This window comes from Haloarcula sp. K1 (assembly GCF_001647155.1).
Taxonomy (GTDB): Archaea; Halobacteriota; Halobacteria; order Halobacteriales; family Haloarculaceae; genus Haloarcula; species Haloarcula hispanica.
The window spans coordinates 1-106,397 of record NZ_LRHL01000010.1 but is presented as its reverse complement, the minus strand read 5'-3'; the positions used below and the strand labels follow the sequence as shown (position 1 = coordinate 106,397).

The window sequence follows — 106,397 nt, the reverse complement described above, 5'->3', positions numbered from 1 at the left end:
CTCGGGAACCTCATGGAGGTCGGGCCGACGGAACAGCTGTTCCAGAACCCGGAAAACCCCTACACGCGCGCACTGCTGTCCGCGATTCCGGAACCGGATCCGACGGCCCAGGCGGACCGGATTACCCTGCCTGGCTCACCGCCGAGTCCACGGGACCCGCCGGAGGGGTGCCCCTTCGCAACGCGGTGTCCCGTCCGGATTCGGCCCGAAGACATAGACGCTAGCGACGAAGTGTGGGACCGTATCCGGGAGTTCCGTGACGTCATTCGTGAGCGGTCCCGCGCGGAACAGTCGATCGGTGAGCGGCTCAAGGAACGGCTCGGGTTCGAGACTGCGTTGGCCGACGGCGATGAGATCGTCGACGAGGAGTTCAGCGACGTGGACCTCCCGCCGGACGTGCGAGAGCACGTCGAACAGGCTGTGACGTATCTCAGTGATGGAGACCCCGACGCTGCACGGGCCTACCTCAAGGAAGCGTTCGGCAGTCGGTGTGACACCGAAACGCCGCAGTACTACGATGTCGACGACAGACGGACGAGTTTCTGTCACCGGCACGCGACGGACCACGACGCTCCCGGCGAAGAACTGCGTCGCCGTGGCTACGACACGCACGATGGATAACCTGGCGGGGAAGGTACTCGATCTGCTGTGGTACGCCCTCGGCGTCACACTCACAGCAACGCTTATCGGTGGCGTGCTCTCGCCGCTCCGTGGCGGTGGCTGGGTGACGGTGAAGTTCGTGCTGTTTTTTATCGGCTTCGCGCTGTTCGGCTACGCATCGATCACCCTGTGGCGCGCGCCGTCCCTCGATTCCGACGAGTCTGATGAGTCCGGCGTGTCGTTCGGCGTGTCAGCGCGGGAGCGGACGCCGTTCGAGTCGGTGTTGGCCCGCGTCGTGCCGCCACTCGACATGCTCGCCCCGCCCGAAGACCGGCTCTCACCGCCGGTGAAGCTCTTCGTCGCGAGTCTGTTCGTCCTCGGGCTTTCACTGAGCATGGAGGTCGTCTTCGGCGTCCAGTGACACCACCATTTACCTCCCGCGGGCGTAACGACAGGATATGGTTAAGACAGGTGGCGAGGGGACAGACGACCTCGAACGGCTTGCCGCCGGTTCGGACGACCGCAAAGCATCGTGGAAACAGACGCTGGAAGAGACACAGGCGCTGGCTGACCAGCGGCGCGCTAACGGCCGCGAGGCCGTCGTCGTCCCGGCCGGGGACGCGGGCCTGCAGACAGTCGACGACGGTGACGGACTCGAACTCGTGTTCGTCATTCCGGGTAACAAGGCCGAGGAAGTGACGCGGCTGGTCGAATCGAACCCCCTCGAAGCGTACGACGTGTACCGGCGGACGGTCGGGGAGCAGGTGTTTCTGGCCGTCGAGTACTTCGATCCGGACGCCGCCTCGCTGTTCATCGCTGGCGCGTACAAACTCCAGGATGCCGGGAACGCGGTTACCGCCGCGAACGACGGTGCGACGTTCCAGACGTTGCTCAGGAAACTGGACGGGACGCCGGTCGCAACGTTCGACCACGCCGACCGGACGAAGTTCCTCCCGACCGACAGGCTCCCAGTCGAGGAGTAGGGCGGGTGTCTGAGGGGAAGTGACAGCTGAATCAGTGTGTCACGGTCGCTATCGAGTTCCGCCGACCTGACTGTGGTGGGACGCGATAGGACACCTCGCAGTCCGAGACCGAAAGGACCATTCACTAGCCCCCGCAGAGTTCAATCTGCGCGAGGGTAGCCGAGCTTGGCCAAAGGCGGTGGGCTTAAGACCCGCTCCCGTAGGGGTCCGTGGGTTCGAATCCCATCCCTCGCATTCTGTTGCGAACAATCCGTGAGCAACGAATGTCATCGTGGGATTCGAATCACGGAAATCCGAACGGGGTGAGGATTTGCATCGGGTTCGAATCCCATCCCTCGCATTCTGCGACGAGTGGACACGAGGAGCGATGCGAGTGGGGTGCAGATTGCCACCGGACGCTGTGCGCCTGCGATAGTCGCTACAGTAGTCCACAAGAGACAACTTTGGCCGCTGATCTGTGACACACTTGACAGCCTGACTTGGCACAGATGTGGCACAGCTGCGTCGGTCACAGGTTCGGGTGTGGCGCTCAGACGGTAGCGTCGAGTGGCTAGCAATTCGAACGGAGACGAACCGGACACGACGCGTTTTTGCACGTCTGTGGCCTATACCGGCGTAATGACTGATGTGCCAGATGACGTTGCCGAAGCGTTCGACCGACACGATGCGCTCGTCTCGGCTGGGGATAGCTACGCTGTCGAGACGACGAACTTCGACGGCCGCGTGACTGCAACTGAGGGCGAAAAGTGGCGGACGACCTACGAGGTGACGGTCAGAGCGCCGACACTACAGGCCGCGACAAGCGACGAGGTCGGTGACGCCGTCATCGACGGCTGGTTCGAGACGCTGGAGCGGCGGCTCGAGGACGCGCCGAAAGCGACCCGGACATCTGTCGAACTGGACGATTACAGCGTCGTCGAGGACGGCGAACAGGTCGTCGTCACGTTCGAGTACACGATGGGCGGCGAACGGCAAGCCGCAGACGTTGCCAAGACCTTCGTCGAGTACGTCGAAGGGACGTACGTCGAGGGCGTCATTCCCGGCTACGACTACGTTGGCGTCGTGGCTGACCTGCTCGATTCGGCGAGTACCGGCGGGAGCGAGGGGTCTCGCGGCGGGACACCGCTGTAGCTGTACGTGTCGAGCATGGAAACAGGGTAACAGCCAGCCTCAGTCCATCGCGATATAGGTCTGTGTCGTTTCGACACCCTGGATTTCCTGGATGTGTGTCGCTGCGACATCCTTGACTTCGGCGGGCGTCTCCACGTTCACTTTTGCGATAAAGTCGACGTCACCAGCGACGATGTGGGCCTCGACAACGCCGTCGACGGCTTCGATGTCATCCTTCAGACGGTCCGCGTCACCAGTGTGGGCTTTGACCATCACGTAGGCAATGACCATGTTCAGGCACCTCCAAGCGCAGTCGCGCGTTCTGATTCACCGACAACGATACTACGAACGTCAGAGAGCGTCCCGAAGTCGGCCAGTATCACGACCCGGTCACCGGCCTCCAGTGTTTCGTCCGGGCCGGGAATGGCGAGCGGGGCTTCGCCTTTCCCGTGCGCCATCAGTCGGGAATTCGACGGAAGCTCCAACTCCGACAGTGAGTACCCCTCCATCGGCGATTGCTTCTGGATGGTGAACTCCACGAGCTGGAGGTTCTGTGCGATGTCGGCGACTGCGCGGATGTTCCCGCCCAGCAGCGCGTTCTTCGCGGCGATAGCGCCCAGCCGTTCGGGGTAGATGACCTCGTCGACGTCGGAGGCGTAGCGTCGGTAGATCTCCTCGCGGTAGTCCTCGTCGATGCGCATAACGGTTCGACAGCCGTGTTCCTTGGCGATCATACAGGCGACGAAGTTGTCGTTCAAGTCGCCGGTGAGCGCGCCGAGCGCGTCGGCGGCTTCGAGGTCGGCGCCACCGAGTGTCTCCTCGATAGCGCCGTCACCCGCGATCACCTCGAAGCCAGCCGTCCGCGCGCGCTCGACCGCGTTCTCATCGCGCTCGATGAGGACAACTTCGTGGCCACTCTCTTGCAGGACGCGAGCCGTCCGCAGTCCGACACGACCTGCACCCACGATAACGAATCGCATACACGCTCCTATGGGACGGGGGTGAATAAAAGTACCCACCCGGTGGAACCACCGGACGCCTTGACCACGCTATCAAACAACAAAGCCGTTGTTGTCCCCTGACGGAAGCTTTTTCGTGCTATGACACGACACACCACAATATGGTTAGCGCGTTCATTATGATCAAGACCGCTGCCGGGAAATCCGAAGAACTCCTTGCGGCAGTTCGCGACGCCGAGGGCATCACCGAAGCACACATCGTCGCCGGGCAGTACGATATCATCGCCGAAGCGACCGGGACGGAGGTGTACGATATCATGCAGTCGGTCGCAGGTCACGTCCGTGATCTCAACGGCGTCGCTGACACGCGCACGTACATCTGCTTAGAGTGAGCGAGTCACGTTGTTCCGACACGGCAAAGGGACTTGCCGCCCTACGTCGAACATGGTCAGTGTCGCCGGTATTATCGGCCTGCTCGTCATCGTGCTGGTCAACAGTGCTGTGACGGCGCTCATGACGCGCTTTTTCCGCGTCCGTTTGCACACGCGGTGGGGAAGTATCGTCTACTCGCTGCTCCTCTGTCCGGTAGTCATGGTCGTCATCCTCATCGTATTGAGCGGTGTATTCAAACTCGGTGCGGATCTCGGGAGTCAGACGGCTGTCATCCTCATGACGGTCGTTATTCCGCTCGCTATCGGGATCACGTTCGATTACTTTTGGATGCCTGCCCCCGACGAGGTCGAACTGCCGGCGTCGATGGACTAATCGAGAACCGCCGCTCGGACGCGTTCGTACACGGTGTCCGGGTCAGCGGTCGCGTCGACGCGTACGAACCGCTCCGGGTCGGCGTCGATGAGTCGCTCGTAGTTGTCACGAACCGTCGAAAGATAGTCAGCAGTTTCGAACTTGTTCGTCGCGCCGCTGCGCTGTGCGGCGGTTTCGGGATCGAGGTCGAGATACACGGTCCGGTCCGGCGGACGGGTCCAGGGGGCGTGGACCTCCTGGACGTACGACAGCGGGTCGTCGAACGTCTCACTAGCTTCGAGTGTCGCACCCTGATACGCGTACCGCGAGTCGCTGTAGCGGTCGGAGACGACAAGTCGGTCCTCGTTGAGCGCCGGTCGGACCGTGTTCGAGAGATGTGCGGCGTGGTCGGCCGTGTAGAGGAACAGTTCGGCCAGCGAGTCCGCGTCGTCGTCGTCGATAGAGCGCTGGACGGCGTCCCCGTACCAGGTGTCGGTCGGTTCGCGCGTGAACACAGCCTCGCTGGGGACAGTGTCGTCGCTCTGGAGCCGTTCCCACACAGTCGTCTTGCCGCTCCCGTCCAATCCTTCGAGCGTGACGAGCATACCTCACAATCCGTGTGGGGGGACGTAAGCGCCCCGACCGGACAGTGCATCCGTAGGCTGACACAAGTGGCCGGACTGCGGACCGGTCAGCCGAACAAACACGCCCACCTTTACGGTTCTACCGACCGTACTGGAGTCTATGAATGTACTTGTCGTCGGCGGGACTGGATTCATCGGGCAACACCTGTGCCGCGAACTCGACGACCAGGGACACACCGTCACTGCGTTGTCCCGGTCACCGGAAGATGCGACGCTTCCCAGCGGTGTCGAAACTGTTGCCGGGGATGTCACGGAGTACGACAGCATCGAGAGCGCGTTCGAGGGCCAGGACGCGGTGTATTTCCTGGTCGCACTGTCGCCCCTGTTCAAGCCGGACGGCGGCGACGAGATGCACGAACGCATCCACCTCGGCGGGACCGAAAACAGCGTGCAAGCCGCCGAAGAACACGACGTCGACCGGTTCGTCCAGTTGAGTGCGCTGGGTGCGGACCCCAATGGCGATACGCATTACATCCGGTCGAAGGGTCGGGCCGAGCAGGTCGTTACGGAGTCTTCGCTGGACTGGACCATCTTCCGGCCGTCGGTCGTCTTCGGCGAGGGCGGAGAGTTCGTCTCCTTCACGAAGCGCCTCAAGGGGATGTTCGCGCCGGGCGTCCCGCTGTACCCGCTCCCCGGCGGCGGAAAGCAAACCAAGTTCCAGCCCATCTGGGTTGGTGACCTCGTGCCGATGCTCGTCAACAGTATCGAATCCGAAGAACACGTCGGCGAGACCTACGAAATCGGTGGGCCGGAAGTGCTGACGCTCAGAGACGTGACCAATCAGGTGTATGATGCCGACGGGTCGTCGGTAAGCATCGTCCCGCTCCCGATGCCGCTGGCGAAGGTCGGTCTCTCTGTGCTGGGGAGCGTCGGGTTCCCGATGGGTGCCGACCAGTACCGCTCACTCAAATTCGATAACACTCCGACAACGAACGAAATCGACGCGTTCGGAGTCAGTAGTGACTCTCTAACGACACTCAGCGGATACCTCAGCGGATAAGCGCCGGCAGTAGCCATCCCCTAAAGAGTGTTGTGTTGGATAGTATTGATTTTCAATCCTGGCTTTCAGGGCTGAGATCCGGGCAAAACACTTATACTCGCTATCGCTCTTTGACCCTTTAAGCGGAGAACTATATAATGAAACTGGCGATGATCGGCTTCGGGCAGGCCGGGGGCAAAATTGTGGACAAATTCCTCGAGTACGACAAGGAGACCGGCTCGGGAATCGTCCGCTCGGCTGTTGCGGTCAATACAGCGAAAGCAGACCTGCTTGGGCTAGAACACATTCCGGAAGAGAATCGAGTGCTCATCGGCCAGGCCCGCGTTAAGGGCCACGGCGTGGGCGCAGACAACGAACTCGGCGCGGAAATCGCCGAAGAGGATATCGACGAGGTACAGGGCGCTATCGACAACATCCCTGTTCACGAAGTCGACGCCTTCCTCATCGTCGCCGGTCTCGGCGGCGGGACGGGGTCGGGCGGGTCGCCGGTCGTCGCGAAACACCTCAAGCGCATCTACACCGAACCGGTGTACGGCCTGGGCGTCCTGCCGGGCAGCGACGAGGGTGGCATCTACACCCTCAACGCCGCTCGGTCGTTCCAGACGTTCGTGCGCGAGGTGGACAATCTGATGGTGTTCGACAACGACGCCTGGCGACAGACCGGCGAGTCCGTCGAGGGCGGCTACGACCACATCAACGAGGAGATCGTCCGGCGCTTCGGCGTGCTGTTCGGTGCCGGCGAGATCGAGGCCGGCGACAACGTCGCCGAGAGCGTCGTCGACTCCTCCGAGATCATCAACACGCTCGACGGCGGCGGCGTGTCCACCGTCGGCTACGCCTCCGAAGACGTCGAGGTATCCTCCGGCGGCGGCGGCCTGCTCTCGCGGTTCAAGGGCGACGACTCGTCTGACGACGGGATGGACACGGCGAACACGACGAACCGTATCACGTCGCTCGTCCGGAAAGCCGCGCTCGGCAGGCTGACGCTCCCCTGCGAGATCGAAGGTGCGGAGCGTGCTCTGCTCGTGATGGCAGGGCCGCCAGAGCACCTGAATCGAAAGGGAATAGAGCGCGGCCGGAAGTGGCTCGAGGAGCAGACCGGTTCGATGGAGGTCCGCGGTGGCGACTATCCGACCAACGCCCCGAAAGTGGCCGCGTCCATCCTGCTGGCCGGCGTCCACAACGTTCCCCGCATCAAGGAACTCCAGCAGGTCGCCATCGAGGCCCAAGACAATATCGACGATATCCGTAACCAAAGCGAAGATAACTTAGAGGACTTAGTCGAAGACGACGAAGATGAACTTGATCCGCTGTTCTAACAAGACCGCCGCACTCCTCTGTGTTGTCGCGCTGCTCGCGACCGCCGGCACAGCGAGTGCGTTCTCTGTCTCTGCCGAGGGAGTCCCGAGCGAGACAGCCGTCGAGGAAGAGGTGTCGGTGACGTACACGATTGACGACCCGTTCACCGACGCACCGAACGAGTGGACGCTCGCCGGCTCGACCGAACTCCAGGACGTTAGCTGGACGGTCACTGTGTTGCGTGCGGGTAGCCAGGTGAGCCAGGAAACCTACGGCGACCAGTCCTTCGAGCAGGACCTGGAGATCGACAATAACGGGGACCAGGTTCGCGTCGAGCTCGTCGGCACGACGCCGGCCATCTCGAACTACACGTACGACCCGGCACAGAACTATCAGGTCGCCTCTCTCAGTCGTATCAGCGGGAGCAACGAGGACGAGTTCCGCAACGACACCGCCCGCCACTACACTGAAGAGAGCCAGTCAGCGAGACAGGCAATCGACGACGCGCAGGCCGCAATCGACGAAGCCGGTGGGAACGAAGACGCCGAGGATCTAGTCAGTAGCGCTATCTCCTCCTACGAGAACGGGAACTTCCAGAACGCCCAGGACCTCGCCGAGGAGGCCGAAAGTCAGGCACAGCAGGCCCAGCAGAGCGCTCAGACCCAGCGAACGCTCCTGCTGGTCGGCGGCGGACTCATCGTCCTCCTGTTGCTGGTCGGTGGCGGCTACTACGCGTACACCCAGATGAGTGAGGACGAGTACTCCAAGCTGTAATGCGTCTCGTCGTCCCCGTCTCGGGGTCTGACCCCAAAACGCGACTTGCGTCCGTTCTTTCTCCCGACGAGCGCCGTGATTTTACCGAAGCGATGCTTGCAGACGTCGTCGACGCAGTGACAGCGGCGGGCCACGAACCCGACGTTATCTCGACGGCACCGCTCGACTGTGCCGCACCGCTCACTGTCGACGACCGCGGGCTCGACCCGCTCGTCAACGACCTGCTCGCGTCGATAGTGACTGACGGCGATGGCGCACTTGCCGTCGTGATGGCGGATTTGCCGCTCGTAACGCCGAAAAGTATCGAGCGACTGCTCGCCCCCGACGCCGACGTCGTGCTGGCCCCGGGTCTGGGCGGCGGGACGAACGCCTTCGTCTGTCGCCACCCCGAGTTCAGGGTCGACTACCACGGCGCGTCGATACGTGACCACCGGCAGATTGCCCGGGACGTGGGAGCCAGCGTTACCGAAGTTGACTCTCGGCGGCTCGCGACCGACATCGACGAACCGGGCGACCTCGCTGAAGTGCTGCTACACAGCGACGGCGCGGCCGCGGACTGGCTCATTGACGCCGGTTTCAGTCTGTCGCTCACAGACGGCCGTGTCACCGTGAGCCGCGAGTGAAGGTTTTTGTTCGTGGGGTGCACACCCCGGGACGTGATACCCGGCACGGACGCGCACGATATCGACATCGAGATCCCGGACGCCGACATCGAGCGACTGCTGTCGGTGATGCCCGGGGACGTCGAGGCCGCGTCGGCGCTGTCCTACTGCCGGAACGTGTTCCTGCCGCTGACGACCGCCTGCCGATACACCTGCACCTACTGCACGTACTACGACCCGCCGGGGCAGGCGGAGCTGATGGACCGCGAGGAGATCCGCGAGACCTGTCGCCGCGGGGCCGACGCCGGCTGTACCGAGGCCCTGTTCACCTTCGGCGACGACCCGGACGACCGCTACACCGCCGTCCACGACCAGCTCGCCGAGTGGGGCCACGGCTCCATCCACGAGTACCTCCGGGAGGCCTGCGAAATCGCCCTGGAAGAGGGGTTGCTCCCGCACGCGAATCCGGGCGACCAGACGCGCGAACAGATGGCCCACGTCGCCGACCTGAACGCCTCGATGGGCGTCATGCTGGAGACGACCACTGAGGTGCAGGCTCACGGCGGTCCGCGGGCGAAAAACCCCGGCCAGCGGCTGAACACCCTCCGCGTGGCCGGCGAACTCGGTGTGCCGTTCACGACGGGCATCCTCGTCGGCATCGGCGAGGACTGGCACCACCGCGCCGAGAGCCTGCTCGCCATCCGTGAACTGCACGAGCGCTACGACCACATCCAGGAGGTCATCGTCCAGCCCGTCGTCGAGAACGAGCGCTGGCAGGGCGGCTCTCCCGACCTGGCGACGATGCGCCGGGTAACGGCGATGGCTCGCGCAGCGCTTCCCGAGGAGGTGTCGGTACAGGTTCCGCCGAACCTCGCGCCCGCCCGGGACCTGACCGACTGCGGTATCGACGACCTGGGCGGCGTCTCCCCAGTGACTGTGGACCACATCAACCCCGAGTACGAGTGGCCCGCGCTGCAGGAACTGACGGCCGTCGCCGACGCCGCCGAGGTGCCCCTGACAGAGCGGCTGCCCGTCTACGACCGGTTCGTCGATGACGGCTGGCTCTCGGAGCCCATCGAGGCGGCTATCGAGGCTGAGGACGACGACGGCGAACGGTTCCGGTCGATACTGGACCGTGGCGTGAATCCGGCGAGCGTGTGATCCCGTGGCCTCTGCGCATGAACAGCCGTCACGGTCAGAACGGATCCTGGACACTACTCACCTAGTCGACTAGGCCGTAGCTACACATGTACTGGCACACCAATACATATCATGCCTGGACGTGCCTCTGACAGCAGTGCCAGGCAGAATACTCTACCACGTCGACCACGGCCAGTGCCCAGCCGTGGTCCACTACTTCAGTCGAGCAACGGCGTTCCGTCAGCCTGTGGCCCGAGTTGCGGGCCGAGCACGTCGGCGTCGGGGTCGATGACGCGGCGCTGTTCGTAGTCCGTCGACCGCTCGACCGGTGTCCGGCCGATGGCGGTGATCATGTCGGCGTACTCCTGGAACGACCGGAACTCGCCGTAGTCGCCGCCGGCGCGCTTGGTGATCTCCTCGGAGAGGATGGTTCCCATGAAATCGTCCGCGCCGCAGGTGAGCATCTTCAGCCCTTGCGTGTCGCCGTATTTGACCCACGAGGACTGGATGTGGTCGACGTTGTCGAGGAAGAGCCGTGAGACGGCGATCAGCAGTTCGTCCTCGTCGATGGACGCGCCGCCGTCGACCATCCCGCGCTCGTACAGCGGCGTCTCCTCGTGGACAAAGGACAGCGGGACGAACTCCGTGATCGCGCCGGTCCGGTCCTGCAGGTCGCGGATGCGCTGCAGGTGCAGCGCGCGGTGGCGCTCGTTCTCGACGTGGCCGTACATCATCGTCGAGGTCATGTCGAGGCCGACCGACGCGGCCGCCTCCATCGCTTCGAGCCACTCGTCGGTCCCGATCTTGCCCGGACAGATGACGTCCCGGACCTCGTCAACGAGAATCTCGGCGGCGGTACCGGGCACGCTGTCGAGGCCAGCGTCTTGGAGGCGACCGTACACCTCCTCGTAGGACCAGTCGGTGCCGCGGCGGGCGTGATAGGCTTCCTCCGGCGTCATCGAGTGGAGGTGGACGTCGCCGACGTTCATCGCCCGAATCTGTTCACAGTAGGTGGCCGGGTCTTTCTCGTACTCGTCGGGCGATCGGTAGTTCAGGTCGCCGCGGTCGCTCGTCTCCAGTATCTCCCGGTGCTCGTCGTCCAGCGCGAGCGCGGGATGGAGCCCCGATACCGAACAGACCTCGTAGATGCCGCGGTCGAGGGCGTCCCGTACGATTTCGCGGGATTCACTCGGCGTCTTCGTGAAGCCGCCGTGGTCCTCCTGGTAGTCGCTGCGGAACTGCTCGGAGCGGTCCTTGAAGTTACAGAACAGACAGCCGGTGTTACAGGCCGTCGTGACGTTGTTGTTGAGGTTCGCGACGAAGGTGACCTCGTCGCCGACGACCTCCGCCCGGCGTCGGTCAGCCGCTTCGAGTACCTGCTCTTTCCGGTAGTGGTCGATGCCGTCCCGGTCGGTGCCCGTCGTGAGGAGTTCGACTGCGTCGTCGACTGTCAGTCGCGTCCCGTTTCTCGCCTTGGCGAGCGCGTTCTCGAACGACTGGGCAGTCGTCGGACGGTGCTCGAACTCGACGGAGCCGTCCGGCGTACCGACGGTCTCTGGGACGTCCGGCATTGCTGGACAGGAGGGAAAGAACGGTCAAAAACGTATGGGTACGCACATGGTCCACAAGGTCGACAGGTCCCCGTGTTTCGGGACGCAAGCGGCTGCAGTTCCGGAAGAGAGATCAGGTCGGCAATACGCCGCCGACCCAGCCCGCAGTCTCGATGACGATCCAGGCGACGAATACCGCGTAGGCGCCGAGCAGCGCATAGGATTCGAGTTCGCTCAACACGAGGTCGGTCCGGAGGGCGGTGAACAGGAGAATCGTCGCCCCGGTCAGGACACCGAACATCGGCACGGCCATCGCGAAATCGACGGTCCACGCGCCGGCGATGAAGACGCCGAGCGGGATGGCGACGAGCAGGTCGAACGTGTTCGAGCCGAGGACGTTCGCGAGCGACGTGACTCCGCGGTCGTCGCGGGCCGCTCTGACACTGACGAGCGTGTCGGGGAGACTCGTCGCCGCCGCCAGAATCGTCACGCCGAGCAGAAACTCCTGCACGCCGGCGGCCCGGCCGATGACTTTGACGGAGTGGACCAAGCTCTCCACCGCCACGAGAATAACCGCGAGGCCGAGCAAGAGAAAGAGCCACTGCCGCCCGACAGAGATACCGGCGGTCCAGTCTTCCCCCGGGTCGTGGTCGGCCGTGTCCTGGTACTGGATGAAGACGTACAGTCCGTAGAGCGCGAGCGGAATCGCTGCCAGCGGCCGCGTGATGACGCCCGTGAGCGTCGCCTCGCCGGGATAGTAGATGACCGCGAGCGCCATCGTGATGAGCAGGACTGAGACGGCGAGCATGTAGAACTGCGCCTCCTTGTAGACGAGCGTCCGACTCGATTCGAGTTCGTCGTCCGTGGCGATGCCCGCGACTGCGGGGATGATGAGAATATTGAAAATCGCCGAGCCGACGATTGCGCCCACACCGAGAGACATCGACCCGTCCAGCGCCGAGAGCACGACCGCCGCGACCTCCGGGAAGCTCGATCCGACGGCGACGATGATTGCGCCCTGAACGACTTCCGGGAGGCCGTAGTACGTCGCGAGCCGTTCGCTCGCGGATTCGAGCCAGTCGCTCCCTTTCCAGATCGCTGCCGTCGCGGCGACGATGATCGCAGCCTCGACCAACAGACTGGTAGCCATCAGGAGGTCAGTCGACAGCCCGACGGAAAACGTTGCCTTCCGAGCGCGAGTGATACTGTCTGTGACGAATTTCGCCACCGCGAACATCTCACAATAGTTACAGCCGACAGTATGAGAAACGTCTTTGTCCCCGGCCCGAAAGGCGGGCACAATGACGAGCGTCAAGGAATTCCGCGTGGACGAACCGGCGACGGCCGAAGACCTCGGCCGCGGCGCGTTCGTGTTCACGGACGACTACTCCGTGTTCGACTGGGGCAAGATGCCGGACCGGATCCCCGACAAGGGCGCGTCGCTGTGTACGATGGGCGCGTACAACTTCCAACTGCTGGAGGAGAACCACGTCCCGACACACTACGAGGGCGTCAGGCTCCCCGACAGCGACGAGGTGCTGGACCTCGGCGAGGCGCTGTCGGCCGACGCCGCCCCCGAGGAGATGGTCATCGAACTCACGCAGGTCCCGGACCTCCCCTTCGAGGACGGGCGCTACGACTACGACGCATACCACGGGGCTGCCGACGAGAACTACCTCATTCCCCTGGAGATCGTCTTCCGGAACCGCGTCGGCGTCGGGTCGTCGCTACGGTCCCGGACCGAGCCCGCCGACCACGGGCTCGACTACGACACCTGGCCCGAAGAGGTCGTCGACCTCGACGAGCCCATCGTGGAGTTCTCGACGAAATACGAAGAGCAGGACCGGTATCTCGACCGGGAGGCAGCCGACCGGATCGCCGGCACGGCCAGCATCGACCGCCTCGAAGAACTGGCTCGGGCGGTCAACCACATCGTCACCCAGCAGGCCGCCGAGGCCGATCTGGTCCACGAGGACGGGAAAATCGAGTGCCTGTACTACGACGGGGAGATACGCGTGGCCGACGTGGTCGGCACGTTCGACGAGAACCGCTTCTCCTACGGGGGCCAGCAGGTCTCGAAGGAGGTCATCCGACAGTACCACAAGCGCACCCAGCCCGAGTGGGTCGAAGCCGTGAGCGAGGCCAAAGAGCAGGCCGACGCGGAGAGCGTCGCCGACTGGAAATCGCTCTGTGCGGAGTCGCCAGAACCGCTCGATGAGGACGTAATCCAGGTCGCTCGCGACCTCTACTGTGCCGGCACGAACGCCTACATTGGTGGCGACGTGTTCGACGCGCCGTCGCTCGACGAAGCCGTTAGCGCCGCTGGCGAACTCTGAGCTGTTTGAAAGTACAGCGCGTTTTCAGTCGTCAGCCTCGATCTCACCGTCGTCCTCGGCGACGAACTCGCCGAGGCCGTCGATGGGACGGTCGGGGTTCAGCTGGTCGAGTTTCTCCGGTGCGCCGAGTTGGGCCGAGGTCTCCTCGGGGTCCCGAAGCTTCGTCCGGCCACGGTGGACGTTCACCTCGTCGTTGAGGTGGAGTTTGATGGCCTCGATGAGCGCTTCGGCTTCCAGCGGCTGGCCGATCTGCTGGAGTTCCTCTTCGGTGGCGTCGTCGGGGACGTTGAACGCGCGCTGGGTGATGATCGGCCCTTGGTCCAGGTCCGTCGTCACGTAATGGGCGGTGACGCCGGCGATGCGGACGCCCTCCTCGATGGCCTGCATGTACGCCGACGCGCCGGGGAAGGCGGGCAGCAGGCTCGGGTGGACGTTGATGATGCGGCTCTCGTAGCGGAAGACGACGTCCGGCGAGAGGATGCGCATATACCGGGCCAGCGCGATGAGGTCGGCGTCGTACTGCGCGAGCAGGTCGAGCAGTTGGTCCTCGTCCGGCGTCCCCTTCTCGTCGCCGATGTCGTGGAACGGGACGTCGTACTTGGCCGCCAGCGGTTCGAGGTCGTCGTGGTTCCCGATGACCACCTCGATGTCGGCCCCGAGGTCGCCGTTGGCCCAGGCCTCGAATAGCGCCTCTAGACAGTGGGACTCCTTCGTCACGAGGACGGCGATGGTCTGGGTCTCGCGGTCGGACGGGAACCGGACCTGCACGTCGACGCCGAGTTCGTCGCCGAGTTCGGTGAGGTCCTCGCGGAGCTTCTCCTCCGTCGTCACCATCTCGGACGTGTCGACGCGCATGGTCATCCGGAAGACGCCCTCCCGAACGGCCTGGTCGAGGTCCTCGATGTTGATGCTGCGCTCGAACAGGAGCGAGGTCACTTCGGCGATGAGGCCCGTATCGTCCTCGCCGACGACCGTAATCTCGGTCAGACCGCGCGTCACGATTCCCACCTCCGGACAGCGTCGTGATTCATTTGACCCAGAGTCGGCAGTCCCTCGGCAAAAGCCTTCGTTTTCCACCTAGCGTGGACACCAACGCTTTGTGTGTCGCTCCGTGTATATATGGCCGTGATGAGTGATTCGCCGACCGTACTCTGTGCCCAGCCGGATTCTGACGAGCGTGTGGAGACGGTCGACGCGCTCCCGCGAGGACTCCATCTGCACCCACACGATTCTCTCGGGCGAGGCGATGGTCGCCGAGGCCACCCACGAGGACCCTCGCTTCGCCGAAGTTGACGCACTGAAACGGCTCGACAGCAGGTCTTACGCCGGCGTGCGAATCACGGACAAGGAGGGGCGGGCTATCGGCGCAGTGTACTGTACCGACGGCGAGCCGCGGCGCTACACTCGGACCGATCTCGACGTACGCCAGCGGCTACACGCGAGTCCCCACCGGTATCTGCACGCTGACGCGGGCGACCTCGACATCCGGGTCAAAGGGCTGACCGACCAGCCGTCCGACTGGACGCCGGTCAGCGCCGGGACGTGACCTGCCGGGAGAACACAAGCGTTTTCTCCGCTGCCCGCTCGCTTGCCAGTAATGACTGCCTTTACCGCGACCGTCACCGTCCGGCTCAAGCGGGGCGTCCTCGACCCCGAAGCCGAGACGACACAGCGCTCCCTAGAACGCCTCGGTTTCGACCTGAACGACCTCCGCTCGGCGGACGTGTTCGAGCTGGACCTCGACGCCGACAGCGCCGAGGACGCGGCCGAGCGCGCCGAGGAGATGGCCGAGCGGCTCCTGGCGAACCCCACCATCCACGACTACGACATCGAGGTGGCACAGGCAGAATGACCATCGCCTCGAAACTGACGGCAATGGTCAGTACTGTCTCACGGAGGGGGCCCGCGTGACCATCGCCGTCATCCAGTTCGGCGGCTCGAACTGCGACCGCGACTCCGTGCAGGCTCTGGAGTCGCTCGGCTTCGACGCTGAACTCGTCTGGCACGAGGACGGCCTCCCCGAGGATGTCGACGGCGTCGTCCTCCCCGGCGGTTTCTCCTACGGCGATTACCTCCGTGCCGGTGCGATGGCCGCCCGCTCGCCCATCATGGCCGAAGTTCGTGAGGCAGCGAGCGAAGGCACGCCAGTGCTTGGCATCTGTAACGGCGCACAGATCGGCTGTGAGTCGTCGCTGACCCCCGGCGCGTTCACGACCAACGAGAGCGCCCGGTTCCAGTGTGAACACGTCCACCTGCGCGTCGAGAACGCCGACACGCCCTGGACCAGCCAGTACGAGGACGGCGAGGTCGTCGAACTCCCCATCGCCCACGGCGAGGGTCGCTATGAAATCTCCGACGACCGCTTGGACGAACTCGAAGCCGAAGACCGTATCCTGTTCAAGTACTGCGACGAGGACGGCAATGTGTCCCCCGAGGCGAACCCGAACGGCTCGAAACACAGTGTGGCCGGCGTCACCGGTGAGGACGACCACGTCGCCGTCATGATGCCCCATCCCGAGCGGGCGACGCTTTCGGACCTGGGCCGGACCGATGGCCAGGGCGTGCTCACGGGCTTCGCCGAGTAACACCGGCAGCTTCGGCTTTCATTGCGGTGGTTTCACAGAAGATCTGAACCGGACGCGTAGTCGCACCGCTACGGAGATCGTTTCAAAGGGGAAGGGACCAGCGGAGCGTGTGACATAGTCCGGCGGTCCCTAGTCCAGCTTTGTGGGTCAAGCCGTATAAGCGCACGCTTACCGGAGTGTAAGTGAAATCGCCAGTTATGGGTCCGCTGTCGGCGGCTGCGGTACACGCGACCCTTCCCGGTCACCGACGAGCAGTTCGCCGTCGAGGAACCGTGCCGTCCGGGCGTCGGTGGGGTCCTCGAACAACTGCTCGGGCGGGCCGGTCTCGACCAGTTCGCCGTCGTGAAGGAAGGCCATGTGGTCCGAGATGCGTTTCGCCTGGTGCATGTCGTGGGTGGCGACGACGACGCCGACGCCGCGGTCCCGCGCCCGCTCGATGGCGTTTTCCAGCAGCGCCGTGTTGTACGGGTCAAGGTTCGATGTGGGTTCGTCCAGCAGCATGGCCGCCGGGTCAACGGCGAGTGCCCGCGCGAACGCGACACGCTGGGCCTCGCCGCCGGACAGCGAGAGCGCGTTCTGGTCGACCGATTCCGCAAGTCCGACCGTTTCGAGCGCGGCCATAACGGTATCGGCGGGCCGTGACGAGCCGACGAGTTCGCCGAGACTCCGGCGAACTCGGGCTCGCCAGGGTTCTCTGACGCGCAGGCCGTAGGAGACGTTCCGATGGACGGGCGCGTTGAAGAGGCTCGGCTCCTGAAACACCATACTCACCTGCCGGCGGATACTCAATCGTTCGTCGTCAGCCATCGCCCAGATATCGTCGCCGTCCCATGCGACCGTTCCATCGTCGGGTCGGCGAAAGGTCGCAAGCAGGCGCAGCAGCGTCGTCTTGCCGGTGCCAGAGGGACCGACGACGGTGACGACTTCCCCCGGTTCGACCGCCAGCGAGACGTTCTGGAAGACGGTCGAGCCGCCGAACCCAGCATTTACCTCGGTCACGGAGAGCGTCATACCGAGCGCTCACCCCGGCCCTGATTCCTGAGCCACGATCCCAGTCCGTTGACGGCCAGCACGAGCGCGAGGAGTATTACGCCGAGAACCAGACCGACCTCGTAGCGCCCCTGCCGTGCCTCGACTGTTATCGCCGTCGTCAGTGTCCGAGTGTAGGACTGTCCGTCGCTGTAGACGATGTTGCCGCCGACGATGAGTATCGATCCGACCTCGCTGATGGCCCGGCCGAACCCGGCAAGAATGGCGGTAACGATGCCGAAACGGGCCTCCTTGATGACCGCCAGCCCAACGTCGACTCTGGTTCCGCCCATCGCGTAGGCCGCGTCGCGGACCGACTGGTCGACGCCCTCGACCGCCGAGAGGCTGACGCTCAGCAGGACCGGCGTCGCGAGGATGAACTGGGAGAGTATCATCGCCCGCGGGGTGAACGCGAGGTCGAGGCTCCCCAGCGGGCCGCTGTTTGACAGAAGAATGAGGACGACTAGCCCGACGACGACGCTCGGGAACCCCATGCCGGTGTTGACGACGGCTGTGACCAACCGCTTCCCGCGGAAATCGGTGAAGCCGATACCCAGCGCGACGGGCAGGCTGAACAGCGTACTAAGACCGACGGCGGTGAGGCTGACGTACAGCGAGACGGTGACGATGCTCACGACGTACGTCCAGCCGCCGTCCGGGAGCTGTGCTTGCAGTGGAATCATCGGGGTCAGTAGTCCGCCGGCACCTGCTCGTCGACCCAGTAGAGATACTCCTTGTCGCGCGGTGAGAGGCTGCTGGCCTGCTGTGCCGTGTACCCCTGCGGGACGTACTGGCCGAAGTTCGGCTCCTCGGCGATGGCGTTGGGGAAGAACAACTGCGAGCCGTTGGCGGTGTAGTCGGCGATCATCGACTGGCCGGTCGGGCTCGTCAGGAAGCCGATGTAGGCCATCGCCGCCTCGTAGTTCACGTCGTCGTATTTCGCGGGATTGACCGCCATCACGCCGTAGGGGTTCTTGAGGATGACCGGGCCGTCGTTCAATGGTCCCTGAACGTGAATCACGAGGTCGATTTCTGTTTGCATCGAGAGGTAGGTCCCGCGGTCGGCGAGCGTGTACGCACCGGTCTGGCTCGCCTGCACAAGCGTATCGCCCATCCCCTTGCCGACAGCGCGATACCACTCGCCGCTTGGGTCCGTGCCGGCCTCATCCCAGATGATGAGTTCCTTCTTGTTCGTCCCGGAATCGTCGCCCCGCGAGACGAACGTCGACTCGCTCTCGGCGATGGTGGTGAACGCCTCGGTGGCGCTACCCATCCCGTTGATGCCCGCCGGATCGTCCTCCGGGCCGACGATGACGAAGTCGTTGAACATCACGTCCCGGCGGTTGACGCCGAAGCCGTCCTGCATGAACTTGTCCTCGGCGTTGCGGGCGTGGACGAGGATCACGTCGGCGTCGCCATCCCGTGCCGTCCGGAGACTCGCGCCGGTCCCCTTCGGGATGGTCTTCATCGTCACGCCGTAGTTCTCCTCAAACACGGGATGGAGTGCGTCGAGAAGCCCCGTGTCGTAGGTACTCGTCGTTGTGGCAAGGACCAGTTCGCCGTCACCGATCTGGCCCGAGCCAGTCTGCGACCCACCGGACTGTCCGTTCCCTCCACCGTCTGTCTGTGCCGCCGTTGATTCGCTGGTGTTGCTCTCGCCGGCGCAACCAGCGAGTCCGACGACGGAGGCGGCACCAAGTGATGCGAGGAAGCGTCGGCGTTGCATCGACATGGACACAACGACGGCGGCAGGGTTCTTAATTGTTGATGGTGATGTCTGTCACACTGGCCTCAGCGGGCTCATAGGTTCCGCGCGGCAACGCCTTTGTGACGGCACGGTCATGTGGCGGTATGGACGCGACCGCGGACGTCGAAGTGCAACTGGGGCAGGGCGACGTGGCGCTGACTGCCCGCGACCGGACGCTCTTGCAGGCGGTCGCCGCCCACGGGTCGCTGAACGCCGCTGCTGACGCGCTCGGCCGGTCCTACGCCCACGCCCAGCGCCGAATCGTCGAACTGGAGGACGCCTTCGGCCCGCTAGTCGACCGCAGTCGCGGCGGCAGCGGTGGCGGCGGCAGCGAGCTCACGGACACCGCCGAGCAACTGCTGGCCCGCTTTCAGCGCCTGCAAGCCGAGTTCGACGGCGTGGCGACGACAGCGGAGACGGTCCTCCGAGGGACCGTCGTGGACCGCGACGGCGAACTGGCGACCGTCGAGACGCCGCCGGGAACGGTCCGGGCCATCGTCGACACCGACGCCGAAGCCGGCGACACCGTAGAAGTCGGCATCCGCGCCGACACGGTGACGCTGAACGCACCGCCCGCTGCGCCCGAACCGGCGGGAACGAGCGCGCGGAACCAGTTTGCGGGCACCGTCGAGCGTATCGACGAAGGTGCCTCTATCGCGCTGGTCGCATTGGCAGTCGACCCGGACACGACGCTGTCGGCGGTGGTGACCGATACGAGCCTCGACAAACTCGACATCACCACGGGCGCGGAACTCGTCGCCTCGTTCAAGGCAACCGCGACCGTCGGCGTCATTCCCGCTATCGAACAGTCGGGGCCAGATGAGTCGTCGTAAGCGAGTGAAACACGGTGACTTCGAAGGGGCGCCTCAGAGACCCCAGTTAGACGGCAGCAGCTCGGACTGGCAGGCACTACAGGCAACCATCCCATCGTCGATACACTGTCGCCGTTCGCCACACAGGTCACATTCCGCGACCGTCCCGCGTGTATTGAAACTGCGCCTGTCCTGGTCACCGTTCGGGGTCATATCGAACAGTCTTAGGCGCGAAAGACGGATAAACGTTGGTCGGCAGGCCGTCACACGGGTTCTCCGGGTCGAAGGGCCTATCGAGCGAGCGGAAGCGAGTAACTCTTCTCACGTTCGATGACGGCGTCCCACGTCGCCTCGCACTCGCAACTCACCTGCTCGAACACCGACGGGTCCTGTCGGAGGTCGAAGTCCTTGATAGCGCGCTGGACCTTGTCGTCACACTCGCCGCAGTTGTGCGGGCCGCGGTCGCTGCCGTGGCCGACCGGGTCGGAGACGACGATGACATCCTCGTCTGCGGTCGACTCCAGCACGTCGGCGACCGACCAGAGCCACGGCGGTCGGTAGCCGCCGTCGTGGTACAGTTCCTCGACCATCGTGTAGCGCTGGACGTTACAGGGGTTCATCGACACAGTGTGACAGCCCTCGACGGCCGCACAGCGCCGTACGGACCGCTTCATGTCCTCGACGGCCTCGGCTTCCGAGAGGAACGGCGGTTTCATCAGCAGATACGCCTTGACGCCAGCGCCGGCCGCCTGCGCCGCCTCGGAGGCTTCCTCGAAGTCGGCGAAGTCGAAGTACTTGTTGACGCAGTCGTGGCGCACGCGGTCGGTTGCGGTCTCGAGGCCGACGGCTACGTCCGTCTCCAGGCCCACATCGACGAAGTCGCCGACTGTCTCCTCGTCGACGAAGTCCGGCAGCGACTCGACGACGATACGCTCGCGGTCCGCGAAGGTTTCGGCGATGGCCCGGCGCGTCTCCGCCGGCACCTCGCGCTCGTCGAGGAAGCTCCCGGAGGTGTAGATCTTGATGAGGCCGCTTTTGTCGTCGCTGTTCTCGCTCTCGTGGTCCAGACAGTGCTGGATCTGGGCCATGAGGTCCTCGTGGGCGACGCTGCCGCCCTCGACGCTTTCGGCGACGTAGCCACACATCGTACAGCCGCCGGCACGCGCCCACCGGCAGCCGCCGGTGTTCAGGATGATGGTCAGGCTCTGGTAGACGCCGTCCGGCGTGTTGTCCTCGTCGAGCCACACGCGGGTCGGCTCACGAGGGTCGTAGGTCGAGTCGTTGCGCGACCTGATGTCACGCATCACGGAGTTGTGGGCGTCCATGCCCTTGCCCTCCTCGTAGACTTCGGGACTGGGCTTGCTCATTGCGGCGAGGTAGCCGATGAGCGCGTAAAGCCGCTTCGTTACTGCCGGGATCGTGGGTCGGTTCGGTCCGAAAGTGCGCCGGAGCGGTGGGCCACGAGCCACGCCAGTCCGGCCAAAACGGCCCCGACAGCGTTGGCCACGAAGTCAGTACCGCTCACACCGCGTGACGGGACGAGCCCCTGTAGCAGTTCGACTCCCGCCCCGTAGCAGACGGAGACGGTCACGAGTGCCACAACTGTGGTCACATCGCGGGCCTGTCGACCCCACGCGAGCAGTGCCGCCAGTAGCCCGTAACTCGCCGCGTGAACCCACTTGTCCAGCCTAAAACCGAGGAGTGCTGGGACCTGCTCGCCCGCCCCTTCAGGAACCGGGAGAAGCGAGGTGACGAGTAATAACAGCGAAAACCCGACAGCGGGCAGGTAGCGGCGGGATCCCGACCAGTCCATACTGGCGGTTCTCCCGTTCGGCAGATAAGTCGGACGGTCAGATGCAGCGTCGGTCAGTGGTGCTACTGCTCTTCGGTATGGCGCATCTGGACGGCGATGCCCCGCGTCGAGGACTGCATTTCCGGGCCGCTCATCTGGGCGCGGCCAACACCGAAGGCCGCGTCGCCCTGAATCACCACGTCGTCACCGACGCGGATATCGTCGCTTGCGTCCGTGATTCCCGGTGCAAGCACCGAGCCGTGGGGGACGAACGGCTCGATTTCGACCGTTTTGGTGTGAACGTCACTCTCGACCCAGCGGCGCGCCCCGGCGGTGGTCAGCGAGAGGACCCCGTACTGCTGGGCCAGCGCCGCCAGCTGCTCGCCGTCGGCGTCGTCGGCGCGCAGTTGCGGATACCGGCCCTGCGTCGACAGATCGTCGAACAGTTCGTCGCCCGCGCCCTCGCCGAACTGGTAGTCCGCGACGGCGCGGATGGTGTTGTGTTCGCGCTCCCGCTTCGGATAGCGGTCCCAGCCTTCCAGTTCGGCAGCGAGGTTCCCCAGCGAATCCGCCGTGGTCGGGTGGTCGGTGACTGTGTAGGTGAACTCCCGGCCCAGCGAGTCGGCCACGCGCTCGCAGATGTCGCGGTAGCCTTCGCCGGGTACGTGGGCAATAATTTTCGGGTAGTCGGTGCCTTCTAAATACCGTTCAAGCACGCGGCTGACGAACTCGATTTCGGTGGCGGTCCAGTTGCCCGTCACCACGGAGTCGTAGTGTTGGGCGGGGTAGGTGAGTTCGAGTTCCTGGGGCACGACGCCGATGGGCGAGGTCATCGAGACGACGTGGGCGCGCCACTTGATCGCGTCGTGGTACTGCTTGTGGCTCTGGGAGTCGCTGTAGGGTTTGCGCGCGGAGCAGGGGACCAGCACAAGCGGGCGGTCGTCGAAGCGCGGCACGTAGCGGTCGGTGACGCGCTCGGCGAAGCGCTGGATCTCGACGCGACGCAACGAGTCGTCGCTGGCCGCCGAGAGGTCGGCCCGCCGGATGAGCGGCGTGCGCTCCTCCAGGTAGCTGTACTGCTGGTCCAGTCGCCGGAACGTCGCAGTGAGCCAGTTGTCCTGTCTGGCCTGTCCCTCGACGTAGTCCCGAAGCCTACCGTCACGGATGCGGCGGCGGACGCGGCGGAGTTCCGCAGCGAGGGCGTTGACGTTGTGTTCGACGCAGTCCTCGCGGTCGAACTGCTCACGCGGTTTCTGGCAGGCTGGACAGGCACACGGGAGTTCGTCGAGGTCTTCGAGGAAATACGCCTCGTCGGTCGTGAGATACCGACCCTCAGTCCCGCGGACGACGGCGCGGTCGGGGTCCACGAGGTCCACGCCGGCGTAGACGAGCGTCGCGACGTTTCGCGGCGTGGCGACGCCAGGCAGGTAGAGCGCGGTGTCGGCGGGGATAGCCTCCCGGACGGTCGTGACGGCGTCGACGAACGCCGACGCGTGCCCGACGTAGCCGGGCGCGCCGGCGAGTACGTAGGCGTCACTGCCGTGGTCGGTCGCGGTATCGGGCGAGACGACGGCCGCGCTCGGGAACGACACGTCGGGATAGTCGACGGCGAAGGCCTCGGCGACTTCGTCCGGCGTGCCAGCGGGGAGTCCGCGGTGGGGCAGGACAGTGAGCAGCGAGTCGTCGCCATCGGGGGCGTCTTGCTCGGTGGGCCAGCGGCTTCCGGCGTCGTCGAGGACGTGCCGGCAGTCGCCCGGCGTTTCTGTGTCCACGTCGTCGACCAGCGCCGGCGTCGTCACGGAGTCGGCGAGGCGTAACTCACCCACTCGCGCGGCGCTGTCGCGCTCGTGGATCTCGAAGTAGTCGGTCATGCAATGGCGTCAGCCACGCGCGACCAACTATCTTGCCTTTGTACCAGCACCGGCCTCGGTGGCGACCGAAGGTACGTTCAAACGCTCCATACTTCGTCCCAGTCGACAGTTATGTAGCCATGATTATCGCGGACAGGTCGCTATCCGCTGATTAGCTGGGCCCTAACTAAATCTATAGGGGACGACTGACCGTTCGTGCAGCGACAGACACGACGAGACGTGTTGCTCGCCCTCTCGGGGACAGCCGTAGCGCTGGCGGGCTGTTCGACCGGCCTCTCCTCAGGGGACTCGGACGCGAGGGCCGCGTCACACGAGACGGAGCCGACACCGACGGAACAGGTCGCCGAGTCAACAGTGGAAAGCGGGCCCGCAATGTTCGTCCATCTCGATACACTGGATGCGATACAGTCCCGTGTCGAGAACGGAGACAGCCCGTGGACAGGGGCCCACGAAGCCTTCATGGACGATGTCCGCGACGCGATGGCAGCGGATCCCGAGAGCGTCACGGACAACGGCGACGGCCACGAGTTCAAAACGAAAGGCCCCGAGGACCCCGGAGCGCGCAAGGACTACGTTGCCGCCATCAGGACAGGGGACAGAATACGGGACCTGGGCCTCGCCTACCAGTACACCGGTGCGGATCAATACGCCGAGAAAGCCGTCGAACTGCTGGACCACTGGTTCCTGAGCTCGGAGACCTATATGGCCCCTGTGAAAACGAACAGCATCGAGCAGTTCATTACGCTCCCGAAAATGTGGTGGGGCGCGGAACTCGTTCGCGGCCACGAGGCGTGGACCGACGACGGCGTCGGCACGGAGGCCGACCTGCAGGAGTGGGTCCGAACGTTCCTAGACGATGTCGGTCATAACATTCCGACCGAGATGGGGCAACAGAACATCTTCAACTGGCAGGAGATGACCCACGCCGCCGGGTCAGTGTATCTCCGGGATTGGGATCGCTTCCGTGATGCCATCCAACGGAACCGCGAGACCGGCTTCAACCAACTCCGCGAGGACGGCCTGCTGGAAAACGAGATTATTCGTGCGTCGAGTCTGGCGTACTCGCTGTACGCGGCGAAGGCACTGGTCACCGCCGCGGAACTCAGCCGACTCTACGCCGACAAACTCAGCGGCCCCACACTGTACGAGTACCAGAAGTTCGACGGTGACAGGGGTGCCATCGAACGTATTCTTGACGCCCACGCACCGTACGTGGCTGACCCGGAGGCCTGGGAAGCGATGGGCGAGGGAGCCCCTGATCGGTTCGTCAACAACGACGGCTTCCCCGCCAGAAAGCAGGAGGCTGCGTCCTCGCTGTACGAGGTGGCCTACTCGTACTACGAGAAAGACACCTATCTGGAAACGCTCAAACAGAGCGGCCAGCCGGTGAAGAACGTCCCGACGTACGTCTCGGCCCAGCAGGCGGCAATCGATAACCCCGACCGACCGCATCGCGACGAGCGCATCCTCGGCTGGACGACGTTCACGCACGGTGAGCGGTTCCGGCTTGACCTGTAGCGAGTCAATCGGACACCAGTCCCGGAAACGCAACCACACCACCACGCTTTGGATGCCAGCAGCCACAGTGCAGGTATGGATGTTGTCGTAACCGGCGGCCGTGGGAGTTCCGGGCGCTGGATCGTCGACCGCCTCGCCGGACCGCATGACGTGACAGTGCTCGACCGCCGCCTCCCCGACGATGGGGGGCATCCGGCCGTCGGGTACCGAGCGGTCGACCTGACGGACGCCGGGGGCGTGTTCGACACGCTCACCGCCATCGACCCGGATACAGTGGTCCACTGGGCGGCGATTCCGGTCGCCGGGAACCACCCGGGGGTAGACCTGTTCCGGAACAACACGCTGGCGGCACACAACGTGCTCTCGGCGGCCGGCCGCGTCGGCGCTGACGTGGTGCAGGGCTCCTCGGATGGCGCGTACGGCTTCTTTTTCGCCGAAGAGACACCGGTTCCTGACGAACTCCCGATTACGGAACAGCACGCGCTTAGGCCGGAGGACGACTACGGGCTCTCGAAGGTCGTCACCGAGGAAATCGGGAAGACAATCGCCCGCCGGGACGGCATCGCTGTGGCGTCGATTCGCCCCTCCTGGATACAGATTCCCGGAGAGTACCCCTGTCGGGACGAGGGGTACGTCAACGACCTCGCGGCCGGCGCAGGCAACTACTGGTCCTACGTGGACGTGCGAGACGTGGTCGACCTCGTTGAGGCCGCGCTCGCGGGCGAGGTTTCGGGCCACGAGGCGTTCAACTGCGTCGGCCCCGACAACGCGCTGGGCCGGCCGCTGGTCGAACTCATGCGCGAGCAGTACGGTACTGTCCCGGACGATTGCACGGTCGAAGGAGACGCTGCGGCGTATTCGACGGCCAAGGCCACGGAACTGCTGGGCTGGGAGCCGACCCGTTCCTGGCGCGAGGCGGCCGACGAGAACGTGGCCGTGCCGACAGTCTGACCGGCAGCGGCCGAGACAACTGCGCCGTCAGTCGCGGGCGTGCAAGTCGCGCAGGCGGACGCCGTCGGGAACACGGTCGAGCGCCGTCGCCGGCCAGTCGTCGTGGACCAGCGTGAAGGACACGTCGGGATGGAGTTCGACCAGCCGCCGAACACCGTCTGCTGCGGCCTCGTAGGCCGCCCGGTCGGTCCGGTCAGGGACCTCCGCGGTCAGGGGGTATGTGTCGGCGAGTTCGCGCGGATACGGGCCAAACGGGGGACGGACGCCCCAGGTCTCGTCGTACTGTGCGCTGGAACTGCCTTCGGTCAGCAGCACCTCGTCGCCCTCGACTGGGAGGCGCTCCAGTCGGTTCTGATGGCGGCGGACCTCGGGCCGGCGAGCGCTTTCGTTCGAGGTGTAGAAGAAAGCGTCCTTCGAAACGGGGTCAGTCCGTTCGAGTTGCTCAGCGTGGTCCAGCAGCGCGCGGTAGCCGTCGAGCATGGCCGGGTGGCCGCGGGCGCGACTGTCGACCAGTTCCATGAGATTGCCCGAGCGGATCGCCTGCTTGACCGTCCGGATTTCGCCGTAGGTGACATGCAGGTTGTGTCTGGCGAGCAGTTCCTCGCGCTGGTCGGCGTCCATCGCGTCAAGTTCTGCCGGCGTGTGGTCGGTACAGACTGGGCAGTGACACGGGAAGTATGTCAGTTCGGACAGCAGTTCTGTCCCCTGAACCGTGAGATAGCGGTCGTCGCGAGCGTACAGCGCATACGCCGCCGAGTCGAACAGGTCACAGCCCAGCGCCGCTGCCATCGCAAACATCATCGGGTGGCCCGCACCGAACAGGTGGACCGGGCCGACCTCCCCCAGCCCGCGCTTGCAGGCCGCGACGACGTCGGCGAGATCGGCATAGCGGTATTCGTTCATCAACGGGACGACGGCCCCCAGCGGAAACACGTCCAGTCCGGTAGAGACGGCGTCTGCGGCGGCCCGCTCTCGTAGGTCCGGGTACGTCGCACCCTGAACCGGTGCGCTGACGAGCATCTCGCCGGTGTCGACGGTGGCAGCGTGTTCGAGCCGCTTCTGGGTCGTGTTGAGTTCCTCGGTCGCCCGCTCGCGGTCCACGTCCGGCGGCGTCGGGATGTCCACCGGCGTCCCGATGTCAGAGCCAATTTCGTGCTGGAACTCCAGAATCTCCTCGGTAGTCACGTCGATGTCGCCGTATTCGGCGAGCTGGAAGGACCCCGAGTCGGTCATGATAGCTCCGTCGAACCCGAGCAGGTCGTGGAGGCCCTGCTCCAGCACCGGCTCACGGAGATCGTCAGAGCCATGCAGGATGTAGCTGTTCGTGATGAGTATCTCCGCGCCGAACTCCGACGCCAGCGTCGCCGGCGCGACCGTCTGGACGTGCGGATTGACCACCGGCAGGATGGTCGGTGTCTCGACGGTGACGCCGGCCCGTGGCACCGTTAGCTCGCCCAGCCGGCCCGCGGCGTCGTACTGGCGGACCTCGAAATTCGTCATTACACGTCGTCGTCGGTCGGCGCGCCTAAGGGTTGTGTTCCCCCGTGAGCGCAACCGTTCGAAATCGGGGGCAGCAGTGGACAGAGCGACGCGCCGGCCGGCACAGCGCCGCTATTCGTCGGGTCGGTCCGCCCCGCCGGGAACCAGTTTCCGTTCGGGTCGGTGGACGGTCCCGGAGTCCTCGTCGGCGACGTACGCCTGTGACGTCCGGAACATATCGACCACCTCGTCACGGGACCCGTACGCGTCCTCGACAAGCCGTTCGAGCAACTCCGCCCGCGAAACCGGCCGGCCGGTCCGACGGCGGACGGCCGCGCGCAGTTTATCCAGCCGGCGTTCCGTCTGTTTGTCGAGTTCGATCGATGCCATATGTTAAATGGTACCACCCCCCAGGTTTTCAAACTGTCGTCAGTTCAGCGCTCGAACAGGGCATAGTACATGATACCGACGGCAGACCGACTGTCACGGAGCGTCCCGTCGCGCACCGACTGGACTAGCGAGTCGAAATCAGCAGTGTCGACCCGGATCGATTCGTTGTGGTCGAGGTCCTGGTCGGCCGTGGCCGCACACCCGCGTGCGACGTAGTAGTGGAATACGTAATCGGTGTTGCCGTTGGCCGGTTCGCCCGTGTAGAGATGGTCGAGCGTGTCGGCCTCGTAGCCCGTCTCCTCGCGGAGTTCGCGGGCGGCGGCGACGGTCGGGTCGTCGTCTCCGTCCTCCATCGTCCCGGCCGGCAGGCCGCGGTTGACCCGTCGAACCGGCTGTCGCCACTCCTCAATGACGACCACGTCGCCGTCGGCGGTAAACGGGAGCACGATGACGCTCTCGCCGTGTTGCACGTAGTCGAACTCCTCCTCGGTTCCGTCGGGCAGGCGCACGTCCTCGCGGACGACATCGAATCCCGGACAGGCGTAGGCGGTTTCGGCACCGAGCGTTTCCCAGGTGAGTTCCTCGTCCATATCGGCAGTGTGGCCCCCACTGGCAAAACCGGCACGGGTCCACGAATATACAGGCACCAGACGGATACGACGTGGTGTGCTATGTGTAGTTGGAATGAGAATATCGACGTTCGGCCTCCTGCTCGGTGTCGTGTTGTTCGTCCTCCCGGTCCCCGGAACGTTCATCGCCGGGGGACTGGTGCTCGTCGCCGGCGCGCTAGCCCGCTGGGGCGGGCTCTGAGCGCAGGGGAAGAACTTACAGTTTGTCGGCGGCCTGCGCCTGCTCGGTCCGCCGCTCGGCCTGGTCGAGCCGCCGCCGGGCTGCATTCGACAGCGGGTCCGAAAGGTCGTCGTTGGCGTCCTCGATTCTGGTCGCGACGCGCTGGAGTCGGTCGGCGACGGCCTGGAGTTGTTTGTCAGCGTTCCCGCGGTCACCGGCCTCGGCGCGTTCCGTCGCCCGCTTGGCGGCCTCGACGACAGCGGCGAGTGCCCGTTCGAGGCCCTGGATAGCGTTCTCGGAGCCACCGCTGCCGCTGTTTCCGTTCTCTGTCCCGTCATCGTCGTCATCATCGTCGTCCACCTGGTCGGCGACCACCTGCCGCGTCTCCTCGGCAATATCGGCGAGGAACGACGCCAGCGACGCCTTTCCAGTTCGGGGTTCGTCGATTGTTGCGGCAGTCTCGGCTTCGGGGTTCGGGTTCACGCGGAACGCACCGATCTCGTCGTCGCTATCCCGGACTTCCGTCGTGTACGCGCCGCCGCCGTGGACGTAGACGGCATCGGGCTCCGAGAGCGGGGCGTCGTACAGCCGGCCCGCGAAGTCGTCCTCGACGGCCAAGTCGGTGAGGTCGCTGTCGGCTCCCGACGGATCGACTTCGAGGCGGGTCGCGTTCTCCCGGGCGACCAGGGGGAGTTCTCCATCGACTCCGGCTCGCGTCGGCCCGTCAGCCGACTCCGAGTCGTGGACCGACACCGTCTCGCTGTGTGGCGCGACGCCGGCCCCGTTGACGGTGAACCGGTGGTCGCCTTCGGGCACGTCCTGGACCACGGCCAGTCCAGAAAAGGTCGGGACGGCCTCGGGGTCGCTCTCTAGCAGGGCGACGGACTCGACGGCAGTGTCCTCGGTCGTCAGTCCCTCGTCTTCCGGTGCGTCGTCGTTCGAGACGGCTTCCGAGAGGCTGGCAACGACGGTCCGTATCTCCGCCGGTGCCCCGATGGCGTCGTATCGTTCAGCCAGCGCCGCCCGGTGGTTGGGCTCGGAGATGTCCGCGGCGGGGTTCTCGTATCGCGGCTGGTTCCAGGGTGCGCCCGTCGTCGTGATGTGGCCCGAGACGACGTCCTCGGCGAACTGGGGGACGGCGAACTCGAAGCTCAACTGCGGGCCGGTGAAATCGGCGATGTGCTCCAGTTCGCTGCTCGGCACGAGATCGTACTCGATGTCCGGGTCGGCCTCGCCGCGGTCAGTGTGCTGGAAGACGAGCCCCGTCTCCCGCGTCGGCAGGTCCGTCGGTGGTTGGGTGAGACTGTCGAACGAACGGATCGTGAGCGACTCCGAAATGAGGTCCTCGCGGCTGACCGACGGGAGCCGCTCGTGTTCGTACAGCGGCGCGCCCTCGTACTCCGGAACGAGGTAGGGGAGCCGGGACCCCTCGTCGCGCGGGAGCCCGTAAGCGACGGGGATCTCCGCGAGGTCTTCGATGGTTTCGACGGCGCTGTTCGTGATGTCCGCGAACCGGTCGCCCTCCGGCAGCCGGGTGAACCGGTCGCGAGCGTCGTTGACCGACAGCGCGCTAGAGTGTGACCCCAGTTCCGAGAGGATGCGTGGGACCATCTCCGGGTCGGGGTCGAGGAACTCGTTGTTGGGTACCTTCCGGGAGTGCGAGCTGGCGACGTACAGTTGCGGGTCGCCCGTCCCCGTGTCGACGAACACATGCAGGACCTCCCAGTCGTGCCAGTGGAAGTTCGTCGTGAACTGGTCGAACGCCGAGTAGAACCAGAACTGGACGACGGCGAGCGACGAGTTCTCGTACTCGACAACGTTGTAGAACGCCGTCGGGTCCGGCGGCTCCCCGTCGGTCATCCGCTCGTGATACCCGTCGAAGGCGTCGAACCCGTCGACGACGGTTTCCCCGTCCTGTTCGCTGGTGTACGGACGCGGGTCCGTCGGGAACCACGGCTCCGCCTGATCGAAGTACAGCGTCGGCGCGAACCGGCGCGCGAGTTCTTCGGCCCGTTCGCCCTCGACTGTCGAGGCCGCGTCGTCGCTCCCGCCTTCGAACGCCGAACAGCCGGCGACGGACGCGAGGCCGGCTCCGGCGACCGTCTGCAGAACCGCACGGCGGGACAGCGCGCCCCGGTCAGTCATCGATCCCTCGTCGCTTCCATACGTCGTCCGACAGCGCGACCCGTCGCTGTCTCCGAGCCCAATGATCCCATACACTATTCAGCGAACCGCGGAGGAAAACCCTTCTGGCAGTCACCCAGTGTGCCCCGTCAGTACTGCTCGAACCCGTCCGTATCGAGGTAGTTGTGCGCGACCGTGATCGAGTGGTCAGCGTGGAGGGCCTTCGGCCCGAGCGAGACGCGCTCGTCCGCGCGGTCGGCCAGCAGCGTCGCTTCCTCGTCCCGGAAGTCGTGATGGTCCGAGAGGACGAACACCGGGTCCGACGGCGGTGCAACGTCGACGATGGGGTCGCCGTCCTCGTGCAACTGGACGACGGTTCCGCGGCTCGCCGCGTCGTCGAGCGTCCCCTCGAACCCCCGTCGCGTGAGCGACACGCCCGGCGAGGTTTCGACTGGGATGTGGCCGATAGCTTCCTCACGCTCTTCCAGCGCCTTGCGGATCAGCGCCGCCGTGGACCGTTCGTCCGGGTTCAGTCGGCGGAGGTCGCTCCCCTCGAACGTGACGGTGTACTCGTCCGCCAGGATCAGATGGACCCGAACGTCCTCGCGGATGGCGTGGCTCAGGAAGAACGCGCTGGTGACACACCGACAGAGCACGTCGAGCCGGCCGGCCGCGCCGGCCAGGTCGTCGAGAGAGAACTCCGGCGTCGTCGGGGCGTCGTGGCCGATGATGACGAACTGGCGCATACTGAGTCGTCACTCCACGGCGATTTACGTCCGTCGACTGCTGTCAGTACCGATACGAAAGACGCTACAAACGCCGTCTGAGCGTCCAGAAAGGGTTTACCGGGTGCGACGAATCGCGGACTATGCGCAGACGTGCCCTCCTCGCGTCGGTCCCGGGTGTGCTGGCCGGACTCGCCGGCTGTTCGTTCGGCACCCTCGGCTCAGACGAGACCGCAGACGTAACGCCCGCACCACGCCCGACACAGTCACCAACCGACGCGAACGACAGCGGGACAGAGACGCCGACAGATAGCGGAGACCCGCCCCGACCCGAGAATCCGACGACCGTCATCGAACTGGAAACCGGGCCGCGAACCTATGCCCTCAGTTCGCCAGGGCTCCACACCGCCGACAGGGCGCGAGTCGGGCTCTGGTTCGACCAGACGGCGACCGACGACCATCCGGCCACGCTTCGGGGCTGGCTCCAGAACAGCAACGAGTTCGAGAACACGTTCAGGGTCAAGTGGATTCCAGGAGTCGGACAGACACACAGCCGCCAACCCAGCGGCTACGACCACGAAGCGCGCCTCCATCTCGCACCCACGGACAACAACGACCTCGCCGACGAAGTGCCCTCACTCGGCCGAACAGACGAGGGATACTGGCGCGTCGACGACGTCGGCCCGTGGATGCCAGAGACGTACCGGCTAAATCCCGGTGAACGGGTCAAGCTGGAGTACGCCCTCGTCGGCGAACCGGGCCAGTCCGGGCGGCCGACCGGCACCTACGAGTTCCGCGGTCAGGCCGGGTCCCTCTCGGTCTCCGTCTGGGACACGCGAAGTCCCGGTCCGGAAACCGATTCCCGGTTCGCCGGCCGCTCGCTTCCGGCGCTTCCCGGCGACGGCGACGTCCAGTGGTTCCACGACGCCGACAGGACGACCCCAGCCTTTGTTCGGCCCAGTACCGAGCGCGCAAAGCTTGATACGCAAGTCGGCTTCGAGATGGTCAACAACAGCCACGAGCGACTGCAATGCGGCCACTGGGACCTCTACAAGCTCGTCGACGGCGAGTGGTTTCACGTCGCACCAGCAGCCCACACCGCCGACTGTCGGCTCCTAAAACCGGGCAGTCAGGAGCAGTGGGGCCTCCGGGCGTTTAACGGACCAGCTGTCGGTTGTGGTACCGGCGACTGCCACTGCGACGGCCTCACGCAGGGCTACCTCGGCGGCGGCGAGTACGCCGTCGTCGCCGGCTACGGGCACGCGACGAACGAGAGTGCTGCTCTGGTTGCGCTAGTCGGTGACCGTGCTGCAGTGACCCCGACTGACGGCGTGCCGACAGCGCGCGACGGCGATACCGTTAGGGTGACGACCGACCGCCACGGCGACGGCGAACGGCCGGCCGACGCGACGTTCACGCTGACTCGCACTGACAACGCGAGCGAGCGGGTCATTGCCGAACAGGTGATGGCACACGGTCGGTTCGCTATGTCCGACGGCGGGCTTCGCAACGCCATCCCGTTCCTGACCGACGATGTGAGCCGCGTCGTCGTCGAAACCGACGAGCATGCTGTGGACGGCGTACTCGGGTACGATACAAGTCGTCGGCGGTTCCGGTTCCGCGGGCAGGCGTACGAAGTCACCCGGGGCCAGAGCGGTGGGTGACAGTCGATGCGGAGAGACGGTTCTGTTGCTCCTCAGTAGGAAGTCGAAAAATGGGGCCGGCGCGAATGTCGAACACGGGAAGACGGTCGCTCATTTCGTTCGCGCTGCGACTTCCCTGCTCGAATTCTCGGAGCCATTTCCTCACAACGGACACTCGTCGCTGTCGCTCCTCGTGATTGCGTTGCGATAGAAATGGGCCGGCGCGACGCGGAACTAACCGGTTTCGTAGGATTCTCATACTCGGTTCGCTGTCGATTCGTCGCTGATGGGTCAGTTGGTGTCATTGGGTGAACTCCAGTTCGTTGATGAGTGGTCGGCGGCGGTCCTCCATCCGGTTGCGAAGCCGTCGCCGCCGCTGTTCGGGATCTGCCTTGTCGTAGTGGTCTTCGATAGTACTCACCGAGGAATTGACGCGCTCCGCTACGTCTTCCGGCGGCCATCCTCGGTTCAGGTGCCAGGTAATCGAACCCGTCCGAATCTGGTGCGGGGACCGGCTCGACGGGCACTTGCTGGCGTGGGCGTACTCGTTCCAGTCGCACTTCTCGATGTCCTTCTCGTGAGGGCACATCCCGTAGCTGCACGGAAGCGTGGCGAGGTAGCTCCACACTCGAATGGTGTTGGTCGTCGGCCGTCCACTCGCGCTCGCCAGCAGTGGCTGACGGCCATGCTCGTCCCGCACATCGTACCGACGGCCGTTGATGTACGCCTCCAGCGCGTCGGCCGTCTCTCTTGGAAGCGCCACCGGACGCTCACCGCGGCGCTTGTTCTTCAGCGGGGTGTCCGTCTCCGGTCGGTGACGGAACTCGACGTAGGGGCTACTTCCCAGCTCCGTGTCCCGCAGGTCCAGGGCCCGCAGGCCGCCCTGTCGAGCGCCAGTGTTCCACGCAAGTTCAAGGAACGCGTGTTGCCGAGTTCCGTAGTCTCTGTCGCTCTCACGGTAATACGACAGCAGTGCTGCTGCTTTGTCGGCGGCAAGTTTCGTATCGTTTGACCGGTCCTCTGGGTCAAGGTCAGGAATGCGGATTTTCTCTGATAGACCTTGGTCGACCGCTTCGAGGTCTTCGAGGAACTCGAAGAGCATCTTCAGCGTCCACATCTCGCCTTCGAGCGTGGCCGGCGCGATCTCCGCGCTCCGCATCTCGTAGTACTCGTCGAGATCGTAGCCACGCAGTTCCCCGACCGTCTCTATGCCGACGGAGTCGCACCACTCGACGAAGAGCTTCAGCCGGTACTCCCAGCCGTGAACGCTCTTCTCCGTCGAGTCTGACCGACGGCGTCGAAGGTAGCGCTGGCAAGCCTCGCGGGGAGACAGCTCTGTAGGGTCACCCCGCCGTCTACCGCCGCGCGTCATGCTTCTAACTCACCCAGTTCGCTCTGGTCGTCAGCAAGCGGTGCTTCTTCGTCAGGCTGAATCTCCCGGTAGTCGCCTGCCCACTCGCCCAACTTCTCACGGACGGCATCAACTCGGTCGGTCAGAGTCTCTATGTCCGGCGCTGTGACCTTGCACTTCTGGGTGTCGTCGCCGCGCTTCAGTTTGACCGTGTAGGTGAATGCGTCGTCAGTCATCCGCAACCACGGCCTCGGCGGCCTCCATGTCGCCGGTCATCGCTCGCGCTCGCCGCCGCCAGTCCTCGTCGGCGATGCGTTGGGGCTTCATCCCGCTGCTGTCGGCTTCGCCGTACCGCTCTTTTCGGATTCTCTGGACGGCGTTCACTCGGTGAGGCGGCAATTTGAACGTCTGTCCGTCCCACTGCTTGAGCCACAGCCAACCGTTGTCGCGGACCTTCGCCGAGGAGACGTAGACGTTCCCCTGTCCGTCCACGTCGACAACAGCCGGCTTGTCGACGTTGGTCAGGTCCTCCGGGTCCGGGTTATCAGCGAGGCTCATGCCGATCCCTCCCCGTAGCGCCGGGTCAGCCGGTCGAGTTCATCGAGGAACGCATCGGCTTCTTTCAGGTTCAACTCGGCGGACTGGTCGGCCAGCAGTCGCTTGAGAAGGGTGCGCGTCTGCTTCGAGCGAACGTCTTCGAGCGTATCGAAGGCGTCCCGAATCTCCGTCTTGTTGAGCGAGTTTGCACGGCCGTACAGCAGGGCAACCGTGTCGCTGTGGGTTAGCCCCGTGTCGAGTTCGTGAATCTCCTCACCGAGTTGTTCCAGCGACGACTCGGCGGCTTCGAGCGCATCGAGACCGCGCTGAAACATCTCTGGGTCAACGTCGACGGCGTCGGCGTCGTCGCCGCTCATGGGCCGTCCACCTCATCGTCGTCAGTCTCTTGACCGTCCGACTCGTCTCCAGACGTGGGGGCCTGTAGGCTACTGGACATAGTTTAGGCGGCCCCCTCGTTTCGAGACTTTTCGCCGTTTTCGTCGCAACACACGACAGCGTTAGTCATCGGCTCGAAAGGAGTCGAACCGTGGTCGCGCAAAACCTCAGTGATGTACTGAGACCGAGAAATATCGTGTTTCTCAGCCTCATCGTCTACCTTCTCGAATAGCCATATCGGCATTGACACCGATACTGATGCACTTGGCATGCATTGTTTGTCAATAACCCCTCGGTAAATATAGTTTACGCTGATTTGTTTACCACTCCACCAGTGCCAAAACACTCAGTCGGCACTATGATACCCAGTGAGATTGATAATCAATCAAGATGCGATACTCCGGCGGCTGGATGGTACTCGCTGATGACCGGATTCTCGAATACATCCGCAACAATGAATCTGGTCGTCCAAAAGAAATGAAGGACAGTGGATATGTCCGATACACTCGCTCGTATATATCACAGCGATGTAAGAAGCTCGTAAAACACGGTTTACTCCGTGATTTGGGGAATGGTGTCTACACCATCACCGAGCGTGGTGAGCGGTACTTAGACGGCGAGATAGACACGTCTGAAGATAGGCCAGATGAAATCGAGTCGCACGGGGACAGCGGCCCCTCCGCTGATGAGAACCACGAACAGGTGTAACTGATGATCGGGAAAAAGTCGGCTTCATGGATGAATCAGATAGACGAGCGTATCATGGAGTGGATTCGTGAGAATGGGTTTGCATCACCAAGCATCCTCTCACGAGAACGTGGGTTCGATGTCTCTTCCGGCTATATTCGGGACAGGTGCAGGTGGCTTCAGTACGCTGGACTGCTTGCACCCGTCAGTGGCGATTTGTACGATCTGACGAGTGAGGGCATTCTGTATCTGAAAGGCGAGCTTGATGCAAGCCACTGCCCGCGGCCGACGCCAAGCAAGGTCTTTGAGGATCGGTATGCAACGCCGCCAGACTGGGTCGAGGCCCGTGGCAGATTTCGTGTCCATCTATAGAGATATGAGACAAGTTCCACCAGGCGAGCAGCCGCGCATTACCGACCTTTCGTCGATACAAGCAGAGAACTTCAAATTCAGGAATACAAGCTTTCTCTATGATAAAGACCTGCCGTATGATATGTTAAAGTACCAGTCCCGTGAAAGACTACGGCATCGAATCTGGAACGTACGGAATGGTGATTTAAGAAAGCTGATGCGACGATTTCCTATCAATCATAGTCTCTGTGAGCAGTGTGCTGGCTGGATGCACGCCGTAGCCGGTCGTCACTTTTTCCCTGATGCCAACCACCGGACTGCCCTGGCGCTTCTCAGAAAACTACTGAAAGACAACGGTATCGTCCCAGGTCAGTGGCCGCCACAGGTCCTACGCGAAACAGTCATTCGCTCACACAAAGTCCGGAAAGAAATTGAGGATATCAGACTGGATACGCTCTACAGACGGGACCGGATGTTTCTCGTCTGGATACTGTTCTTCAAAACGGTTCTCAGAAGTCCAACCGAAGAACGATAAGACAGCTATTCGTCGTCTTCAGGCGATGCAGCACAGGCTTCGTACAGTTCCTTGTTCTCCCGAACGTCACGCGCCATGTCGCGTTCGGACTCCCAGTTCATACTCATCTTGGTTAATTAGTTAGCAATTCAAAGGTATATTCTTTTGGGTACGCCACATGGCATACTGAGAACGAGAGCCACAGGCAGCCGATTTTTAGCGCATCACTCAGTCTGCCGAGTGGTGAGATGCTGGCGGCATCGTACCTGGATGGACCACCTCCGCGCTCTCGTCGCCGCCCTCGAGGAAGTCGACCTTCCCGCGCTCTCGTCGAATCGCCTCCGGGCTGAACTCACCGAGGTAGTGCTTCCTGAACGTATCCCAGTCCTCCCAGCCGCCGAAGGACATCACAACCGACGGGATCACGCCCTGCTCCAGTAGGTACGTGCCCCAAGTCCGGCGGAGATCGTGAACGTCGAGGTACTGCCAACCCCTGTCGCCGGTTTCTTCCTCCAGTTCGTCAGCTGCACGCCGGACCCAGCGGTACACAGTTGACCCAGCCACGTCCAGCAGCGGCTCGTCGTCGTCCTGCTGGTACGCCAGCGTCTCCGCGATGGTAACGACTTCCTGCGGGACTGGCGGCTCTCGGTACTTGTCCCGCTTCGCGTAGCTCTCCCAGACTCGGATGTGGTCGCCAGTCGGTCCGTCGACGAGGTCTTGCGGACATACCTCGATGATTTCCGAGCGCCGGAGTCCGACCCGACCGGCGAGCAGGAAGGCAAGCCGCTGGTGTGGTGTCTCTGCCTGCTCGATGAATCTCGTTAGTTCGTCGTCCGACAGCCACACCCGTTTCCCGTCGTCGTTGTCGTAGTCCTTCAGCCTCATGCACTCGTTCCCCAGTTCTATTGCAAAACATCTAGTTTTTTCGGTCAACTCGGGGGGCAACAGGGGTCAAATAGAGCGCAATTGCACCAGAATGAGGGATTCTCGGGCGTATCTAAGCATTGCTCGCTACTGTCTTCGGGCAGTACTTTGGTATAATATTATAGCGTATCAATTATATCGGACAACTGCTGTGGTCCAGCAGTTGCTTTCTTAATTCGGCCCTTAAGAGTAGGCAGGTCATCGACTGCCAGCCTTTCCTTTGGATTGTGCACGAGATCATTCCGCGTCTTTCGTACATCATTTAGATGAGATAGCTCATAGCCCTCAGAGACTGGCAACTGCTTTACCAGATCAATATTCTTCCTGAAGCTGTTAGATAGCAGGTCTTCAGCCGCATCAGAATCACGATAATCGGTAGAGATTACGGTTGACTTTAAGATTGTAATTAGTTGAACCTCCATTATCCCTACCGAGATAGCAAACAATGCTACAATTTTGTGTGAGAGTGGTCGTGGAACCATTGATAAGTCGGGTGACGCAGGGTGTTCTGGCTCTTTATGATCTTCTTCCTCGAATAAATACTCTGAACTGTTAACATCAACCTCATCTAATTTAGACAGTATTTCATTTTTCAGATCCTCCAACTCGCCCTTATGTGAATGAAAATTGGACCGTGGGAATCCATCCTTCGTAAGAGATGCTAGAACTACCTCTGTCCACATATTCTCCTGAGAATCTATACTATCTTTAGGATGCCAATCATCATACGGGTCTACCATCGTGTTCTATCAATAAATTTGAAGTGTAATAGTTTTTTACAACTAGCATGATTGTTCAGACATAATCTACGAGTTGCACAATTATGCCGGGTTCTCGGGCAAGGGAGTTTCCGACTCTCAGTACAGAAGGCACAGTTGATACAATTTAGCGTTCTAGAACTTCCTCAAGTTCTTCCACAGCATCCAAGGTTTCCTGACGGAATTCTTCAAACTCAGGATACGAATTGATATGAGTTCTATGCTCGGCGGTTCTTCGACACTCATCAGCTAGCCGGTCAAGCGCTTCGATTGGCTCTTCGTCAACACCTAGCTGTTCACCCTCGCTGGCATGTCGAGAGATTTGTCCTTCCAGTAGACTCATTTCACTTTGAAGCTCAGACAAGTTTGCTGCTTGACCCTCCGGTGTATCGAAGATTCGCTGCCAACTCCGTCGTACATCCGCCGCATATTCTGCACTTTTGGTGTACCACTCATCAATTTCATTTGCCTCTTCTACCGACTGTTCCCGCTTCAGCCGATACTCAGTCAACCCCATTGACGCGATAGCAGACAGACTAACTGACAGACTAGCCGAAAAGAGAATAGTGACCCAGTCAACCATTTGTTTTACCGGATATCGTCTATATCCGATGTGTCCAAGTCAAGTGCAATGCGCTCATCACACTCTCTACAAATAGCTGCGCCTTCGTACCCAGCATTACCGTTCTGCCATGTCTCAACGTCAAAAGTCGTAGAGCCACAGTCGCATTCAAGCTCGCCGTTTCCAACCTCTGTCTCTACATATTCAATGAAGGCCGCCTCAACCTTGTCACCTATTGCGTTGCGGAACTCATCTTCATCGAAATTAAAATCAATTCCCATATGATAGATACTATAGAGTGGCTAATAAATTCTTGTGGACCCTCTCAAATATACTTAAGAAGTACGACTAGCTTTGGGGATTAGATACCATCTGCCGTCCGACTTTCCCCACAGAAGCGGACACCTATCCGAGTATCTGTTCTGTAGATTCAGGGAGCCCCTTGATTTCCCCTTCTTCTCTCCACAGAACTTCGATACCCCTTGACTGCAAGAAGTCGAAATATCCAGAGAACTGATCTGAAGGAGTCTCACTGAAGGCAATGGAGAGAATCAATTCTCTATCTCCAAGTCCCCTATTTTGTACGTCTCGATAACCGTTCTCCAGAACTTGTCCGAGTGCCTTCCGTATCTGCTTCCGCTCGTTTGAATCAGTGATCGATTTGACTTCGATGACGAGAGCTTTTGAATCAGACAGCGCCAATAGATCTGTTTCATCGGTTTCGTGGCACTCCCACTGAGTTGCTTCTAACGTGTCACGCAGCTCCTCAACTGTGTTCTCATGTTCATTTGTAGCCACGGCTTGAGACTCTTTATTTGACGTGTAAGAGATCTCTTCCTCCGACTCTGGCTCCTTGCGATTTGTAGGATTGACGTCGCGTAATTCTCCCGGAGCAAGATCGTCATCAGACTCGTTTGCTCTCGAAGCAGTTTCCGAGGGGCTGTCCTGGATTGTTTTGAGATAGAAGTCGTACTCTCGTTTGTCTTTGTTCGGCCGATAGTTGTGTTCGTAATTGACGACTTGGACACGGCCGTGGTAGAAATGTTTGACTGGGCTATTTGAGACCTTCTCAAAAAGAAAGACCGGCCAGTCGTGATTTTGACTCTCTGCAAGAAGTCCGTTCCCTCGATTTAACACCTGATCTCCAGCAGGATTACTGAAATCTTTCTCACCGACGTAGCGCATCGGATCAGCATCTAAATCATCTCCATATTCGCTTGCTTCCTTGGAAAATAGTCTAATAAAGCGGTTATCATTGTCGTCGTAGAGTGTCTCAATCCCCCTGCCGGCGCGGCTTTTATCGAAGATATCACGGAGCTCAGAAGCGGTATACGTCGTTCCAGGCTCTAATTCAACGGAACTGATGATAACCATATACCAGAAAACGTGATACAAGATAAATAATACCCGACCCTATCCGTCTCTCACCCGGGAACTGGAGACTCAGAAAACCTCGTCCCACGGGATTTTGTGCTGCTTCCCCATCGAGTGACCCGAGCGGTTCCATCCGCCCCGATCTTGGACGAGGTTATTCACCGTCGACGGCTTCATGCGCGTGATTCGGAGCACGCCATCCGTCTCATCGAGGAACACAAACGCATACCACGCCGTCGCCTGTGCGTCCGATGCGATGAGAGAGCGCGTCTGTCCTTCCCAGACCCGAAAGCGACCGTCACCGGGGTACCTGTTGCCGACTGTCGTTGATGTCGATTTGACCTGGTATTTCGTCGCCCTGCTGGGGTGTCTGAGGTCCCACCAGTCCGGGTCAAGCGATAGGCCCTCCAAGCCGTACACCTCAGCCACGATCTCCTCGGCAACGTCGCCAAACGACTTCGACCGCTGTAACCGCTCCTGTCGAGTCCGAGGGAGCGACCGGATATCGATGACTTCTGTCACTCGTCACCACCGCCAGCCGCCGCCTCGAAGCGTACTATCTCTGCTGGACGTAGTCCTAACCGCTTCGCCAGCCACGCGATTCCCAGCCGGGAGAGCGCCGCACCGTCGGTGACCGCCAACGTGACACAGAACCAGATGAGAGCGCCAAGCTGTACCCACGTCAGGTCAGGCATCGCTCTCACCTCCGTCCGTTGCCTTCGGTGGGTAGATACCTTCGTCAACGAGCGCCCGGCGATGTGATCGGACATCCTCGACGAGCCCGGCGTCGTCGATCCCTTCCTCACCTCGGAGAACACGGACAGCTTTCTCTGCGGTTTCGTGGGCCGCTTGCGCCTCGTTGCGCGTCTCCTCGACGTAGCCGACCACGCGGCGGCCGACCCAGCCCGTGATACCGACCACGAGCATCGATGAGACGCTGACCGCCCATGCCGCTGCGGTGTACGGTTCAACCATCAGCGTCCCTCCAGATTGCCACGGCGCCAACGACGACGGCGATGAGTAGCAGCGTTCCGGGCACACCAAGTGTACCGGTCAACGCACCGAATACCTGCCCCAGTAGCCGTGCTACCGTCATCGAAGCACCACCACCGCAACGACCGCGAGGGCTGCGAGCGTTGTCTGTGGGGCAGTCAACGGCCCGACCGCCGGCAGCGTCGGGAACCCGTCAGGTAGCAGGGCAGGCGGAGACTCTGGCCCGGTGTTCTCAGGCGGCGGGTCACTGCTTCCGTCAGGCGGATCGCCGTCACTGATGGGTGGGTACGTGGGTTCGTCGTTCGGCTCATCACCGGAGTCGGGTACACGCTTCTCGTAGACGTGCATCGTTCCGTACGTCGTCGTCTGCTTGTCCCACGACGGGCCGCCAAGCAGCTGCACACCGAGTTCGTAGTCGCCCGGAATCAGGTCGAAGTTCTCCTGTAGCCTCTCCCACGGAACCCGATTCGAGATTGTAGCCGTCTGTCCGGCTTCAATCGTCTCAGTCTGACTCTGGACATGGGTATCATCGAATGTCCAGATGACCGCTGCCTCTCGTTCCTTGAACGAGGTGTTCGTCACTTCGGCCTGTAGCTGTGGCTCGTATTCCTGCCGTCGGTCGACACGCGGATCGTCGGGACTGTACACAGCGAACGAGGTCGTTCCGACTGATTCCAGTACGAGCCCGCCGTCTGGAATACCGCCAGCGAACGTCACCATTCAGATCACCACCAGCAGCACGACGGCTAGAGCGAACCCCAGCATCACCTGCTGGGTCGTTCCGCCAAGCGCATCTGCGATATCGCTAATCATCTCTGTCAGTCGGTCACCTGTCGTCGGCAGGGCCGGGTCCTGTGCATCAGAGTGAACGGTTACCTCCGCCGCCCGCTCTTCTGCAACCGTGTCATTCGGAACTTTCAGCACTTCCGCGGTGACGCTGTGTTCTCCACTACCCAGCGTTACTCGCTTGGTCACCGTCTTCGGGGCGCTATTGCCATCGAGGCACTTCGTTTCTCGATGGACTTCTTGCCCGTCAACGTAGATGATGACCGGCGTCCGCCATCCAGTGTTGAACTGGAGTATCCCGCTCTGACACGTCCCATCCTGCGGGGCAATAATCGAGCTCTCGTTTCCGACTGTGACGGTCACGGTGAACGACTCATCTGGGCGGGCCTCACTCGGTACGTCTATACTGTCGATATACGGCTCTGATTGGTCGATATTCAGGTTCACCATTATCCTAACATCCCTCCGAAGTCTGCCCCGGTCCCAGCGTACAGACCCTTGATCTCGACCGGGTTGAGAACGATCTCAGCACTGTCATCAAGCGGGCCGATAGGCTCCTGTAGTGGATTCCCATCGGCATCGATAGCCGGTGAGAACCATGTGTACTGAACTCCGTTAGGACCACCGTCACGGCGCGCTACGCCCATAAACTGGCTGTACGTCGTAGCAAGACACGGGAGGTCTCCCTGTGCGCTACCGTCGATAGCGGCCGCTGTCGGGAACACACCAGCCGACATCACCCATTCAACTTCGGGTAGTGGATTCCCGTCTGGATCCACCACCGAAACTCTCACCGGCCGGAATGCTGCGGGAATAAGTACCCCGCTCCGGTCGGTGCTGGTGGCGTGGTCCCGAGAACGGGTGACCCGTGGCCGGTCGAGGGAGACGGTGACCGTATCCGCTCGGTCACCGGGCCGACGTGGACGGGGCCGTATCGTGTCGGTCGTCGCACCAGCTGCGACAGCCGCCGCCCGTTGCGGAGCTGGACGCTCCGTACTCAGTGTTTCCCCGTCAGCAGCGGTTCCCGTCCTCGCCGGGATTGGGCGCGTCTGGCTCCCTACGGTTGTCCCGGCCGGTGCTTCAGTGTACGTCGCCATCGGATTACCTCATCCCGATACCGACCTGCGCGACGTTGTGGGCCTTCAGGAGCTTGTACAGGTTGTTCGCACCGCTATCCTGTATCGTGTCCTCGTGGCTTGCGTCCTGACCGCTTTCCTCCCGAATCCACAGGTCATGGGTCCCAATGATTGCATCGTTGTTGCGGTTGTTCCGATACTGCGAACTGGCAACGACATTGTCGGTCGTGGTGTAGTTCGCGTAGTTGTTGTCGGGATTCACCATCCCGCGGCCGTGGTGTGTGCTTCCCGACTGCGTGCCGCTCATCGCCGGGAGGAAGTTTGTCCACTGCCTCTTTTCTCTATTATCGTAGTCGGCGTTGAACGCCTGTGCGTGCCATAGAGTCGCGTAGTTGCTTTCGCGGTTGGCCGCAGAGTCGAAGTCCCATGTCTTCGAGAGTTCAGCCATCCCGATGGCGAGATCTTCGTCGTTACCGTCACCCTCGTTCCGTTCCGCGTAGAACACCCATCCCGAGTCTGTGTAGTCCAGGTAGTAGCTCACAGAGTGAGACATGGACATACGCTCACCACCCCGGTCGTCTGGAGCGTACGCCATCGGATCGCCGTATCCGTCGCTTCCAGTCTTTTGTGCGATATCGTTGGCGTAGCGGTCTTCCCATGTCGTGTTCGCGGTATCCCACGAGGGACCGGATTCCATGGTTATGCCACCGCTGTATCTGTTATCTCGGATTTTGAGACGGTGGTTCTCGCCGTTCGGCGTCTCCAGCACGAACCACTCACCAGCAGTGAGCGGAGTCGCACCGCCGTTGGCCGATGTGTCGATGATACTCCAGCCACTGATACTGTCGATGTTGTCGCGGAGTGCCGCGAGCGCTTCGCCCCAGGTAACTGCGTTTGGTCCTGTAAACGTCATTTTACTTGAGTGCCAGCACGTTCAGGGAGGTACTGGCGTCTCCCTCGGTCATCTTCCGATACCACAGCTTTGAGGCACCCAGTCCGCCCGGCGGAGACAGAGAGAACGGCGCGTCCGACGGGGTCAGGGGGATGAACCGGTCAGCCTTATTTGTCGCCTTGAACGCGACAACTATCGGGGAGTCAAATCCGTAGACGACGACGGTATCCGCAGCGAAATCCCACGAAACCGTCTCTTCGTCGGTATCGTCAACCGGAACGCCGGGTTCGCTGTAGTACACCGCTTCCGAGTCGCCCGAAACGTTCTGGTCGATGTCGTCGCCCCGCATCTCCATCAGCAGGGCCGCCAGCAGCGCGTTCGTTTCGTCTTCGAAAGCCTCGTACAGCACGTTCCTCGGTGCGCCGGGGAAGTACTGTTCAAGCAGATCGTCTATCGGCGTATCTGTCCCGATGAGTCCGTACCCGCTCATATCGACTGCCCCCGAATCAGTGCCAGCACGGTCGCAGCCTGCACCAGCGAGGTCAACAGCGACGAGAACGGCGCTATCAGGTCGGCTACTATCCGGGCCTTCTCCGCAAGCCCTGCAAGCACGTTCCCGCCGCTGTCACACGGGCAGCCAGTATCGGTACTGCTGCTATCTGGGTCGTCAGTGTCGTGTAGAATCACCATGTGTTGGAACGGTGGCCCGTTAGGCCACCATGGTCTGGGTCACCTTTCGCCGGAGTTCAGCAGCCTCCTCATCCGGTCGAAGGGGCCGCTGATTCACCGGGATACTCACCTCGACGTTCTCAGCGTCGGCCGCCTCAACGGCCGTAGCGAACTCTGTGTCGAAGAACAGCAGGTCCATGTTGAACTTCGGCGGGAGGACACCGCGCATCCCGCTGTTGCGTCCGTCCCATGTGATCTGGCGGTCCGTCTCCGGCGAATCCGGGTTCGAGAACGCCCATGTGATACTGTCTTCGCTCTGAAGTTCCTGCGAGACGTTGCCCTTCCCACTGTTGCGCTTCTGTATCTTCGTCAGCCCGTGGCGCATCACCGCGTAGAAGGCGACTGAGACATCGCCGTTTCCGGTCGTCTCTTTCAGCTCTGCCGACGCAACGAAATCGCCGTCAGTCCCGAACGTGCCAGTGTACTGTGTGTCTGTGCTGTCAGTAATGAGCGTATCCGGGTCACCGTCACCGTCGCTGTCGAAGTAGCCGACGAGTGAAGCGTCGGTCGTGTACTCGCCGGCAGTCACGTCATCCATGTAGTCGACGATCGGGGCCTCGGGAGTGAGGTCGACCGTGGTAGCGTCACCCCCTGCTGCCGTCGCTGTCTGTTTGCCGACGAGTGCTACCACCAGCGGCATCCCGACTGGAACCTTCCAGACCTGCGTGCTCGGGACCTTCGTCGTCGCGACGATTCCCTCTGAACCGGGCTGGTAGCTCTTGAAATCGAACATCTCGGAACCGAGGTAGACCGTCTTCCCCGGCCGTGCGTTGGCTCCGCTCATGGTCTACCGGTTGTCCACCTGCATGGGGTAGTTGAAGAACAGCGTTGCCGGGTCGACCACGTCGGGGCCGTTCACCAGAAGCGCCAGCTCGTCAGCGTCTTCCAGCGTCAACCGCCCATTCGGAACTCGGTCACGGAGGAACCGAACCCGGCGGCGCTGTGCGTTCTCGCCGGACTGCTGGTCCTTCAGCGACAGCGTGTTGAATGGAGAGACGGCGAACTCGCTGATGACTGTCCACGAATCCAGCGGGTCGTTTGGTTCCCGATAGCCGAAGCCGATCTTCGTCGAGCGCGAGACGTTGCCGCCGTCCTTGGCTTCAACGTCGAGAATCGCCGGCGATCCCTGTGCGATAGAGATAGCGATTCCCTCCGGCACGTCCCAGGTCGTGATCGGCGTCGGCGTACCCGCGACGTTCTCCGAGACTGTCGCGTACTGGAGTTCCGTGCTGAGTGTTTCGTCGGTCATCAGTTGGCCCTCCGTGCAGCGTCGAAGCTCTGGACACCGAGCATAGCGAAGCCGATTCCGATACCGATAGCGAGCATCCCGAGCGAGCCCCGAAGCGGGCCGACCCATGCTGCCGCGATGAGCCCGAGCCCGATGAGCGAGAAGGCCCCGCCGGTCACCATCGACGCAGAGCCAAGGTCACCCTCAAACACTGCATTCGATACATCCACCAGTCGATCCTCGATGTTGATACCTCCTGCCGACATCAGAACGGGAAGCCCTGCCGCCGCGCTGGCACCGATAGCAGCGTTCCGTTCAGAGACTTGTAGTGCCATGATTCAGATGATGAAGTAGCCCGCGATGATTGCAGCCCCGAACCCGCCCACAGCAGCGATTCCGATGGGCGTTTTCAGGAACTCGACGATACCATTGGACCCGGAGCTACTGGGTGACCCACCCGACTCCGAGTTTCCGCTTGTGCTGGTCGAAACCATGCGACCAGTAGTTGCCGCGAGGGATGATTCAGTATTTGTTTGTTGACAACACCGATAGCGAATGGCCGCGAGAAGTCTGTACGCGCTATTTTACGCTATCGTAAGTGCGCCGGAATCTCAACCGGCCCTCGGATAGTCGATGATGCTCCAGCCACATCTTTGTACGTGAGGAACTGGTACGCGTTCGGGTCCATTTCGGTCACCCGGTGCTTGTCGGGGATACTCACCTTGCTGAACTTGCTGTCTTCGTGGTCTCCGTAGGCGAAAATCAGGTAGTTGTCCGTCTGTGTCCAGATCTGATCGTGGACTTCTTTCGCCTTGTGAGCGGCGAGTACTAATCCACAGTTAGCGTGGGTGACGTGCCACTTCACGAGGTGCTGAAGGACTTCGGGAATATGATGTGCGGACATCCAGTTGTGTGCCTCATCGAGATAGAGGTAACACCGCTTGAGCTGGCCGAACGCTCGAAGGTACTCGTCGAGGACATCCTCGGTGAACGGGTTCTCTCGAATCACCTGCTGAGTGTTGCCACGCATCCAGTGGTCGAGCACGTCACCGGGGTTATCGGGAAACACCGCACCCGGTGGTCCATGCTCGGCGTTCGGATCGATACAGATGTAGCGCTCTGTCTGGGTCAGCAGGTGCTCGAAGAGCACTGACTTCCCCGAGTTCTTCTGGCCGAGGATGACCGAGATTTCGCTCAGGTCAATATCCATCGCTTGCTATTGCCCCTCGCTGCCGCTGTACTCGCCGAGTTCCGGTACGTCGACGTCAAGCTCATCGTACAGCCCGCGCCGGGTGAGTACGTCGTCAAGCGTAGCGATAGCGTAGGCTGTCGCCTCCGGCCTCGCGAGCGCGTACTGCGAGAAGAGATGGATGAATGTCTCAGGCCCGAACTGGTCCTCCGCGCGTTGTGGGTCGAGGCCGAACATCGGAGCGAACCCCTGTAGCTTCGCCTCGATCTGGTCGACTGTTTCCTCATTGTCGACGAGAGCGGACCATCCCAGTCCGCGAAGATCTTCCTCCACCTCGTAGAGTGTCCGGGCCGTTGCGCCACTGTCGTCGGCAACTTGTTTGAGTCGCTGCGTTCGTTCTTCGGGCGATTCGTCTGCCTGACTCGCTACTAACGCGAGCTGCTGAATGATTTCCTGCATGATTACCAGGTACTGCTGTCTTCAAAATCGAATTCGCTTTCTGCGCTGTTCTCGCTCTGTTCTGCTCTGTGTTCGGCGCGAGTGTCGCGGCGATCTCGGCGGCCGTCCTGACCACGTACCGCTGTCACGTCGTCGTTGAATTCAGGAGGGTCTTCGCTCTGTTTCCGGTCAGTCTCAACCGGGTCAGTATCTCGATGGCGACGATAGCGCATCGCTCGGCCCCCAGCGGTTCCCAGCATCGATAGAGCGAACATCGCTGTCGGGCCGACATCGACATCGTGCTCATCACACATGGCGATGAACAGCTCTGCGTTGGCCGCTTTCTCCTGTTCAGAGAGTTCCCAGCCCTCCCAGTCAGTCATCGTCGCGGTCATCGAGAAGGGCATTCCAATGAGGTGCTTCACGACCGTCTCATCAACTACCATGCCGCTAGCCTGCTGGGTTCCCGCTGGTGAGTGGGCACCGCCGGAGTCGGGTTGTTCCTCGGCACTATCGCCGCTCTCTCCTGACTCTTCCCCGAAGGCATCAGCAAACGTCTCACGGACTTCCTCGCGGCGCTGTCGTTCTCCCTCGCTATCTGCTTCCGCTACGATTTCGTCTGTTGAACGGTCGCTATTGCCGCGTATCCGGTCCAACAAGCCACCGCTATCCTCGCTGTTCTCGCTACTGTCGTTCTGCTCCTGCTGTTTTGGTTTTTCAGCGTGTTCGCTATTCTCGCTCTGGTTCGCTGGTGACGCCGACTCACTCGGTTCGAGGTCGTCTGGTGACAGCCCGTCTAAGTCGACACCGCTGGGTGGTTCTACTGCTGTTCCTTCGTCGTCTGGCGCTCCTTCAGGGGATAGCTTCTCTTTCCCCTCGTGACCGACGGAGATGGCGTCTGTCTGTGTTTCTGTGCTGGCGCTCGTACTCTCTGAGTTTGTCACTGTCTGGGTTCCTCCCTCCGGTTCGCTATCGTTGCCACTGTCGACGTTCTCGCTCTCACTGAGTGCGAGTGTATCTGTGAGAAAATTCTCTAATTCTGCCTCCTCTACACCGACAATTCGCCCGTACCCGTGTTCCCCAGCGAGACGCTGTTTCTCGCTGTACGGTAGCGCCTCTAATTCCGCTACTGTAGAAGGGTCCGCGGGTTGGGAGCTGTCTGTTTCCTCGCTGGCGGCCATGCGGCCGGCGATAGTGGCACTACTACCAAGGGTGCTCGCTTGTTGTCAACAGCAGAGAATAGAGAAACAGGTTACTTTGACTGGTGTTCAATCTGAGACAACTTGTCACGAACCGCATCTCGGATTAAATCGGATCGGCTGTGATATCCAGCCGCTACGTATCTCTCGTCTATGTTTTCGACCATTGACTCGGGCATCGACACACCGGTTGTATTTCGAGTCATAGTCTTTGATGGGGCGATATACAAAATAAAACCTGTTGCTTAGTTAATAATTAACTAAGCAAGACGGAAATCACGCATCGGCAGTTTGGTTCTGAGTTCCACCCTTACGTGAGAACGGTCGGACGTGGACAGCGGTGTAGTCGCTTGGTGGTATCCCGTTCTGAAGGTGGACATACCCGCGTTTCTCAAGTCGGGCAAGAAGGCGCTGTGCGTCTTGTTGGTCGATACTATCGACGGCCTGAGCAAGTGCACGCTTCGCGCTTTCCCCTCGGACAATGCCGTTATCAGTGCGCTTCTCGCAGAGCGTCCGGTAGGCAATGGCAAGTTCTCGATTGTCCGGGTCAGTATATGGTTCAAGCCCGCCATCAGTCTCCGGCTCCGAAACGCGCTGACGAACGTATTCCTCTAGATCGGCGCTCATGTTGTCGACCTGTTCTTTGTACTGTTCTTTCAGCGTGGTCGACAGACGGAAGGTGATTTTGTCACTCCCATCTTCTTCGTGAAGTTGGCTTCCACCAGTCATGTCTGACTAGCCACCTCCTCGTAAGACGGGGACGAATCCCCATACGGCGCGGTGACGGACGCCGATGTTGGTACGTGTAGGACAGCCCCCCATGGGGTCGCCAGAAGGTCACGCGCTAGGGCGGGCGTGCGCGCCTGTGTCATCGGCGGCCCTCCATCTCGTCACGGGCAGAGCGGAGTAGGTTCCCGATGGTTCCGGGCGAGCGACCGGAGAGTCGGGCGTACTCCCGAACCCCGAGGCTTCCGAGGTCACAGGTCAGGTAAGCGTCGAGTTCGGCAGGAGTGAGTTGGTTGAAAGCGGTCGGTTCGTCGTCGAGGCGGAGCCATGCTGGTGGTGATGGGTACTCGCGGCCGGTATCGAGATGTGCGACAACGATCTGCCCGCGGACCCACTGCCACCACAGCGAAGCGACGTGGGCACACCAGCCGCCGTGGTACTGGTAGCCGGCGCAGTCGCAGTCTGCGACGAGTGTGCGGCCCTGTAGCGCCCACAGCACGCGATGAGTGCTGTCGCCGTCGCTCAGGTAGACCACACGCTCGGCGTCGTTGATGGCCCCACCACGGTCGTTCTCGGACTGTGCGCGCTTCCACGCCGTCGAAAGCGTCCAGTCGTCGGGCATCGACAACGTCGACGGGCCACCAACAGACTGAGGCAGGTCGTCGCTCGCCTGCCAGCTCCGGCTAGCACGGCTCATGGACGACACACCCCCTCGTCTAGCGCCGGGCACGGCTGTCGCGGTGATTCGATGTAGCCGCCGCAGTAGTCGCAGATGGACAGCTCGTGAGCCCGCTGAATACTCACAGCGACCACCCCGTAGAGCGGCCGCTAACTGTTAGGAAACCCGGGAAAAAGGGTTTGTATGGTATGGGCCGGCGCGAATTCGAATCGCGGTTACGGCCACCCGAAGGCCGAAGGATACCAGGCTACCCCACCGGCCCGTGCGATAGCAATCGGATAGAAGACAGGGGCAGTTTTAACGGTTGCGAAACAGCGAGAAGCGGAGCGGTTTCACCGGCGGCCCGCAAGCGGGAGGTATGGACCGCCACGACGAACGCATTCCGACGGAGACGTTCGCCACCTGTCTCGACAACATGCCCCAGCCCTGTGTCGACCTCGTCGTCGAGTACGAGGACGGAATCGTACTCACACGACGTCAGAACGAGCCAGCCAAAGGCGAGTGGTTCTGGCCGGGGAGTCGCCTCTGCAAGGGGGAGCGACTGGACGACGCGGCGGCGCGCATCGCCCGAGAGGAGCTTGGCCTCACATCGGTTGCGACGGAACAGCTCGGTGTCAGCGAACACTTCTGGGACGTTTCTTCAGTTGATGGCGTCGACTCCCGGCACACGGTACCAATTGTGTATCGAGCCGTCCCCGACAACGGGGCCGAAATAGCACTCGACGACCAGCACGACTCGTATCGCATCGTCACAGAGGTTCCGGCAGACGCGAACCAGTACGTCACGGAATACTTCGAGCAGTTCGATATCACCCAGTAGCGGGTGAACAGTGCTGTTTTGAGGACGAATACGTGTTTCATGAGTAGTCAGGCTGTACGAGACTAGCAGGCAACTGAACAGAAGATTGATTACGCGTCGCAGTTACTCACTAACTGAGTAACTATGACCATCCTCATCACTGGCGGCGACGGCTACGTCGGGTGGCCGGCCGCACTGCGAATCGCGGACCGAACGGACGACCGAGTACTGCTTGTCGACAACTTCGCCCGAAGAGAGTGGGTCGAGGACGTCGGCGCGACGAGCGCGACACCGGTCGCCAGTATCGACGAACGCCTCGACGCGGCTCGCGAGGTCCACGGGCTGACGAACCTCTCCTTCGTCGAGGGCGACCTCGCCGAGAAGTCCTTCGTCGACGAACTGCTGACGGTCCACGAACCCGAGGTCGTCGTCCACACCGCCGCCCAGCCCTCCGCGCCGTACTCCCAGATCAACGGCGAGCGGGCGAACTACACCCAGCACAACAACCTCCAGGCGACGCGGAACCTCCTGTGGGGGCTCGAGGAACACGACCTCACTGACACCCACTTCGTCGAGACGACGACGACGGGCGTCTACGGCGCGCCGGAGTTCCCGATTCCGGAGGGCGGTGCGGCGATGGAGAACCAGAGCGAGCGCGACGACGTGCCGTTCCCCAACATGGGCGGGAGCTGGTACCACGCGACCAAGGGCTTCGACGCACAGAACATGCGCCTGGCCCACACGCAGTTCGACATCCCGATTTCGGACGTTCGCACGGCCATCGTCTACGGGACAGAGACCGAGGAGACCCGCGAGGACGACCGGCTCAAGACCCGCTTCGACTTCGATTACTACTTCGGCACGGTCACGCACCGCTTCTGTGCGCAGGCCGTCGCGGGCTACCCCGTCACCGTCTACGGCAAGGGCGAACAGCGCAAGCCGTTCATCTCGCTAGAGGACGCCGTCGAAGGGCTGGCTGAAGTGGCGCTGACCGACCCTGACGAACGTCCTGACGGACTGACGGTGTACAATCAGGTCACGCGCGCCATCAGCATCGTCGAAATCGCCGAGACGATTGCCGACGTGGGCGGCGAGTACGACCTCGACGTCGACGTCGAGCACTTCGAGAACCCCCGCGACGAGGACGAGACCCACAAGATGGAGATCGAGAACGACCGCTACGACGACCTCATCGGCGGCCAGTCCCAGTCCTTCGAGGACGGCGTCGGCGACATCTTCGAGACGCTGACGCGGTACGCCGACACCATCGAAGCCCACGAGGACCGGTTCCTGCCGGGCGTCCTGAGCGAGGACTGACGATGGACGTGCTGGTCACCGGGGCCTGTGGCTACATCGGCAGCGCGCTGATTCCACTGCTCCGAGAGGACGACCGCGTCGACGACATCGTCGTCTTCGACGACCTGTCCTCGGGGTCGCCGCGGGCGCTGCTGGGGACGCTCGGCGACGGCCTCGCGTTCCGCCGTGGCGATGTCCGCGAGTACGGCGACGTGGAGAGCGCCATGCGCGGCGTCGACCGCGTCATCCACCTCGCGGCTATCACGGGCGCATCGAGCACCCACGAACGCCGCGACGAGACGTTCGCCATCAACTACGACGGCACTGAGAACGTCCTGACTGCGGCCGGCAAACTCGGCGTCGACCACGTCGTCTTCGCCTCTTCGTGTAACGTCTACGGCCGCGCGACCAGCACCGACATCGACGAGACGGTCGACCCGGATCCCATCAACCCTTACGCAGAGACGAAACTGCAGTCCGAGACGCTACTGCAGGAGTACTGCGAGGAGTTCGATATGACTGGCACCGCCCTGCGAATGGCTACCAACTTCGGCCACTCGCCGGGCATCCGGTTCAACCTCGTCGTGAACTACTTCGTGTTCCGCGCGCTCACCGACCGCCCGCTCACCGTCTACGGCGACGGCTCGAACTGGCGGCCGTTCATCCACGTTCAGGACGCTGCCCGCGCCTACGCGGAGGCGGCGTGTGACCCCGAGTCCTGGGACGAACCAGTGTACAACGTCGGGTCGATGGACGCGAACTACCAGATCTCGGAGATCGCCGACATCGTCGCCGATGAGGTCGCCCCGGTCGACGTGACCTACCTCGAAGACGAGCATCCCGGCCCGTCGTATCACGTCAACTTCGACCGACTGAGTCAGACTGGCTTCGAACCATCGTGGACGCTCCGCGAGGGCGTTCGCGACCTCGCGGAGAAATTCACCACCAATGCCTGAGACAGAACCCACAGACACCACGTCCCACATCGCCGTCACCGGCGGTGCAGGCTACATCGGCAGCCGCGTCATCTACGAGCTACAGCAGGCCCACCCCGACTGGGAGATCACCGCTATCGACAACTTCTATCGCGGTACCGTGCGGTCAGTCGGCGATGTCGACATCGAACACGTCGATATCCGGAACCGGGACCGACTGGAAGCGGTGCTAGACGGTGCCGACGTCGTGATGCACCTCGCCGCGGTGTCGGGAGTTGACGACTGTGAGGAGAAACAGGACCTTGCCTACGAGGTCAACGTCCAGGGAACCGACAACGTCGCCTGGTTCTGTCGGAAGACTGGCGCAGCGCTGATTTTCCCGTTCTCGATGGCCGTCATCGGCGACCCACAGGAGTTCCCGATTACAGTCGACCACCCCCGAGACCCGCTGAACTGGTACGGGCGGACGAAACTGCTCAACGAGCGTGACATCGAGACGTACGCCGACGGCACGTTCCCGGCCCACCAGTTCATGATCTCGAACCTCTACGGCAGTCACGAGATAGACGGTCAAACCGTCTCAAAGGGGACTGTCATCAACTTCTTCGTGAACCGCGCGCTCGCTGGCGAGACGCTGACCGTCTACGAGCCCGGAACGCAGTCCCGGAACTTCATTCACGTCAAGGACGTGGCCCGGGCGTACGTCGACAGTTGCGAACGGCTACTGGAGCAACTGGACCGCGGCGAGACCGGCGTCGAGAAATACGAGATCGCCAGCGACGAAGACCCGGGCGTTCACACCGTCGCCAAACTCGTCGAGGATATCGCCGCCTCGGCCGCCGACATCGATGCCGACGTGGAACTGGTCGAGAACCCGCGTGGCGACGACGAGACGCTCGTCGATTCGTTCCCGGTCGACACCGGCCGAACGACGGACGTACTGGGCTGGACGCCGGAACACGACGTAGAATCGGCGATTCGAGCGGCGCTAGAGTCGGCAAACACGTAGACGGCGAGTCCCGATGGATTTATTCGCCAGACCGGAAAGAGAAGATACATGAGCGATACGCCCGGGGCGGGAGCGGTACTCGATGACCGGCCCGAGCTACGAGACGCGACAGCGGCGGTTCTGGCCGTCGACGACGAACAGGACGGCTGGACGTTTGACGACATTCCCATCGATTCGGGCCAGTTCGGTGAACTCGTCTCCGCGGGCATCGTCGAGAAAGACGGTGACGAGTACCGCGTCGCTGATCCCGACGCCGTGCGGGCCGCACTCGACGGCAAATCCGGGGTCGGCAGCGACAGCGAGAGCGGGACGGCTCTCGGTGACGCGCTGCGGTTTGATTTCGACGCGCGAGCAACTGGCCTGCTCGTCGCTGCTCTAGCGGTCGTGTTTGTCGCCCGAACGTACGTCATCGGGTCGATCTACCGCGGCGACGACATCGTCTTGTCGAGTAACGATCCGTATTACTACAGGTATCACGTCGAGCAGGTCGCGGCCAACGCCGGCGGCGCGGCCGATTTCGGAGCGCTCTCCGTGATTCCGGATGTAGTAACCAACGGGGAGCCACTCACGATCGCGACGCTCTGGTGGGTCGCCAGCCTCTTCGGCGGGAGCAAAGCAGTTATTGGCCACGTTCTCGCCTGGTATCCGGTCGTGTCGGCACTCGTCACGGGCGTCCTGCTCTATCTACTCGCGGTGCGGGTGTCCAGCGATCGGCGTGTCGGTCTCGCATCGGTCCTCTTCCTGGCATTTATTCCCGGCCACGCCTTTCGGACGAGCCTGGGTTTCGCAGATCACCACGCCTTCGACTATCCCTGGCTGGGACTCACCGCGCTTGCACTCGTGGTCGCGCTAACGACGGCCACGAGCCGAACGTCGCTTCGTCGACCACAGCCGTGGATCGCCGCGGTCGGTATCGGTGTCGGGATTGCCGGACAGGTACTTGCGTGGGAAGCCGGGCCATTGCTTGTCCTGCCGGTCTGTCTGGTGGTGCTTGGACAGACACTGCTGGATGGCTCAAACGACCGGTCGGCACTGGTCAGGAACGCGCCGGTCCTTGCCGGCGTTAGCCTCGGCGCGATACTCGCCTGGAGTGTTCATACTGTCACCGGCTGGCAGACTGCGCTCGTCGCTAGCACGCCAGCACTGCTGACGCTGGGCACTGTCGTCGTCATCGCGACAGCAGAAGCGGCCAGGCGATTCGGTGGCACTGCCAGACAACTGGCTGTGGTCGATCTCGGGCTTGGCATCGTCACCATCCTCGTCTTTCGTTTCGGCTTCACAGAACAGTGGGCCACGTTCGACAGGCGGCTCGATACGCTGTTTCGGTCCGACGCGATCGCCGAGACGTACGGACTGTTCAGCGCAGACGCCTTCGGCTTCCTGTTCCTGCTCGGCCTGACACTGTTCCTGGCACTCCCGGCGATGGTGTGGGGCATCGACCTCGCTCGGAACGACCGGAGCGGCTGGCTCGTCGCCAGTAGCTATGCCTGGGTACTGCTAGCTCTTTCCGTGATTCAGGTCCGCTTCGTCGGGGAACTGGCCCCGTTTCTCGCGCTGTTCGCCGGCCTCGCGTTCGTCTGGGCCGCCTCGTGGGTCGATCTCGCCCGACCGGTGCTGACGACTGGCGACAGCGACCTTCGAGACGTACTCGTTCCCGACAGCCGGGCAGTTGCATCGCTGGTCGTACTGTTCCTGTTGTTCGGGGCCCTCGGGATGGTGCAGGTGCCGGTGAAGACGAGTCAGGTGCTCGTCGAGGACGGGACATACGACGCGGCGACTGCAATCGAGGCAGACGCCGCCGATCGCGGGCTCGAATACCCCGAAAACTACGTCCTCAGCCGCTGGGGACAGAACCGTATGTACAACTACTTCGTCAACGGCGAGTCACAGAGCTACGGCTACGCTCGCCAGACGTACGGGCCGTTTCTCGCAGCGACGGACCCCGACGAGGCCCACAATCGGATTTCCGGTCGAGTCGGATACGTCGTAACGACAGAGATGGAACTGGAGGAACCGAGCACGATGTACGCTCGACTACACCAGCACTTCGGAAGCCAGAACGGAGATGTGGACGGACTGGCCCGCTACCGGCCGCTCTTCACGAGCGAAGACGGGAGCCACAAGGCGTTCGCGGTCGTTCCCGGTGGGGAGATTCGGGGGACTGCAGCCCCGAATTCGACCGTCTCGGTCGTAACGACAGTCGCTGTCTCGGACAGAGAGGTCGACTACGAGCGCCAGACGACAGCCGACCGCAACGGTGAGTTCACTGTTACCGTCGCAAACCCCGGGACGTACACCGTGACGACCGATAGCGGAAGTGAAACGACTGTCGAAGTCACAGAACGGACAGTGTACGACGGCGGCAACGTCACTATCGAGTGATTTTCGGAGACAGACACGCTGTGGTTCTGAAGCGAAACGACCATTGTACCCACCGAAAGAACAGAGAGTGTGCGCGTCTGGGTTCGTGCCGTCATCGTACTTGTGCTGTGTCTGATACTCGGTGGACTGTTCGTCCACGCGGCAGTTACAGAAGAGCAGCGGTCCCCGTATCCAGATGCTGCAGACCTTTCGACCGGGTACGAGTCGTACGTCGGACAGCACCTCATGGTGTTTGGAACAGTGACAGAGACCGGCGATGGCGGAATGGCAATCAGGGCCGAAAGCGACGGGACGGCAATAACGCTCAGGGTCACTGGGACGGAAGCGGCCGTCGAACCCGGTGGCGTCGTTCAGGTGTACGGAACGCTTGAATCGAATCAGACGATAGCAGCCGAGCGCGTCGAAGTCGTCAACAGCAGTCGGTGGGCGGAGTTCTACAAGTACGGTGCCTCGGCTGTCGGCGCACTCGGATTCCTGCTCCTGTTCTTCCGGTATTGGCGAATTGACCGAGAGACGTGGACGATGGAGGCACGCAATGGCTGACCTGCTGACTCACCTGCTCGTACCATACATCCTTTTGACGGTCGCGAGTTGGCGCATCGACTGGCTCGATCAGCGCTGGGTCATCGTTGGGATGGGCGGTGCGGCGATTCCCGATCTGATAAAACTAGAAATCGTCCTTGAGGAGAAAACGGTCGAATCTATACTTGGACTCCCGTTTTCGTACGATCCACTCTCCACACTTGGCGGAGTTCTGCTACTGGCCGGTGTCATCACCGTCGCATTCGAGAGACGCCACTGGCGGCGCGTGTTCGGACTCGTGACGTTCGGCGGCCTCACGTCGCTGCTGCTCGATGGGATGCGAGTGTACGCCGACGGGCGAGCGAGCGCCTGGCTGTATCCGTTCACGAACTGGCGGCCGCCGACACCGAGCCTGTACGTGTCTTCGGACCCGACCGTGCTCGTTGTGGCGCTACTCGCTGCCGGCACGGTAGCCGTCATCGACAGGCAAATACAGGCAGGTAACTGACTGCGCTACCAGGTCAATCCTTCGTAGGTGATGCCGTCGCGCCGCTCGATGATGCGTCGACCGTCAACGACGACGGAGTCTGCCATCTCGTCGAACGCAGCGTCGAGCGCTGCGAACTCGTCCCAGTCAGTGACGACAACAGCGCCTGATGCCCCCGCGAGAGCGGTTGCGGCCGAGTCGGCGTACTCGATGTCGGGATAGCGTTCGCGCATATTCTCGGTGGCAACGGGGTCGTAGGCGACGATTTCCGCGCCACGTTCTTTGAGTCCCTCGATGACCGGAACCGCGCGCGTGTTCCGGATATCGTCCGTTCCGGGTTTGAACGCCAGGCCGAGAACGGCGATGCGTTTGCCGGACACGTCGACGTGGTCGTCAAGTAGGGAGAGGAGGCGCTTGGGCTGGTCGTCGTTCAGTTCTACGGCCGCAGAAAGAACAGCAGGGTCGTAGCCCTGCTCCCGTGCCGCGGCGATGATGGCGTCCGTGTCCTTCGGGAAGCAACTGCCGCCCCAGCCAACGCCGCTCCGGAGGAACTGGTCGCCGATGCGGTCGTCGAGTCCGATGGCATCGGCGACCTCGTAGGCGTCGACGCCGAACTCCTTGCAGATGTTCCCGATGTCGTTGATGAGGCTGACTTTCGTCGCCAGAAACGTGTTGTTGGCGTACTTTATCATCTCGGCCTCGGCGATACCGGTTTCGACGACCGGCACATCATCGTCAGCGGCCTCGCGAAGCGGTTCGTACAGTTCGTTGAGAAGCGCCGTCGCACGGTCGTCGTCCGTCCCGAAGACGAGTTTGTCGGGGTTCAGGAAATCCGCCACGGCCGTCCCCTCGCGCTGGAACTCGGGATTGGACGCGACGAGGAAGTCCGTCCCGCGTTCGAGACCGGCGTCGGCGATACGGGGGGCGAGCCGGTCCTCGGTCGTGTTTGGGACGACAGTCGACTTCGTGACGACGAGGTGTGGATCCGTTGCCGCGTTCTCGGCACCGGCCAGCGCCTCGCCGACGGATGCCGCACCGGCTTCCATGAACTGGAGGTCGATGCTCCCGTCGTCGTTCGAGGGCGTCGGGAGCGCCAGCATCGTCAGTTCAGTATCGAGGATCTCGTCGTAGTCGGTACTTGCCCGAAGTCGACCGCCGCCGTGTTCGGCGACGAGTTCGTCGAGGCCAGGTTCGTGTATCGGCGACCGGCCGTCGTTGACCGTGTCGACGATGTCCTCGTCGATGTCTATCGTTACCACTTCGTGTCCGAGATCCGCAAGACACGCCGCGACCGTCGTCCCGACGTATCCGCTCCCGACAATACTGACGTTCATCGGGCGGCAGTAGTCGAGGGGCGGATATTATAATTCGGATCTTATAATTCGACAAGAGTTTTATCGGACGGCCAACGAATTGAGATATATGAAAGCTGTCGTACTCGCCGCTGGTGAGGGGACCCGTCTCCGCCCGCTGACCGAAGACAAGCCGAAGGGAATGGTAGAGGTCGCGGGGAAACCGATTCTGACCCACTGCTTCGAGCAGTTGATCGAACTAGGCGCTGACGAACTGCTGGTAGTTGTCGGCTACAAGAAGCAGGCCATCATTAATCACTACGAGGACGAGTTCGAAGGCGTCCCGATCACCTACACCCACCAGCGCGAACAGAACGGCCTCGCACACGCGCTTCTGACCGTCGAGGAGCACGTCGACGACGACTTCATGCTGATGCTCGGCGACAACATCTTCGAAGCGAACCTCCGAGATGTCGTCAACCGGCAGGCGGAGGAACGTGCCGACGCCGCTTTCCTCGTTGAGGAAGTCCCATGGGATGAGGCCGGGCGGTACGGTGTCTGTGACACCAACAAGTACGGCGAGATCACCGAAGTCGTCGAGAAACCGGAGGACCCGCCGTCGAACCTAGTGATGACCGGGTTCTATACGTTCACGCCGGCCATCTTCCACGCCTGCCATCTGGTACAGCCCTCCAACCGCGGCGAGTACGAGATCAGTGACGCGATTGACCTCCTGTTGCACTCCGGGCGGACGATCGACGCGATCCGCATGGACGGCTGGCGGAACGATATCGGCTATCCAGCGGACCGCGACCAGGCCGAGAAACGGCTGCAGGGCGAGATTGACCCGGAAATGGCTGCCGAGAACATCGCTGCAAGCGAGTGAGGGGCCACACAGGATAGCCTGGTCAGTAACCAGTGAGGACCACACAGTCACGTAGTTGGATCGACGCTGTGATAGCCGATACGACTGCGCTGGTACGTTCGTCGTGGGTGCGTCAGTACGCAAACAGCTCTCGTGCAATACTGTCTCTCAGTAGCACACCGTCTATTCAGGGCGGTTTGACTACAGTAGCTTCAGTATTTGAGTCCCGGGACGCAGGACTTATCCCGGAACTCGGCAATCACACTGATAATGGATAGTGGCTGGCGGTACCGGGTCGCAAGTGTAGCCGGCGTCGTCGTGCTGACAGCGGCCGCCGTCGCACTTGTTAACAACGCTACCATCCAGTCGATAGCGGCAACCATCCCGGTGTTCAATCGGCTACCGACTGACCCCCCAACTGGGTCGGAGTTCACGTTTGAACTGTTGGTCACAATCGCAGTCGTCGTTAGTGTGTTCCTCCCACTGTACAAACCCCGCCCGCGAAGAATTCTCGACGCTATAGCACTGGCCCAGAAGCGGGTGCTCGTAGCAGTTCTTGTTCTGGCGACAATCGGCTACTTCGACTACACGTACCGATTGCCGCGCTTGACGGTCGTGTTAGTAACCCCCTTATTACTGGTCGCACTGCCCGCATGGTTCGTGTGGATTCGCAAGCGGCCGTCGTCAAACGGCGAACGAACCATCGTCGTTGGGGACGACCTCAAGGTGATAGAAGAAGTGGCAAGTGAAGTCGACGGGACGCTTCTGGGCTATCTCTGTCCAACGAGTGTCATTACGACAGTCGAACGGACCGAAGCCATCGCTGACGGCGGAACTAACACCAGTGGGTTGGAACGGCTAGGTGGCCTCTCGCGAATCGAGGACGTACTCGTCGAGTATGATATCGACACTGTTGTGCTAGCGTTTGAACATGCCGACCGGGCGGAGTTCTTCGGCGCTCTCGACGCCTGTTACGAGTACGGTGTCAACGCGAAAGTCCATCGCGACCATACAGACTCTGTGTTGACCGCCAGCGGTGGCGTCGGAACCCTGATCGACGTGGAGATCGAGCCATGGGACATACAGGACTATATCCTCAAGCGCGCGTTCGATATCACGTTTGCATCGGCTGGGCTGGTGGCGCTATCGCCCGTTATTATTGGGATTATACTTGCGATAAAAGCAGAAGACGGTGGCTCAATACTGTACCAGCAAGACCGAACAGCAGTCTTCGGCGAAACCTTCTCGATCTACAAGTTCCGGTCGATGATCGAGAACGCCGAAGACGAGACCGGCGTGAAAATAAGTGACGAGGATGCGGGTGGGATCGATCCACGCGTGACATCGGTTGGCCGAGTGCTGCGACAGACGCACTTGGATGAGATCCCACAGCTCTGGTCGATACTACGGGGAGATATGAGCGTCGTCGGCCCACGGCCAGAACGGCCGGAACTGGACTCGGATATCCAGAGCGGTGTCGTTGACTGGCAGAAACGATGGTTCGTCAAGCCAGGCCTGACCGGGCCTGCCCAGGTTAATCATGTGACTGGAAAAGAGCCGAGCGAAAAGCTGCGATACGACCTCGAATACGTGCGTGACCAGTCGTTTAGCTATGATATGAAGCTTGTTTCAAGGCAGGTCTGGAGCGTTCTTATCGACATAATAACCGCGTACAAAAATCCGTAGAACCGTTTACACAGGTTTAACCCTTCGATCGGACAATGGGTTCTACAATCAAACAGTCGCGAAGAGTTTGTTACCGCCGTATCAAAAACACCCAGTTCTGTCATGAGTGGTACAGATCACCAGTTACGAAGAGCGTAAACAGCTTCTACGCTGTTCATGAGAAGGAACCCATGTTAACGAAAGACTGCATAAAAAACGATCGACAGAGGCATGTTGTAAAGTTACGGGGACCAAGCGAAAAGGCCATACACTGGCCGGGAAATGGCCCTGTATGAAGTCGATGAAAGAGTCATTCGGTATCATCGACGACGAAGGGAATCTGTTTGGCGTTATCAATATCATCGATGCCCTCGTCGTTGTGTTTGTTATTGCTGCACTTATCGCTGGAGCTAGCCTGATGCTAACGGGTAACAGTGATTCGAGTTCAGCACCGACAGCCGGGACAACTAATGTGACACTGGACCTCGGTACTCAACCAGAATATATTACTTCGCAAATATCGATCGGTGACAGCTACAGCCCGTCAGAGAATGCGGACGTAACGATCACTGATGTATATTTCACCCCCCAAGATGAGTCGACGCGAGCGGTGGTTCGAGCCGAATTGTCGGCTCCGGCTTCAGGAGAAACTATCCAGTACAACGGTGCACCGCCGCGATACGGCCGACAGCTTGAGATTCTAACTGAGACCTACTCCACCACAGGGACGATTCGTGACGTTGGTGGTGGATCCGAACTGACCACGACTGAGACAGAAGTAGTAGTCAAAGCTGATCTGTCAGAAACCGATGCCAGGCGCCTCAGTACTGGGCAACCGATCCGTGTTCAAGGTCGAGAGGTAGCTACTATCGAATCGGTAACAGCATACGGGACCAACAACCCCGATAAAAAGACCGTCTTCCTCGGGTTGACACTCCAGAGCGTGGCCTACGGTGAGCAGCAAGCATTCGGCGAGACGACGATCCGACCGGGAGCAAGCCTCTCCCTCCCGACGAAAGCGGGCCTCGTTAAGGGAGAAATTACGCGAGTCGGTTCGACGGCTCAACGCGGCCAGCCCGCAACTCGCGATGTCAAGTTACATTTGTCTAATGTGTCTCCATTACTCGCTAACGGCATTTCTCCGGGGATGACGGAGTCATTCGGTGGTGAAACGGTCGCACGGATTTCGGCCGTCCAACGTCAAAACGCGACAATCGTCACCAGAGGACAGAATGGAGAGATATACGAACGGGCACATCCGAGAAACCAAGACGTTACGTTCACCACAAACCTCTCTGTCCGAGAGACTGATACCGGCGTCACATTCAAAGGCCAGACACTTCAGCAGGGACGCGTCGTGACACTGGACCTGGGAACCGTAACGGTCAAGGCGACCGTTATCTCAGGCTATCAATGAGAGCCACGGAGACATCATAATGGTGAAACAGCGTTTCTGGTCAGCTATCGAGACCTCAACCCTCAAGTCGCTTTCCGATGAGTTCACACGGAATATCGAGCACTCCACGCTCGGCAGGATTTGTACTCGGTTGCTCGAGATAACTAGAGCATCCAGAATCTACTGCTGGCTCACCACAGAACCGGAGTCAACGGTCATCGTCATCGATCTACGCGAAACGCACACTGTCGGCCCACTACTCGCTGTTCTCGATGCTGTCACACCCCAGGATACACGACTCTGGAAAGATTCCGGCCTCGCCTCAATGGCCCAGTCCGTTCAAAAGACCCTCTCGGGTTCAAAAACAGCCAAGCTGGCGGCAAAGTTCCTCGAACCACCAGAACTACCAGAAAACCGCGAGCGCGAATAGCCAGCTACGCGCTGCTCACTCGACTGTCACGCTTTTCGCCAGATTCCGCGGCTTGTCAATGTTCCGCCCCAGCAACGCAGCCGTGTGATACGACACCAGTTGCAGATGCGTGTTCGCCAGCACTGCAGCGGCTCGCGGATGGGTCTCCGGAATCTGGAGCACATGGTCGGCGTACCGTTCAACGTCGCTCTGTCCGTCCGTAATCGCGACCACCGGCGCGTCCCTTGCTTCGACCTCTTTGACGTTCCCGATCGTCTTGCGGGTGCGCTCGTCGTCACCAGTCACGATAGCGAACACGGGCGTGTTCTCGGTCACCAGCGCCAACGGGCCGTGTTTCAGCTCACCCGCAGCGAAGCCCTCGGCGTGCTTGTACGTAATCTCCTTCATTTTCAGCGCGCCTTCGAGCGCCACGGGATTCTGATACCCGCGGCCGATGAAGAAGTAGGCGTTGGCGTCTTGATACAACTCAGCGACCTCCTGAGCGGCAGATTCGTCGAGAACCTCCTGAACGTGGCCGGGGAGGTCGCGGAGCGCGCTGATGACCTGCCGGGCGTCGCCGGTTGTGGACGTTCCGAGCGCGAGCAGGTTCAGCGCGGCCAGTTGTGAGGCGAAAGTCTTGGTCGCGGCGACGCCGATCTCCGGCCCAGCACGGATGTACAGCGCGTGATCGCACTCGCGGGCCGCGGTAGAGCCGACGACGTTGGTCACGGCCAGCGTGCGCGCGCCACGGCGGCGGGCCGCCCGAAGTGCCGATAGCGTGTCCGCGGTCTCGCCGCTCTGTGTGACGCCGACGACGAGCGCGTCACCGATGGGTGGCGTGGCAGTGGCGTACTCGCTTGCGAGGAACGCCTGGGCGGGGATACCGGCTTCGCGGAACAGTTGCGCGCCGTGCAGGGCGGCGTGGTAGGAGGTCCCGCAGGCGACGAACTGGACGCCGGTCGGGGAGAGATCTCCGAGGTCGCCGATGTCGACCGTCCCGGCGAGTTCGTCGACGCGGCCGCGGAGACACTGCCGGAGCGCGCGCGGCTGTTCGTGAATCTCCTTGAGCATGAAGTGGTCGTAGCCGCTCTTGCCGGTCTCCTCGGGGTCCCACTGGATAGTGTCGATGTCTTTCTCGACGACATTGCCGTCGATGTCAGTCACAGTCCACCCATCACCGTTGAGTCGGGCGAACTCGCCGTCAGCGAGATAGACGACCTTGTCGGTGAAGTCCCGGAAGGCGGGTACGTCACTGGCCAGATACGTCGCATCGTCGTCAATGCCTAACACGAGCGGCGAGTCGTTCCGCGCGGCGAACACCGAGTCACAGCCGGCGATGACGACGGCGACGGCGTAGCTGCCTTCAAGTCGGCTGACCGTCTCTCTGACAGCGTCTTCGGGGTCGGCTCCGGCGTCCAGCGCGTCCTCGATGAGATGGGGGACAACCTCCGTATCGGTGTCAGATGTGAAGGTGTGGCCGGCGCTCACGAGTTCGTCTCTCAGGGACTGGTAGTTCTCGATGATACCGTTGTGGACGACTGCGACCTCACCGGTACAATCCTGATGGGGGTGGGCGTTCTCGTCGGTCGGCGGGCCGTGCGTGCTCCAGCGAGTGTGGCCAATGCCGACCGAGCCCGAGAGCGTCCGTTCCGACAGCGCGTCGCGCAAGTCGGCGATTTTGCCGGAGTGTTTGCACAGGTCGATGTGGCTGTTCGCCAGTGCGACGCCAGCGGAGTCGTACCCGCGGTACTCCAGTTTCGAAAGGCCGTGGACGAGCGTATCGAGCGTCTCGTCGCCGCGGCCGACACAGCCGATGATACCACACATCAGCGGACCACCTCCGCGCCCTCGCGGACGGTTCCATCGACTGTCACGCCAGTGGCGAGCCGAGCGTTGGGGCCCACGAGCGATCCGGAGACGAAGCTCACGTCCCCGAGCGCAACAGCACGGTCGGCAATAACGGCACCGAGCCGCTGGTCCTCGAACACTTCCGTGCCGACCTGGACATCGGCCGGGCCGCCGGGGACGACCGTATTGACGCCCAGGTTCACGTCCTGACCGGTGACAGTATCGATGAGGGTCGAACTCGGGTCGACACGCGTATCGGCGTCGAGGACGGTGTGCTGGATGACACTGTTGGCCCCGATAGTGGTGTTACGGCCAAGCGCGACGTTCGGACCGATGACAGCGTCCGGTCCGACCTCGCAGTCCGGGCCAATGACGACCGGCGACTGGAGGGTCGCCTCGTCGTGAACGCGTGCGGAGTTGTCGACCCATACCTGCTCGTCGCGGGCCGATTCGACGACCCGACCCCGCGCCAGTACCTCGCGCGCGACGGTCAACAGGTCCCACGGGTATGTCGCGTCGACCCACATGCCGTCGACCTCGACTGCCTGAATGCGGTCAGATTCGAGCAGGAGTTCGATAGTGTCGGTCAGTGCCAGCTCGCCGGCGTGCCGCGTCGTTTCGTCGATAGCCTCGAAGATGTCGCCGTCGAAGGCGTACACGCCGCCGTTGATGAGCCTGAACTCGTCGTGTTGGGGCTTTTCGACGATGTCGACAATATCGCCGTCCTGTACCTCGACGGCACCGTACCGACTGGTGTCCTGTCGTTCGATGACAGCGATGCTTGTGTGCCCAGTCTCCGCGTAGGAGGTATCTACCGACTCGATAGTGGCCGCGTCGACGAGACGATCACCGTTCATCACCAGAACCGGGCCGTCGACGACGCTCCGCGCCTGGAGGAGCGCGTGCCCGCTACCGAGCTGTTTCGTCTGGCTCACGTAGGAAATAGGAGTGCCACGGTACGTCGGCCCGAAGTGGTCCTGAACGCGGTCGCGCTTGTAGCCGACGACGGCGACCAGCTTCTCGATGCCTGCCTCGACTAGTGCGTCGAAGACGTGTTCGAGGATCGGACGGTTCGCGGCCGGAAGCATTGGTTTTGGCCGGTTTCGCGTCAACGGCCGGAGGCGAGTCCCTTCACCCGCAGCGAGGACCACAGCCGTATCGATGTGCATACCTGTTGCAGACGGAGGAGGGGCTTCAATATGGCGGCCTTACCGAGATTGGTCGGCGTCTACTCGCCACGCATGTCCAGTTTGTGGCGTCGAAACCGAACGGGAGGGAGCGTCCGAGACAGTCGGTCCTCGCGATGCTTCACTGGTTCCGGGTACGGACTACTGCTCGCCCATCCGCTCGCCGGCGACCCGACGGCCCTTCGTCGTCAGATTCACTTCCGTCCGCTCCCGGAGCACGCTTATCACGTCGAGTTCGATCAGTCGGTCGAAGATTTCCTCGGTTTTCTCAACGTCAATGCCGACGAAGTTGGGAATGTCGAACGGCGACACGCCGGAGTGCAGCGCCATGATTACCCGCTTCTCAGTCGAGCTCAGGTCCAGATCGGCCTGGTTCTGTTCGGCGCTCTCTTCGAGCATCGTCCGGAGGACGGTTGCGTGGAACTCCTCGCCCGCGAGATGTGTTTCGACGCTGATGTCGTCCTCGCTGTGCTCGACCTGAATGACCGTCCGTTCCTCGCCGCTGACCTGCTTCTCTTCGACAGCGAGGTCACCGATGTCGGCGCGGTCGATGACAACGGCTTGCCCGTCAGCCATCGCGAGTTTCAGCGCCTCGTCGGTCACTTTGAGGCGACCCTTCGTCCACTCGGCGGACTGGACGACGCCGCCTTTCAGTGCAGGGTGTTGAACCAGCACGATTGCGCCGTCGAGACTCGCCCGGTAGAAGTCGGTCTCGAACGTCCCGTGGTCCGATGCCGACACGAGGATAACGTCCTCGCCGACGTAGAGCGCGACGTAGTCGGAGACGCCGGCGCTCTGCTGGTTCACGTCGAACCGGTCGGCGATACGGTCGATGTCGGTCAGTGAAATCTGTCGCTTGTCGTCACCCAGCAGGGCGACCCGCTCGGTGGTAAGGATAATGCGACAGTTTCGCCACTCGGCGTCGGTGAGGCGCTGGCCCTGTGAGACCGCCTGAAGGAACTGCCCCTTCGTATCGGCGATCTTCTTTTCGGTGTCGCTCATACCCCGTACCGGCCTCTCGTACACTCGTTGACCGCAGGACTCAATATAAGTTCCGTCGCCAGTGTCGAAAGTGAGAACGGCCGACTGCACTGGTGAGCCACTCACAGCGGAATCGTGCACAATTAGATAGGATATTTTTTGAGTACGGCGGTGTACTGTCAACTGATGACACGGGGTGACGAACCGGATCGGGGCCAGTCCCAGACGGGGCGAGAGACAGTCGAACCACCGGACTGGTTCGTCGAACAGGCGAACGTGACGGACCCGGCCGTCTACAACCGCTTCGAACGGGAGTGGCCCGATTGCTGGCGCGAGGCCGCCGCGTTGCTTGACTGGGAGGTTCCGTTCGAGACGGTGCTCCGTGGAACAGACGGGCCACCGTTCGAATGGTTCCCCGGTGGCCGATTAAACGCCGCATACAACTGTCTCGACCGACACCTCCCCGAGCGGAAGAACCAGCTCGCACTGGTCTGGGAGGGGCACCTCGGCGAGTCCCGCACCTACACCTACCTCGAACTGTACCGGGAAGTCAACGCCTTCGCCGCGGCGTTGCGCGAGCGCGGCGTCGGCCCGGACGACGTGGTGACGCTGTACCTGCCGATGGTGCCCGAACTCCCGGTCGCGATGCTGGCCTGTGCTCGCCTGGGTGTGCCACACAACGTCGTCTTCGCCGGGTTCTCCGCGGACGCACTGGCGACGCGAATGGAGCGAGCCGACTCGGAGTACCTCATCACCTGCGATGGCTACTACCGCCGCGGTAGCGCCGTCGCACAAAAGAACAAGGCGGATAACGCGCGCATCGCCGTCGACCACGACGTGTCGGTCGTGGTGCTCGACCGGCTGGGCCGTGATGTGCACTTAGGCGACGACTACGACGACTATCACGACCTGCTGGCGGCCCACGAGGGCGAGGAAGTCGAGCCGGTTTCGCGGGCGGCGGACGACCCGCTCTTTCGCATCTACACATCGGGGACGACCGGCCAGCCGAAGGCCGTCACCCACACGACCGGCGGGTATCTCGCACACGTCGCCTGGACCGCCCGGTCGGTCCTGGATATCAAGCCCGAGGACACCTACTGGTGTTCGGCCGACATCGGCTGGATTACCGGCCACTCCTACATCGTCTACGGCCCGCTCGCGCTCGGCACGACAACAGTACTGTACAACGGTACGGCGGACCACCCGAAAAAAGACCAGCTGTGGGAACTCATCGAGAAGTACGCCGTCGACGTGTTCTACACCGCGCCGACAGCCGTTCGGGCGTTCATGAAGTGGGGCGAGGAGTACCCCGACCGACACGACCTCTCCAGTCTACGCCTGCTGGGTACGGTCGGCGAACCAATGGATGCTCGCGCATGGGAGTGGTATCGCGAGCACATCGGCGGCGGCGAGTGCCCCATTGTCGACACATGGTGGCAGACCGAAACCGGAGCGGTGCTCGTATCGACGTTGCCCGGCGTCGACGAGATGAAACCCGGGGCCGCGGGAACGCCGCTGCCAGGAATCGAGGCGTCCGTCGTCGACCGCGAAGGTGCGGCGGTCGAGTCGGACACGGCCGGCGAACTCGTCGTGACGCGCCCCTGGCCGGGGATGCCGCGCGCGTTACTCGACGGAACGGACTGGGGCAGCGTCCCGGACAGCGCCGGGGAGTGGCGGTACTACCCCGAAGACAGCGTCTCGGTCGGCGACGACGGTTACATCACCTTTCTCGGTCGGATTGACGACGCGATTAACGTCGCCGGCCGGCGGTTCAGCACCAAGGAACTTGAGTCGACGGTCGCCGGCGTCACCGGCGTCGCCGAAGCCGCCGTCGTCGGTGCCGACGACGAGACGACCGGAACGGCGGTGTACGCGTTCGCCTCCCCGGAGGACGGCTACGCCGAGAGCGAACTCCGAGCAGCCATCGAAGAGGGCGTCGTCAACGCTATCGGTGGTATCGCCCGCCCCAAGGAAATCGTGTTCACGCCCGACCTTCCGAAGACGCGCTCGGGCAAGGTTATGCGCCGCCTGCTGACCGCAGTGGCCAACGACGAGGACCTGGGCGACACCAGCGCGCTACGGAACCCCGAAATCCTCGGCGAAATCCAGTCGACGACGAGAAAGGAGTGAGAAGTTTCGTATTTTTCTATATTGCCGAAACATTGGGGCGGCAATAGTGTCTTTAGTGACTGTTTTATCGGTCTTTTCTCAGACAAACGCACGATATGACCGCAATACTTATTTCGGTATTCTCTTATTTTCCGAAACGTATGGACGGAGCAGCGGACCGCATCGGTGAACGAGGGTACGAACAGCTCCGGCGTGCGGCCGAGACACACCGGTCCGACCTCGTGCTCCGGCTCGGCGCGGAGGTCGGACTCCGTCCGGCGGAGATGACGGCTGTTCGGCTGGCCGATATCACCGAGTTCGAGGGCCATCGCCTGCTTGCCGTTCGGGACGGCAACGAGGTTGTACGCGAAACGTACCTCCCGGACTCGGTCGAACACGACATGCGGAAGTACGCAAACGCGTCCGGGAAAGCCGATGACGAGCCGCTGGTTTCCGTTTCCCCGCGGCGGCTCCAGATGCTCGTCAGCGAGGTGGCCGACCGGGCCGCCGAGACGGCGCCGCACCTGCGAGGGGTTTCCTCGCGCGACCTCCGATGGCGGTTCGCGGCGAGTCTGCTGGACGACGGCGTCCCGCCGGACGTGGTCTGCACGCTCGGCGGCTGGGACCGACTCGACCGCCTCGATCCCCTGCTTGACGAACCGGACCGGGAAACCATCGTCGCGGCCGTTGACGGGTCCGTCAAGCGGGCAGCCTCAAGCGAGTCCCAGCGACCCGTCGACTGGATTATGACGGTCAGCGAGGCGCTTGCGGCCGCTGCAACCGGCGAAGCAATTGCGACGGCAGTCTGTGACCACCTGACCGAGACGGCGGGCTTCGAGTTCGCCTGGCTCGCCGAGCGTACCGGCGACGGGCTGACACTGCGCACGACGACAGAGATCTCGGAGTCGGCCGTCGAGCGCCAGATTCACGAGCATATCGAGTCGGTCACCGCGCCGCTAGACGTGGGCGAGATTCGTGTCGTCGACGACAGCGCCGGACCGGTCGCTCTGGTCCCGCTCGTCAGGGAAAACGCCGTCTCCGGTGTCATCGGAGTGGGGGCCAGCGAGAGGCTTACCGACGCGGAACGCGCCGTACTGTCCGCACTCGGGGTTCAGGTCGGCCACGCACAGGTCGCCGCCGAACGCAAGCGACTCCTGCTTGCCGACACGGTGACCGAGTTGGAGTTCCACTGTGCGGACGAGCGGACCTTTACCGCCGGGGTGTCCGGGGCGTTGCAGTGTACGGTCGAACTGTCCGGCGTCGTTCCCGTTGCGGGCCAGTCGCTGCTGTACTACCTGATGGTCGAAGGTGCCTCGGCCGACGCGATACTGTCGTACGCGGACACCGACGACGGCGTGACCGACGCCAGACTCCTCGAAGAGCACAGCGACGGCGTGCTACTGGAGGTCGTAGTCACCGACACGCCAGCGCTCCAGTTGGTCGAGAGCGGTGGCCGCGTTCGCTCTGTGACGGCCACCGACGGCGTGGCGACTATCGCCGTCGAGCTCCCCAGCGAGGCCGACATCAGACCGACAGTCAACGCCGTCACCGACGCCTACCCGGAGACGTCGTTAGCGGCGAAGCGAGAGACGGAACGGCCGGCCGAAACAGAGACAGGGTTCCGCGACCGACTGACCGACACGCTCTCCGACCGGCAGGAGACCGTCCTCCAGGCGGCCTACCACAGCGGCTACTTCGAGTGGCCCCGCGGGTCGACCGCCGAAGAGCTAGCGGAATCGCTAGACGTCTCGTCGCCGACGTTACACAATCACCTCAGGAAAGCCCAGCAGAAGGTCCTGACCGCGTTTTTCGACGACCGGCCGACCGAACCGCGACAGCCGACCGACAACTGAAACCCTGTTTCATGTTATCGTAGTTAGACCCCCCGTTTATATGGTCACTGTGAAATATCGATGATAGACCATGTCAGATGAAGATGTCCAACTCGAAGCACGGCTCGAAGAACAGGAGGTTTTCGAGCCCCCGGAGTCGTTCGTCGAGCAGGCGAACGTCACGGACGAGGGTATCTACGAGGAGTTTACCGAGAACTGGCCGGAGTGCTGGGAGGGGGCCGCCGACCTGCTCGACTGGGAGGAGGGTTACGATCAGGTACTCGACGACTCGAACCCGCCGTTCTACGAGTGGTTCACGGACGGGAAACTAAACGCCTCGGCGAACTGTCTGGACCGCCATTTGGAGGAGCGCGGCGACGAAGCCGCTATCGAGTGGGTGGGTGAGCCGGTCGAGGAAGACAACATCACCTACACCTACGAGGAACTTCACCAGAAGGTCAACGAGTTCGCGGCCGGCCTGCGGGAGATGGGCGTCGGCGAGGACGACGTCGTGACGATGTACATGCCGATGATCCCGCAGCTGCCGATAGCCATGCTGGCCTGTGCCCGCATCGGCGCGCCACACTCCGTCGTGTTCGCCGGCTTCTCCGCGGACGCGCTCGCGACGCGGATGAACTCCGCCGATTCTGAGTATCTTGTCACCTGCGACGGCTACTACCGACGAGGGGACCCGCTCGACCACCTCGACAAAGCCAACGAGGGGCTGAGCGGCGTCGACCACGAGGTCGAGCGCGCAATCGTCGCCGAGCGCCTGATGGACGGCGACGGCTTCGACCACGACTACGCCGACAACCAGGTCGCCTTCGAGGACGTCATCGCCGACAACGAGGGCGCGACGGTCGAGCCGGTCGACCGCGACGCCGAGGATATGCTGTTTCTCATGTACACCTCCGGGACCACCGGGAAGCCGAAAGGCGTCAAACACTCCACGGGTGGCTACCTCGCGTGGGCAGCCTGGACCTCTCAGGCAGTGCTCGATATCAAACCCGAGGACACGTACTTCTGCTCGGCCGACATCGGCTGGATTACCGGCCACTCCTACATCGTCTACGGCCCGCTCGCGCTCGGGACGACGACGATGATGTACGAGGGGACACCGGACTACCCCGACAAGGACCGCCTCTGGGACATCGTCGAGGAGTACGAGGCCGACCAGCTGTACACCGCGCCGACGGCCATCCGCGCGTTCATGAAGTGGGGCAAGCAGTACCCCGAACAGCACGACCTCTCCAGCCTGCGCCTGCTGGGGACGGTCGGTGAGCCGATCAACCCTCGCGCCTGGAAATGGTACTACAAACATATCGGGGGCGAGGAGTGCCCCGTCGTCGACACCTGGTGGCAGACCGAGACCGGCGGCATGATGATAACGACGCTGCCCGGCGTCAAGGACATGAAACCCGGGTCGGCCGGGCCGCCGCTACCGGGCAACGACGTCCGCATCGTCGACACCGAGGGTAAGGAAGTCGAACCCGGCCGCGCCGGCTACCTGACCGTCGACAAGCCGTGGCCCGGCATGCTCCGGACGCTGTACAAGAACGACGAACGGTTCATCGACGAATACTGGGCCGAGTACTCGGACACCGATAGCGACGACTCCGACGACTGGGTGTACTTCCCCGAGGACGGAGCGAAGATCGACGACGACGGCTACATCACCGTGCTGGGGCGGGTCGACGACGTGATCAACGTCTCCGGCCACCGCCTCGGGACGATGGAGATCGAGAGCGCTATCGTCGGCGTGGAAGGCGTCGCCGAAGCCGCTGTCGTCGGTGGCGACCACGATATCAAGGGCGAAGCGGTGTACGCGTACGTCATCACCGAGGACGGCTACGAGGAAGACGAAGACCTCCGTAGTGCGATTATCGACGGCGTCGAGGACGCTATCGGGCCAATCGCGCGGCCGGAAGCCGTCATCTTCACGCCCGAACTGCCGAAGACCCGCTCCGGGAAGATCATGCGCCGCCTGCTGGAAGACATCGCCAACGGCGAGGAACTGGGCGATACGAGCACACTGCGAAACCCTGACGTCGTCAGTGATATCGAGACCAAAGTCCAGGGTGACTGAGCCGTAGCGGCGAACAGCACCACGAATTTTCAACCTATCAACCCATGTCAAGAGACACGCCTGCGGATCGAGAAGAGTCAACTATCCAATCAGATGGCGGCACGGAGACCGCCCACGAGGACATCGACTACCTCGACAGGGAGGTGAACCTGTTACGGCCGAGCACGCCGTTCATGCGCGACCACCTGAAGATCATCTGGAGCAGTTTCGTGCTCTGGGCGCTGGTCGTGTTCGGGCCGGTGACGCTGACCGCGCTTGCGCCGGAGATGATGACCGTGCAGACGCCGATATTCGGCTTCCCGCTGCACTACTTCCTCGTCTCGCTCGGCGCGCCAACGGGTGCGCTCATCCTGGCAGTCGTCTACACCCGCTACAGGGACCGACTCGACCAGAAGTACGGTATCGACCCCGATTCCGTCGAGAGCACGGCTCCCGAGACCGGCGAGGCGACGGCCGCTGACGGGGGTGTCGAGCAGTGACGGTCCCGTTACAGGCGGAAGCGCTGGACATCTCGTTCAAGCTCGTCCCGGCGATCATCGTCTTCCTGATGATGGCCTCGTTCCTCGTCATCGGCTACGTGTTCAAAGTGGCCGACACGGAGGGAATGTGGGTCGCGGGCCGCGGCATCGGCAACATCGAGAACGGGATGGCCATCGGTGCGAACTGGATGTCCGCCGCCTCGTATCTGGGACTCGCCGGACTAGTTGCGCTCTCTGGCTTCTACGGGCTGGCGTTCATCGTCGGCTGGACGACCGGATACTTCGTCCTGCTCATATTCCTGGCGGCACAGATGCGCCGGTTCGGGAAGTACACCGCGCCGGACTTCGTCGGCGACCGGTTCAATTCGCCAACCGCCCGCGCGCTAGCCGCGTTCACTACGCTACTCATCGCGTACGTCTACTCCGTTGGTCAGGCCCGCGGCATGGGGCTGGTCGGTCAGTACGTCTTCGGCCTTGACATCATCCCGATGATCGTCGTGATGATGACCATTACCGTCGGCTACCTCGCGCTCTCGGGAATGCTGGGCGCGACGAAGAACATGGCCGTCCAGTACACCATCCTCATCGTCGCGTTCCTTGCCGGCGTGTACGTCGTCGGCTTCTCGCAGGGGTACTCGACGATACTCCCGCAGATAGAGTACGGCGCGCTGATTGCCGACCTCGGTCGCGAGTTCTCCGCACCGTTCGTGAACCAGCCGTTCTACCTCTGGATCGCGACAGCGTTCTCGCTCATTGTTGGGACCTGTGGCCTCCCGCACGTCCTCGTCCGGTTCTACACGGTCAGGAGCGAGCGCGTCGCCCGCTGGTCCTGTGTGTGGGGGCTGTTCTTCATCCTCCTGCTCTACTGGGCGTCGCCCGCGATGGCAGCCTTCGGCGTCGACCTGTTCCAGACGACGACGGGCGCGAGCGCATACGCTGCTGAAGGCGGGATGTCTGGCGCTGAGGGTGACGTGATCGTCGTCCTCGCCGCGCAGTTCGCCGACCTCCCGACGTGGTTCGTCGGCCTCGTCGCGGCCGGTGCGATGGCCGCCGCCATTGCAACGACCGCCGGGCTGTTCATCACAGCCTCCTCTGCGGTCGCACACGACATCTACACCGAACTGATCAACCCTGACGCGACCCAGCGACAGCAGGTGCTCATCGGTCGCGGGACGATCATTGGCATGGGCGCGCTGGTAACGGTGACCGCGTTCAACCCACCGGCGCTCATCGGCGAACTGGTCGCCTACGCGTTCTCGCTGGCCGGCGTCGTCCTGTTCCCGATGTTCTTCCTCGGCCTCTGGTGGGAGAACACGAACCGTCAGGGCGCGCTGGCCGGGATGGTGCTCGGCCTGCTCATCTGGATCACCTCGATTATCAACAGCGTCCTGCCGAACTACATCGGTGCGCTCGGCGCAGCCGCTGGCGAGGGAGGTGCACTCGTTCCGATATACGCCCAGTACGTCCCGCCCATCGGCGCTGCGCTGATCGGGACGCCGGTCGTGTTCATCGTCACCATCGCCGTCTCGCTGGCGACGCCCGAGCCGCCCCTGGAGACGAAGAAGATGGTTCGACAGTGTCACAGCCCCGAGCCGATGGGGCAACAGGAAACCGCCGCAGACGTCGTCGGTGACAGCACCAGCGGCGGCACCCCCGCAGACGACTAAACCCATGTACGACAACATTCTCGTTCCGACCGACGGCAGCGAAACCGCCGAAAACGCGGTCGACCAGGCAGTCGACATCGCCTCGAAGTACGGCGCAACGGTCCACGCGCTGTACGTCGTCGACGTCGACGCCACCAGCTACTCGCTGGGGACAGAGCAGGTCGACCGCATCCGCCAGGGGAACCTGGAGGAGATGACCGACATAAAGCGAGACGCCGACGACGCCACCGGCTACGTCCGCGACCGCGCCGCCGAACACGGCCTCGAAGTCGAAGAGCACATCACCGCCGGCGAACCGGCCCGCGCCATCCGGAAGTTCGTCGAGGACAACGACATCGACCTCGTCGTGATGGGGTCCCACGGCCGCTCGGGACTGAAGCGCGTCATCCTCGGCAGCGTCACGGAGAAAGTGCTCCGCCGGACGCGACTGCCAGTGCTCGTCGTCGACGTCCACGGCGAGACGGACGTTGAAGACTGACAGTACCATGGCACTGAATCGACTCCAATCGCTGCGGACCACGCGAGGCCGCCGATGAGCGTCGTCGACACCCTCCGCAACCACGTCCGCGACCACAAGCGAGGGATGTTCGTCGACCTCGTGTTCGCTATCGCCTGGGTAACCGCCGTGAGCGTCATCTTCGACCTGCTGTCGGCTCCGCAGTGGGTCTACTACCTGACGCTCGCCGGCGGCGTCGTCGCGTACTACGGTTTCTTCTGGTCGCTTGAGCTGGCGATGGAACAGCAGTAGGTCGGGCTCCGTTTTTCACGGTGGCGACGGATTCACAGCCAATTCACGAGGGGTTTGTGAAACATACACGTATAGTGGCTGAATCACCGCCGTACCCGGGCCATCCAAGCACCCCTCTATTCTCAAGGCCGTAGAATTTCGGTCTCGCCGGTACTAATAAGACCATGTAGGTGCATTGACTCTTTCGACGGCAGCAGACGCTGTGGAGTTCAGCAATGATATACGAAAGTTCGACGGGAGAGTACTACAGTGGTCTCGACATCTGGATGCGCTTCGAGTCGGGGTTCTGGGAACCACACGATTGGAGCCAAGCGACTGGACAGGAGTGGGTACAGACGGAGGCGGGTGACGTCCTCACCCTGACGCCGGTTCCGGAGTCCGACCTTCCGGACGGGGTGTCGGTGACGGAGGCCGAAGACACCGAGTTCTTGCGCGAGTAACGGCTGCGAGACGGGAACAGCACGCGAGGCCGGCTGGACTGCCTGGACCACAATATGATCGGCAGGCCAACCTCCACTGTGGGTCACAGTGGATGCGCCGTTCGGCGGTACCGCCCCACCGCTCCGGGTCAGGAGCGGTCCCCGCCTGATCTTTGATCGACCGGCGTCAGAGGAAGTCGTTCTACGGCGCGTAGCGCCACGCCGCTCACGAGTCACTGCGTTCCTCGTTCGCTATCCGAGGGCCCTCCTCCGGTCGGCCCCTCGCTACTCACGGTTTCGCCGTTCGTTCAGAGGCGCGTAGCGCCTCTCTATTTCTCACTCATCGCCTCACTCGCCATATTCCGCCCCTGCGCGTTCAACGCGACCTCGGTCCGAACCCGGACCTCGTCAACCGCCCCAATATCAAGCAGTTTCTGATAGATTTCCTCGACTTCGTCGGGCGTCGTTCCGACGAAATCGGACATCTCGAACGGTGAAACACCGGAGTACAGCGCCATCAACACCTGGCTCTCCATCTCCGAGAGTTCGTAATCGTCCTCACGGTCCTCGATAACGCGGGTGAACAGCGTCTTCAGCGCCCGCGTGTGGTGGTCCATCCCCGAGATGTGGGTCTCGACGCTGCGGTCCTGGTCGTCAGTGTGTTCGACCTCGATGACCTCCCGCTCCTGGCCCATCACGGTACTGGTCCCGGTTTCGATGGTTCCGACGTCCTCTATTTCGAAGGACATACTCTTGCCGCCGGGGAACTGGAGGCGGATGATGTCATCGTCCAGTTGAAACCGTGCCTTGCTCCACTCGGCGTCCTCCTGAACGACGCCGCCGACGACCGCCTGCTGTCGCGCGAGGATGACCTCGCCCTGTAGCGTGGCGCGGACGTACTCCGTCTCGAAGTCGTCCAGGTTCGGCGTGTCGACGAGCAGAACGTTGTTGCCGACCTCCAGCGCGGTTGCACCGCCGGTCCCGCCGTCGGGGACAAGATCGTCGGGGTTCGACGGGAGGGTGATGTTGGAGTGTGGAATAGGCTGTTTCGAGCCGTTCGTCGCCAGAATGAGTCGCTTGTTGGTGACGATGAGTCGACAGGAACGCCACTTCGGGTCGGTCACCGTGTCGCCATCGCGGACGACGTACTGGAAGTCCCCCGATGTGTCGACTAGTTTGCGTTCGTCACCACTCATGGCCGCTGGTACTACAGATTTGATGCCAAGGGATAAATAACTTCCATCGTCGCCAGCACGGCACTGGTCGATACCACCCGGTCTGTGTCACCCAGAAACCGTTCACTGCCGGCAAATCGGGCGAAACTCGGCTGAAATCGGCCTGACTATCTGCCGGCTCCTTTACCCTGGGACGGCTGTAGAACAGTGTATGCACGATCCACAGCAGTCAGGAACGACGTCTCGACGCGACTATCTGAAAGCCGCCGGCGGCCTCGCGGCAGCGAGCACGGTCGGCCTCGCCGGCTGTTCCGGGAGCGGTACCGAAACAGGCACGCTCGCGACACAGGTGACCGACCAGCCGGGCGACATCGCTGATTTCGAATCGTGTGTCATCACGATGGCCGGTATCTGGGTAAAGCCAGTCTCAGAGGCGGACACAGCGACCGAAGAATCGACGACAGCGGACACGAGCGACGCCCGCGAGTACCACGAGTTCGACGAGGCCCAGGAAGCCGACCTGGTCCAGTTGCAGGACGGCAACACCTCGCTCGTCGACGAGACCGAACTCGAGGTTGACACCTACGAGTTCCTCCAGCTCGACGTGACAGGCGTCGACGGGACGCTCGCAGAGGGCGGTGACGCGACGGTCGATACGCCCGGCGACGCGCCGCTACAGTTCACGCAGGAGTACGAAATCCGCGCGGATACCCGCACCGTGTTCACGGCCGACTTCACCCCGGTCAAGCGTGGCCAGACAGGCGAGTACATCCTTCAGCCGGTCGCCAGCGGCACCGAAGTCGAGTACGAGGAGTAGGCCGCCCTCTGGTCGCTACAGCGCGACGAGCAGCCCGCCGACGACGCCCAGCCCGCCAAACACCGTACAGACCGCCCAGAACGGGACCTGTCGCACCAGGCGGACCAGCGCATCGACGGTGAGGTAGCCGACCACGGCACTCACAGCGAGGGCGACAACGGCCGGCAGCGGGTCGATTGCCGGCACGCCGTCGTCAACGAGGACCAGTACGTTCGCGGCGAGCGCGGCCGGAATCGACAGCAGAAACGAGAGCCGAAGCGACGACTCGCCTTCGTGGCCTCGGAGCAGCAGGGCACTCACCGTCGTCCCGGACCGGGAGACACCGGGAAGGATAGCCAGGCCCTGCAGGACGCCCACCAGCACGGCGTCGACCCCGTCCGGAATCTCGCGCTCACCAAGCGATAGCGCCGCGGCGAAGCGCTGGAGCAGACCGGTGACGACGAGCAGGCCGCCGACCAGCGCCAGAAAGAGCCCGCCCTCAAGATTTGAGACAGCCGCGTCGAGCACCAGATACGCGGGAAGACCGGTGACGGCGGTCGCCGCCGTCGCGATGACGATAAACGAGAGGTCCGCCGTCTCGTCGGCGAACGGGCGACGGGAGAGTTCTCGGATCGAACGCAGGATGGTTCGAACTTCGGTGCGGTAGTAGGCCGTCGCCGCGACCGCTGTCCCGGCGTGGAGAAAGAGCGCGAGACGGGTCGCGGCGGCCGGGGAGACGCCAGTGGCCACCGTCGACGCGAGAGCGACGCCGCCCTCGCTGGAGACCGGAATCCACTCCAGTATCCCTTGCAGCAGGCCCAGCAGAATAGCGACGAGAATCGGGTTCATACCCACGGAGCGGACGCCGCGGGACAAAGGCCGTTCGGTTCGGGCCGTCGACGTGGCAGTATATATAGCGCTGGTGTCCAAACGGGGGTATGCAACTGGGAAGCGGGGTGGTAGACCTGCTGTCGGGACTACCGGCCTGGCAGGGGTTTCTCGTGCTCGTCGGCAGCGGAGTCGCGCTCGCGCTGGTCATCCGCGTCCTCGGCGACCGACTGCTCAGACGGGTCACACCCCATATCGAGGGCGACGTCGACGACATCGTCTTCCGTGGAATCCACACCGCCGTGTACGTCACAGTCGGCCTCGGCGGCGCGTACGCTGGCGCACAGATTTATGACATCCGGCCGGCGGTCGCCGTCTCGCTGGAAGCCGGGACGCTCTCGCTGGTCGTCATCGTCTGGATGGTGATTCTGCTGCGTATCGGCCGCCAGGCATCAACCATCGCGACGGATTCGGCGTACATCGACCGCCAGATGGTCCCTATCCTCCAGAACGTCTGGAGCGCGCTCATCTCCGGCGGCGGCGTCCTCCTCCTACTGGTCCTCTGGGACATCGACGTGACGCCACTGCTTGCCTCGGCGGGGATTATGGGCATCATTGTCGGGCTGGCGGCCCGAGACACGCTGGCGAACTTCTTCGGCTCGCTGTCGCTGTATCTCGACGGGACGTACGCGGTCGGCGATTTCGTCGTTCTGGAGACCGGCGAGCGCGGTCGCGTCGAAGACATCTCTGTCCGCTCGACAGTCATCCGTACTCGCGACGACATCCTCGTTACTGTGCCGAACTCGAAGCTCAACAATGCCGCCATCATCAACGAGTCGACGCCGAGACGCAAGCGCCGGATTCGCGTGCCTGTCGGCGTCGCCTACGGGACGGATATCGACCACGTCGAGGAGATTCTCCTGGAACTAGCCGAGGCCGAAGACCTCGTGCAGGAACGGCCGAATCCGCGGGTCCGATTCCGGGAGTTCGGCGACTCCGCGCTGAACTTCGAGCTCCTGTGCTGGGTCAGCAACCCGGCCCTGACAGCCCGTGCGACCCACGAGCTCAACAGCGCGATCTACAAGCGGTTCCAGGCTGAGGACATCGGAATTCCGTTCCCCCAGCGGTCCATCTCCATCTCGGCCGAGGAGGTTCCGGGCGAACTGTTCGACCAAGCACAGTCGGAGGGCAAAGCCACAGACGACGGCGGCATGGCTGGCAAGTGAGCGCAGGCAAGGTCGCAGGGCTGACCGACTCGGGTGACCGAGAGGTCGAAACGCAGTTACGGTGGCGACGCGTCGGCTCAGGCAATGAGCATACTTGAGGACGCCCGTGCGGCGCTTGCCACCGGGCCGCTGTGTGATTCCTGTCTCGGCCGACTCTTCGCCGACCGGAGTTTCGGGCTGGCCAACGCCGAACGGGGCCACGCCCTGCGGGTGACGGTTGCGCTCGCAGACGACGACCCCTTCGAGGCGGGCGAGGACTGCTGGGTCTGTGAAAACGAATGCGACCGCTTCGACTGGTGGGCCGAACAGGCCGCGAGCGCCGTCCGCGGCTACGAGTTCGACACCTACCAGGTCGGGACGAAGGTGCCGCCACTACTCGAAGAGAACGACGAGCTGCTCCGGGAAGACATCGGGCTAGACCCCGACGCCGGCGAAGCGCTGAAGACCGAACTCAACCGCGAGGTCGGAAAACGGATCGGCGACCTGACCGGTGCGGAGGTCGAGTTCGGCCGTCCGGCGGTCCAGCTTACGCTCGACCTCGCAACGGACGAGGTAGAAACGCACGTCAACTCGGCGTTCATCTACGGCCGCTACCGCAAGCTCGAACGCGATATTCCCCAGACGAAGTGGCCCTGCAACGACTGCAACGGGACCGGACTGTGGCAGGGCGAGCCCTGCGACGGCTGTGGCGGCAGCGGCTACCGCTACGACGAGAGCGTCGAGCAACTGTCCGCGCCCGTCGTCCGCGAGGCGATGGACGGCGAGGAGGCCGTGTTCCACGGCGCCGGCCGCGAGGACGTCGACGCCCGGATGCTCGATTCGGGCCGCCCGTTCGTCATCGAGGTGATGGAACCCCGCAAGCGCGACGTGGACGCCGACGAACTCGAAGCCGACATCAACGCCTTCGCCGATGGGAAGGTCGAGGTGACGGACCTCCACCCGGCGACCCACGAGATGGTCGAGCGCGTCAAGGAACTGGACGCCTCGAAGACCTACCGGATGGACGTGGAGTTCGGCGATGCGGTCGACGCCGAGGCCCTACAGGACGCACTGGTGGAACTGGACGGTGCGACCATCCAGCAGGAGACGCCCCAGCGGGTCACCCACCGCCGGGCCGACATCACCCGGACGCGGACGGTGTACGACGCCGAGGGCGAACTGACCGACGACCGCCACGCCGAACTCCGCATCCACGGCGAGGGCGGCCTGTACGTGAAGGAACTCGTCTCCAGCGACGAGGACCGCACGGAGCCGAGCCTGGCCGGCCTGCTAGACACCGACGCCGTGGTGACGGCGCTCGACGTAATCGACGTGCAGGGCGAGGACGAACCGTTCGCGAAAGACGAGTTCCTCAAAGAGTAGCTCGCTGGACTGCCGTCCAACCGGAACCTGTTTTTACACCGGCGTCGACGTGCCAGCCATGCGATTCGGCGTCGACGAGGCCGGGAAAGGACCGGTTCTTGGGTCGATGTTCGCCGCCGCTGTCCGGGCCGACCCGGCGGCTCTACCCGATGGTGTCGGCGACTCGAAGGACATCAGGCCGGAGCGCCGCGAGCGACTGGCCGGCGACATCCGCGAGTCGGCCGACGCTGTCGGTATCGCCGAGATTCCGGTCGGACGGATCGACGCTGACGGGACGGACATGAACACGCTGACCGTCGACGGGCAGGCAGAGGCGCTATCGGCAGTAGCCCGAGACGGTCTATCGGGCACAGTCGACGCCGGCGACACCGACGCGGCGCGGTTCGGTCGTCGGGTCGCGGACGCGGTCGACACCGACGTGGCTGTAACCGCGGAACATGGAGCCGACGAGACGGACTCGCTAGTCGGTGCGGCCTCAATTATTGCGAAGGTCGCCCGCGACACACACGTCGCGGACCTAGCCGAGGAGTACGGCGATGTGGGGTCGGGCTACCCCAGCGACCCGACGACGCGGGCGTTCCTGGCGGACTACGTCGACCGCCACAGCGAGCTACCGGCGTGTGCTCGCCGCTCGTGGTCGACGTGTGACGACGTGCTGGCGGCGGCAGAACAGGCGTCGCTGGGCGACTTTTGAACGGGAACAGTTCGACAGCGAACGTGGGGTGTGTCAGTCAGAAAGCAAGAGCCGCTCAGTCCTCGTCCAGCACGAGGTTTCGCAGGATATCACCGTAGGCCGGGCGCGTCACGAGTACGCCGATGAGGACGCCCACGATGGTGATAATGGCGAACCCGGAAAGGTCCCCGAGTGGTAGGACCATCAGCGGACTCATCGCCATGATGGTCGTCGCCGCGGCCGCGCCGATGACCCAGAACGCCTTGCGGAAGCGGCTCTGGAACACGCGTCCCGTCTCGACCTCTCCCTGCTGGAGAATCTCGTCAGCGATGATAATGAGGTCGTCCACCCCCGTGCCGATAACCGCAATGAACCCGGCCAGATGCGAGAGGTTCAGCGGATACTGGACGAAGGCGACGAACCCGAGGAGGATGAACACCTCCGACAGCGCCGTGACGACCATCGGGACGACGACCTCAACCCGTTTGTATCGCACGTAGACCACGAGACTGACTGCGAGGACAGCCAGCAATCCGGTCAACAGCGAATTCTGCTTGAACCGCTCTGCAAGCGCCGGGTCGAGCGACGAGCCGGAGTCTTCAGAGAGGTCGAGCGGCGCCGGAAGCTGTCCAGCACGAAGGTTCAGCTCGATTTTATTGGCCGTCTCAGCGGGGTTTTCCGAGCTTCCAGTTTGCATCACGTACACAGGGTCGTTGGCGAACTCGCCACTGGCGAAGCTCTCGCCGAGGCCCGGCGTCACACCCCGGGCTGTGACAACCTCACCGTTTAACGTATGGACCAGACAGCCAGGTTCGTCGTTTGCGAGTGCTGGGTCTGCCGACCCACCGGCAGTCGTTTGCTGAATATCCGAATGGTTGTAGTTTCCACACGGAGCCCCGTCGCCGAACCCGGCATCGACCATTCGTTGTGAGAACTCGTCGGCGGCATCCGGGCTGACTGTGATGTACACAGCCCAACCGACGCCTTCCCTGTCCGCAGCCGAGATATCACTCATCTGAGACCGCTTGAGCACTTCTTCGCGGACGAAGGTCCCGTTTTCACCGCCGGGATACACGGCATATATTTTGACGGTCCCGCGCTCGTTCAGCAGGTCGACGAGCTCTTCTCGGTCCCGGTCTGGGGCAGTAATACTGACGAAGTGTTGGCCACCGGGAACGTTGACGATCTGGACTGACGCACCGCTGAGCGCTGAGGTACGGAGTTTCTCGTCAACAGCTTCGACCATCTGTTGACGCGTCTCCGGGGTCACGCCGTCACGTACGGTAGTCGGCTGATACCCGTTGTTCTCGAGTGCCGTTCGGAGTTCTTGATGCGTGACGTTCTTTGTAACGACCTCCACAGCCCCCGTGCTTCGCTCGGAGGTGATAGGTCGGACTCGGACGTCTACCGTGTCGAGGTCAAGTTCGTCGGCCACTGTTTGCTCAAGCTGTGTCGAATCCGCCTGTGTCACGTTGACGTTCTCGGCAGTGATGCCGACGATAGGGGCGCGAAGTCGGGTTCCGCCACTGAGCTGAATACCGTAGTTGAGGTTTGTCAACTGTTCGGCTTCGCCCGCTTCTGGGGCAGATTCGTCGGTCGGTCCATCGGCACTCGTTCCCGGCGGGACACCGGGAACGAATAGCGCGATAGCACTGGTCAGGAGAAGCACGACCAGTAGAGCGACTCGCCAATTTTCTCGAAGAGTACTCATCGGTTTACCCCCTCATATTTGTACCAGCGAAGCAGCGTAACGTTGAGTAAATACGTATTCATTAGGTCTGCCGTCAGTCCGAGAACCAGTATCAGACCGATATCGGCCATCAGGCCAATCCCGAATAGTGTCGCTGTGACCGCCATCACGGTCATCGCTGCAATAGACGTTAATGTCATCGTCACACCGGTTCGCATCGCACGGTACGTCGATTCGTAAAACCCGCCTGAACGTCTGAGAACATGGTTATTCAACAGAATATCCGAGTCGACAGAGTACCCGATCAGCATGAGGAACGCTGCGACGATTCCCAGTGAAAGCTTGATTCCAAGGAGGTTCATTATCGCGAGCGGAATCATGATGTCGGAAAACGCCGAAATAACAATGGCGATACTCGGGACGAATGTACGGAAGAAGGCGAAGGCGAGCAGGCTCATCCCGAGGAACGCAACTCCGACACCGATGACTGCGAGACGCTGGTTTTGCCCGCCAAACAGCGGCGATGTCGTTCCGCTCCCCAACAGCGTCAGTTCCTCTGCCGACTGGGCAGCGGACCGAACCGAAGACACGTTGGCCGAATTATCGAACGTGACGACATATTGATTCTCGTAGGTGGATTCCGAAGTCGTCGTGATACCCTGCACCGAAACAACCGGCTCATCGAATGTGGCTTTGATGTCTTCGTTTGTGAGCGTCGCGTTTGTCCCTATCGTTAATTCCGTCCCGCCAGTAAAGTCGATGCCCCGGTCGACTGGTGCCCCGGTGACAGCCCACCAGCCACCGATGACCGCGAGCGAGAGCGCAAGCACCACCAGCGGAACCGCCACCAGCTGGCGGTTCGAATACTGGGTGTAATCGACTTCCGGGACCTCGAACTCGAACATGACGGAACGGTGTGAGACGGGGGCGAATAAGCCTTCTCAATCACTGCCGCTGACATCCGCCGTGCCGTACATCTATGGCAGTTTATCACGTATATCCGACTATGCCCGAGAGCGCAACCAGGGTCGAACTCTCCTATCCGGCGGACCTCAGCGGCTGGGGTCGCGACAAAATCGACGGCTCGCCGTTCCGCGCGTACCTCCGGAAGACACACGACACCGCCGCGCCGGGCGACGTGTGGACAGAGTTTGTCGGCGTTGGCTGCTGTGGCGACACGCTGGACTTCCCGCTCCAGGTCGAATCCGTCGACGGCGGCTCCGCGGTGACCGAAGACACCGCGTTCGTCTACACCGAGCGCGAGGCCTGCGGAATCGCCGGCGGCTGGCAGGTCCAGAGCGCCGCCGGACCGACCGAATAGGAAACTGGAGCGGACGAGAGAACGCGTCAGTCCGGCAGGTAGCGCACACTGACGACGCCCTCTGCCGTCCGAACCTCGACGCGGTCGACGCCGAGCCTGGCCGCCCGCGAGAGGGTGGCCTCGTCGTCGACGACATCCGCCGCCGCCTCGTCCGTCTCGTCGTCCGGAACCGTCAGGACGTGAACCTCGCCCTCGCCGGCGCGTTCGACCGTCGTTAGCTCGCCGGGGGCCTGTTCGGCCGCGATTTCGGTCGTCTGCGCCGTCGGCGCGAGGTCGACCGTCTCGACGGGAATGCGTCGCCGCTCGGCGACTTCAGTGACGGTGTACGTGACCTCCATCGGCGGCTCCGGCTCGACTGTCCCCTCCACGACCTCGCCGGCCTCGACGCCGGGGTTGTCCGACAGTGTCAGCACTTGCGAGTCCGCGACGTTCCGAAGCGTCGCCGACGCGTCATCAGCATTCGTGACCAGAAATGTCCCTTCAATGGCTGTCATAGAGATACGTTCGGCACGGGCGTTCTTGCCCGTTTCGACCCGGGGACGGTGTGTCGTATCACTTCGGAGGAGTGGGTGCTGTGGGCCGGCAGCGCTACTTCAGCAGCCGGTGGGTCAGATAGATCACCAGCGTCGCGAGCAGCGGCGGGGCCAGGCCCGCAAGCGGGGGCAGCGAGTAGAAGAACCCGACGACGGCGCTCTGTGTCGGCTCGCGAAGTTCCGCCGGCGCTGAGGTCAACAGCGCGAGGTATATCGACCCGATGAACAGGAACGCCGAGAGCGCGAGGGCGCGGTCGTAGGCGACCGAGGACGCGGTCCGTCGGTGGCGGCGCGCGACGGAGAGCACTGGGGCCAGCAGCGGCGCGACCAGCAACAGTCCGATGAACAGGAAGAAGCTCCGCGAAAAGGTGAACGTGCCGCCGCGGACGCTCCCGGTTTCGGCGAGTTGCGTTATCAGTCCGAACGAGAACACGAGCGTAATCGCCACAGACAGCAACAGCGCAACCGGGACGTAGGCTTTGAACAGCAGCGAGTCGCTGGCCCGGAACGCGTATGGGAACGCACCCGGCAGGCCGTTGTACGGTTCGGGCCGGTCGTCGTCGGCGTCGGCTGTGACGGACTGCTCTGCCGTCGCGTCTGTCATGCCGATGGGTTAGGCGAGCGCGTGGTTAAGCGCGGTGTTGTCCGACCGGCGGTGAGAGCGGACCCGCGTCCGCTACCCACCGCCTCCTTCGGGAGTTGTTTGTACCCGCCCGTCGACACCCCGAGTATGCACGTCGATATCGGAGCCGCGCTTGCCAGTGCCGCCGACCCGGGCGTCGAGCGGGCGACACTTGACGACCTGGACGAGCGGGTGGCCGCGGCCCACGAGCGAATCGAGCAGGGACGGGAGGAGGGCGAGTTCGGCTACGCGTCGCTGAACCTCCCCGAAGCAACCGACGCCGAGACCATCCGCGACGCCGTCGCGCCAGTCGCCGACGCCGAGTCAGTCATCACCGTCGGTATCGGTGGCTCCGCGCTGGGGGCGAAAACCATCACGGAGGCACTGGCAGAGGACCCGGGCAGTCACGTCGTGCTGGACAACGTCGACCCGGAGCACGTCCGGCGGACGCTCGACGGCCTCTCCCTCGCCGACACAGCCATCAACGTCGTCTCGCGTTCTGGGACGACGGCGGAGACGCTGGCGAACTTCCTCGTCGTCCGCGAGGCCTACGAGGACCGGGGCGTCGACTGGACCGAGCGCATCGTCGTGACCACGGGCGAGTCCGGCCCGCTCCGGGCGCTCGCTGACCAGCACGACCTGCCGACGCTGCCGGTCCCCGAGGGCGTCCCCGGCCGCTTCAGCGCGCTCTCGGCGGTCGGGCTCGTCCCGCCAGCCATCCTCGGCATCGACATCGAGGGGCTGCTTGCCGGCGGTCAGCAGGCGGCTGACGACCTCGCGCCGTCGCTGTATGACTCGCCGGCCTACGCCTACGGCGCGATGGCCTACGCACTCGAAGAGGAGGGCACGAAAGTCAACGCATTCATGCCCTACGCCGAGCGGCTGGAGTCCTTCGGCGAGTGGTTCGCACAGCTCTGGGCCGAGAGCCTGGGCAAGGACGGGCGGGGCCAGACGCCGGCGCGGGCGCTGGGCGCGACCGACCAGCACTCCCAGCTCCAGCTGTACCGCGCCGGCCACCGCGACAAGGTCGTCACGTTCGTCCGACCGCGCGAGCGCGCCGACGTGGCGATTCCCGACCCGGACCACGATGACCTCTCGTATCTCGCCGGAACCGACCTCGGCGGCCTCATCGACGCCGAGTACGAAGCGACGGTGGCGAGCCTGCCGGCGGCTGACCGGCCGGCGCTGGAAGTAGAGATCGACCGACTCGACGCAGAGAGCGTCGGCGAACTGCTGTACGCGATGGAGGCGGCCTGCGTCCTCGTCGGCGAACTCGCGGACGTGGAGACATTCACCCAGCCGGCCGTCGAGTGGGGCAAAAACGCCACGCGGGCGCTCATCCGCGGCGAAACGACGGACGAGACAGCGGTTATCGACGAGCGCGAGCGGCTGCGGATCGGCGAAACGGAGTCCCTTTAGGCCGGCGCAACGGACTGCCGATAATGGACGACACTGCCGCGAACTGGGGTGTTCTCGCCGCTGGCCTCGGTCTCGTCGTACTCGTCGCCACGGAAACCGGCGTCGTTAGCTGGATGACACCGGCGACGACGGTCGGCCCGGTCACCGCCCGACAGATAGCCGTCGCCGGCTTCGTCGTCGCGGCGCTCGCCTTCTCACTCGTCCGTCACGGCGCACTCGACCGCCGACAGGCGGGCCTGGGCGCGACGGGCGCAAGCGTCGTCGCAACGCTCGCGACGCTCGTCGCCTTCTTCGGACCGGAGTTCCGTACCGGCGTCGAAGCGACCGTCGGAATCGCCGTGTATCTCACGGTGCTGGCCGGCTGCGTGACGATTGCGCTGGGTTGGGCGCTGGCGTCCGACGTGCCGAACGACCGGCTGTACACGGTCGCCAGAGCGCTCTCGGTCGCGACAGGAATCGGGCTGGCCGGCTTCCTCGTGGGCACGCTGTTCGCCCAGTTCGTCGTGCTCGGAGCCGCGGCCGCAGGGCTTGTCAGCGCCGCGGCGCTCGACGGCGGAACCGTCACCGGCCCAGTGTACATCACGCTCACTATCGGTATCGGCGTCGGTTTCGTTGGTTTCGGGGCGGCCGTCGCCAACCGGCTAGACCGGACCTGGGCTGATCTCGATTTGCGGCGACCCAGTCTCCGCGACGTTGGCTACGGCGTCGGCGGCGTCGTCGTCCTCATGGTCGCGCTGTTTGGCTTCAGTTACCTCATTCAGGCGCTCGGACTCGAAGCGGCTCGGAGCAGCGTCGAAGAGCTAGCCAACAGAGACCCGTCGTTCCTGCTTGTGATGGTGCCGCTGGCGTTTCTCACTATCGCGCCGAGCGAGGAGTTCATCTACCGAAACATCATCCAGAAGTACCTCTACGACGATTTCAGTGATCTGCAGGCGATTATACTCACGAGCGCCGTCTTCGGCGTCGTCCACTTCGGACAGTACGCCGCTGGCACGCCGACACAGACCGCCCTCTCGCTGTTACTGGTGTTCGTCCTGTCGACGCTGCTGGGCCTCAGCTATCTCAAGACCGAGAACCTGCTCGTCCCGATCTTCATCCACGGGGCGTTCAACGCCATCCAGTTTCTCACATTGTACATCGAGATTACAGGAAATCCGGCAGTTTGAGCCGTCTGACTGCTGTCTGACGGGTATTTATGCGAACTACCGTTGTAGGCGATGGCATGGCTCGGCGGTTCACCATCGTCTGTGATGACGACCAAGCGCGGATCATCGAAACGCTTGCGCGGCGCTACGGCATCACAGAGGAGGAAGTGCTTTCACAGTTGGTCGAGCTCGGACTCGAAGCCCGGGACGAACAGACCGTCTAAGCCGGGTTCTTCCGCGATAGTGAGCTGCCACAGATGGGACAGCGGTCGCGGTTCTCGTCGAACTCACGGCCGCAGCCGGCACACTGGAACAGCCAGTCCCGCTGTTCGGTGATACCGTCGCGGGCGATTACCTCGACGCTCACGTCGAGTTTCTCCGCGACGTTCTGCATCGCGTAGTCGTCTGTGACGAGTCGACTGTCGAGTTCGAACGCGGCCGCGATCAGCCGGATGTCGGTTTCCGAGAGTTCCGCGAGGTCACCGGTTTCGCTGGCAGCGCGCTCGATGCGCTCGACGGTGTTGTCCTCGGGAATGTGGAGGTGCATGCCCGAGCCTTCGAGGGCGTCGAAGCGATAGGCGGCCTCGTCTTCCAGTTCCTCTCTGACGAGCGGAATCGTTGCGATCTGCTCGTCGGTGTGATACTCGTTGATAAATGCCGAGGAGTCAAGAACGTACATCTAGCGTTTGACGATCATGTGGTCTTTCACCGCCTTGACCCGCTCAACCGGGACAAGCAGGCGGCCCTGGTCACTGTACTCGAAGTTCGTGTTGCGGAGCGACTCCGCAGGGTCAATAACGAGGTTGTGCAGCGCGCCCGACGAAAAGTCCATCGTGATGTTGTAGAGACTGCCGATCTCCGCGCCGTCAGTCCCCATCACGTCTTTCCCCGACAGGTTTTCTGCGAGTATTGCAGCCATACCCCCTTGTTCCGAACGAGGTTACATAAACGCCACGGGGATGTCCGACAGGTGAGCGGCGATGGGGACGGATGGATACCAGTATCGGCGGCCATGGTGCCGTCCTCGACCGTCCCACGCCCCGGAACATCTACAGCGAGCCACAACCCTATGCGAGAGGCGGCCGATGGGGACGTATGGACAGTAACAGGCGGCAGTTTCTCGGGGGCCTCGCGGCCGCCGTCATCGGTACCGTGGCAGGCTGTAGTGGCGACGGAACACCGTCACCGACAGCCACCGCCACAGAAGTGCCGACTCGAACTGCGACGGCAACTGAAACGGCGACACCGACTCCGACTGAGTCGCCGACACCGACTGCTACGGCCGCCCCGACCGAGACAGCGACGCCCACGCCGACCGGAACGCCGGTGGACGCCGACCAGGAAGTCGCCGTCGCGCCGGGAAGCTTCAGTTTCGATCCGGAAACCTTCGAGGTCCCGGCCGGTAGCACCGTTCTGTGGGTCTGGAAGGCCGGCGGCCACAACGTCAAACCGACCGCGACGCCGGAAGACAGCGACTGGTCGGGGACGCCCGGCGACGATGGGACGACGTACAGTTCGGGCTACGAGTACGCCTATCGGTTCGAGGTCCCCGGCGAGTACGAGTACCACTGCGTCCCCCACCAGAGCGTCGGCATGACGGGGTCGTTCACTGTAACCGAGTGACACCCGCTTAGCCCTACGTTCGGTCGCGCGCGTCTGATGACGACGAACTTAACTGCCACCGACGACTCGGTTCTGACAACTTCTGGAGCCATCTATGTCTGACACGGACCCCACCACAGCCACCGACGACACCCTGCGGACGCCCATCGTCGCCGTTTTGGGCCACGTCGACCACGGGAAGACGAGCCTGCTCGACAAGATCCGCGGTTCGGCCGTCACCGCCGGCGAATCGGGCGCGATTACGCAGCACATCGGCGCGACAGCCGTCCCACTGGACGTGATTTCCGAAATCGCCGGTGACCTGGTCGACCCGACTGACTTCGACCTGCCCGGCCTGCTGTTCATCGACACACCGGGCCACCACTCCTTCTCGACGCTTCGCTCCCGGGGCGGCGCGCTCGCCGACATTGCCATCCTCGTCGTCGACGTCAACGACGGCTTCCAGCCACAGACGCTGGAGGCCATCGACATCCTCAAGCGAACCCAGACGCCGTTTATCGTCGCCGCGAACAAGATTGACACCGTCCCCGGCTGGAACCCCAACGAGGGACAGCCGGTCCAGCAGACGATGGACGCCCAGTCCGACCGCGTCCAGTCCGACCTCAACGAGAAGCTGTACGAGATCATCGGCGAACTCTCGGACAACGGCTTCTCCGCGGATATGTACTGGCGGGTCCAGAACTTCCAGGCTAACATCGGCGTCGTGCCGGTCTCGGCCGAAACCAGCGAGGGCATCCCCGACCTGCTGACGGTGATGATGGGGCTGTCCCAGCGGTACATGAAAGAGGAGATGGAGATCGACACCAGCGGTCCCGGTGTCGGGACCGTCCTCGAAGTGAAAGACACCCAGGGCTTCGGGACGACGCTCGACGCCATCATCTACGACGGGACCATCCGCAACGACGACACCATCGTGGTCGGCGGCCTTCAAGGGCCAATTGTCACTGACGTCCGCGCGCTGCTCCGGCCACGCCCGCTCGAAGAGATACGGACCGAACAGGAGTTCGAGCAGGTCGAGCAGGTCGCCGCCGCCGACGGCGTCAAGATCGCCGCGCCGGACCTCGGCGACGCGATGGCCGGTGCGCCGATCCGCGTCATCCGCGACCGCGACCGCAGCGAGGTCATCGCCGAGGTGGAGGAGGAACTCGCCGAGATCGAGGTGACGACCCAAGAAGAGGGGGTCGTCATCAAGGCCGACACGCTGGGCTCGCTGGAGGCGCTTTCAAGCACCCTCGAAGAGGAAGAGATCCCCGTCATGCGCGCCGAGGTCGGCGCGGTCGCACCGCGGGACGTGCGAGTCGCCGAAACGGCCGGCGAGCCGACCAATCAGGCGATTCTGGCGTTCAGCGTCGAGGTGCTCGACGACGCGCGGGACCTCGCCGAACAGGAGGACGTGGAGCTGTTCGAGGACGACGTCATCTACCAGCTCGTCGAGTCCTACGACGACCACGTCACCGCCATCGAGGAGGCCCAGCAGGAGCAGATTCTGGAGAACATCACCCGCCCGGCGAAGTTCCGGATTCTGCAGGACCACACCTTCCGCCAGTCCGACCCCGCCGTCGTCGGCGTCGAAATCCTCTCCGGTGAACTCCGTCGGAACGTCAACGTCGTCAGGTGGGAGAACGGCGAGGCAAACCGCGTCGGGACCCTCAAAACGATTCAGGACGAGGGCGAAGACGTCGACTCGGCTCGCGCCGGCGAGCGCATGGCCGTCTCCATTCAGGGGCCGACCGTCGGCCGCCAGGTCGAGGAAGGCGACGACCTCTGGGTCGAAATCCCCGAAAAGCACGCAAAGATTCTCGAACAGGAACTCAAGGAAGACATCTCCGTCGACGAACGCGAGGCGCTGTCGATGTATCTGGAGAAACACCGGAATCGCGACCCCTTCTGGGGCAAATAGGCGGTACTCGGTGCGCTGTTTGCGCGAGTAATAATATTTAATTAGAAGGCGTGTCTCCATACAGACACGAATGCCTGGGTCCCTGTCGATGCCTGACCTCGTGCTTGCCAGCATCGCCCTCTCGATGCTACTGGCGTCGCTCGGTGCCGTGGTTACTTCGCTTAGTTTCGTCACGGCGCTGAGTGCCGGCAGCCTCCCGGCGACCGGCTCCATCGGCTACGCGCTGTTTTATGACCCGCCGGTCACCAGCGGCGGTCGGGCTTGATATCAGCGACTACGCGTCACCACGACTGTGCTGCAGAAAACTGAGAGCAGCGACTGTTACTGCGCCGTCGGCGAGGTGTCGTCGCCCATCACTTGCTTGACCTGCAGGGCCGCAGAGGCGGCGATGCCCTGAGCGAGGTCGTCGCGTTCGGCGTCGGAGATGCTCGCACTCTCCGGGTCCTCGGGCGTGTAGTCGGCGCTGACGACCGATCCGACGGGCGGCTGGACCGCGATTGTGGCCCGCGGTCCAGTCGTGCTGTTGCTGATCTCCGAGCCGACGACGAACTCGCCGGGCAGGAGTTCGCGGGTCCGTGCGGCGACGCTCGAGAGGTCCCGGCGGAGCTCCTCGCGCTGTTCCGCGGTCAGCGTCACTTCTTCCGTCTCCCCACCAAACGACGTATTACCGTACATGAACGTTCTCTGTCTCTATGGGGGGGAAGACTAAAAACCCAGGGTCGAACACAGTTCTGACCGGAACCGTCGGTGCAACGCCGCTTACACGACGGGGTGGCTCTCGCCGTAGGTGGCGAGCACGACGGCGCTGGCGTATTGGGCATCGTCAGTCGCCGACTCGACGTACACGTTCTCCTCGACGAACTCCCAGTCCCGGAGGTCCCGGCCGGCGGCCAGTCCTTCGCGGATTTCCATCCGGACCGCGTCCTCGCTGGTGCCGTCGACCTCGTAGAAGATGCCCGGCCCGTCCTCGCTGCGGGCCCAGCCGATACCAGCGGCCACGCTCTCACCGGGCTCGGCTGTCGCCGAGGACTGGACGACCTCTAGCGCTTCGCCGGGCGGCCCCAGATCCGGTGCCGTCCCTGTCACCTCGATAGCCGGCTCGGTAGGAATGACCGACGAGAGCGAGATGAGGTTGTAGTTGTGGACGCCCGCCTCGGCGAGTGCCGCGTCGTACGCGGCCAGTGCGGTCGGGCCGGTCGCAGTCCCCCACACGACCCGGATGGTACTCATAGGCGATTCTCGACGGTCCGCGGGGTAAGGGGTTTCGCTTCGTTATGCCGGAACGAGTCTGTAGCACATTCCCGGTCGGTTCGGGTCGCCCTCGGCCGCACGCTCCGCGTAGTAGATGGCGTCGGCGGTCACCAGCGGAGCACTCGTCACATGGCCGCGGTTGTCGGTGGTCCAGGCCACTGCACCGGTGTCCCGCTCCAGCGCGTACAGTCGCCCGTCGTAGGACCCGACGAGGACGTGGTCTCGGGTGGCGACAACGCTCCCGATAATCCACCCGCCAGTGTCGTAGCGCCACTGCTCCTCGCCGCTTTCGAGGTCGAGCGCGTACACCCGGTCGTCGTGGCTGCCGACGTAGACGGTGCCGTCGTGGACCGCCGGCGCACACATCACGTCGGCGTCGGCCTCGAAGGTCCACTGCTCCGAGCCGTCGGTCACGTCGACGGCGGTGACCGTCTCGGCCCACGACGGCACGATGGCTGTCCCGTCAGCGACGGCGAGAGGGGCTTTCACGTCGCCGCCGGTGTCGTACCGCCACACCTGTTCCAGGCCCGGGAACGACCACGCGTAGCAGTAGCCGTCGTTCGAGCCAAACAGCAGACGACCGTGTTCGCGGTCCAGCGCCACCGTCGAGTGCGGATGGTCGGTCGGCCGACTGTCCCGCCACTGCACGTCGCCGGTCGCGGCGTTCACCGCGACGACGCTCCCGCTCGGTGCGGCGTGTTCGACGGCGACGTACAGCGACCCGTTGTAGTAGGTCGGACTTGCGCCGATGGCATCACCGAGTTCCGTCCGCCAGCGCCGCTTTCCGGTTTCGAGGTCCAGCGCCGACAGCGCGCCGTCGTAGGCCCCGATGTAGACGGTGTCGTTGGCGATGGCCGGCGTGCCGTGGCTCCCGCGCGTCGCCTGCGTGATGGTCGTCGCCCACTGGACCTCGCCATCAGGTGCGATGGCCCGCACGCGGCCGGTATCGTCGGCCAGAATCAGGTCGCCAGTCGGTGCCAGCGCGGGACTCCCCTTTGCCGCGGTGTGGTCCCCGCGGTTGGCCGGGAGTTCCCAGGCCCGCTCGACAGCGTCCGGAACCGATACGTCCTGATACCCCTGGTTCAGGAGCCCCTGCCGGAACTGCGTGGCGGCGTGTTCGTCAAGCGCCGTCGACGCGAGCGGATTGAACTGTGACTGACACCCCGCGACCGACCCGACCGTCGTTGCCGCGAGCGTCCCCAAAAACGCCCGCCGCGTCCGTCCGCGCTCTGTCACGGGCGCTGATACCGGGCGGGGTGGCTTAAATCGCGTGGGGCCACACGGACCACAGGCGACCTTCGGGCGTCTCGATACCGAACCGAATGACGGAAGTCCGATTCAGTCGGTTACCGGGCCTGCACGATTCGGTGAACGGACCGTTCAAAACATGCTATAATTCAGATTTGTGAGCGAAATCAATCACGCAAAAGTATATGATCTTATATATAAATAATTGTAGAATGTAGCGCTTGATATCACAGAGACGGTTTTAGACTACTAGACCTGATTTTAGGCGCTTATTCTATTATTTATGATATAAGTATTCATTCTTAATTACCCCCATGATTTATAATCTACGGCTGTCTGGTGAGCGATTGCATGCAGAAGAATTCAAAGCGCACTCGTCGAACGTTCATCAAAAGCGCCGGTGTCATCGGGACAGCAGCACTCGCTGGCTGCAGTGGCGGCTCCGATTCGAGCACGGAGGACGGCTCCGATGGCGAAAGCTCCGACGGTGCCACGACCGGCACCGGTTCGGAGACGATGGCAGACGAAATCGTGTTCTACAACGCCGGGTCACTGGAGTTCGACCCGGGGACGGAGGACAACATCAATCGGTTCGAAGAGGAGACCGGCATCTCCGTGGAAGTCAACGAGGTCCCGTGGAGCAACCTCAAGACCAGCCTGACGACGATCTGGCGGAACCAGGACAGTACCGTCGACGCCTTCAACGGACCGACCTGGTGGCTGGCCGACTTCGTCAGCTCCGACTGGCTCGAGCCGATCGGCCTCGGGAACGACCACATGAGCAAGTTCCCCGACTCGCTGAACGACCTCGTCCAGTTCGACGGTCAGACGTACATGGCACCCGAGTTCGGAAAGTGGGGCAGCTACCTTTACGACCAGCAATACCTGAACGACCAGGGCTTCGACGCGCCGCCGGACACGTGGGACGAGGTGCTGAGTCAGGGCGAACAGCTATCACAGGGCGACAAGTCCGGGTTCGCGTTCACATGGGCCGGCAAGTCCGTGTTCAGTTTCAAGCAGTTCCTCTACCAGGCCGGCGGCCAGCTGTTCAACGACAGCTACGAGCCGGTGTTCGTCGAGGAAGGCAAAGAGGTGCTGGAGTTCTTCAATGGGCTCCGCGAGCGCGGTATCATGCCGGATGGGATGTCCAGCCTCGGCGAGGGTGGCATCGGTGACAACTTCATCGCCGGCCAGTACGCGACCGTCGAATCCTGGACGCCGCTCGGGGCCCGCGCCATCGATGAATGGGACGAAGGCCGAATCGGCAGCGCCAAGCCGCCGAAAGGGCCGGAGAGTCGAGCAACCTTCCAAGACACGAACGGTATCAGCGTCTCCGCGTTCTCCGAACGGAAGGACGCAGCCAAGGAGTTCGCCCGCTTCATGACGACGCGGGAGTCCTGCAAGAACAACATGCTCGTCGAGGGCAACCCCTGTGTCGTCCCCGACGTGTACGACGACGAGGAGATCCAAAACGAGTATCCGTCCTGGCTGCTCGAAGACATGCGGTTCAACCTCGAGAACGCGAAAAGCGAGACGTACATGGCCCAGCCGCAGGTCGACGACTACCTGAACGAACAGCTCACGCCGGCGCTGCTCGGTAACAAAGACCCCGAGGCAGCCCTCAACGACGCCTACAGCAACATCGAGCGTCTCTACCAGGACATCGGCCTTCTCTGATCGGCACAGTCCAAGGTTTATATATTATGTCAATCGAAAAGAGCCCACTGCGTCGCAAACTCGACAAGCTGTTCGTCCCGTTAACCGTTGGGCCGACGCTGCTGTGGATCGCCGCAATAATCGTTTATCCGACCGCAAAGCTGTTTCTCAGCAGCGTTCAGTTCCGCAACCCGATAACGAACGAGATGGAGTTCGTCGGCCTGCGGAACTTCCAGCGGTTGATCTTCGCACGAGAAGGGGGCAATGCCGCGCTCGGCATATTCAGTCCCAGTTTCGTTTCGATTACCACGAATACAGTCATCTACGTCGGCTTCAGCGTCTCCATCTCGTTCCTGCTAGGACTGGGTATCGCGCTGTTGCTCGATAAGGACCTGAAAGGACGGGGCTGGTTCCGGACGGCGGTCATCGTCCCGTGGATCCTCCCGTACGTCATGAGCGGGCTGATGTGGCGCTGGATGTTCCAGTCCGATTTCGGCGCTATCAACGGTGCGCTCCAACGACTCGGAGTCATCTCCGGAAACATTCCGTTCCTCTCGGACGGCGCGCTCGCCATGATGGCGCTCATCATCGCCGACGTCTGGGTGTTCACGCCGTTTATCATCATCATTCTGCTCGCGGGTCTGCAGAACGTCCCCGAGCAGCTGTACGACGCCGCCGAAGTCGACGGCGCGAGTCGGTGGTCCCGGTTCTGGAACGTGACGTATCCGTTCCTGAAACCGTCGATCCTGGTCGCACTGACCATCCGTATCATCTTCGACATCCGGGCGCTGGACCTTGTCTGGGTGATGACCCAGGGCGGCCCCGGGAAGTCGACTGAAGTGTGGGCCTCCTGGCTGTACCGGACCGCACAGGTGTTCAACGAACCCGGGACCGGCGCTGCACTCGGAGTCGTCCTGCTGGCCGTGACCTTCGCCATCGTGGCCAGTCTGTACAAGATATTCGGCGAGTCACCCTACGAAGCATGAGCACGAAGAAATCACCACTCAACCGACTGCGTCGGTCGCTGGGACTGGATACACAGAACGAGTGGCCGTCCGTCGCCCGCGAGCGGCTGCTGGCCTACGGACTGCTCGCCGTGTACGTCCTGATCATCTGGTTCCCGATATACTACATCTTTATCACGAGCATCAAGCCATCGAGCGAAGTGCTGTCGCTGCCGATCACGTTCCTCCCGCAGAACCCGACGGCACAGAACTACGTGGATATCTTCACGAACCGACCGTTCGACAACTACACGATCAACAGCATGATCGTCGCGACGACGACGACGCTCATCTGTATCACCCTGGGGACGGTCACCGGCTACAGTTTCTCCCGGTATGACTTCCTGGGGAACAAGTCGCTGCTGCTGTCGATCGTCGGCGCGCGGATGATTCCCCCTATCGCGCTGATCGTCCCGTTCTTCCAGATCATGTCGAACCCGCCGCTCATCGGCGGACTCACCGGGAGCCTGTACGACACGCGGCTCGCGCTCATCCTCACGTACACGTTCTTCAATCTCCCGTTCGCAGTCTGGATCATGAAGAACTACTTCGACGGCATTCCCGAATCGCTGGACGAACAGGCCCAGATCGACGGCTGTTCCCGCTGGGAGGCGTTCGTCAAAATCATTCTGCCGATGGCGAAACCGGGCATCGCGGCCACCGCCATCCTCGCCTTTATCTTCTCGTGGAACGAGTTCGTCTTCGCGCTCGTTCTCACGTCCTCGGAACAGGCCCAGACGCTGCCGATTGCCGTCTCGCTGTTCGTGGCTGATGACTTTGTGGACTGGGCACACCTCGCAGCCGGCGGGATGATCGCCGCCTTACCCGGCATCCTGTTCGGCCTGTTCTTCCAGCAGTACATCGTGAGCGGACTCACACAAGGAGCAGTCAAGGAGTAACTAACTATGGCACACGTAGAACTCACCGACCTCGTAAAGGAATTCGACGACGTTACCGCAGTCGACGGCATCTCGCTGGACATCCCCGACGAAAGTTTCACCGTCCTCGTCGGCCCGTCAGGGTGTGGCAAGACCACGACCCTGCGCCTCATCGCAGGGCTCGAACGGGCGACCGACGGTGAAATCCGAATCGGCGAGGACATCGTTAACGATGCTCGCGCATACGAGCGCGACATCGCGATGGTGTTCCAGAACTACGCGCTGTATCCGCATAAGACGGTTCGGGACAACATGCGGTTCGGGCTAGAGCAACACGACACAGACGAGGATATCATCACCGAGCGGGTCCAGGAGACCGCGGAACTGCTACAGATCGAAGAGCTACTGGATCGCCGACCGTCGGAACTGTCCGGCGGACAGCAACAGCGGGTGGCCCTGGGCCGCGCAATCGTCCGCGACCCGGCGGTGTTCCTGATGGACGAGCCGCTGTCGAACTTGGACGCGAAGCTCCGCGTCCAGATGCGTGCCGAACTGAACAAACTCCACGAGGAACTCTCGACGACGACTGTCTACGTCACCCACGACCAGGTGGAGGCGATGACGCTGGCCGACCAGATCGCGGTCATGGACAGCGGGCAGATACAGCAGGTCGGCGAACCGACCCATGTGTACTCGAACCCGCGAAACATGTTCGTCGCCGGCTTCCTCGGGTCGCCGAGTATGAACTTCCTCGAAGGCACGCTCGAAGAGTCATCCGCCGGCAAGTTCGAACTGGACCTCGGCGGCGCGATCCACAACGTCCCCGACGAGTTCACCGACGCACTCGAGTCGTATCTCGGTGACCGCGTGACGCTGGGCATCCGTCCGGAGAACATCGCTCTCAATCAGGACGGCGTGCCAGCGAACGTCCATCCGGCGACGGTGGAGGTCGTCGAACCGCAGGGTGAGAAGACCGTGCTCGAACTCGAACTCGACACCGGTCAGAGCATCAAGGCCGCAGTCGACCCCGATACGACGGTCGAGATGGGCGATGCGGTGAACCTCCGGTTCGACAGGGACTCGCTCCAGTATTTCGACCCCGCCACGGGCGAATCACTGACGTACGATGCGAAGATCGAACAGCAGGCGACGATCTGACGATGACAACAGAAATCACCGACAGGATGACACCCGCCGGCCTGCTCGCGTTCGGAATTGCGTTCGGACTGGCAGGCCTTGCAGTGGTCAATTACGCGACCGGCGTGTATGGCGGTGCAATCGTCAGCAGTGTCGGGACGGTCGTCGCGACGCTGTTTGGTGTTTTCAGCGATTAGTACTGGGAGAGAGTTTTTCATGAACGTCTACATACTGCATGATATCCCCCTGAACGCCATCGAGCAACCTCGCGAATCAATAGACTGCTACGCCGGCCCCGAGAACGGGGCCGATTCTATCAAGAGTGATGAGACCAACTAGAATACATCAGTCGGAGGCCACACTCACTCGTAGGGTCCGGGCCCGCTGTAACAGACCATGATACCTGATGAACGGCGGAAGGAGATCGTTCGACAAGTGAACAAGTCGGATCGGGTCACGGTCGAAGAGCTCACCGAAGAGTTCGGCGTCTCCGAGGCGACGATCCGGCGAGACCTCTCGTCACTCGCGGAAGACGGGCTTATCGAACGGTTTCACGGCGGTGCCCTCCCGGCGTCGAAAGAAGATACCAACGGGTCCAGCACGACCGAGAACATCGACAACCCGAGCGGCAAGCGGGCAATCGCCGAGCGGGCCGTCGACGAACTGAGCGAAGGCGACGCCGTCTTCTTCGACACGGGACCGACGGCGCGCGAAGTGGCGAAAGCCATCCCGGAGCAGGTGTCGCTGCTCGCCGCGACGAACTCACCGGAAAGCGCGTTCGAACTCCGCGAGACCTGCGGCGAAGTCAAGGTCGTCGGCGACTCGCTGCGTCAAACCTCGGACGCGCTCGTCGGCCCCAGCGCCGAGTCGTACCTCAGGAAGACGAACTTCGACATCGTGTTTCTCGAAACCGACGCGGTCCAGAGCGACGGCGGCCTCTCTGTCTCGAACGAAGACGAAGCACGCATCAAAACACTGCTCTGTGAAGGCGGCCGACACGTCATCCTAGTGGCTGACGGCAGCAAACTGGACAGCCAGAGCTTCCGCGAGTTCGCGACTGTTGACGACATTGATATGTTCATCACAGACGTGTCGCTGAGCGACGAGATGCGGACGGTGTTCGAGCAGGCAAACGTCACGGTGATCGATAATCTGCTGGCCGTTCCATAAGCCCGCAAGACACTGAAAACATGTTTCTGCGCCGGTGTTACGCGAACGCGACGGGGACGCTGCTGGCGTCGTCGTCGGCTTCGATTTTCTCGTAGGCGTCGTGGAGGTCGGACTGCTGGACCGTCGTCCGGCCGTCGCGGATGGCAAACATCCCGGCCTCTGTCGCCAGCGAGGCCAGTTCCGCGCCGGAGAGGCCGTCGGTCTCGGTGGCAAACGCGCCAAGGTCCACGTCGTCATCGAGGTTCATTTCCTGGGTGTGGATCTCGAGGATGCGCTCGCGGCCCTCGACGTCGGGGTTCGGGACTTCGATGAGGCGGTCGAAGCGGCCGGGGCGGAGGATGGCCCGGTCGAGCATGTCGAAGCGGTTCGTCGCGGCGATGATGCGGATCTCGCCGCGCTCGTCGAAGCCGTCCATCTCCGAGAGCAGTTGCATCATCGTCCGCTGGACCTCGGCGTCGCCGGAGGTCTTCGACTCCGTCCGCTTGGCCGCGATGGCGTCGATCTCGTCGATGAAGATGATAGCCGGTTCGCGCTCGGCGGCGAGCTCGAACAGGTCCCGGACCAGTCGCGCTCCCTCGCCGATGAACTTCCGGACCAGTTCGGAGCCGGCCATCTTGATGAACGTCGCGTCGGTCTCGTTGGCGACGGCCTTCGCCAGCATCGTCTTCCCGGTGCCGGGCGGGCCGTGCAGCAGCACGCCGCTCGGCGGTTCGATACCGACCTCGCGGAACTGGTCAGCGTTGACAAGCGGCTCCTCGACGGCTTCCCGGACCTCACGAATCTGCTCTTCGAGGCCACCGATATCGTCGTAGGAGACGTCCGGCGAGCCGTCGACCTGCATCGCCTGCGCACGGGCGTCGGTCTCGGGGTCGAGGATCTGCTTGACGCCGAAGGAGTCGTTGATGGCGACGCGGTCGCCGGCCTCCAGGCCGTCACGGATGGATGGCGAGACTTCGGTCAGCACCTCCTGGTTGTTGCCGTGCTGTTTGACGACCACGCCGTCGTCGGTCAGCTCCTCGGCTGTGGCGATGTACAGCGAGGACGTCTTGAGCGTCTCGTTTTCCCGTTCAAGCTGGTCGACCTCGTCCGTGAGATCGTGCTGCCGGTCACGGGCGGCGTCCAGTTGCTCAGTCAGCTGTTCGTTGACCTGTACTATCTCTTTGAAATGTTCCCGGAGTGCCTCCAGACGCTCGTCAGGCGTCATATCGGGATCAAGTTCCAACCGTGGTCGTTCCGGAAGCGAGGGACTGCGCGACATTTGGATGGTCGGTACTATACGGTTGAGACACAAAGTGCCTTCGGGTCACAGGGGGTGAAACAGTTATCCGTGTCGAGACTGGGCTGTAGCGTTCGGTTAGACCGGTGGCTCGAACAGCCAGACAGGCACCGGATAGCTACTGGCCGCCCTACAGCAGCTCGGCGAACTCGTCGAGGTACTCGCTGTACGTCGAGAGGGCGGACTCGACGGGGTCAGGACTGGCCATGTCGACGCCGGCGTCGCGAAGCAGCTCCAGCGGGTACTGCCGCGACCCGCTCCGGAGGAAGTCGACGTACCGCTGGGCGGCGGGTTCGCCCTCATCGAGGATGCCGTCGACGAGCGCGACGGCCGCCGAAATCCCGGTCGCGTACTGGTAGACGTAGAACGCCCGGTAGAAGTGCGGGATGCGCATCCACTCGCGGGCGATGCGGTCGTCGAGTACCGCCGGCTCGTAGTAGTCGCCCTTGAGGTCCCGATAGAGGTCGTCCAGGCGGTCGGGGGTCAGCGGCTCGCCGGCCTCGGACATCTCGTGGGTGCGGTGCTCGAATTCGGCGAACATCGTCTGGCGGTACAGCGTCGACCGGAACCGTTCGAGGTACTCGTTGAGGATATGTCGGCGCAGGCGTTCGTCCTCGACGGTATCCAGCAGATGGTGGGTCAGCAACGTCTCGTTGACGGTGCTCGCGACCTCGGCGACGAATATCTCGTAGCCGGAGTAGACGTAGGGCTGTTCCTCGCTGGTGTACTCCGAGTGCATCGAGTGGCCGAGTTCGTGGGCCAGCGTGTACATCGACTCCACGTCGTCCTGGTAGTTCATCAGGATGAACGGCTGGGAGTCGTAGGTGCCGCCGGAGTAGGCGCCGGACTGCTTGTGCTCGGTCTCGTAGACGTCGACCCACCGCGAGTCCAGCCCGTCGGCGAGCCGGGACTGGTAGTCATCGCCCAGCGGTGCGACGGCTTCGGTGACGTATTCGCAGGCCTGTTCGTACTCGATTTCGGGCGATTCCTCCTGCACAAGCGGGACGTAGAGGTCCCACATCCGGAGTTCGTCGGCCCCGATTGACTGGCGCTTGAGGTCGGCGTGGCGGTGGAGCGTGTCGAGGTTGTCGTGGACGGTGTCGACGAGCGTGTCGTACACCTCGACGGGGACGTTCGGACCGTCCAGCGCGGCCTCGCGGGCGGTGTCGTAGTCCCGTGCGTTCGCCATCTTCACGTCCGTCTTGACGGCGTTCTTGTAGGCCGTGCCGACGGCGTTGCGGACGGTGTCCCACTCGTCGTAGAACGCCTCGTAGACGCGCTGGCGGAACTCCCGGTCGGGGTGTTTCTGCAGCGTCGTGAAGTTGTTGAGCGTGATCGGCTGCTGGTCGCCGTCGGGGTCCTCGACGGTCGGGAACTCCATGTCGGCGTTGGCCAGCATGTTGTACACCTCGCCGGGCGCGCCGGTGACCTCACCGAGTTCCGCAAGGAGATTCTCGACCTCGGCCGAGCGAGTGTGGTCTTTCATCCGGAGCACGTCGTCGAAGTAATGCTCGTAGGGCTCCAGTGCCGGCTCCGCGTCGATCATCGCTTCGATGTCGTCGTATTCCAAATCCTGCAGTTCCGGGTCGAGGAACGAGGCGGCCGAACTGGCCTCCGACGAGAGAGACTGCGAGCGGGCTGTCAGCGCCTGGTACGTGTCGTCGGTCGTGTCCTCGTCCCGGCGCATCCGGGCGTAGGCGGCGACGTTCGACACCGTCCGCATCAGTTCCTCGTAGGTCTCCAGAGTTTCTAACAGCGTCGCAGCGTCCTCGGTGGCGCGCCCCTCGTAGGCGGACAGGTCCTCGATCAGTTCCTCCGCCTCCTCGTAGGCGGCTTCCCAGTCCTCGTCGCTGGCGTAGAGGGAGTCGAGGTCCCACTTGTACGCCTCGTCGATGTCGCTCCGTGCGGGTACCGAACTCATAGCCCGCTCTTGGGACGGGGCCGAAGTAAGCCTTCGTTTCAGCGACGAGGGACTACAGCCCGTCGGTTATGTGGTCGGCGACTCGCGCTGTCGTGCGGGCTTCGGTGCGTCGGTGTTCGAAGACCGCCCGTGCGTCCGCAGCGGCGTCCTCGTCCCGAGAAAAAGTCACATTCGGGTAACGGACGTCGGTCAGCACCAGCGGTTCGGGCGGGGCCGGCGGGACGCCGTCGGGGCCACTGACGGACTCCGGCGAGAGGATACGGTCAACCTTCGACAGCTGGGCGGAGCCGTCCGCGACAGTCGCCGCGAGCGAGACGAGCCGACGAACCAGCTGGCGGCAGAACCCGCCGGCCGTGAGCCGAACGACGAGGAACCGGCCCTCCCGCGCCCAGTCGATGTCGACGGTTCGCTCGGTGCCGGTGTCGTCGGACGTGAGATTGTGGAAGTCGTGGCTCCCGGCGAGTGCGTCGACGGCCTCGCCCCACCGCTCGTCGTTGACCGGTTCGCGTCCGAGTCGGTCTGCGTCCGTCGGCGCGTACAGGTAGTAGGTGTAGGTGCGTTCGGTGGCGTCGTGGGTCGCATGGAAGCCCTCGGAGACATCGACACTGGCCCACACACGGATGTCGTCCGGAAGTTCGCCGTTGAATGCCGCCGATGAGAGCCACGCCGGCGCGTCGAAGGCGACTGTCTGTGCCCGCGCGGACACACCGGCGTCAGTCCGACCAGCGGCCGCGTAGCACTCGGGCAAGCCGTCGCCGCGCTCGCAGACGCCGAGGCGGACGAGCGCCGAGCGCAGTCGCCCCTCGACAGTGTCGACGTCGGGCTGGCGCTGGAACCCGTGATACGGTCGGCCGTCGTAGGCCACGCGATAGGCGCGCATACCGATTTGTCGACTGCGAGCCACTTGTCTCACCCGAATCTCAGTCGCTGGGAAGGATAGACGAACTTAGGCATGCTGAGAACAAAGGTGGGAGTATGTCCAACGCCGCCGCGGCGGATCACGACTTCCCCCGCCCGCCCGAAACGTTCACCGACAACGACGGGCGGACGGTGACAATCGAGGCCTATGACGGCGCCATCGACCCGCTGGTGGAGATGTATGTTGACTTCGGGCCCGACTCCCGGTCACAGGGCGTCCCACCCCGGACGGAAGCGGACATCCGCGACTGGCTGCCGAATCTCGTCGAAGACGGCCTGAACGTCGTCGCTTGGCACGAGGAGCAATCCGTCGGCCACGCCGTCCTCGTCCCCTATCAGGACACCTCGGAACTGGCGATTTTCGTCCATCCGGACTACCAGCACGCCGGGATCGGCTCACAACTCATCCGCGTGCTGCTTGGCTACGGCCAGGAGAACGGCCTCGAACGGGTCTGGCTCTCCGTCTCGAACACCAACCACGTCGCACGAGCGCTGTACGAGTCGGTCGGCTTCGAGACGATCGCCAAAGAGCGCGTGGAAATGGAGATGGAACGGGCGCTCTGACCGGGAAATTCACGAACAGCCATCGTGTTCAGATAAGCTGATTCCATGCGAAGCTGAACGATC

124 protein-coding genes and 2 tRNA genes are annotated in these 106,397 nt (G+C 62.7%); 61 read left to right on the top strand and 65 right to left on the bottom strand.

All coding sequences use genetic code 11. From position 1 onward, the window contains the following. The 5 genes from AV929_RS04345 to AV929_RS04325 form a co-directional block, all read left to right on the top strand. Positions 1–621, top strand: a 621-nt coding sequence (locus tag AV929_RS04345) for an oligopeptide/dipeptide ABC transporter ATP-binding protein (RefSeq protein ID WP_369802624.1), incomplete at its 5' end; no start/stop codon positions are given. Further along, entirely contained in the window at positions 614–1,021 is a 408-nt protein-coding gene (locus tag AV929_RS04340; protein WP_008310902.1) for a hypothetical protein, read from the top strand. The genes AV929_RS04345 and AV929_RS04340, both read left to right, overlap by 8 nt. 37 nt (positions 1,022–1,058) lie before the next feature. Then, the gene (locus AV929_RS04335) at positions 1,059–1,583 is read left to right on the top strand and encodes a hypothetical protein (protein ID WP_014039507.1); all 525 of its coding nucleotides are present in this window, start codon (positions 1,059–1,061) and stop codon (positions 1,581–1,583) included. A gap of 149 nt (positions 1,584–1,732) precedes the next feature. Further along, positions 1,733–1,817, top strand: a tRNA-Leu gene (locus AV929_RS04330). A 384-nt stretch (positions 1,818–2,201) separates the two neighbouring features. Continuing rightward, on the top strand, positions 2,202–2,714 hold the full coding sequence (locus AV929_RS04325) for a DUF5813 family protein (protein WP_050037541.1): 513 nt from the start codon (positions 2,202–2,204) through the stop codon (positions 2,712–2,714). 39 nt (positions 2,715–2,753) lie between these two features. Here the strand turns inward: AV929_RS04325 and AV929_RS04320 are convergent, their stop codons facing one another. Together AV929_RS04320 and AV929_RS04315 are read right to left on the bottom strand one after the other, a co-directional pair. Continuing rightward, entirely contained in the window at positions 2,754–2,984 is a 231-nt protein-coding gene (locus AV929_RS04320) for an Lrp/AsnC family transcriptional regulator (protein WP_004593869.1), read from the bottom strand. Between the two features lie 2 nt (positions 2,985–2,986). Then, on the bottom strand, positions 2,987–3,673 hold the full coding sequence (locus tag AV929_RS04315) for a TrkA family potassium uptake protein (RefSeq protein ID WP_064287555.1): 687 nt from the start codon (positions 3,671–3,673) through the stop codon (positions 2,987–2,989). Between the two features lie 140 nt (positions 3,674–3,813). Between AV929_RS04315 and AV929_RS04310 the strand changes: the two genes are divergently transcribed. Together AV929_RS04310 and AV929_RS04305 are read left to right on the top strand one after the other, a co-directional pair. Next, positions 3,814–4,044, top strand: a complete 231-nt coding sequence (locus AV929_RS04310; protein WP_008310913.1) for an Lrp/AsnC family transcriptional regulator — start codon at positions 3,814–3,816, stop codon at positions 4,042–4,044. 52 nt (positions 4,045–4,096) lie between these two features. Further along, entirely contained in the window at positions 4,097–4,417 is a 321-nt protein-coding gene (locus AV929_RS04305; protein WP_014039503.1) for a hypothetical protein, read from the top strand. On the opposite strand, the gene tmk is transcribed toward AV929_RS04305, so the two are convergent. Next, the gene (tmk, locus tag AV929_RS04300; RefSeq protein ID WP_064287554.1) at positions 4,414–5,001 is read right to left on the bottom strand and encodes a dTMP kinase; all 588 of its coding nucleotides are present in this window, start codon (positions 4,999–5,001) and stop codon (positions 4,414–4,416) included. The genes AV929_RS04305 and tmk overlap by 4 nt on opposite strands. Positions 5,002–5,140: 139 nt before the next feature. On the opposite strand from tmk, the gene AV929_RS04295 reads away from it, so the two are divergent. From AV929_RS04295 to cofG, 5 genes are all read left to right on the top strand, one after another. Continuing rightward, the gene (locus AV929_RS04295) at positions 5,141–6,040 is read left to right on the top strand and encodes a complex I NDUFA9 subunit family protein (protein WP_050007445.1); all 900 of its coding nucleotides are present in this window, start codon (positions 5,141–5,143) and stop codon (positions 6,038–6,040) included. 137 nt (positions 6,041–6,177) lie between these two features. Next, positions 6,178–7,359, top strand: a complete 1,182-nt coding sequence (locus tag AV929_RS04290) for a tubulin/FtsZ family protein (RefSeq protein WP_005536054.1) — start codon at positions 6,178–6,180, stop codon at positions 7,357–7,359. Further along, complete coding sequence (locus AV929_RS04285) at positions 7,337–8,113, top strand: hypothetical protein (RefSeq protein ID WP_050007444.1); 777 nt, start codon at positions 7,337–7,339, stop codon at positions 8,111–8,113. The genes AV929_RS04290 and AV929_RS04285 overlap by 23 nt, the downstream gene beginning before the upstream one ends. Continuing rightward, positions 8,113–8,736 (top strand): 2-phospho-L-lactate guanylyltransferase, encoded by a 624-nt coding sequence (gene cofC, locus AV929_RS04280; protein ID WP_014039499.1) that lies wholly within the window; start codon positions 8,113–8,115, stop codon positions 8,734–8,736. Before AV929_RS04285 ends, cofC begins: the two co-directional genes overlap by 1 nt. Positions 8,737–8,769: 33 nt before the next feature. Next, entirely contained in the window at positions 8,770–9,876 is a 1,107-nt protein-coding gene (gene cofG / locus AV929_RS04275; protein WP_064287553.1) for a 7,8-didemethyl-8-hydroxy-5-deazariboflavin synthase subunit CofG, read from the top strand. Positions 9,877–10,073: 197 nt separating this feature from the next. Here cofG and cofH read toward each other — a convergent pair whose 3' ends face one another. Beyond that, positions 10,074–11,426 carry a 7,8-didemethyl-8-hydroxy-5-deazariboflavin synthase subunit CofH gene (gene cofH, locus AV929_RS04270; protein WP_014039497.1) on the bottom strand — a complete coding sequence of 451 codons (1,353 nt, stop codon included), beginning with the start codon at positions 11,424–11,426 and terminating at the stop codon, positions 10,074–10,076. Positions 11,427–11,538: 112 nt separating this feature from the next. After that, positions 11,539–12,555 carry a sodium:calcium antiporter gene (locus AV929_RS04265; RefSeq protein WP_050038269.1) on the bottom strand — a complete coding sequence of 339 codons (1,017 nt, stop codon included), beginning with the start codon at positions 12,553–12,555 and terminating at the stop codon, positions 11,539–11,541. A gap of 151 nt (positions 12,556–12,706) precedes the next feature. Between AV929_RS04265 and AV929_RS04260 the strand changes: the two genes are divergently transcribed. Continuing rightward, positions 12,707–13,741 carry a phosphoribosylaminoimidazolesuccinocarboxamide synthase gene (locus AV929_RS04260; protein ID WP_014039495.1) on the top strand — a complete coding sequence of 345 codons (1,035 nt, stop codon included), beginning with the start codon at positions 12,707–12,709 and terminating at the stop codon, positions 13,739–13,741. 24 nt (positions 13,742–13,765) lie between these two features. On the opposite strand, the gene AV929_RS04255 is transcribed toward AV929_RS04260, so the two are convergent. Beyond that, the gene (locus tag AV929_RS04255) at positions 13,766–14,749 is read right to left on the bottom strand and encodes a formyltetrahydrofolate deformylase (protein ID WP_014039494.1); all 984 of its coding nucleotides are present in this window, start codon (positions 14,747–14,749) and stop codon (positions 13,766–13,768) included. A gap of 145 nt (positions 14,750–14,894) precedes the next feature. Between AV929_RS04255 and AV929_RS04250 the strand changes: the two genes are divergently transcribed. The 3 genes from AV929_RS04250 to purQ are packed head-to-tail and all read left to right on the top strand — an operon-like array spanning position 14,895 to position 16,326. After that, the gene (locus AV929_RS04250) at positions 14,895–15,287 is read left to right on the top strand and encodes a GAF domain-containing protein (protein WP_230458838.1); all 393 of its coding nucleotides are present in this window, start codon (positions 14,895–14,897) and stop codon (positions 15,285–15,287) included. A gap of 51 nt (positions 15,288–15,338) precedes the next feature. After that, the gene (purS, locus tag AV929_RS04245) at positions 15,339–15,593 is read left to right on the top strand and encodes a phosphoribosylformylglycinamidine synthase subunit PurS (RefSeq protein ID WP_014039492.1); all 255 of its coding nucleotides are present in this window, start codon (positions 15,339–15,341) and stop codon (positions 15,591–15,593) included. A 55-nt stretch (positions 15,594–15,648) separates the two neighbouring features. Next, positions 15,649–16,326 (top strand): phosphoribosylformylglycinamidine synthase I, encoded by a 678-nt coding sequence (purQ, locus tag AV929_RS04240; RefSeq protein ID WP_064287552.1) that lies wholly within the window; start codon positions 15,649–15,651, stop codon positions 16,324–16,326. 195 nt (positions 16,327–16,521) lie between these two features. On the opposite strand, the gene AV929_RS04235 is transcribed toward purQ, so the two are convergent. From AV929_RS04235 to AV929_RS04225, 3 genes are read right to left on the bottom strand one after another with little or no spacing between them, the layout of a single operon-like run. Further along, entirely contained in the window at positions 16,522–17,337 is an 816-nt protein-coding gene (locus AV929_RS04235; protein ID WP_064287551.1) for a phosphate ABC transporter ATP-binding protein, read from the bottom strand. Continuing rightward, on the bottom strand, positions 17,334–18,038 hold the full coding sequence (locus AV929_RS04230) for an ABC transporter permease (RefSeq protein WP_014039489.1): 705 nt from the start codon (positions 18,036–18,038) through the stop codon (positions 17,334–17,336). Before AV929_RS04230 ends, AV929_RS04235 begins: the two co-directional genes overlap by 4 nt. A gap of 5 nt (positions 18,039–18,043) precedes the next feature. After that, entirely contained in the window at positions 18,044–19,087 is a 1,044-nt protein-coding gene (locus AV929_RS04225; protein WP_064287550.1) for a substrate-binding domain-containing protein, read from the bottom strand. A gap of 119 nt (positions 19,088–19,206) precedes the next feature. Between AV929_RS04225 and AV929_RS04220 the strand changes: the two genes are divergently transcribed. Continuing rightward, on the top strand, positions 19,207–19,935 hold the full coding sequence (locus AV929_RS04220) for a TOBE domain-containing protein (RefSeq protein ID WP_064287549.1): 729 nt from the start codon (positions 19,207–19,209) through the stop codon (positions 19,933–19,935). A gap of 269 nt (positions 19,936–20,204) precedes the next feature. Here AV929_RS04220 and AV929_RS04215 read toward each other — a convergent pair whose 3' ends face one another. The 3 genes from AV929_RS04215 to arcS form a co-directional block, all read right to left on the bottom strand. After that, positions 20,205–21,281, bottom strand: coding sequence for an archaeosine biosynthesis radical SAM protein RaSEA (locus AV929_RS04215; RefSeq protein WP_064287548.1), 1,077 nt, complete (start codon positions 21,279–21,281; stop codon positions 20,205–20,207). Between the two features lie 38 nt (positions 21,282–21,319). Continuing rightward, positions 21,320–21,727 carry a VanZ family protein gene (locus tag AV929_RS04210; protein ID WP_014039485.1) on the bottom strand — a complete coding sequence of 136 codons (408 nt, stop codon included), beginning with the start codon at positions 21,725–21,727 and terminating at the stop codon, positions 21,320–21,322. 62 nt (positions 21,728–21,789) lie between these two features. Further along, entirely contained in the window at positions 21,790–23,577 is a 1,788-nt protein-coding gene (arcS, locus tag AV929_RS04205; protein ID WP_064287547.1) for an archaeosine synthase subunit alpha, read from the bottom strand. 372 nt (positions 23,578–23,949) lie between these two features. Here arcS and AV929_RS04200 point away from each other — a divergent pair, with 372 nt between their 5' ends. Both AV929_RS04200 and AV929_RS04195 read left to right on the top strand, forming a co-directional pair. Continuing rightward, entirely contained in the window at positions 23,950–25,095 is a 1,146-nt protein-coding gene (locus tag AV929_RS04200; RefSeq protein WP_174878662.1) for an alginate lyase family protein, read from the top strand. Between the two features lie 75 nt (positions 25,096–25,170). After that, positions 25,171–26,046, top strand: a complete 876-nt coding sequence (locus tag AV929_RS04195; RefSeq protein WP_064287546.1) for an NAD(P)-dependent oxidoreductase — start codon at positions 25,171–25,173, stop codon at positions 26,044–26,046. Between the two features lie 27 nt (positions 26,047–26,073). Here the strand turns inward: AV929_RS04195 and tgtA are convergent, their stop codons facing one another. From tgtA to AV929_RS04180, 3 genes are all read right to left on the bottom strand, one after another. Next, complete coding sequence (tgtA, locus tag AV929_RS04190) at positions 26,074–27,546, bottom strand: tRNA guanosine(15) transglycosylase TgtA (RefSeq protein ID WP_014039481.1); 1,473 nt, start codon at positions 27,544–27,546, stop codon at positions 26,074–26,076. 111 nt (positions 27,547–27,657) lie between these two features. After that, positions 27,658–27,915, bottom strand: coding sequence for a hypothetical protein (locus AV929_RS04185; RefSeq protein ID WP_064287545.1), 258 nt, complete (start codon positions 27,913–27,915; stop codon positions 27,658–27,660). Positions 27,916–27,959: 44 nt separating this feature from the next. After that, positions 27,960–28,505 (bottom strand): NUDIX hydrolase, encoded by a 546-nt coding sequence (locus AV929_RS04180; protein WP_064287544.1) that lies wholly within the window; start codon positions 28,503–28,505, stop codon positions 27,960–27,962. A 94-nt stretch (positions 28,506–28,599) separates the two neighbouring features. Between AV929_RS04180 and AV929_RS22735 the strand changes: the two genes are divergently transcribed. Further along, entirely contained in the window at positions 28,600–28,725 is a 126-nt protein-coding gene (locus AV929_RS22735) for a hypothetical protein (protein ID WP_255355512.1), read from the top strand. A 15-nt stretch (positions 28,726–28,740) separates the two neighbouring features. Here AV929_RS22735 and AV929_RS04175 read toward each other — a convergent pair whose 3' ends face one another. Beyond that, positions 28,741–30,849 (bottom strand): hypothetical protein, encoded by a 2,109-nt coding sequence (locus AV929_RS04175; protein ID WP_064287558.1) that lies wholly within the window; start codon positions 30,847–30,849, stop codon positions 28,741–28,743. 128 nt (positions 30,850–30,977) lie between these two features. Next, positions 30,978–31,574, bottom strand: a complete 597-nt coding sequence (gene trmY, locus AV929_RS04170; RefSeq protein WP_014039477.1) for a tRNA (pseudouridine(54)-N(1))-methyltransferase TrmY — start codon at positions 31,572–31,574, stop codon at positions 30,978–30,980. 122 nt (positions 31,575–31,696) lie between these two features. Here trmY and AV929_RS04165 point away from each other — a divergent pair, with 122 nt between their 5' ends. Next, on the top strand, positions 31,697–33,217 hold the full coding sequence (locus AV929_RS04165) for a hypothetical protein (protein ID WP_064287543.1): 1,521 nt from the start codon (positions 31,697–31,699) through the stop codon (positions 33,215–33,217). Between the two features lie 280 nt (positions 33,218–33,497). On the opposite strand, the gene AV929_RS04160 is transcribed toward AV929_RS04165, so the two are convergent. Genes AV929_RS04160 through AV929_RS04145 form a run of 4 tightly spaced genes read right to left on the bottom strand, consistent with a single transcriptional unit; the run spans position 33,498 to position 35,461 of the window. Next, entirely contained in the window at positions 33,498–34,568 is a 1,071-nt protein-coding gene (locus AV929_RS04160; RefSeq protein WP_064287542.1) for a tyrosine-type recombinase/integrase, read from the bottom strand. Further along, complete coding sequence (locus AV929_RS04155; RefSeq protein ID WP_064287541.1) at positions 34,565–34,783, bottom strand: hypothetical protein; 219 nt, start codon at positions 34,781–34,783, stop codon at positions 34,565–34,567. The genes AV929_RS04160 and AV929_RS04155 overlap by 4 nt, the downstream gene beginning before the upstream one ends. Then, positions 34,776–35,105, bottom strand: a complete 330-nt coding sequence (locus tag AV929_RS04150; protein ID WP_064287540.1) for a hypothetical protein — start codon at positions 35,103–35,105, stop codon at positions 34,776–34,778. Before AV929_RS04150 ends, AV929_RS04155 begins: the two co-directional genes overlap by 8 nt. Further along, complete coding sequence (locus AV929_RS04145; protein WP_064287539.1) at positions 35,102–35,461, bottom strand: hypothetical protein; 360 nt, start codon at positions 35,459–35,461, stop codon at positions 35,102–35,104. The genes AV929_RS04150 and AV929_RS04145 overlap by 4 nt, the downstream gene beginning before the upstream one ends. Before the next feature lie 409 nt (positions 35,462–35,870). Here AV929_RS04145 and AV929_RS04135 point away from each other — a divergent pair, with 409 nt between their 5' ends. Beyond that, on the top strand, positions 35,871–36,188 hold the full coding sequence (locus tag AV929_RS04135; RefSeq protein WP_064287537.1) for a hypothetical protein: 318 nt from the start codon (positions 35,871–35,873) through the stop codon (positions 36,186–36,188). 3 nt (positions 36,189–36,191) lie between these two features. Beyond that, a complete protein-coding gene (locus AV929_RS04130) occupies positions 36,192–36,539 on the top strand; it encodes a hypothetical protein (protein WP_230458837.1) in 348 nt (115 codons plus the stop codon). 721 nt (positions 36,540–37,260) lie between these two features. Here the strand turns inward: AV929_RS04130 and AV929_RS04120 are convergent. From AV929_RS04120 to AV929_RS04015, 26 genes are all read right to left on the bottom strand, one after another. Then, positions 37,261–37,917: a site-specific integrase gene (locus AV929_RS04120; protein WP_064287535.1), complete on the bottom strand. Its 657-nt coding sequence runs from the start codon at positions 37,915–37,917 to the stop codon at positions 37,261–37,263. A gap of 158 nt (positions 37,918–38,075) precedes the next feature. Then, on the bottom strand, positions 38,076–38,696 hold the full coding sequence (locus AV929_RS21730) for a hypothetical protein (RefSeq protein WP_155120722.1): 621 nt from the start codon (positions 38,694–38,696) through the stop codon (positions 38,076–38,078). A gap of 145 nt (positions 38,697–38,841) precedes the next feature. Beyond that, positions 38,842–39,297, bottom strand: a complete 456-nt coding sequence (locus AV929_RS04110) for a hypothetical protein (protein ID WP_064287533.1) — start codon at positions 39,295–39,297, stop codon at positions 38,842–38,844. 5 nt (positions 39,298–39,302) lie between these two features. Then, the gene (locus AV929_RS04105) at positions 39,303–39,557 is read right to left on the bottom strand and encodes a hypothetical protein (protein WP_064287532.1); all 255 of its coding nucleotides are present in this window, start codon (positions 39,555–39,557) and stop codon (positions 39,303–39,305) included. 124 nt (positions 39,558–39,681) lie between these two features. Beyond that, on the bottom strand, positions 39,682–40,650 hold the full coding sequence (locus tag AV929_RS04100) for a hypothetical protein (RefSeq protein ID WP_064287531.1): 969 nt from the start codon (positions 40,648–40,650) through the stop codon (positions 39,682–39,684). Between the two features lie 69 nt (positions 40,651–40,719). Further along, positions 40,720–41,172, bottom strand: a complete 453-nt coding sequence (locus AV929_RS04095) for a hypothetical protein (protein ID WP_064287530.1) — start codon at positions 41,170–41,172, stop codon at positions 40,720–40,722. Further along, positions 41,169–41,345 carry a hypothetical protein gene (locus tag AV929_RS21725; RefSeq protein WP_155120721.1) on the bottom strand — a complete coding sequence of 59 codons (177 nt, stop codon included), beginning with the start codon at positions 41,343–41,345 and terminating at the stop codon, positions 41,169–41,171. Before AV929_RS21725 ends, AV929_RS04095 begins: the two co-directional genes overlap by 4 nt. Beyond that, positions 41,338–41,625, bottom strand: a complete 288-nt coding sequence (locus AV929_RS04090; protein WP_064287529.1) for a hypothetical protein — start codon at positions 41,623–41,625, stop codon at positions 41,338–41,340. The genes AV929_RS21725 and AV929_RS04090 overlap by 8 nt, the downstream gene beginning before the upstream one ends. Next, entirely contained in the window at positions 41,618–41,746 is a 129-nt protein-coding gene (locus AV929_RS22730; RefSeq protein ID WP_255359460.1) for a hypothetical protein, read from the bottom strand. The genes AV929_RS04090 and AV929_RS22730 overlap by 8 nt, the downstream gene beginning before the upstream one ends. Continuing rightward, complete coding sequence (locus AV929_RS04085) at positions 41,743–42,363, bottom strand: hypothetical protein (protein WP_064287528.1); 621 nt, start codon at positions 42,361–42,363, stop codon at positions 41,743–41,745. Before AV929_RS04085 ends, AV929_RS22730 begins: the two co-directional genes overlap by 4 nt. Continuing rightward, on the bottom strand, positions 42,364–42,879 hold the full coding sequence (locus AV929_RS04080) for a hypothetical protein (protein ID WP_058992714.1): 516 nt from the start codon (positions 42,877–42,879) through the stop codon (positions 42,364–42,366). It abuts the gene before it with no gap. Further along, positions 42,879–43,526: a hypothetical protein gene (locus AV929_RS21720; RefSeq protein ID WP_155120720.1), complete on the bottom strand. Its 648-nt coding sequence runs from the start codon at positions 43,524–43,526 to the stop codon at positions 42,879–42,881. The genes AV929_RS04080 and AV929_RS21720 overlap by 1 nt, the downstream gene beginning before the upstream one ends. Positions 43,527–43,530: 4 nt before the next feature. Further along, positions 43,531–44,418 carry a hypothetical protein gene (locus AV929_RS04070; RefSeq protein ID WP_064287526.1) on the bottom strand — a complete coding sequence of 296 codons (888 nt, stop codon included), beginning with the start codon at positions 44,416–44,418 and terminating at the stop codon, positions 43,531–43,533. Between the two features lies 1 nt (position 44,419). After that, positions 44,420–44,887, bottom strand: coding sequence for a hypothetical protein (locus AV929_RS04065; protein WP_064287525.1), 468 nt, complete (start codon positions 44,885–44,887; stop codon positions 44,420–44,422). Then, entirely contained in the window at positions 44,884–45,087 is a 204-nt protein-coding gene (locus AV929_RS04060) for a hypothetical protein (RefSeq protein ID WP_064287524.1), read from the bottom strand. Before AV929_RS04060 ends, AV929_RS04065 begins: the two co-directional genes overlap by 4 nt. 19 nt (positions 45,088–45,106) lie before the next feature. Continuing rightward, positions 45,107–45,910 carry a hypothetical protein gene (locus AV929_RS04055; RefSeq protein WP_064287523.1) on the bottom strand — a complete coding sequence of 268 codons (804 nt, stop codon included), beginning with the start codon at positions 45,908–45,910 and terminating at the stop codon, positions 45,107–45,109. Between the two features lie 3 nt (positions 45,911–45,913). Beyond that, entirely contained in the window at positions 45,914–46,375 is a 462-nt protein-coding gene (locus tag AV929_RS04050) for a hypothetical protein (protein WP_058992723.1), read from the bottom strand. Then, positions 46,375–46,689: a hypothetical protein gene (locus AV929_RS04045; RefSeq protein WP_058992725.1), complete on the bottom strand. Its 315-nt coding sequence runs from the start codon at positions 46,687–46,689 to the stop codon at positions 46,375–46,377. Before AV929_RS04045 ends, AV929_RS04050 begins: the two co-directional genes overlap by 1 nt. Before the next feature lie 3 nt (positions 46,690–46,692). Next, complete coding sequence (locus tag AV929_RS21715; RefSeq protein WP_155120719.1) at positions 46,693–46,848, bottom strand: hypothetical protein; 156 nt, start codon at positions 46,846–46,848, stop codon at positions 46,693–46,695. Positions 46,849–46,943: 95 nt separating this feature from the next. Further along, on the bottom strand, positions 46,944–47,564 hold the full coding sequence (locus AV929_RS04040) for a hypothetical protein (protein WP_058992728.1): 621 nt from the start codon (positions 47,562–47,564) through the stop codon (positions 46,944–46,946). A gap of 6 nt (positions 47,565–47,570) precedes the next feature. Then, positions 47,571–48,002: a hypothetical protein gene (locus AV929_RS04035; RefSeq protein WP_064287522.1), complete on the bottom strand. Its 432-nt coding sequence runs from the start codon at positions 48,000–48,002 to the stop codon at positions 47,571–47,573. A gap of 2 nt (positions 48,003–48,004) precedes the next feature. Beyond that, positions 48,005–49,162 (bottom strand): hypothetical protein, encoded by a 1,158-nt coding sequence (locus AV929_RS04030; protein ID WP_064287521.1) that lies wholly within the window; start codon positions 49,160–49,162, stop codon positions 48,005–48,007. Between the two features lie 71 nt (positions 49,163–49,233). Then, positions 49,234–49,359, bottom strand: a complete 126-nt coding sequence (locus AV929_RS22920; protein ID WP_369802625.1) for a ribbon-helix-helix domain-containing protein — start codon at positions 49,357–49,359, stop codon at positions 49,234–49,236. A 97-nt stretch (positions 49,360–49,456) separates the two neighbouring features. Then, complete coding sequence (locus AV929_RS04025) at positions 49,457–49,909, bottom strand: hypothetical protein (RefSeq protein WP_064287520.1); 453 nt, start codon at positions 49,907–49,909, stop codon at positions 49,457–49,459. Between the two features lie 139 nt (positions 49,910–50,048). Beyond that, a complete protein-coding gene (locus tag AV929_RS04020; protein ID WP_004964360.1) occupies positions 50,049–50,603 on the bottom strand; it encodes an SWIM zinc finger family protein in 555 nt (184 codons plus the stop codon). Positions 50,604–50,774: 171 nt separating this feature from the next. Next, a tRNA-Pro gene (locus tag AV929_RS04015) sits at positions 50,775–50,847 on the bottom strand. Between the two features lie 96 nt (positions 50,848–50,943). Between AV929_RS04015 and AV929_RS04010 the strand changes: the two genes are divergently transcribed. From AV929_RS04010 to AV929_RS03980, 7 genes are all read left to right on the top strand, one after another. Further along, positions 50,944–51,405 (top strand): GDP-mannose mannosyl hydrolase, encoded by a 462-nt coding sequence (locus AV929_RS04010; protein ID WP_014039475.1) that lies wholly within the window; start codon positions 50,944–50,946, stop codon positions 51,403–51,405. A 123-nt stretch (positions 51,406–51,528) separates the two neighbouring features. Then, positions 51,529–52,701: an NAD-dependent epimerase/dehydratase family protein gene (locus tag AV929_RS04005; protein WP_050037528.1), complete on the top strand. Its 1,173-nt coding sequence runs from the start codon at positions 51,529–51,531 to the stop codon at positions 52,699–52,701. A 2-nt stretch (positions 52,702–52,703) separates the two neighbouring features. After that, complete coding sequence (locus tag AV929_RS04000) at positions 52,704–53,636, top strand: NAD(P)-dependent oxidoreductase (RefSeq protein WP_050007505.1); 933 nt, start codon at positions 52,704–52,706, stop codon at positions 53,634–53,636. Next, positions 53,629–54,624, top strand: a complete 996-nt coding sequence (locus AV929_RS03995; protein ID WP_064287519.1) for an NAD(P)-dependent oxidoreductase — start codon at positions 53,629–53,631, stop codon at positions 54,622–54,624. Before AV929_RS04000 ends, AV929_RS03995 begins: the two co-directional genes overlap by 8 nt. Before the next feature lie 48 nt (positions 54,625–54,672). Next, positions 54,673–57,006, top strand: a complete 2,334-nt coding sequence (locus AV929_RS03990; protein WP_064287518.1) for an STT3 domain-containing protein — start codon at positions 54,673–54,675, stop codon at positions 57,004–57,006. Positions 57,007–57,075: 69 nt separating this feature from the next. Next, positions 57,076–57,549, top strand: a complete 474-nt coding sequence (locus AV929_RS03985; RefSeq protein ID WP_050037525.1) for a hypothetical protein — start codon at positions 57,076–57,078, stop codon at positions 57,547–57,549. Continuing rightward, positions 57,542–58,036, top strand: a complete 495-nt coding sequence (locus AV929_RS03980; protein WP_050037524.1) for a hypothetical protein — start codon at positions 57,542–57,544, stop codon at positions 58,034–58,036. The genes AV929_RS03985 and AV929_RS03980 overlap by 8 nt, the downstream gene beginning before the upstream one ends. 5 nt (positions 58,037–58,041) lie before the next feature. Here the strand turns inward: AV929_RS03980 and aglM are convergent, their stop codons facing one another. Further along, positions 58,042–59,349, bottom strand: a complete 1,308-nt coding sequence (gene aglM, locus AV929_RS03975) for a UDP-glucose 6-dehydrogenase AglM (RefSeq protein ID WP_064287517.1) — start codon at positions 59,347–59,349, stop codon at positions 58,042–58,044. An 88-nt stretch (positions 59,350–59,437) separates the two neighbouring features. Here aglM and aglF point away from each other — a divergent pair, with 88 nt between their 5' ends. The 4 genes from aglF (at position 59,438) to AV929_RS03955 (ending at position 63,663) form a co-directional block, all read left to right on the top strand. Then, complete coding sequence (gene aglF / locus AV929_RS03970; protein ID WP_014039467.1) at positions 59,438–60,193, top strand: UTP--glucose-1-phosphate uridylyltransferase AglF; 756 nt, start codon at positions 59,438–59,440, stop codon at positions 60,191–60,193. Positions 60,194–60,442: 249 nt separating this feature from the next. Next, entirely contained in the window at positions 60,443–61,858 is a 1,416-nt protein-coding gene (locus AV929_RS03965; protein WP_064287516.1) for a sugar transferase, read from the top strand. A 271-nt stretch (positions 61,859–62,129) separates the two neighbouring features. Further along, a complete protein-coding gene (locus tag AV929_RS03960; RefSeq protein WP_080510028.1) occupies positions 62,130–63,254 on the top strand; it encodes a DUF4330 family protein in 1,125 nt (374 codons plus the stop codon). A gap of 19 nt (positions 63,255–63,273) precedes the next feature. Then, complete coding sequence (locus tag AV929_RS03955; protein WP_064287515.1) at positions 63,274–63,663, top strand: hypothetical protein; 390 nt, start codon at positions 63,274–63,276, stop codon at positions 63,661–63,663. Between the two features lie 15 nt (positions 63,664–63,678). Here AV929_RS03955 and glmS read toward each other — a convergent pair whose 3' ends face one another. From glmS to AV929_RS03940, 3 genes are all read right to left on the bottom strand, one after another. Then, on the bottom strand, positions 63,679–65,469 hold the full coding sequence (gene glmS, locus AV929_RS03950; RefSeq protein ID WP_014039465.1) for a glutamine--fructose-6-phosphate transaminase (isomerizing): 1,791 nt from the start codon (positions 65,467–65,469) through the stop codon (positions 63,679–63,681). Further along, positions 65,469–66,659 carry a bifunctional sugar-1-phosphate nucleotidylyltransferase/acetyltransferase gene (gene glmU, locus AV929_RS03945; RefSeq protein ID WP_050037523.1) on the bottom strand — a complete coding sequence of 397 codons (1,191 nt, stop codon included), beginning with the start codon at positions 66,657–66,659 and terminating at the stop codon, positions 65,469–65,471. The genes glmS and glmU overlap by 1 nt, the downstream gene beginning before the upstream one ends. 159 nt (positions 66,660–66,818) lie before the next feature. Further along, the gene (locus AV929_RS03940) at positions 66,819–67,679 is read right to left on the bottom strand and encodes a CheF family chemotaxis protein (RefSeq protein ID WP_014039463.1); all 861 of its coding nucleotides are present in this window, start codon (positions 67,677–67,679) and stop codon (positions 66,819–66,821) included. Positions 67,680–67,844: 165 nt separating this feature from the next. On the opposite strand from AV929_RS03940, the gene acs (AV929_RS03935) reads away from it, so the two are divergent. The 8 genes from acs (AV929_RS03935) (at position 67,845) to AV929_RS03900 (ending at position 77,019) form a co-directional block, all read left to right on the top strand. Beyond that, positions 67,845–69,788 carry an acetate--CoA ligase gene (acs, locus tag AV929_RS03935; protein ID WP_064287514.1) on the top strand — a complete coding sequence of 648 codons (1,944 nt, stop codon included), beginning with the start codon at positions 67,845–67,847 and terminating at the stop codon, positions 69,786–69,788. Between the two features lie 140 nt (positions 69,789–69,928). Then, positions 69,929–71,620, top strand: a complete 1,692-nt coding sequence (locus tag AV929_RS03930) for a bacterio-opsin activator domain-containing protein (RefSeq protein WP_064287513.1) — start codon at positions 69,929–69,931, stop codon at positions 71,618–71,620. Positions 71,621–71,690: 70 nt separating this feature from the next. Next, on the top strand, positions 71,691–73,685 hold the full coding sequence (acs, locus tag AV929_RS03925; protein ID WP_064287512.1) for an acetate--CoA ligase: 1,995 nt from the start codon (positions 71,691–71,693) through the stop codon (positions 73,683–73,685). A 44-nt stretch (positions 73,686–73,729) separates the two neighbouring features. Beyond that, complete coding sequence (locus AV929_RS03920; protein ID WP_064287511.1) at positions 73,730–74,164, top strand: DUF4212 domain-containing protein; 435 nt, start codon at positions 73,730–73,732, stop codon at positions 74,162–74,164. Continuing rightward, positions 74,161–75,831, top strand: a complete 1,671-nt coding sequence (locus AV929_RS03915) for a cation acetate symporter (RefSeq protein WP_064287510.1) — start codon at positions 74,161–74,163, stop codon at positions 75,829–75,831. The genes AV929_RS03920 and AV929_RS03915 overlap by 4 nt, the downstream gene beginning before the upstream one ends. A 4-nt stretch (positions 75,832–75,835) precedes the next feature. Next, on the top strand, positions 75,836–76,309 hold the full coding sequence (locus AV929_RS03910; RefSeq protein WP_064287509.1) for a universal stress protein: 474 nt from the start codon (positions 75,836–75,838) through the stop codon (positions 76,307–76,309). Between the two features lie 54 nt (positions 76,310–76,363). After that, complete coding sequence (locus AV929_RS03905; protein WP_008311011.1) at positions 76,364–76,579, top strand: hypothetical protein; 216 nt, start codon at positions 76,364–76,366, stop codon at positions 76,577–76,579. 215 nt (positions 76,580–76,794) lie between these two features. Continuing rightward, a complete protein-coding gene (locus tag AV929_RS03900) occupies positions 76,795–77,019 on the top strand; it encodes a hypothetical protein (protein ID WP_064287508.1) in 225 nt (74 codons plus the stop codon). A gap of 308 nt (positions 77,020–77,327) precedes the next feature. Here AV929_RS03900 and AV929_RS03895 read toward each other — a convergent pair whose 3' ends face one another. Next, positions 77,328–78,194: a CheF family chemotaxis protein gene (locus tag AV929_RS03895; protein WP_008311015.1), complete on the bottom strand. Its 867-nt coding sequence runs from the start codon at positions 78,192–78,194 to the stop codon at positions 77,328–77,330. A gap of 190 nt (positions 78,195–78,384) precedes the next feature. Between AV929_RS03895 and AV929_RS03890 the strand changes: the two genes are divergently transcribed. Further along, positions 78,385–78,990 carry a DUF4382 domain-containing protein gene (locus AV929_RS03890; protein ID WP_064287507.1) on the top strand — a complete coding sequence of 202 codons (606 nt, stop codon included), beginning with the start codon at positions 78,385–78,387 and terminating at the stop codon, positions 78,988–78,990. A 15-nt stretch (positions 78,991–79,005) separates the two neighbouring features. On the opposite strand, the gene AV929_RS03885 is transcribed toward AV929_RS03890, so the two are convergent. Continuing rightward, the gene (locus AV929_RS03885; RefSeq protein WP_050037518.1) at positions 79,006–79,818 is read right to left on the bottom strand and encodes an undecaprenyl-diphosphate phosphatase; all 813 of its coding nucleotides are present in this window, start codon (positions 79,816–79,818) and stop codon (positions 79,006–79,008) included. An 89-nt stretch (positions 79,819–79,907) separates the two neighbouring features. Between AV929_RS03885 and AV929_RS03880 the strand changes: the two genes are divergently transcribed. The 3 genes from AV929_RS03880 to rnhB all read left to right on the top strand — a co-directional run bounded on the left by AV929_RS03880 (position 79,908) and on the right by rnhB (position 83,079). After that, entirely contained in the window at positions 79,908–81,023 is a 1,116-nt protein-coding gene (locus tag AV929_RS03880; protein ID WP_050037517.1) for a mechanosensitive ion channel family protein, read from the top strand. An 84-nt stretch (positions 81,024–81,107) separates the two neighbouring features. Next, positions 81,108–82,385: a tRNA pseudouridine(54/55) synthase Pus10 gene (locus tag AV929_RS03875; protein ID WP_064287506.1), complete on the top strand. Its 1,278-nt coding sequence runs from the start codon at positions 81,108–81,110 to the stop codon at positions 82,383–82,385. A 58-nt stretch (positions 82,386–82,443) separates the two neighbouring features. After that, a complete protein-coding gene (gene rnhB, locus AV929_RS03870; protein ID WP_064287505.1) occupies positions 82,444–83,079 on the top strand; it encodes a ribonuclease HII in 636 nt (211 codons plus the stop codon). Positions 83,080–83,134: 55 nt separating this feature from the next. Here the strand turns inward: rnhB and AV929_RS03865 are convergent, their stop codons facing one another. Then, positions 83,135–84,769, bottom strand: coding sequence for a preprotein translocase subunit SecD (locus AV929_RS03865; RefSeq protein ID WP_014039449.1), 1,635 nt, complete (start codon positions 84,767–84,769; stop codon positions 83,135–83,137). Continuing rightward, positions 84,766–85,653, bottom strand: coding sequence for a protein translocase subunit SecF (gene secF / locus AV929_RS03860; protein WP_014039448.1), 888 nt, complete (start codon positions 85,651–85,653; stop codon positions 84,766–84,768). The genes AV929_RS03865 and secF overlap by 4 nt, the downstream gene beginning before the upstream one ends. Positions 85,654–85,754: 101 nt before the next feature. Between secF and AV929_RS03855 the strand changes: the two genes are divergently transcribed. Continuing rightward, positions 85,755–86,069 carry a hypothetical protein gene (locus AV929_RS03855; RefSeq protein WP_064287504.1) on the top strand — a complete coding sequence of 105 codons (315 nt, stop codon included), beginning with the start codon at positions 85,755–85,757 and terminating at the stop codon, positions 86,067–86,069. 26 nt (positions 86,070–86,095) lie between these two features. Here the strand turns inward: AV929_RS03855 and AV929_RS03850 are convergent, their stop codons facing one another. Then, a complete protein-coding gene (locus AV929_RS03850; protein WP_064287503.1) occupies positions 86,096–86,563 on the bottom strand; it encodes a DUF5812 family protein in 468 nt (155 codons plus the stop codon). Positions 86,564–86,657: 94 nt separating this feature from the next. Beyond that, positions 86,658–87,206 carry a hypothetical protein gene (locus tag AV929_RS03845; RefSeq protein ID WP_014039445.1) on the bottom strand — a complete coding sequence of 183 codons (549 nt, stop codon included), beginning with the start codon at positions 87,204–87,206 and terminating at the stop codon, positions 86,658–86,660. A 126-nt stretch (positions 87,207–87,332) separates the two neighbouring features. Here AV929_RS03845 and AV929_RS03840 point away from each other — a divergent pair, with 126 nt between their 5' ends. From AV929_RS03840 to AV929_RS03830, 3 genes are read left to right on the top strand one after another with little or no spacing between them, the layout of a single operon-like run. Then, positions 87,333–88,643, top strand: a complete 1,311-nt coding sequence (locus AV929_RS03840; protein ID WP_064287502.1) for a hypothetical protein — start codon at positions 87,333–87,335, stop codon at positions 88,641–88,643. 23 nt (positions 88,644–88,666) lie between these two features. After that, a complete protein-coding gene (locus AV929_RS03835) occupies positions 88,667–89,809 on the top strand; it encodes a CPBP family intramembrane glutamic endopeptidase (RefSeq protein WP_050037512.1) in 1,143 nt (380 codons plus the stop codon). Between the two features lie 56 nt (positions 89,810–89,865). Further along, positions 89,866–90,012 carry a CopG family transcriptional regulator gene (locus AV929_RS03830; RefSeq protein WP_050007795.1) on the top strand — a complete coding sequence of 49 codons (147 nt, stop codon included), beginning with the start codon at positions 89,866–89,868 and terminating at the stop codon, positions 90,010–90,012. On the opposite strand, the gene AV929_RS03825 is transcribed toward AV929_RS03830, so the two are convergent. Further along, positions 90,009–90,467, bottom strand: a complete 459-nt coding sequence (locus AV929_RS03825; protein WP_014039441.1) for an NOB1 family endonuclease — start codon at positions 90,465–90,467, stop codon at positions 90,009–90,011. The two genes, AV929_RS03830 and AV929_RS03825, sit on opposite strands and share 4 nt — an antisense overlap. Next, on the bottom strand, positions 90,468–90,707 hold the full coding sequence (locus AV929_RS03820; RefSeq protein WP_004518435.1) for a PRC-barrel domain-containing protein: 240 nt from the start codon (positions 90,705–90,707) through the stop codon (positions 90,468–90,470). 176 nt (positions 90,708–90,883) lie between these two features. Here AV929_RS03820 and AV929_RS03815 point away from each other — a divergent pair, with 176 nt between their 5' ends. The 3 genes from AV929_RS03815 (at position 90,884) to AV929_RS03805 (ending at position 93,576) form a co-directional block, all read left to right on the top strand. After that, positions 90,884–91,411: a plastocyanin/azurin family copper-binding protein gene (locus AV929_RS03815; RefSeq protein ID WP_050037511.1), complete on the top strand. Its 528-nt coding sequence runs from the start codon at positions 90,884–90,886 to the stop codon at positions 91,409–91,411. A gap of 94 nt (positions 91,412–91,505) precedes the next feature. Continuing rightward, the gene (gene infB, locus AV929_RS03810; RefSeq protein ID WP_058990875.1) at positions 91,506–93,311 is read left to right on the top strand and encodes a translation initiation factor IF-2; all 1,806 of its coding nucleotides are present in this window, start codon (positions 91,506–91,508) and stop codon (positions 93,309–93,311) included. A gap of 70 nt (positions 93,312–93,381) precedes the next feature. Beyond that, positions 93,382–93,576: a hypothetical protein gene (locus AV929_RS03805; RefSeq protein WP_050037510.1), complete on the top strand. Its 195-nt coding sequence runs from the start codon at positions 93,382–93,384 to the stop codon at positions 93,574–93,576. 56 nt (positions 93,577–93,632) lie between these two features. On the opposite strand, the gene AV929_RS03800 is transcribed toward AV929_RS03805, so the two are convergent. The 3 genes from AV929_RS03800 to AV929_RS03790 form a co-directional block, all read right to left on the bottom strand. Further along, the gene (locus AV929_RS03800) at positions 93,633–93,986 is read right to left on the bottom strand and encodes a DUF5811 family protein (RefSeq protein WP_004518427.1); all 354 of its coding nucleotides are present in this window, start codon (positions 93,984–93,986) and stop codon (positions 93,633–93,635) included. A gap of 84 nt (positions 93,987–94,070) precedes the next feature. After that, positions 94,071–94,541, bottom strand: coding sequence for a pyruvoyl-dependent arginine decarboxylase (locus AV929_RS03795; RefSeq protein ID WP_014039437.1), 471 nt, complete (start codon positions 94,539–94,541; stop codon positions 94,071–94,073). 42 nt (positions 94,542–94,583) lie between these two features. Then, positions 94,584–95,798, bottom strand: coding sequence for a PQQ-binding-like beta-propeller repeat protein (locus tag AV929_RS03790; protein ID WP_064287501.1), 1,215 nt, complete (start codon positions 95,796–95,798; stop codon positions 94,584–94,586). A 363-nt stretch (positions 95,799–96,161) separates the two neighbouring features. Here AV929_RS03790 and AV929_RS03785 point away from each other — a divergent pair, with 363 nt between their 5' ends. The 7 genes from AV929_RS03785 to glpR are packed head-to-tail and all read left to right on the top strand — an operon-like array spanning position 96,162 to position 101,655. After that, a complete protein-coding gene (locus tag AV929_RS03785; protein WP_064287500.1) occupies positions 96,162–97,487 on the top strand; it encodes an extracellular solute-binding protein in 1,326 nt (441 codons plus the stop codon). Positions 97,488–97,513: 26 nt separating this feature from the next. Beyond that, positions 97,514–98,452: a carbohydrate ABC transporter permease gene (locus AV929_RS03780; protein WP_064287499.1), complete on the top strand. Its 939-nt coding sequence runs from the start codon at positions 97,514–97,516 to the stop codon at positions 98,450–98,452. Then, the gene (locus AV929_RS03775; RefSeq protein WP_064287498.1) at positions 98,449–99,369 is read left to right on the top strand and encodes a carbohydrate ABC transporter permease; all 921 of its coding nucleotides are present in this window, start codon (positions 98,449–98,451) and stop codon (positions 99,367–99,369) included. The genes AV929_RS03780 and AV929_RS03775 overlap by 4 nt, the downstream gene beginning before the upstream one ends. A gap of 6 nt (positions 99,370–99,375) precedes the next feature. Further along, positions 99,376–100,506, top strand: coding sequence for an ABC transporter ATP-binding protein (locus AV929_RS03770; protein WP_050007720.1), 1,131 nt, complete (start codon positions 99,376–99,378; stop codon positions 100,504–100,506). Between the two features lie 2 nt (positions 100,507–100,508). Then, complete coding sequence (locus AV929_RS22235; RefSeq protein ID WP_196219974.1) at positions 100,509–100,682, top strand: hypothetical protein; 174 nt, start codon at positions 100,509–100,511, stop codon at positions 100,680–100,682. A gap of 19 nt (positions 100,683–100,701) precedes the next feature. Further along, positions 100,702–100,824 carry a hypothetical protein gene (locus AV929_RS22725; protein WP_255359459.1) on the top strand — a complete coding sequence of 41 codons (123 nt, stop codon included), beginning with the start codon at positions 100,702–100,704 and terminating at the stop codon, positions 100,822–100,824. A 57-nt stretch (positions 100,825–100,881) separates the two neighbouring features. Then, positions 100,882–101,655, top strand: coding sequence for an HTH-type transcriptional regulator GlpR (gene glpR / locus AV929_RS03765; RefSeq protein WP_064287497.1), 774 nt, complete (start codon positions 100,882–100,884; stop codon positions 101,653–101,655). Positions 101,656–101,692: 37 nt separating this feature from the next. On the opposite strand, the gene AV929_RS03760 is transcribed toward glpR, so the two are convergent. From AV929_RS03760 to truA, 3 genes are all read right to left on the bottom strand, one after another. Further along, on the bottom strand, positions 101,693–102,913 hold the full coding sequence (locus AV929_RS03760) for a proteasome-activating nucleotidase (protein ID WP_064287496.1): 1,221 nt from the start codon (positions 102,911–102,913) through the stop codon (positions 101,693–101,695). A 148-nt stretch (positions 102,914–103,061) separates the two neighbouring features. Further along, positions 103,062–104,852, bottom strand: a complete 1,791-nt coding sequence (gene pepF, locus AV929_RS03755; RefSeq protein ID WP_064287495.1) for an oligoendopeptidase F — start codon at positions 104,850–104,852, stop codon at positions 103,062–103,064. Between the two features lie 52 nt (positions 104,853–104,904). Continuing rightward, complete coding sequence (gene truA / locus AV929_RS03750; protein WP_064287494.1) at positions 104,905–105,732, bottom strand: tRNA pseudouridine(38-40) synthase TruA; 828 nt, start codon at positions 105,730–105,732, stop codon at positions 104,905–104,907. Between the two features lie 95 nt (positions 105,733–105,827). Between truA and AV929_RS03745 the strand changes: the two genes are divergently transcribed. Continuing rightward, positions 105,828–106,334 carry a GNAT family N-acetyltransferase gene (locus AV929_RS03745; RefSeq protein ID WP_014039432.1) on the top strand — a complete coding sequence of 169 codons (507 nt, stop codon included), beginning with the start codon at positions 105,828–105,830 and terminating at the stop codon, positions 106,332–106,334. Positions 106,335–106,397: the final 63 nt, after the last annotated feature.

What these genes read in the sequence shown, in the direction of transcription:
- AV929_RS22735 (WP_255355512.1), top strand. Translation starts at nt 28,600, where the DNA reads ATGAGAATATCGACGTTCGGCCTCCTGCTCGGTGTCGTGTTGTTCGTC.
- AV929_RS04220 (WP_064287549.1), top strand. Translation starts at nt 19,207, where the DNA reads ATGGACGCGACCGCGGACGTCGAAGTGCAACTGGGGCAGGGCGACGTG.
- AV929_RS04005 (WP_050037528.1), top strand. Translation starts at nt 51,529, where the DNA reads ATGACCATCCTCATCACTGGCGGCGACGGCTACGTCGGGTGGCCGGCC.
- AV929_RS04000 (WP_050007505.1), top strand. Translation starts at nt 52,704, where the DNA reads ATGGACGTGCTGGTCACCGGGGCCTGTGGCTACATCGGCAGCGCGCTG.
- AV929_RS04105 (WP_064287532.1), bottom strand. Translation starts at nt 39,557, where the DNA reads ATGGGAATTGATTTTAATTTCGATGAAGATGAGTTCCGCAACGCAATA.
- AV929_RS04325 (WP_050037541.1), top strand. Translation starts at nt 2,202, where the DNA reads ATGACTGATGTGCCAGATGACGTTGCCGAAGCGTTCGACCGACACGAT.
- AV929_RS04070 (WP_064287526.1), bottom strand. Translation starts at nt 44,418, where the DNA reads ATGACGTTTACAGGACCAAACGCAGTTACCTGGGGCGAAGCGCTCGCG.
- AV929_RS03965 (WP_064287516.1), top strand. Translation starts at nt 60,443, where the DNA reads ATGGATAGTGGCTGGCGGTACCGGGTCGCAAGTGTAGCCGGCGTCGTC.
- AV929_RS03990 (WP_064287518.1), top strand. Translation starts at nt 54,673, where the DNA reads ATGAGCGATACGCCCGGGGCGGGAGCGGTACTCGATGACCGGCCCGAG.
- AV929_RS03880 (WP_050037517.1), top strand. Translation starts at nt 79,908, where the DNA reads ATGCAACTGGGAAGCGGGGTGGTAGACCTGCTGTCGGGACTACCGGCC.
- AV929_RS03940 (WP_014039463.1), bottom strand. Translation starts at nt 67,679, where the DNA reads ATGAGCGACACCGAAAAGAAGATCGCCGATACGAAGGGGCAGTTCCTT.
- AV929_RS03855 (WP_064287504.1), top strand. Translation starts at nt 85,755, where the DNA reads ATGCCCGAGAGCGCAACCAGGGTCGAACTCTCCTATCCGGCGGACCTC.
- AV929_RS04340 (WP_008310902.1), top strand. Translation starts at nt 614, where the DNA reads ATGGATAACCTGGCGGGGAAGGTACTCGATCTGCTGTGGTACGCCCTC.
- AV929_RS03760 (WP_064287496.1), bottom strand. Translation starts at nt 102,913, where the DNA reads ATGTCGCGCAGTCCCTCGCTTCCGGAACGACCACGGTTGGAACTTGAT.
- AV929_RS03775 (WP_064287498.1), top strand. Translation starts at nt 98,449, where the DNA reads ATGAGCACGAAGAAATCACCACTCAACCGACTGCGTCGGTCGCTGGGA.
- aglM (WP_064287517.1), bottom strand. Translation starts at nt 59,349, where the DNA reads ATGAACGTCAGTATTGTCGGGAGCGGATACGTCGGGACGACGGTCGCG.
- AV929_RS03905 (WP_008311011.1), top strand. Translation starts at nt 76,364, where the DNA reads ATGAGCGTCGTCGACACCCTCCGCAACCACGTCCGCGACCACAAGCGA.
- AV929_RS04100 (WP_064287531.1), bottom strand. Translation starts at nt 40,650, where the DNA reads ATGGTTATCATCAGTTCCGTTGAATTAGAGCCTGGAACGACGTATACC.
- AV929_RS04120 (WP_064287535.1), bottom strand. Translation starts at nt 37,917, where the DNA reads ATGAGGCTGAAGGACTACGACAACGACGACGGGAAACGGGTGTGGCTG.
- tgtA (WP_014039481.1), bottom strand. Translation starts at nt 27,546, where the DNA reads ATGACGAATTTCGAGGTCCGCCAGTACGACGCCGCGGGCCGGCTGGGC.
- AV929_RS03895 (WP_008311015.1), bottom strand. Translation starts at nt 78,194, where the DNA reads ATGAGTGGTGACGAACGCAAACTAGTCGACACATCGGGGGACTTCCAG.
- AV929_RS04335 (WP_014039507.1), top strand. Translation starts at nt 1,059, where the DNA reads ATGGTTAAGACAGGTGGCGAGGGGACAGACGACCTCGAACGGCTTGCC.
- AV929_RS04290 (WP_005536054.1), top strand. Translation starts at nt 6,178, where the DNA reads ATGAAACTGGCGATGATCGGCTTCGGGCAGGCCGGGGGCAAAATTGTG.
- AV929_RS04200 (WP_174878662.1), top strand. Translation starts at nt 23,950, where the DNA reads ATGTTCGTCCATCTCGATACACTGGATGCGATACAGTCCCGTGTCGAG.
- AV929_RS03800 (WP_004518427.1), bottom strand. Translation starts at nt 93,986, where the DNA reads ATGTACGGTAATACGTCGTTTGGTGGGGAGACGGAAGAAGTGACGCTG.
- AV929_RS04320 (WP_004593869.1), bottom strand. Translation starts at nt 2,984, where the DNA reads ATGGTCATTGCCTACGTGATGGTCAAAGCCCACACTGGTGACGCGGAC.
- AV929_RS03930 (WP_064287513.1), top strand. Translation starts at nt 69,929, where the DNA reads ATGGACGGAGCAGCGGACCGCATCGGTGAACGAGGGTACGAACAGCTC.
- AV929_RS04210 (WP_014039485.1), bottom strand. Translation starts at nt 21,727, where the DNA reads ATGGACTGGTCGGGATCCCGCCGCTACCTGCCCGCTGTCGGGTTTTCG.
- AV929_RS03980 (WP_050037524.1), top strand. Translation starts at nt 57,542, where the DNA reads ATGGCTGACCTGCTGACTCACCTGCTCGTACCATACATCCTTTTGACG.
- AV929_RS04230 (WP_014039489.1), bottom strand. Translation starts at nt 18,038, where the DNA reads ATGATTCCACTGCAAGCACAGCTCCCGGACGGCGGCTGGACGTACGTC.
- AV929_RS03840 (WP_064287502.1), top strand. Translation starts at nt 87,333, where the DNA reads ATGCACGTCGATATCGGAGCCGCGCTTGCCAGTGCCGCCGACCCGGGC.
- AV929_RS04040 (WP_058992728.1), bottom strand. Translation starts at nt 47,564, where the DNA reads ATGGATATTGACCTGAGCGAAATCTCGGTCATCCTCGGCCAGAAGAAC.
- AV929_RS21725 (WP_155120721.1), bottom strand. Translation starts at nt 41,345, where the DNA reads ATGCCTGACCTGACGTGGGTACAGCTTGGCGCTCTCATCTGGTTCTGT.
- truA (WP_064287494.1), bottom strand. Translation starts at nt 105,732, where the DNA reads ATGCGCGCCTATCGCGTGGCCTACGACGGCCGACCGTATCACGGGTTC.
- AV929_RS03805 (WP_050037510.1), top strand. Translation starts at nt 93,382, where the DNA reads ATGCCTGGGTCCCTGTCGATGCCTGACCTCGTGCTTGCCAGCATCGCC.
- AV929_RS03770 (WP_050007720.1), top strand. Translation starts at nt 99,376, where the DNA reads ATGGCACACGTAGAACTCACCGACCTCGTAAAGGAATTCGACGACGTT.
- purS (WP_014039492.1), top strand. Translation starts at nt 15,339, where the DNA reads ATGACTGCCTTTACCGCGACCGTCACCGTCCGGCTCAAGCGGGGCGTC.
- AV929_RS03960 (WP_080510028.1), top strand. Translation starts at nt 62,130, where the DNA reads ATGAAGTCGATGAAAGAGTCATTCGGTATCATCGACGACGAAGGGAAT.
- AV929_RS04110 (WP_064287533.1), bottom strand. Translation starts at nt 39,297, where the DNA reads ATGGTTGACTGGGTCACTATTCTCTTTTCGGCTAGTCTGTCAGTTAGT.
- rnhB (WP_064287505.1), top strand. Translation starts at nt 82,444, where the DNA reads ATGCGATTCGGCGTCGACGAGGCCGGGAAAGGACCGGTTCTTGGGTCG.
- glmU (WP_050037523.1), bottom strand. Translation starts at nt 66,659, where the DNA reads ATGCACATCGATACGGCTGTGGTCCTCGCTGCGGGTGAAGGGACTCGC.
- AV929_RS21720 (WP_155120720.1), bottom strand. Translation starts at nt 43,526, where the DNA reads ATGGCGACGTACACTGAAGCACCGGCCGGGACAACCGTAGGGAGCCAG.
- AV929_RS03910 (WP_064287509.1), top strand. Translation starts at nt 75,836, where the DNA reads ATGTACGACAACATTCTCGTTCCGACCGACGGCAGCGAAACCGCCGAA.
- AV929_RS04045 (WP_058992725.1), bottom strand. Translation starts at nt 46,689, where the DNA reads ATGGCACTACAAGTCTCTGAACGGAACGCTGCTATCGGTGCCAGCGCG.
- AV929_RS04030 (WP_064287521.1), bottom strand. Translation starts at nt 49,162, where the DNA reads ATGGCCGCCAGCGAGGAAACAGACAGCTCCCAACCCGCGGACCCTTCT.
- arcS (WP_064287547.1), bottom strand. Translation starts at nt 23,577, where the DNA reads ATGACCGACTACTTCGAGATCCACGAGCGCGACAGCGCCGCGCGAGTG.
- AV929_RS04020 (WP_004964360.1), bottom strand. Translation starts at nt 50,603, where the DNA reads ATGAGCCGTGCTAGCCGGAGCTGGCAGGCGAGCGACGACCTGCCTCAG.
- AV929_RS04035 (WP_064287522.1), bottom strand. Translation starts at nt 48,002, where the DNA reads ATGCAGGAAATCATTCAGCAGCTCGCGTTAGTAGCGAGTCAGGCAGAC.
- AV929_RS04065 (WP_064287525.1), bottom strand. Translation starts at nt 44,887, where the DNA reads ATGAGCGGGTACGGACTCATCGGGACAGATACGCCGATAGACGATCTG.
- AV929_RS22730 (WP_255359460.1), bottom strand. Translation starts at nt 41,746, where the DNA reads ATGACGGTAGCACGGCTACTGGGGCAGGTATTCGGTGCGTTGACCGGT.
- cofC (WP_014039499.1), top strand. Translation starts at nt 8,113, where the DNA reads ATGCGTCTCGTCGTCCCCGTCTCGGGGTCTGACCCCAAAACGCGACTT.
- AV929_RS03890 (WP_064287507.1), top strand. Translation starts at nt 78,385, where the DNA reads ATGCACGATCCACAGCAGTCAGGAACGACGTCTCGACGCGACTATCTG.
- AV929_RS04265 (WP_050038269.1), bottom strand. Translation starts at nt 12,555, where the DNA reads ATGGCTACCAGTCTGTTGGTCGAGGCTGCGATCATCGTCGCCGCGACG.
- AV929_RS03795 (WP_014039437.1), bottom strand. Translation starts at nt 94,541, where the DNA reads ATGAGTACCATCCGGGTCGTGTGGGGGACTGCGACCGGCCCGACCGCA.
- AV929_RS03900 (WP_064287508.1), top strand. Translation starts at nt 76,795, where the DNA reads ATGATATACGAAAGTTCGACGGGAGAGTACTACAGTGGTCTCGACATC.
- AV929_RS04010 (WP_014039475.1), top strand. Translation starts at nt 50,944, where the DNA reads ATGGACCGCCACGACGAACGCATTCCGACGGAGACGTTCGCCACCTGT.
- AV929_RS04130 (WP_230458837.1), top strand. Translation starts at nt 36,192, where the DNA reads ATGATCGGGAAAAAGTCGGCTTCATGGATGAATCAGATAGACGAGCGT.
- AV929_RS04025 (WP_064287520.1), bottom strand. Translation starts at nt 49,909, where the DNA reads ATGACTGGTGGAAGCCAACTTCACGAAGAAGATGGGAGTGACAAAATC.
- AV929_RS03820 (WP_004518435.1), bottom strand. Translation starts at nt 90,707, where the DNA reads ATGGCTGCAATACTCGCAGAAAACCTGTCGGGGAAAGACGTGATGGGG.
- AV929_RS04295 (WP_050007445.1), top strand. Translation starts at nt 5,141, where the DNA reads ATGAATGTACTTGTCGTCGGCGGGACTGGATTCATCGGGCAACACCTG.
- AV929_RS04310 (WP_008310913.1), top strand. Translation starts at nt 3,814, where the DNA reads ATGGTTAGCGCGTTCATTATGATCAAGACCGCTGCCGGGAAATCCGAA.
- AV929_RS04285 (WP_050007444.1), top strand. Translation starts at nt 7,337, where the DNA reads ATGAACTTGATCCGCTGTTCTAACAAGACCGCCGCACTCCTCTGTGTT.
- trmY (WP_014039477.1), bottom strand. Translation starts at nt 31,574, where the DNA reads ATGCGCCAGTTCGTCATCATCGGCCACGACGCCCCGACGACGCCGGAG.
- AV929_RS03955 (WP_064287515.1), top strand. Translation starts at nt 63,274, where the DNA reads ATGGTGAAACAGCGTTTCTGGTCAGCTATCGAGACCTCAACCCTCAAG.
- AV929_RS04175 (WP_064287558.1), bottom strand. Translation starts at nt 30,849, where the DNA reads ATGACTGACCGGGGCGCGCTGTCCCGCCGTGCGGTTCTGCAGACGGTC.
- AV929_RS04305 (WP_014039503.1), top strand. Translation starts at nt 4,097, where the DNA reads ATGGTCAGTGTCGCCGGTATTATCGGCCTGCTCGTCATCGTGCTGGTC.
- AV929_RS22235 (WP_196219974.1), top strand. Translation starts at nt 100,509, where the DNA reads ATGACAACAGAAATCACCGACAGGATGACACCCGCCGGCCTGCTCGCG.
- AV929_RS03875 (WP_064287506.1), top strand. Translation starts at nt 81,108, where the DNA reads ATGAGCATACTTGAGGACGCCCGTGCGGCGCTTGCCACCGGGCCGCTG.
- secF (WP_014039448.1), bottom strand. Translation starts at nt 85,653, where the DNA reads ATGTTCGAGTTCGAGGTCCCGGAAGTCGATTACACCCAGTATTCGAAC.
- AV929_RS03830 (WP_050007795.1), top strand. Translation starts at nt 89,866, where the DNA reads ATGGCTCGGCGGTTCACCATCGTCTGTGATGACGACCAAGCGCGGATC.
- AV929_RS04315 (WP_064287555.1), bottom strand. Translation starts at nt 3,673, where the DNA reads ATGCGATTCGTTATCGTGGGTGCAGGTCGTGTCGGACTGCGGACGGCT.
- aglF (WP_014039467.1), top strand. Translation starts at nt 59,438, where the DNA reads ATGAAAGCTGTCGTACTCGCCGCTGGTGAGGGGACCCGTCTCCGCCCG.
- AV929_RS21715 (WP_155120719.1), bottom strand. Translation starts at nt 46,848, where the DNA reads ATGGTTTCGACCAGCACAAGCGGAAACTCGGAGTCGGGTGGGTCACCC.
- AV929_RS22725 (WP_255359459.1), top strand. Translation starts at nt 100,702, where the DNA reads ATGAACGTCTACATACTGCATGATATCCCCCTGAACGCCATCGAGCAA.
- AV929_RS04260 (WP_014039495.1), top strand. Translation starts at nt 12,707, where the DNA reads ATGACGAGCGTCAAGGAATTCCGCGTGGACGAACCGGCGACGGCCGAA.
- AV929_RS21730 (WP_155120722.1), bottom strand. Translation starts at nt 38,696, where the DNA reads ATGGTAGACCCGTATGATGATTGGCATCCTAAAGATAGTATAGATTCT.
- glmS (WP_014039465.1), bottom strand. Translation starts at nt 65,469, where the DNA reads ATGTGTGGTATCATCGGCTGTGTCGGCCGCGGCGACGAGACGCTCGAT.
- AV929_RS04215 (WP_064287548.1), bottom strand. Translation starts at nt 21,281, where the DNA reads ATGAGCAAGCCCAGTCCCGAAGTCTACGAGGAGGGCAAGGGCATGGAC.
- AV929_RS04085 (WP_064287528.1), bottom strand. Translation starts at nt 42,363, where the DNA reads ATGGTGACGTTCGCTGGCGGTATTCCAGACGGCGGGCTCGTACTGGAA.
- AV929_RS04185 (WP_064287545.1), bottom strand. Translation starts at nt 27,915, where the DNA reads ATGGCATCGATCGAACTCGACAAACAGACGGAACGCCGGCTGGATAAA.
- acs (WP_064287512.1), top strand. Translation starts at nt 71,691, where the DNA reads ATGTCAGATGAAGATGTCCAACTCGAAGCACGGCTCGAAGAACAGGAG.
- AV929_RS04055 (WP_064287523.1), bottom strand. Translation starts at nt 45,910, where the DNA reads ATGAGCGGAGCCAACGCACGGCCGGGGAAGACGGTCTACCTCGGTTCC.
- AV929_RS04180 (WP_064287544.1), bottom strand. Translation starts at nt 28,505, where the DNA reads ATGGACGAGGAACTCACCTGGGAAACGCTCGGTGCCGAAACCGCCTAC.
- AV929_RS04060 (WP_064287524.1), bottom strand. Translation starts at nt 45,087, where the DNA reads ATGGTGATTCTACACGACACTGACGACCCAGATAGCAGCAGTACCGAT.
- AV929_RS04050 (WP_058992723.1), bottom strand. Translation starts at nt 46,375, where the DNA reads ATGACCGACGAAACACTCAGCACGGAACTCCAGTACGCGACAGTCTCG.
- AV929_RS04195 (WP_064287546.1), top strand. Translation starts at nt 25,171, where the DNA reads ATGGATGTTGTCGTAACCGGCGGCCGTGGGAGTTCCGGGCGCTGGATC.
- AV929_RS03825 (WP_014039441.1), bottom strand. Translation starts at nt 90,467, where the DNA reads ATGTACGTTCTTGACTCCTCGGCATTTATCAACGAGTATCACACCGAC.
- AV929_RS03850 (WP_064287503.1), bottom strand. Translation starts at nt 86,563, where the DNA reads ATGACAGCCATTGAAGGGACATTTCTGGTCACGAATGCTGATGACGCG.
- AV929_RS04080 (WP_058992714.1), bottom strand. Translation starts at nt 42,879, where the DNA reads ATGGTGAACCTGAATATCGACCAATCAGAGCCGTATATCGACAGTATA.
- AV929_RS04145 (WP_064287539.1), bottom strand. Translation starts at nt 35,461, where the DNA reads ATGAGCGGCGACGACGCCGACGCCGTCGACGTTGACCCAGAGATGTTT.
- AV929_RS04155 (WP_064287541.1), bottom strand. Translation starts at nt 34,783, where the DNA reads ATGACTGACGACGCATTCACCTACACGGTCAAACTGAAGCGCGGCGAC.
- AV929_RS03785 (WP_064287500.1), top strand. Translation starts at nt 96,162, where the DNA reads ATGCAGAAGAATTCAAAGCGCACTCGTCGAACGTTCATCAAAAGCGCC.
- pepF (WP_064287495.1), bottom strand. Translation starts at nt 104,852, where the DNA reads ATGAGTTCGGTACCCGCACGGAGCGACATCGACGAGGCGTACAAGTGG.
- AV929_RS04150 (WP_064287540.1), bottom strand. Translation starts at nt 35,105, where the DNA reads ATGAGCCTCGCTGATAACCCGGACCCGGAGGACCTGACCAACGTCGAC.
- AV929_RS03780 (WP_064287499.1), top strand. Translation starts at nt 97,514, where the DNA reads ATGTCAATCGAAAAGAGCCCACTGCGTCGCAAACTCGACAAGCTGTTC.
- cofH (WP_014039497.1), bottom strand. Translation starts at nt 11,426, where the DNA reads ATGCCGGACGTCCCAGAGACCGTCGGTACGCCGGACGGCTCCGTCGAG.
- AV929_RS04090 (WP_064287529.1), bottom strand. Translation starts at nt 41,625, where the DNA reads ATGGTTGAACCGTACACCGCAGCGGCATGGGCGGTCAGCGTCTCATCG.
- infB (WP_058990875.1), top strand. Translation starts at nt 91,506, where the DNA reads ATGTCTGACACGGACCCCACCACAGCCACCGACGACACCCTGCGGACG.
- AV929_RS03885 (WP_050037518.1), bottom strand. Translation starts at nt 79,818, where the DNA reads ATGAACCCGATTCTCGTCGCTATTCTGCTGGGCCTGCTGCAAGGGATA.
- AV929_RS03920 (WP_064287511.1), top strand. Translation starts at nt 73,730, where the DNA reads ATGTCAAGAGACACGCCTGCGGATCGAGAAGAGTCAACTATCCAATCA.
- AV929_RS03995 (WP_064287519.1), top strand. Translation starts at nt 53,629, where the DNA reads ATGCCTGAGACAGAACCCACAGACACCACGTCCCACATCGCCGTCACC.
- glpR (WP_064287497.1), top strand. Translation starts at nt 100,882, where the DNA reads ATGATACCTGATGAACGGCGGAAGGAGATCGTTCGACAAGTGAACAAG.
- AV929_RS04135 (WP_064287537.1), top strand. Translation starts at nt 35,871, where the DNA reads ATGCGATACTCCGGCGGCTGGATGGTACTCGCTGATGACCGGATTCTC.
- AV929_RS04160 (WP_064287542.1), bottom strand. Translation starts at nt 34,568, where the DNA reads ATGACGCGCGGCGGTAGACGGCGGGGTGACCCTACAGAGCTGTCTCCC.
- AV929_RS03865 (WP_014039449.1), bottom strand. Translation starts at nt 84,769, where the DNA reads ATGAGTACTCTTCGAGAAAATTGGCGAGTCGCTCTACTGGTCGTGCTT.
- acs (WP_064287514.1), top strand. Translation starts at nt 67,845, where the DNA reads ATGACACGGGGTGACGAACCGGATCGGGGCCAGTCCCAGACGGGGCGA.
- tmk (WP_064287554.1), bottom strand. Translation starts at nt 5,001, where the DNA reads ATGCTCGTCACGCTCGAAGGATTGGACGGGAGCGGCAAGACGACTGTG.
- AV929_RS03835 (WP_050037512.1), top strand. Translation starts at nt 88,667, where the DNA reads ATGGACGACACTGCCGCGAACTGGGGTGTTCTCGCCGCTGGCCTCGGT.
- AV929_RS03745 (WP_014039432.1), top strand. Translation starts at nt 105,828, where the DNA reads ATGTCCAACGCCGCCGCGGCGGATCACGACTTCCCCCGCCCGCCCGAA.
- AV929_RS03845 (WP_014039445.1), bottom strand. Translation starts at nt 87,206, where the DNA reads ATGACAGACGCGACGGCAGAGCAGTCCGTCACAGCCGACGCCGACGAC.
- AV929_RS03815 (WP_050037511.1), top strand. Translation starts at nt 90,884, where the DNA reads ATGGACAGTAACAGGCGGCAGTTTCTCGGGGGCCTCGCGGCCGCCGTC.
- AV929_RS04225 (WP_064287550.1), bottom strand. Translation starts at nt 19,087, where the DNA reads ATGTCGATGCAACGCCGACGCTTCCTCGCATCACTTGGTGCCGCCTCC.
- AV929_RS22920 (WP_369802625.1), bottom strand. Translation starts at nt 49,359, where the DNA reads ATGCCCGAGTCAATGGTCGAAAACATAGACGAGAGATACGTAGCGGCT.
- AV929_RS04165 (WP_064287543.1), top strand. Translation starts at nt 31,697, where the DNA reads ATGCGCAGACGTGCCCTCCTCGCGTCGGTCCCGGGTGTGCTGGCCGGA.
- AV929_RS04235 (WP_064287551.1), bottom strand. Translation starts at nt 17,337, where the DNA reads ATGACGCTCTCCGTGACCGAGGTAAATGCTGGGTTCGGCGGCTCGACC.